Below are 112164 nucleotides of genomic sequence, written 5' to 3' on the forward strand. Positions count from 1 at the left end.
GCAGCACGCAGTCGCCGGGCATCGCCAGCGTCGCGGCCAGCGTCATCGCCTCGTCCAGGTTCGCCACCGAGTGAACCGGCAGCGCCCCCCGCAGGCTGCGTGCCATGCGCTCGCCGTCGATACCGAAGAGCACCGCAGCACGCGCGTGCTCGGCGAGAGGGGCGCGCAGGGGACTGAAATCGGCGCCCTTGCCGACGCCGCCGGCCAGTAGAATCAATTTACCGTCGAGGGTCGGCCCGAGCCCGGCGATCGCTGCCAGCGTGGCGCCCACATTGGTGCCCTTGGAGTCGTTGATCCAGGCGACTCCCTGCCACTCGGCGATCACCTCGCCGCGATGCGCCAGGCCGGTAAAGCGCATCAGCACATCGCACATGGCATCCAGCGGCAGATCGAGCCGCGCCCCCATCGCCAGCGCTGCCAGCGCATTGGCCTGGTGGTGGCGCCCGCGCAGGTGCACCTCACCCGCCGCCAACAGCGGGCGGTCGCCCTGCATCAGCCAGGCTTGTGCCCCGCGGCCGTCGTCGTGGCTGGCAATGCCCCACTCGTCCTCGGCCGGCGCCGCTACGGTGAAGCGCTCGAGCAGCGGCGGCGGCGCATCCAGCGGCCAGGTCATGGGATCATCGCCATTGACCACCGCGTGCCGGGCGCCACGAAAGATGCCCTGCTTGGCGCGGCGGTAGCCGTCGAGGTCGCCGTGGCGATCGAGATGATCCTCGCAGAGGTTAAGAAAAGCGCAGGTCTCGGCCCCCAAGCACGGCGTGGTCTCGAGCTGAAAGCTCGACAGCTCGAGCACGTAGAGGTCGGCATCCGGGGTGTCATGCAGCAGGTCCAGCGCCGGGGTGCCGAGATTGCCCCCCACCGCCACGCGACACCCCGCCTCGCGCGCCATCTCGCCCAGCAGGGTGGTCACGGTGGACTTGGCATTGGAGCCGGTGATGGCGGCGATCGGCGCCCGGGCAGCGCGCACGAACAGTGCGATCTCACCCACCACCAGCGGCTCGCCGGTGGCCGCCCGGGTGCGTCCGGCCAGCTCGGCGAGCCCCGGCGTGGCGGGGTCGACCCCGGGACTCAGCACCACCTCCTCGACCTGGCGTAGGTCGAGGCCGGTGAGCGGCCCGCAGTAGATCTCGACGCCCGGGTGGGCGGCGTGGAAATCGTCGAGCCCGGGCGGCGCCGAACGGGTATCGGCGACCATGTAGGCGACCCCCTGGCGGCTCAGATGCCGGCAGATCGCCCGCCCCGAGATGCCCAGCCCCACCACCAGGGTCATGCCCGGCGGCACTACGATCGGTTCAGCCATGTGAGCCACCTCAGCGCACCTTCAAGGTGGCCAGGCCGACCAGTACCAGCACCACGGTGATGATCCAGAAACGCACGATGACCCGCGGCTCCGGCCAGCCCTTGAGTTCGAAATGGTGATGCAGCGGCGCCATGCGGAAGATCCGCCGGCCGGTCAATTTGTAGGAGCCGACCTGCAGGATCACCGACACCGTCTCCATCACGAACACCCCACCCATGATGAACAGCACGATCTCCTGGCGCACGATCACCGCCACCACGCCCAGCGCCGCGCCCAGCGCCAGCGCGCCGACGTCGCCCATGAAGACCTGAGCGGGATAGGTGTTGAACCACAGGAAACCCAGCCCGGCACCGGCAATGGTGGCGCAGAACACCGCCAGCTCGCCGGCGCCGGGAATCATCGGAATCTGTAGGTAGTTGGCGAAGACCGCGTTGCCGCTGGCGTAGGCGAACACCGCCAGGCCCATGGCCACCAGCACGGTGGGCATGATCGCCAGGCCATCGAGGCCGTCGGTGAGGTTGACCGCATTGGAGCTGCCCACGATCACGAAGTAGGTCAGCACGATGAAGAACACGCCCATCGGCACCACCACGTCCTTGAACAGCGGCACGATCAGGCTGGTCTCCACCGGGCTGGCGGCGGTGGTATACAGCAGCACCGCCGCCGCCAGGCCGATCACCGACTGCCAGAAATACTTCCAGCGCGCCGGCAGGCCGCGTGGGTTCTTTTCCACGACCTTGCGGAAATCATCCACCCAGCCGATGGCCCCGAAGCCCAGGGTAACGCCGAGCACGATCCATACGTAGTGGTTGGCGAGGTCGCCCCACAGCAGGGTGCTGACGGCGATCGCCATCAGGATCATCGCCCCGCCCATGGTCGGAGTGCCGGCCTTGGACAGGTGCGACTGAGGGCCGTCGTCGCGCACCGCCTGGCCGATCTGTCGCTCGACCAGCCGGCGGATCATCACCGGCCCCAGCCACAGGCACAGCATCAGCGCCGTGATGGTCCCCAGGATCATGCGCAGGGTGAGGTAGTTGAAAACGTTGAAGGCGCTCTGGAATTGCGCCAGAAAATTGGCCAGATAAAGCAGCATGTGTCGCGTTCACCTTGATGCATCAGCGCGCAGGACGGCAATCACGCGTTCCATGCCGGCACTGCGCGAGCCCTTGACCAGCACGCTGGCCCCTGGCGGCAGATGGTTGTGGGCATGGCGCGCCAGCGCCTCCCAGTCGTCGAAATGGCAGCCGGCAGCGCCGCAGGCCGTCGCAGCCTCGCGCGCGGCGTCACCGGTGGTGCCAAGAAAATCGATCCCCTTCTCCTGCGCATGGCGCCCGACCTCGGCATGCAGCCGCGCGGACGCCTCTCCCAACTCTCCCATGGCACCCAGCAGGCACCAGCGGGGCCCCGGCATGTCGGCCAGCGCATCCAGCGCCGCCATGACCGCGCCGGGGTTGGCGTTATAGGTATCGTCGATCAGCCGTGTGCCGCGCAGCCCCTCGACCACGGCCATGCGACCCGGCATCGGCGCCACCGCCGCGAGTCCGGCGAGCACCGCCCCGTCATCGAGTCCCATGGCCAGGGCCGCTGCCGCCGCCAACAGCGCGTTGCCCACGCTATGGCGCCCCAGCAGCGCAAGCTGTACGCGACCCAGCTCACGGCCATCGAACGACAGCGTGAAAGCATAGCGCCCCAGCTCGTCACAGGCCAGCGCCCCGGCACACACCCGCGCCCGGCCGTGCTCGAGGCTTACGTCCATCACCTCTCGCTCGCCGGCCAGTTGCCGCCACACTGGATAGAAGCGGTCGTCGCGGTTGAGCACGGCCACGCCGTCAGGCCCCAGTCCGGCGAGAATCTCTGCCTTGGCCTGGGCGATCTGCCCCATGCCGCCGAACTCGCCGACATGGGCGCCGGTGACGTTGGTGATCACCGCCACATCAGGACACGCCAGCGAGGTAGTCCAGGCGATCTCGCCGAGATGGTTGGCGCCCAGCTCGACCACCGCCTGGCGATGCTCGCTGCGCAGCTCGAGCAGCGTCAGCGGCGCGCCGATGTCGTTGTTGAGGTTGCCGCGGGTGGCCAGGGTCGCCCCGCGCTGGGAGAGCAGCGTGGCCAGCATCTCCTTGACCGAGGTCTTGCCGCTGTTGCCGGTAATCGCCGCCAGTCGCCCGGCACTGGCCTGCCCCCAGGCGCGCCGCCGCGCCAGGCCGAGCAGCCCGAGCGCCAGGCGAGTATCGCTCACCACCAGCTGCGGCAGCGGATCGTCCACCGGGTGCTCGACCACCGCCGCTGCGGCACCCGCGGCGCGCGCCTGGGCCAGGAAGTCGTGGCCGTCGAAGCGTTCGCCGCGCAGCGCCACGAACAGCGCATCGGCGCCCAGCGCACGGGTGTCGGTGGTGATCGTGTCGAGCCTGCATGACGCCTCTGCCGGCGCCGCCACGCCCAGCGCTTGCGCCACCTCGCCGAGGCTATTCAAGCCCAGATGCTTCATGTCCCGACACTCCGTCTGGCCAGCCCGGCCTCGGCTTCGGCCAGGTCGCTGAAGGCGTGGCGCACGCCGGCCACCTCCTGGTAGGTCTCGTGACCCTTGCCGGCGATCAGCACGATGTCCTCGGGCTCGGCCGCGGCCAGCGTGCGAGCAATCGCCTCGCGGCGGCCGTCAATCTCCCATACCCCGTCGGCGTCGGGCGCAGCGAGCCCGGCACGGATCGCCGCGCGAATCGTCGCCGGCGCTTCGCCACGCGGATTGTCATCGGTGATGACGATACGGCCGGCGTGGACTTCGGCCACCTTGCCCATCAGCGGCCGCTTGCCGGGGTCGCGATCGCCGCCGCAGCCGAACAGGCACCACAGGGTCGCCGTCTCGCCGAGGTGGGCGCGCAGCGCGCGCAGGGCATTATCGAGGGCGTCCGGGGTGTGAGCGTAATCGATCACCACGCTCGGCCCGCCGGGAGCCGTTAGCCGCTGCATGCGACCCGGCACCGGCGCCAGCGACTCGGCGGCGGCGAGCAGCGCATCGAGGTCGTCACCCAAGCCGTAGAGCGTGGCAATGGCCAGCAGCACGTTGTCGAGATTGAAGCGCCCCATCAGGCCCAGCGCCAGCACCCGCTCCCCCAGCGGGGTAGCGATCAGCGCACGCTGACCGGTGGCATGCGGCAGCCACTCGACAACCCGCAGCGTGGTCGCCTCGTCCTCCCCGCAGGCCAGCACCCGCACGTGCTCCGAGATCCCGGCCAGCATCAGCCGCGCCAGCGGATCGTCGGCGTTGACCACCGCCAACTCGAGTTCGTCACGCTTGAACAGCTGGGCCTTGGCCGCGGCGTAGGCCGCCATGCTGGGGTGGTAGTCGAGGTGGTCACGACTCAGATTGGTGAACACCCCCGCCGCCACACGGCATCCGGCCAGGCGGCCCTGGTCGAGGGCGTGGGACGAAACCTCCATGGCCACTCGCGTCACATCCTGGCCGGCGATCTCGGCCAGCGACGCCTGCAGCGCCAGCGGCCCCGGGGTGGTCAAGCCGCCGTCGGCGAGACGGCCGACGCGCCCGTTGCCGAGGGTGCCAATCACGCCGCAGGTGCGCCCCAGCGCCTCGCTGAGCTCGGCGATGTAGTGCGTCACCGAACTCTTGCCATTGGTGCCGGTGACGCCGATCAGCTGCAGTTGATCCGGCACACCGAACAGTTCGCGCCCCAGCGCACCGAGCTGCGCCTTGAGCCCGGGCAGCCCCAGCACGCGCGGGTCCGGCGGCGGCGATTCGCCGTCGTCGAGGTGGTAGAGCACCGTGGCGACGCCTGCGGCGAGTGCGCTCTCGACGAAGTCGCGCCCGTCGGCGCTGACCCCGGGCAACGCCACGAAAATATCGCCCGCCATCAGGCGTCGGCTGTCGAGTTCCAGACGCAGCTCCCTGGCGGCGGGCAAGGGCGCCATGTCGGCATCCGGCCAGCGGCTGCTCAGCGCATGCGTCAAGCGTTGGCGATCGACCTGCATCTGCTGTCCTTGTCAGGGGGGAATGGGTTCGAGGCTTTGCTGATCGACCTCGGCCGGCTCGCGACGCTGGTCCGGCGGCACGTCGAGCAGCCGCAGTGCGCTGCCGACCACCCGCGAGAATACCGGGGCAGCCACCGCGCCACCGTAATACTCCCCGCCGCGGGGGTGATCGATCATCACCACCGTGACGATACGCGGTTCGGAGACCGGGGCGATCCCGGCAAATACGCTGCGATAGGCGTCTTCGGCATAGCCGCCGGCGGCGGTCTTGCGTACCGTGCCGGTCTTGCCGGCGACGCGATAGCCGGGCACGGCCGCGCGCCGCCCACCGGTGGTGGGCTGCACCGACTCCTCCATGATCCGCAGCAGGTCGTAAGCCACGGCCGGGTCGATGGCCGGGTTGCTGGTCGGCGGCTGCTCGAGCTTCAACAGCGATGGCGCAAGCCGCTCGCCCTGGTTGGCAATGGCGGTATAGGCGCTGGCCAGCTGCAGGGTCGACACCGACATGCCGTAGCCGTAGGAGAGCGCCGCACGCTGGCTACGCGACCAGCGCGTCGGCGCCGGCAAGGTGCCGGTGGATTCGCCGGGATAGCCGGTCTCGGGGCTCTGGCCGAAACCCAATTGGCGATACTTGTCGGGCACTGCCGTCTCGTTGAGTTCGAGCACGATGCGCGACATGCCGATATTCGATGACTTCTCGAGGATTTCGGCAAGATCCAGCTCGCCGTAGTTGCGGAAATCGCGAATCGTGAAGCGGTCGATGCGCATCCAGCCCGGCGAGGTGTCGATCACCGTATCACGCCGATACTCGCCGCTCTCCAGCGCCGCGGCCATGGCCAGCGGTTTCATCACCGAGCCCGGCTCGAAGACGTCGACGATGGCCTGGTTACGCAGCCCGCGCGGGTCGATGCCGGCGCGATTGTTGGGGTTGTAGGAGGGCTGGTTGGCCATCGCCAGCACCTCCCCGGTACGCGCATCCATCATCACCAGGCTACCGCCGTCGGCGCCGTGCTCGGTGACCGCTGCCTTGAGTTCGCGGTAGGCCATGTACTGCAGCCGCTGATCGATGGCCAGCGTCAGGTCGCCGCCGGGGCGCGCCTCGCGCAGCAGCTGCAGATCGCGCACCAGGCGACCGCGACGGTCCTTGAGCACACGCCGCTGGCCGGGCGTGCCGGCCAGGTAGGGCTGGTAGGCCAGCTCCAGCCCCTCCTGCCCCTGGTCGTCGACGTTGGTCACGCCGAGCAGCTGGGCGGCCACTTCGCCGGCCGGATAGTAGCGGCGGTACTCGTTCTGCCCATAGACCCCGGGCAGGCGCAGGTCGAGCACGCGCTGGGCGTCGTCGGGCGTCAGCATGCGCCGCAGATACATGAACTCGCGTTCACTGAAGCGCTCGAGACGCTGGTTGAGCTGTTCAAGGTCGGTCCCCAGCGCCTGGGAGAGCATCAGGCGCTGGATGGTGTCTTCCGGCAACTCCTGGGGATTGACCCACAGGCTCACCACCGGTGTGGAGATGGCCAGCGGCTCGCCGTTGCGGTCGACGATCATGCCGCGGTGAGCGGGGATGGTGTCAGTGCGCAGGGTACGGGCGTCCCCCTGCCCCTGCAGGAAGGGGCGATCGATGACATGCAGATTGACGATGCGCACCGCAAGCAGGCCCAGGCCGATCAGCACCAGCGCCACCATCAGGATGTAGCGGCCGCTACCCAGCGGATCGGTGGGCGGGGGCCGACGCCGCGTCACGGCATCTTGCGGATCGGCTCTCATGGGCGGATTACCTCGACCTCATTGACATCGGGCAGGCGCATGTCGAGTCGCTCGATGGCCAGGCGCTCGATGCGCGCCGGGGACGACCAGGCACTCTCCTCCAGCAGCAGCTGGCCCCACTCGGTCTGCAGCTGATTCTGCTCGCGCTCGAGCTGCTGCAAGCGAGCATATTGGGCACGGGTCAGATGGCTGGAGGCAATCACCGCCATGGCGCTGGCCAGCGTGGCCAGTACCAGTGTCGTCACAACCACCAGGTTCAGCCGTTGACGCCATCCCGACAGCCCGGCAAACCGCTTACGCCCCTGACTCATCGCCTGCCCCTAGCTCCGCTTGCGCGCGGCGCGCAGTACGGCACTGCGCGCCCGGGGATTGTCGTCGACCTCGTCGGCACTGGCGCGGCGTGCCTTGCCCAGCGCTTCGAGACGACGTTCCAACTGATCATCGCGGATCGGCATGCCGCGGGGCAAATGGGTGTCGCCGCGCACATGATCGCGAATGAAGCGCTTGACCCGCCGGTCCTCCAGCGAGTGAAAGCTGATGACCACCAGGTGCCCCCCTGGCGCCAGCGCCTCCAGCGCCGCCGCCAGGGCCGCATCGAGCTGCTCCAGCTCGCCGTTGACCTGGATACGCAGCGCCTGGAACACCCGCGTGGCAGGATGCTTGTGCTTCTCCCACGCCGGGTGCGCCGCCTTGACCACCTCGGCGAGATCCGCGGTGCGGGTGAAGGGCCGTTCGCCGCGGCGGGCGATGATCGCCCGCGCCAGCCGCTTGGCGTAGCGCTCTTCGCCATAGGCCTTGAATACGCCGGCCATCTCGGCCTCGCCGGCACGCGCCAGGAACTGTGCCGCACTCTCGCCCTGGTCGGGATCCATGCGCATGTCCAACGGCCCATCGCGCAGGAAGCTGAAGCCTCGCTCGGGGTCGTCGAGCTGCGGCGACGAGACGCCGATATCGAGCAGAATGCCGGCCAGCTCGCCGTGCACGCCGTGGGCCGCGGCGAGCTCGCCGAGACGCGCGAACTCGCCGCGCTCGATGCTGAAACGCGGGTCGTCGATGCTGGCGGCGGCGGCCAGCGCCTCGGGATCGCGATCGATGGCAATCAGCCGGCCGGCACTATCGAGCCGCTCGAGGATCGCCCGCGAGTGGCCGCCGCGTCCGAAGGTGCCATCCAGATAGACACCGTCGCGGGCATGTACCAGCGCCTCGACCGCGCCGTCGAGCAGCACGCTCGAGTGTCGATAGGAGGACGGGGCCGCGGCATTCTCGGGTGAGGACATGAATTTCTCGATGCGGGAACTGCGGGTGGCCGAAAAAATCGCGGTCAGCGATGGGAATGGGAGGGAGTCAGCCGATAAGCCGGGTTCTGTCGTGGACAGCCATTCCTCTAGGCGCTGCGTTGCCACAGCGCTCAAGCAACCTACCCGGACCCAGCGCGGGCCACGCCATTGGGTCCCTATTTGGTCTTGCTCCGAGTGGGGTTTACCGTGCCACGCACTGTTACCAGGCGCGCGGTGCGCTCTTACCGCACCCTTTCACCCTTACCGGCCTCCCGAAGGAGACGTAGGCGGTCTACTCTCTGCTGCACTAGCCGTCGGCTCGCGCCGCCCAGGCGTTACCTGGCACTCTGCCCTATGGAGCCCGGACTTTCCTCCCCCATCCGCACTGCAAGCAGTGCGGATGGCGGCGACTGTCTAGCCGACTCCCAAGCCGGGAAGAATAACAGCGCGCCAGCCCCCCCTCAAGCGGCCAGGAGAGAAACTCAGAGTGATCACAGCTGCTCATTGAGCGAGGCGCGCCGGGGGCAGGCCGAAGAGGAGGTTTGCGCCATGGGTGAGGAGGATTCCTCCGAACGGGCTGGCCAAGGATGGCCAGCACCGGTCCTGCAAGCGGAGCAGGATGCGAGAGCGCAGCAGGGCGCAAGGTAGCGCCCAGGGATGGGTTTACAGCGCCTCCTCGAAGGCCAGCTCCCGGATCAGCCCCGAGCGATGCCGATGCTCTGAAAAAAAACTCAGCCGGCATCCTTGAGCGCCTGGGCCCGTGCATACCAGGATTTCTTGGCGCCGCCCAGCACCCGCGTCGCCACCGAGGCGGCCTGCTTGACGCCGACCCCTTCGGCGAGCAGCGCAGCGAGCAGCTGATCGGCCTCGAGCAACGCCTGGTCGGCTTCCTCCCGCGGCGGCGCGCCGCCGATCATCACCACGAACTCGCCGCGGGCCTGGTCCGGGTCCTCCTGCATGCGCGCCAGCAACCTCTCGGCACTGCCGTCGAGAAAGGTCTCGAAGGTCTTGGTCAACTCACGCGCCAGCACCACGCGGCGCTCCCCCAGCACCGCTGCGAGGTCGGCGAGGGTGTCACGGATACGGTGCGGCGATTCATAGCAGACCAGCGTCTCGTCACGCCCAGCCAGCCCCTCGAGACGCGCCCGCCGGGCCGCCGATTTGGCCGGCAGAAAGCCGATGAAGGTAAAGCGATCGGTGGGCAGCCCCGCCGCGCTGAGCCCCGCCACCAGCGCACAAGGGCCCGGCACCGGCACGATGCGATGGCCGGCGTCGCGCAGTTCGCGCACCAGCACGAAGCCCGGATCACAGATCAGCGGCGTGCCGGCGTCGCTGATCAAGGCCACGTCGTCGCCGGCCATCAGGCGCTCGGCAAGCTGCGTCACCCGCGCCGCTTCATTGTGCTCATGCAGCGACAGCATCGGCCGCTCGAGGCCCAGGTGACGCAGCAGACGAGCACTGTGGCGGGTATCCTCTGCGGCGATCACTGCCACCTCGCCGAGCAGCCGTGCCGCCCGCGGGGAGAGGTCGTCGAGATTCCCAATCGGCGTGGCGACCACGTACAATGCACCGTAAGCTGAGTCAGACATACCGGTACCTCTCAACAGGACCCAGACAAGGGAATAGGATTTATGGACAAATCGCCTCGCAGCCTGCTGCTTGCCGCCCTGCTGGCGCTGGCGGTCGCAGGCTGTGCCGCGCCGACCGGCGTGGTCGACAGAATCACCGACCCCGAGCCGGAGACCCTGCTCGAGCGCGCCGCCGACCAGCCGCCTTCCGAGGCCGCCGCGACGCGCCTGGAAGCGGCCGACATCCTAGCACGGCGTGGTGACGAGGCGCAGGCCTTCGAGGTCGCAGAGCGCCTCGACGACAGCCTGCTCGAGGACGCCCAGCGGGTACGCTGGGCGGTCCTGCTGTCCGGCCTGGCCTACGACCTCGAGGAGGATTCCAGCGTCCTGCAGGCAGCCAGCATCCTCGACGAGGATATCGACATGGAGCGTGACGACCGCAACGCGCTGCGCTATCGCCAAGGCCTGTCGCTGGGGCGCATCGGCGAACCGCTGGCCTCGTCGCGAGTGCTCTTGAGGGTGCAAGCCGACACCGACAACCCAGTGCTCAACGATGATATCTGGCGCCAGTTGACGCGCCTCAACCGTCAGGAGCTGGCGGCCCTCGGCGAGGATCCCACCCCCCTCACCGCCGGCTGGCTCGAGGTCATCGACCTGCAGCAGCAGAGCGGCGGCGACATCACCCGCTTCCTCGACCGCTTCAATAACTGGCGTGAACGCAACGCCAATCATCCCGCGGCGCGACGCCCGCCCAGCGAGCTGACCGAGCTGCGCGAACTGCGCGACCAGGACGTGCGGCGCATCGCCGTGCTGCTGCCGGAGTCCGGCCCGCTGGCCGATGTCGCCGAACAGATCCGCCGCGGCATACAGGCCCGCCATCGGGACGCCGGGGACAACGGCGAAACGACACCGCAGATCACCTTCATCGACGCCAGCAGCGGCGACCTTCAGGCACTCTACGCCGAGGCCAACATGGCCGGTGCCCAGGTGGTGATCGGTCCCCTCGACAAGGATCAGGTCACCCAGCTCGAGAATCGCGACAGCGTGCCGCTGCCGACCCTGGCCCTGAACTACGGCTACGGCGAGCGCAACAACGCCGAGAACCTCTTCCAGTATGGGCTTTCCGCGGAAGACGAGGCGCGCCAGGCGGCACGCCGTGCTTACCTCGACGGCCACCGGCGCAGCGCCATACTGGTACCCGACAACGACTGGGGCGAGCGCGTCGGCAACGCCTTCCGCCATGAGTGGGAACGCCAGGGCGGCAGCGTCACCTCGGCGGTACGCTATGAGCCCGGCGGCTCGGTGGCCGGCGCCGTGCGCCCGCTGCTCAGCGTCAGCGGCGAACGCGCCCAGCTCGGCAACGTCGATATGATGTTCCTGCTGGCACTCCCCAGCTACGCCCGCCAGGTGCCGCCGATGCTGGACTTCTATTACGCCAGCAATCTGCCGATCTACGCCACCTCGCATCTCTACGAGGGTCGTCCCCAGCCGCGCATCGACCATGACCTGGATGACGTGCAGTTCCCCGATATTCCGTGGCTGATTCCCCAAGCCGCCGTCGGCGGCGACAACGCCGTGCCGTTCTTCGGCAGCTTCATGGCCCTGCGCGAGGACAACGATCCCGCCCTGTTCAAGCTCAATGCCATGGGTGTCGACGCCTACGAACTGGCGCGCCGCCTGCCGCAGCTCCAGGCGATTTCCGGGAGCGAGGTGCAGGGCGCCACCGGCATCCTGCGCGCCGAGAGCGATGGTCGCATCTACCGCGAGCTGCCCTGGGCAACCTTCGTCAACGGCGTGCCCCAGCTTCCGATGGGGCTGATCAATCGCGATGACCTGCTCGGCGACGGCATCCCGCGGCTGCGGGATCCTGATGCCGACAGCGACAACGGCAACGGCAACGTCTTCGACGATGGCCGGGCCCGCTGACGCCCGACAGCGCGGCGCGCAGATCGAGCGTGCCGTGGCCGACTGGCTGGTCCAGCGCGGCCTGCAGCTGGTGGCCAGCAACCAGCACGCCAAGGGCGGCGAGCTGGATCTGGTGATGCGCGACGGAGACATCCTGGTGTTCGTTGAGGTAAAGCACCGCGCCGACAGCCGCCACGGCCATCCGCTGGAGTTCGTCACCGCCACCAAGCAGCGCCGCCTGATTCGGGCGGCGCGTTTTTATCTGCTACGCAACGGGCTATCATGTGCCTGCCGCTTCGATGTAGTCGCCGTAACCGGCCATGCACCCGACCTCGACATCCAGTGGGTGCGGGGCGCCTTCGAAGCGTTCTGACCGACAAGGACCAGGAAGCCACCATGGATTTCCAGACGCGCATACTCGACCACTTCAACGCCAGCATCGATACCAAGACCTATGCCAGCGAGGTGCTGCCTCCGTTCATCGAGGTGGCCAGCCAGATGATGGTGCAGTGCCTGGTCAACGAGGGCAAGATTCTGGCCTGCGGCAACGGCGGCAGTGCCGGCGACAGCCAGCACTTCTCCTCCGAGCTGCTCAATCGCTTCGAGCGCGAGCGTCCCAGCCTGCCAGCACTGGCCTTGACCACCGATACGTCGACGCTGACCTCGATCGCCAACGACTACAGCTACAATGAGGTATTCTCCAAGCAGATTCGCGCCCTCGGCCAGCCCGGCGACATCCTGCTGGCCATCTCCACCAGCGGCAACTCCGCCAACGTCATCCAGGCCATTCAAGCGGCCCATGATCGCGACATGACGGTGGTCGCCCTGACCGGCCGCGACGGCGGCAACATGGCCTCGTTGCTCGGCCAGGACGACTGTGAAATCCGCGTACCCGCCACCTCCACCGCGCGCATCCAGGAGGTTCACCTGCTGGCGATCCATTGCCTGTGCGACCTGATCGACGAGCAGCTGTTTGGCGGCGGCGATTAACCCCGAGACCCGTAAAGCGAGTGATCTGCATGAAAAAAGGACTTGTGGTATCCACCCTCATGGCGCTGAGCCTGGCACTTGCCGGCTGCGCCCAGATGTCGGCCGGACCGGAGGATCACGGCTCCCGGACCTTCGGCAGCCAGGTCGAGGATCAGGGCATCGAGAGCCGTATCAAGGGCAACCTGTCACGCGAGGATGCACGCTTCAACGACGCCCGGGTCAACGTCGACAGCTACAACGGCATCGTGCTGCTGACCGGCCAGGTGCCCAGCGAAGAGCTCAAGGAGAAAGCCCAGGAGGTCGCCACCGGCACCCGCAACGTGCGTCGCGTTCACAATGAGCTGGCAGTGGCCGCCAACGTGCCGATCGCCCAGCGCACCACCGACACCTGGATCACCACCCGGGTGCGCTCGACGCTGATCGCCGATGAGCGCATCGACGCGCGGCGAGTGCGTGCCATCACCGAAAACTCGAGCGTCTACCTGATGGGCATTGCGACACGCGAGGAGGCCGACCGCATCGTCAATGCGGTATCCGGTATCAGCGGCGTGCAGCGCATCGTCAAGGCCTTCGAATACCTCGACTGACCTCGCCAACCTCACCACGCAAAACGGCAGCCCAGTGGGCTGCCGTTTTACGTCAAGCGCGCGATATCTACTTGATTACGCGTAGCGAGGGCCGCCGCTTGGGTGGCGTGCCGCCCTCCTCGTCTGTCGACTCGCCCTGCGGCGCCCCCTCGGGTGCCTCGGCATCGCTCTCGACGCTGGACAGCGACGGCGCATTCTCTGCCGGCGCTTCCTCGCCGGCGACCTCGGCCTCGAACCCGGGCATCACCGGCTCGTGGCCAAACACCATGCCTACGCCGTTTTCCCGCGCATACAGCGCGATCAGCGCCTGGCTGGGCACCACCACCTGCATCGGCTGGCCGCCGAAGCGGGCGCTGAAGGTGATGGCATCATTCTCCAGCATCAGGTCGCGTACCGCGGTGGGTGCCACGTTGAGCACGATCTGGCCGTTCTGCACGAACTGGCGCGGCACCGCCACGCCAGCGTGTTCGGCATCGACCACGATATAGGGCGTTTGATCGTTGTCCAGCAGCCACTGATAAAGGGCCCTGGCCAAGTAGGGTCGGCTCGACAGCATGTCTGCCTCCTGCAATGGGTACCGCCAGGCAGGCCTGGCGGCATGAGTATCAGGTGCGCATCTCGCGCTCGGTCTCGGAGAGTGCGGCCTTGAAGGCATCGCGCTCGAACAGCCGCTCCATGTAGCCAAGCAGCGGCTTGACCTGCTTCTCCGGCAGCTCGATGCCGAGTGCCGGAAGACGCCACAGCAGCGGCGCCAGGCAGCAGTCGACCAGCGAGAACTCTTCACTCATGAAGAACGGCATATCCTCGAAGATCGGGGAAATCCCCACCAGGCTCTCGCGAAGTTCCTTGCGTGCCTTGTCGGCGTCCTTCTTGCTGCCGTCGAGAATCTGTTCGACCAGCGGGCACCATTCGCGTTCGATGCGATGCATCCACAACCGGCTCTGCGCGCGAGCCACCGGGTACACCGGCAGCAGCGGAGGATGCGGGAAACGCTCGTCAAGGTATTCCATCATCACCTTGGACTCGTATAGCACCAGGTCGCGATCCACCAGCGTCGGCACGCTGTTGTAAGGATTGAGCTCGGCGAGTTCCTCGGGCTGACTGCCCTCGGCGACTTCCAGAATGTCCACGGCCACGCCCTTTTCGGCCAGCACGATACGCACCCGATGGCTGAGGTGGTCGTCACTACCGGAATAGAACGTCATCGACGAACGCTTGGCCACTACACCCATGTAACAATCCTCGCATCAATTCGAAATCGCATGATAACACGCCATGCAACCCCTCGGTGGCAGCGACGCATCAGCGCGATGACCCCCGCCGTCCTGGCGGCGGGGGCTGGATAAACAGGGGGCGCATGACCCACATGGCCATACGCCCCCACAGCTTGCACGACTGGCGATCAGTGAACGTCGCGCCAGTACTCGCGCTTGAGCAGGTAGGCGATGACACCGAAGATGAAGATGAAGATCAACACCTTGGGACCAAGCGCCTGGGCCTGAAGCCTGGACGGCTCACCCACGTAGACCAGGAAGTTGGTCAGGTCATAGACCGCTTCCTCGAACTCCTCGGGCTCCAGCTTGCCCGGCTGGGTGACCTGCAGCACTTCACAGGACTGGTACTTGCCGGACAGCGGGTCGAGCTCGGCACCCTCGATGGGCCGGTCGCTCTCGGCACAGACCATCTCCTGAACACCCTGCAGCGGCTCCAGCACATTGGGCATGGCCGAGGCCTCGAGCACAATGTTGTTGACGCCGAGCGGCTGGCTGGGATCGCGATAGAACCCGAGCAGATAGGAGTAGATGTAGTCCGGCCCGCGGATGCGGTTGAACAGCGTCAGGTCGGGCGGTGCCACACCGAACCAGTTGGCGCCATCATCGCCATCCATGGCGATATGCATCTGGTCGTTGAAGGCCAGCTCAGTCGAGAAGATCAAGTTCTCTTCCACCAGATCCTGGGGCATGCCCAGATCGGTTGCCGCCCGGGAAAAGCGCTGATGCTCAAGTGAGTGGCAGCCCATGCAGTAGTTGACGTAGAGCTGCATGCCACGCTGCAGGGAGGCCTCGTCGTTGATGTCCGGAGTCATCGAAAACGGCTGCTCGGGGAGCGGTGCCGCCATGGCCGTGAGCGGCACCAGCGCGAAGAGCAGTGCGAACAGTTGCTTTTTCATTAGCCAGTCACCCTCTCCGGAACGGGTTTAGTCTTCTCCAGCTTGGTGTAGAACGGCATCAGCAGGAAGAAGGCGAAATATAGAACAGTGCAGAGCTGCGCTACGGCAGTGCGAATCGGCGTAGCGGGAATCGCACCCAGAACACCCAGGATCACGAAGCTCAAGGCGAAAATGATCAGCATCGACCGGGACATCCATCCCTTGTAGCGCATCGAGCGCACCGGGCTGCGGTCGAGCCAGGGCAGCACGAACAGCACCGCGATGGCACCGCCCATGAACAGCACGCCGAGGAACTCGGCCTGAAGCGGACCGATATCGAAGGTGATCGCCCGCAGGATCGCGTAGAAGGGCGTGAAGTACCACACCGGCGCGATGTGATCCGGGGTCACCATGGGGTTGGCCGGTTCGAAGTTGGGGCGCTCCAGGAAGTAGCCGCCGCCCTCGGGGAAGTAGAAGACGACCAGCGCGAAGACGAACAGGAAGATCGCGATGCCGACCAGATCTTTCACGGTGTAGTACGGATGGAAGGGGATGCCATCCAGCGGCTTGCCGGACTCGTCCTTCTTTTCCTTGATATCGATGCCGTCGGGATTGTTCGAGCCGACCTCGTGCAGGGCGATGATGTGCAGCACCACCAGCGCCAGAATCACGATCGGCAGCGCCACCACGTGCAGGGCAAAGAAGCGGTTCAGGGTAATCCCGGAGATCAGGAAGTCACCGCGAATCCACTGCGCCAGATCGGGACCCACGAAGGGGATGGTGGCGAACAGCGAGATGATCACCTGAGCCCCCCAGTAGGACATCTGACCCCAGGGCAGCAGGTAGCCCATGAAGGCCTCAGCCATCAGCAGCAGGTAGATGGCCATGCCAAAGATCCAGACCAGCTCACGAGGCGCCTTGTAGGAGCCGTAGAGCAGAGCGCGGAACATATGCAGGTAGATCACCACGAAGAACGCCGACGCGCCAGTGGAGTGCAGATAGCGGATCAGCCAACCCCACTCCACGTCGCGCATGATGTACTCGACGGACGCGAAGGCCCCCTCGCCGGAGGGATTGTAGCTCATGGTCAGCCATACCCCGGTGAGGATCTGATTGACCAGCACCAGCAGGGCGAGCACACCGAAGATGTAAAAGAAGTTGAAGTTCTTAGGCGCGTAATACTTGGTCAGATGGTCCTGGATCATCTGGGTGGCGGGAAAACGGTCATCGACCCAGCGCATGAGGCCCTTTTCCGCCTTCGCCTTGTTCGGATTAGCCATTAGGCACTCTCCTCATCTTCACCGATGATGATGTCGTCGCCTTCAAAGCGATAGGGCGGCACCTCGAGGTTGGTCGGCGCCGGCACGTTGCGAAACACGCGCCCCGCCAGATCGAAGTAGGAGCCGTGGCAGGGGCAGAAGAACCCGCCCGGCCAGTCATCCATGTCAACGGCGTCGGGTTCCGGGCGATACAGCGGCGAGCAGCCGAGATGCGTACAGATACCGATCAGCACGCCGATCTCGGGCCGTGAGGAGCGTAGCGGGCCGGTGATGTAGGCAGGCTGCTGGGGCTGCTCGGAGTCAGGGTCCGAGAAACGCCCAGGATCGCTGTTTTCGGTGCGCTCGATCATTTCCTCGGTACGGCTGATGACCCACACCGGGCGCCCACGCCACTCGACGGTGATGCGCTGCCCCGGCTCGAGCTGGGATATGTCAGCTCGTACCGGCGCACCCGCCGCTCTTGCCCTGGCACTGGGCTGCCAGGAAGCCACAAAGGGGACCGCAACCCCGACAGCGCCCACCGCACCCACGACGGTGGTGGCACCCACGAGGAAACGGCGCCGCCCTCTGTTTACGCCGTTATCTGCCATTTTCTAGTTTCTCCCATCAACTTACCCGTTGCCGTATCACAGGAAGGTATCCCGCGACCCACGGATACAAATGAAAGCTATGGTAAAAAAACGCGCGCCCAAACACAAGGCAACAAAGCCCTTGACCTAAGTGGTAGACGAGCGACAAGTTTCTGAATTTCATAAAAAAAGCGTCCAGACTTCGAGAGCCTGGACGCCTTTTTCAATCGCCTTGCAGCGTTTAACGCTTGGAGAACTGCGGGCGACGACGCGCCTTGCGCAGGCCAACCTTCTTACGCTCGACTTCGCGGGCATCGCGAGTCACGTAACCGGCGGCGCGCAGCGGCTGGCGGAGTTCTTCGTTATACACCATCAGGGCACGGGTGATGCCGTGACGAATGGCGCCGGCCTGAGACGAACCGCCGCCGCCCTTGACGGTGACATAGGCGTCGAACTGGCCCAGGGTGTCGGTCAGCTCGAGGGGCTGGCGCACCACCATGCGACCGGTGACGCGACCGAAATAGAGGTCGAGTTCCTTGTCATTGACGGTGATCTTGCCGGTGCCCGGCTTGAGGAACACACGGGCGGTGGATGTCTTGCGGCGCCCGGTACCGTAATACTGCTGTGTCATGGCGAAGTATCCCTTAGAGGTTCAGTTCTTGCGGCTGCTGAGCAACGTGCGGATGCTCGGCACCGGCGTAGACCTTGAGCTTGGTGTACATGGCGCGGCCCAGCGGACCCTTCGGCAGCATGCCCTTGACGGCAGACTCGATGACGCGCTCGGGAGCGTAGCCGATCATCTTCTCGAAGTTCATGGAACGCAGGCCACCCGGGTAACCGGTGTGACGATAATAGGTCTTGGCCTGGGCCTTGTTGCCGGTCACCTTAACCTTCTCGGCGTTGATCACGACGATGTAGTCGCCGGTATCGACGTGCGGGGTATACTCCGCCTTATGCTTGCCGCGCAGGCGGCGTGCAATTTCGGTCGCCAGACGACCGAGCGTCTTGTCTGTCGCGTCGACGACAAACCAGTCGCGCTGGACGGACTGCGGCTTAGCACTGAACGTCTTCATGGATGAATCACCAAATCGATGTATTGGGTCTCGATACCGCGAACGGCACCTGACCATCCCTATTTTTCTTGGTTGCCACGCAAAAATGCGCGGCAACGGTCGAGCGAGGCGGCATTCTACACGAGCCTGACGCGCCTAGGCAATCGCCTTTACTCTCTACTCACGGCTTATGGGGCAGCGCCAGATACTCGTGGGACTGCATCTCCTGAAGCCGCGACAGGGTGCGCTGGAACTCGAACTCCAGTCGCCCGTCGGCGTAGAGCCGCTCGGCGTCGACCTCCGCCGACATCAGCAGCTTGACGCCGCGGTCGTAGAACTCATCGACCATGTTGATGAAACGCCGCGCCTGATCATCGGTGGCCGCACTCATCCGCGTGACATTGGAGACCAGCACGCTATGGAACTCGCGGGCCAGCTCGATATAGTCGTTCTGGCTGCGCGGGCCGTCGCACAGCTCGAGAAACTCGAACCACACCACGTCGTCGTGGAGACGCCGCGCCTTGAGAATGCGGTGGTTGATCTCGACCGGGGCATCGGCCTCACCTTCGGCGCCGGCGATCTCGCGAAAACTGCGCGCCAGCTCCGACTCGGCAGCGGCGTCTAGCGGCGAGTGGAATATTTCGGCGCGCTCCAGGGCGCGCAGCCGATAGTCGATGCCCGAGTCGACGTTGACCACGTCGCAGTGGCGCTTGACCAGCTCGATGGCGGGCAGGAAGCGCGCCCGCTGCAGGCCGTCCTTGTAGAGGTCATCGGGCACGATATTGGAGGTCGCCACCAGCACCACGCCGTGCTCGAACAGCGCCTCGAGGAGGTTGGCGAGGATCATCGCATCGGTGATGTCCTTGACGAAGAACTCGTCGAAGCAGATCACCCGCGCCTCGCCGGCAAACTTGGTGGCGATCAGCTTGAGCGGGTTCTTCTCGCCCTTGTAGTGGTCGAGCTCGTTGTGCACCCGCTGCATGAAGCGATGAAAGTGAGTGCGCATCTTGTCGGGGAACGGCAGCGACTCGAAGAAGGTGTCCACCAGGTAGGTCTTGCCGCGACCCACGCCACCCCAGAAGTACAACCCCATGATCGCCGGCGGCGCCTCGAACGGCGAGGCGGGCTTCTTGTTGCCGAACAGCCCCGCCATCTTCGACTTCAGCCCCCTGCCCGACGCCACCTGCTTGGGGGCGCTGCGCGGCGCGGCCACCAGCGCATCGTAGAGACGCTGCAGGTGTTCGACCGCCGCTTCCTGGGCCGGATCATACTGGAAATCGTCGCGCTCGAGATCGGCACGGTAGCGGGCCAGTGGCCCTTGGCCGGTGGACGCCGGCGCATTCGTCGCAGTGGTTGTCGCACTCATGGGGACCTTGCGTACCTCGCACTCAGCTCGTCGAGCCGTGCATTATACCCGCGGCAGCGCCATTTCGCATGTGCGAAACGGACCGGGCAGGGCCACTTTCCACGTCTGGCGCATTGACCTCGGTCTCGGCGTGCCCCCTATAATGGCGGCGTCGGCAGTGCTGCCCGTTGGGCGGCGCCGACCCGGCCAGCATCGAGCGGCGCTCGCATCCGCATCACTGGCGGCAAGAACTAAAGGGGAACGACGTGTACGACAGTAATATCGACTGGATACTGGCCATCGTCAGCGGCTTGGCCGGCATCGGCATCGGCGCACTGGGCTATCACCTGCTCAACGCCAATGTAGCGCGCAACCAGAAAGTGCGTCAGCGCCTGGCCGAGGCCGAGCTCGAACTCAGCCAGGTCAAGGATGCGCTCAACGACCACTTTGCGCGCGCCGCCGATCTGGTCACCAGCATTCAACGCCAGAGCCATGAGCTCGAGCAGCAGCTGTCGCTGGGGGCCGACCGGCTCTGCGACGACCTGCAGATCAAGCGCCGCCTGACGCCGGGCGATGAGCTGTCGAGCGACGATGACGCCTCACCGGCGGTTCCCCGGGACTACGCAGACGGCGATCACGGCACCCTGGCCGAAGACTTCGGCCTGCGCCGCGACGATGACGCCGCCGACGCCACCCAGCCGCAGCCACCGCGCTACTGAGGCCATGACGCCGCGCGCCTTGGCGCCGGCGTCCCCTCCCGCTCAGGCGGGGTTGTCGATGTCCACGAAACGGTGCTCGATACCCAGCTCTGCGGCCAGCCAGTCGCCCAGCGCCATGACACCATCGCGCTCGGTGGCGTGGTGCCCCGCCGCCAGGTAGCTGATCCCCATCTCACGGGCGATATGCGTGGTACGCTCGGAGATCTCCCCCGAGATGAACAGCTCCGCACCGGCCTCGGCGGCAGCCGCGATCATGTCCTGGGCACCGCCGGTACACCACGCCACTCGCCCGACCTCGCCGCGGTGGCCCTCGACCAGCAGCGGCTGGCGCCCCAAGCGCTCGCCGACGTGGGCCGCCAGGGCCCGACTGTCGAGCCCCGCCGGCGGCGCGCCCAGCCACAGCAGCCCCTCGCCCTGCTCGCCGTCTGCACAGCCGCTGGGGGTGAAGCCCAGGCGCTGGCCAAGCAGCGCATTGTTGCCCAGCGTCGCATGGGCATCCAGCGGCAGATGATAGGCGAGCAGGTTGATGTCGTGGCTGAGCAGCGTCTTGAGGCGGCGCTGCTTCATCCCGGTCACCGCCACCGGCTCGTTCTTCCAGAAATAGCCGTGGTGTACCAGCACCAGATCGGCGTCCCAGGCCAGCGCCTCGTCGAGCAGCGCCTGACAGGCCGTGACACCGCTCAGCACCCGCTTGATCTGTGGGCGTCCCGCCACCTGCAAGCCATTGACGGTATAGTCCTTGAAGCGCGCTGGCTGCAGCAGCGTGTCGCATGCAGCCACCAGCGTCTGACGATCGATCATGCTCTCCTCCCAGACAGGCCAAAAGCGGCAGTGTTACAATAGCTCGCCATTGTAGCGACTGTGGCTACCCCCAGCGACCGCCCCGTCGACAAGGAATCTTGCATGCGTCGTACCCTGCTGCCCTATGTGTGGCCCGTGCTCATCGGTGTACTGCTGGCTATCGTGTTGCTCAACGCCTTTCCCCAATTGATCGGCCGCGGCCAGCCCCAGGCGCCGGCGCCGACACCCGCCGAGCGGGTCGAGCCGCCCGCGCAGACGCTGACGGCCGCCCAGCCGGACGGCGAGCCGCGCCCTGCGCCAGAGCTGCAGACCGCAAGCCCACTGTCCCGCGAGCAGGGCCCCTTCAGCTACTCGGCCGCGGTCGATCGCGCCGCGCCGGCGGTGGTCAATATCTACTCGTCGCGCATGGTCGAGCGGGATGAGCATCCGCTGATGTCGGACCCCTTCTTCCGCCAGTTCTCCGGCGACGACGCCACCTCACGCCAGCGCATGCTCTCCAGCCTGGGCTCGGGGGTGATCGTCAGCGACGACGGCTATGTGCTCACCAATCACCACGTGATCAGCGGCGCCGACCAGATTCAGGTCGCCCTGCGCGACGGCCGCAACACCCTGGCCGAGGTCATCGGTACCGACCCCGAGAGTGACCTGGCCGTGCTGCGCATCGACCTCGACGACCTCCCAGTGATCGCCATCACCGACTCGACCCAGGCCGCGGTAGGCGACGTCGCCCTGGCCATCGGCAACCCCTTCGGCGTCGGCCAGACCGTGACCATGGGCATCATCAGCGCCACCGGCCGCAGCCACCTGGGCCTGAATGCCTACGAGGACTTCATCCAGACCGACGCGGCGATCAATCCCGGCAACTCCGGCGGCGCACTGATCAACCCTGAAGGCGCGCTGGTCGGCATCAATACCGCGATCTTCTCCCGCTCGGGGGGCTCCCAGGGCATCGGCTTCGCGATTCCCGCCAACCTGGCGCGCAATATCCTCGACGAGCTGGTCACCCAGGGCCGGGTCATTCGCGGCTGGCTGGGCATCGAGGCCCAGGAAATGACCCAGGAGCTGGCCGCCTCCTTCGGCCTGCAGACCCCGGGCGGCGTGGTGATCGCCGGCATCGTGCCCGACGGCCCGGCGGCACGGGCCGGCCTGCGTCCCGGTGACGTGCTGCTCGAGGTCGACGGTCGCCCGATCCTCGATGCACGGGTGGCGATGGCCGATATCGCCGCCATCGAACCCGGCGCCGAACTGCCCATCGCCGTCATCCGCGGCGGCGAGCGGATCGACCTGGTCCTCGACGTGGGCGAGCGCCCACCGCCGGAGGGGCGCCGTCCGGATCGCTAGGCGCGCTCCAGCACAGCGCAAAACGCCCCCGTCAGTGTGACTGACGGGGGCGTTTGCGTTCAGCGCTGCGTTAATCGGCCGCGTTCAGGGCTTGATGCGGTACTCCGCAGAGCGCGCGTGGGCGGTCAGCGACTCCCCGCGGGCCAGCACCGAGGCGGTGCGCCCCAGCGCAGACGCGCCGTCGGCGGAGCAGTGGATGATCGACGAGCGCTTCTGGAAGTCGTAGACCCCTAGCGGCGAGGAGAAACGGGCGGTGCCCGAGGTCGGCAGCACGTGGTTGGGACCCGCACAGTAGTCGCCCAACGCCTCGGCGGTATAGCGACCCATGAAGATCGCCCCGGCGTGGCGCACCTCACCGAGCCAGGCGTCGGGATCGGCCACCGAGAGCTCGAGGTGCTCGGGGGCGATGCGGTTGATCAGCGCCGCCGCCTCGCTGCGGTCGCGGCACACCACCAGCGCGCCCCGCGCCGCCAGCGACTCGGCGATGATCGTCTGACGCTCCATGGTCGGCAGCAGCGACTCGATCGACGCCGCCACGGCATCGGCATGGGCAGGCTCCCAGGTGATAAAGATCGCCTGGGCGTCCTCATCGTGCTCGGCCTGGGAGAACAGGTCCATGGCCAGCCAGTCGGGATCGGTGCCGCCGTCGGAGACCACCAGGATCTCCGAGGGGCCGGCGATCATGTCGATACCCACCTGGCCGAATACCGCGCGCTTGGCGGTGGCCACGTAGATATTGCCCGGCCCGACGATCTTGTCGACCCGCGGCACGCTCTCGGTACCGTAGGCCAGTGCCGCCACCGCCTGCGCGCCACCCAGGGTAAAGACATGGTCGACGCCGGCCAGATGCGCCGCCGCCAGCACCAGCTCGTTGAGCACCCCGTCCGGGGTCGGCACCACCATGACGATCTCGCGCACGCCGGCAACATGCGCCGGAATCGCGTTCATGAGTACCGAGGAGGGATAGGCGGCCTTGCCGCCGGGCACGTAGATCCCGGCGCGGTCCAGCGCCGTGACCTGCTGGCCCAGCACCGTGCCGTCGGCCTCGGTGTATTGCCAGGACCCCGGCTTCTGATGCTCGTGGTAGACGCGAATACGCTCGGCGGCGGCGGCCAGCGCCTCGCGCTGCTCGGCGGGCAGGCCATCATAGGCTTGGCGCAGGCGCGCCGGCCCCAGGGTCAGCTCGGCCATCGAACTCACCGCCAGGCGATCGAGGCGGTTGGAGAGCTCGACCAGGGCCGCATCGCCGCGGCTACGCACCGCGGCGATGATGTCATCGACACGCTGCTGAACCTCGGCACTGGAGACGCCCTCCCAGGCCAGGAGTGCGTCGAGGCGGGCATCGAAATCGGCGTCGGCGGTGGACAGCCGGGTGATCGCGGGAAGCTCACGGGCATTGTCGGTCATGGGGCTCTCTCCAGGTAACCTCGCTCATCCTTGAGCGGCGGGACAATAGGATGACTCGGGACTAACGGGCCGCCGGCGCGCGGTGATCGCGGCGCTCGGCCACGGCGCCTCGCAGGCGCTCGATCAGCGGCTTGAGACGCGCATGCTTCATGGTCATGGCGGCCTTGTTGACCACCAGCCGAGTGCTGATGCTGGCGATCAGCTCGCGCGGCTCCATGCCGTTGGCACGCAGCGTGTTGCCGGTATCGACGATATCGACGATCTCGTCGGCGAGGTTCATCAGCGGCGCCAGCTCCATGGCCCCGTAGAGCTTGATCACGTCGGCCTGGATACCCTGCTCGGCATAGTAGCGGCGCGCCACGTTGACGAACTTGGTCGCCACCCGGCGCCGCGCCAGGCCCGGCTCGGCGCCCTGCACCCCAGCGGTCATCAGCTTGCAGCCGGCGATCTCCAGGTCGAGCGGCTCGTAGAGCCCCTCGGCGCCGTGCTCGAGCAGCACGTCCTTGCCGGCCACCCCGAGGTCGGCGGCGCCGAGCTGCACGTAGGTCGGCACGTCGGTGGCACGGATCACCACCAGCTTGACGTCGGGCAGGTTGGTGTCGAACAGCAGCTTGCGGCTCTTGCCGAGATCCTCGGCAGGCTCGATCCCGGCGTCCGCCAGTAGCGGCAGGGTCTCATCGAGAATGCGGCCCTTGGACAGGGCCACGATCAGTTGCTTGGTCATCAGCTAGCTCACGTCGGTCATTTAGCCGGGCACTCGGCGAATCTTGGCGCCCAGCAGCTGCAGCTTCTCTTCGATGCACTCGTAGCCGCGATCGATGTGGTAGATGCGGTCCACACAGGTTTCGCCCTCGGCCATCATCGCCGCGATCACCAGCGAGGCCGAGGCGCGCAGGTCGGTAGCCATCACCGGCGCGCCGGACAGCCGCTCGACGCCGGTGATCATCGCGGTATTGCCCTCCAGGGCAATCTGCGCGCCCATGCGGTTGAGCTCCTGGACGTGCATGAAGCGATTCTCGAAGATCGTCTCCACCACCCTGGACGTGCCCTCGGCCACGGCATTGAGGGCCACGAACTGGGCCTGCATGTCGGTGGGGAACGCCGGATAGGGCGCGGTGCGGATATTCACCGCCCGCGGCCGCTTGCCGTGCATGTCGAGTTCGATCCAGTCAGCGCCGGTGGTGATGCTAGCGCCGGCCTCTTCGAGCTTGGCGAGCACCGCTTCGAGGATATCGGCGCGGGTACGCCGCACCCTCACCCGTCCACCGCTGAGCGCCGCGGCCACCAGAAAGGTACCGGTCTCGATGCGGTCGGGCATCACCTCGTGGTGGCAGCCGTGCAGCCGCTCGACGCCCTCGATGGTGATGGTATCGCTGCCGTGGCCACGAATATTGGCGCCCATGGCGATCAGGCACTCGGCAAGATCGACGATCTCTGGCTCGCGGGCGGCGTTCTCGAGAATGGTCGTGCCTTCGGCCAGGGTCGCCGCCATCAGCAGATTCTCGGTGCCGGTCACGGTTACGGTATCGAAGAAGATCGTCGCGCCCTTCAGGCGGCCGTCGCTGCGGGCGCGGATATAGCCGCCCTCGACGCGGATCTCGGCGCCCATGGCTTCGAGGCCGCGAATGTGCAGGTCGACAGGGCGCGAACCAATGGCGCAGCCGCCGGGCAGCGACACGTCGGCGTGCCCGAAGTGGGCCAGCAGCGGGCCCAGCACCAGGATCGAGGCGCGCATCTTCTTGACCAGCTCATAGGGCGCGTGGCAATCCTTGACCTGGGCGCCGTCGAGCTGGATGGTCATGCGCTCGCCCATCACCGGCTCGACGCCCATGCGCCCCAGCAGTTCCAGCGTGGTGGTGATGTCCTGCAGGTGCGGCAGGTTGCCGATGGTCACCGGCCCGTCGGAGAGCAGGGTGGCGCACAGGATCGGTAGCGCCGAGTTCTTGGCACCGCTGGCCCACACCTCGCCGTCGACGGGGCCGTTGCCGGTAATGATCAGTTTGTCCATGAAGGTCCGTTTCGTCAGGCGCCGCCAGCGGCGGCGTTGTCGGCGGCGTTCTGCCACTGGCTGGGGGTATAGGTCTTGATGCTCACGGCGTGCAGCGCACCGCTGGCGATCTCCTCGGACAGCGCCGAGTAGATCAGCTGCTGGCGCTTGACCGGCGACAGATCAGCGAACACCTCGCCCACCGCGGTAACCTGGAAATTGCAGCCCTCACCCTGGATATGGAAATCGCAGCCATCGATACGGGCCTCGAGTAGCGCCTTGACGTCACTGGGTTGCATGCGCGCAGCTCTCCTCTGAAATAAGCATGTCAGCGCTAGACCGGCGTACGCGGTACGCGGAGCGCAAATGGGTTCCAATGGTAATCAAAAGCGCCCCGCTTGGCGATGCCAAGGGGGCGATTCAGTAACGGGGGGGGGGGTGCCTCAGGCCGCAGAAGCCTCGGGGAGCAGGCTGTCGAGGCCCGCCATGCGCGTCAGCCGCGCCAGCGGCGCCGACAGCGTCACGCTGTCGATGACCAGCCCGGCGGCCTCGGCACGCCGGATCCATTCGAGCAGCACGCTGAGGGCCGCACTGCTGACCCGCTCGACGCCACTCAGGTCGAGGACCAGGCGGGTAGCCGCTGGCTGCTTGGACAGCCAGGCGCCGCCGCTGGCTGCCAAGGCCGCGGCGACCTCGAAGTCGACGTCGCCGCTGACCGCCAGGCGCGAGGCCTCGGCATCGAGACGCACGCCGCTCTCCTCCAGCAGGCAGCTCATGCCGAGCCGCCCTCCTCCAGCTCATCGACGCCCACTTCCGGCGACCAGCCGTCGATCACCGCATCATAGTCGCGGCCATGATCGCGCATCGCCTGATCGAACTGGTTGCGGAAGGTCAGTCCCAGGTTGATGCCGTTGACGATCACGTTGACCACCTTCCACTCGCCGTCGCTGAGGCGCAGCGAGTAGCTGACCGGATATACCTGACCGTTGGTGGCGACGACCTCCATGGCCACGCTGGCCTGGTCGTCGTGACGCGACTCGCGCTGGTTGTCGAGCACCCGCAGTTCGCGATAATCGAAGGTCACCAGCCCCTTGGTGTAGGTGTCGATCAGCGTCTGGCGAAACGTCCTGGCAAAGCGACTGCGCTGCTCCGGGGTGGCATTCTGGAAGTAGCGCCCCATGACGCTGGCCCCGATATAGCGGAAGTCGGCGATGTCGTCGAGGTTGCTATCCACCAGCGCCTCGAGCTCATCGAGGTTGTCGGCGAAGTAGTCGCGACGCCCCTCGATCTCGCCCATCAGTTCATCGATGCTATCCCGGATCAACTGCTCGGGGGTCTGGCTGGGCTGCTGGGCCTGCAGTGGCCCCGCCACGAGCAGCATCAGCGCTGCCACCAGGACGGCTGCACCAGACAGGTAACGCTCACATACTGCTCGCATAACGCCTCCATCGACAAATGTCATCAATCACTGACCATATTGGACACGAACTGCTGGATGAGTTCTTCCAGCACCAGTGCCGATTGCGTATCGCGTATGGTGTCGCCATCCGCCAGGGTGTCGGGGTCACCGCCCACCGACAGGCCCACATACTGCTCGCCGAGCAGCCCCGAGGTCAGAATCGCCGCCGTGGTATCCCGCGACAGGCGGTCCTCGAGCTTGCCGTCCAGCTCCATGACCACCCGCGCATCGTACCAGTCGGTATCCAGCTCGATGGACGAAACCCGCCCGACGGTGACCCCGGCCATGGTGACCTGGGCACGCGGCTTGAGACCGCCGATATTCGAGAAGTTGGCCTCCAGGGTGAAGGTGTTGCCTGGCGCGGTGAGGGTCAGTCCGCTGACCCGCAGGCCGAGGAACACCAGCCCCAGGATCCCTGCGAGCATGAATAGCCCGACACCGAGTTCCATTATCTTGCTGCGCTTCATGCCTTGTCTCCGCTGATCATGACATCCCGCCGAACATTACCGCGGTCAATACGAAATCCAGCCCCAGAACGGCCAGCGAGGAGTAGACCACGGTCCGCGTGGTGGCCCGTGAGATGCCCTCGGAGGTGGGGATCAGGTCATAGCCCTGGAACACCGCGATCCAGGTCACCACCAGGGCGAACACCAGACTCTTGACCATGCCGTTGCCGACGTCGCCGACGAAGTCGACACTCGACTGCATGTTGCCCCAGTACGAGCCGTCGAAGACGCCCAGCCACTCGACGCCGACCAGATAGCCGCCGTAGATACCCACCACGCTGAAGCCGATGGTCAGCAGCGGCAGCGCCACGAAGCCTGCCCAGAGCCGCGGCGCTACGATTCGCCGCAGCGGGTCGACGCCGATCATCTCCATGCTGGTGAGCTGCTCGGTGGCCTTCATCAGGCCGATCTCGGCGGTCAGCGCCGAGCCGGCACGGCCGGCGAACAGCAGCGCCGCCACCACCGGAGAGAGTTCACGCAGCAGCGACAGCGCCACCATTTGGCCCAGTGCCTGCTCGGCACCGAAATCGACCAGGATGGTATAGCCCTGCAGCGCCAGCACCATGCCGATGAACAGCCCCGAGACCAGCACGATGGCCAGCGACAGCACGCCGACGAAATGCATCTGACGCAGCCACAGGTAAAGCCCTTCGCGGGACGGCACGCCCACCGACGACTGCGCCAGGAACATCCCCGCTCGGCCCAGCGCCTCGAGGACCTCGCAGCCACGCCGGCCGAGGGCCGTGATATGGCGGATCATCCTACGCCTCCTGCACCCAGCATGTCGTGGCGGAAGTCCGCGGCCGGATAGTGGAACGGCACCGGCCCGTCGGCCTCGCCGTGCACGAACTGGCTGACGCGCGGATCCTGGTCGACGTCGAGGGTCGCCGGCGTGCCGTGGGCCATTACCTGGCCATCGGCGATCACGTACACATAGTCGGCGATCGACAGCGTCTCCTTGATATCGTGGGAGACCACTACCGCAGTAAGCCCCAGCGCTTCATTGATGCGCTTGATCAGCTGCACCAGCACGCCCATCGAGATCGGATCCTGACCGACGAACGGCTCGTCGTAGAGAATCAGCTCAGGGTCCAGGGCCAGGGCCCGCGCCAGTGCCACGCGGCGGGTCATGCCACCCGACAGCTCGGACGGCATCAGCGACCTGGCACCGCGTAGCCCCACCGCCTCGAGCTTCATCAACACCAGGTCGCGCACCATCGCCTCGGGCAGATCGGTGTGCACGCGCAGAGGGAAAGCGACGTTCTCGAACACGCTCAGATCAGAAAACAGGGCCCCGCTCTGGAACAGCATCCCCATGCGGCGGCGCAGCCGGAACAGCGCCTTGCGCGACAGCGCATGGACCTCCTGGCCATCGATCCAGATGCGCCCGGAGGCCGGGGTCAACTGGCCGCCCATCAGCTTTAGCAGGGTCGTCTTGCCGGTGCCGCTGGGCCCCATGATCGCGGTGATCTTGCCGCGTGGAATGGTCAGCGACACACCACGGAAGATATCCTTATCACCGCGAGAGAAATGCAGACCATCGATCACCACGAAGGGCGAATCACTCATCGCATATCATCTCGTCGAAAAATTATCGAACATCGTATCTTAACTGCGACAGCCCCCGCCAGCGAGAGTTGCGGCAACGCATCATTTAGCCTCGGCTCGGCGCCTTGCACCCCCGCCCCAAGCGGCGTTTAATTGGCGCCTTCTCATTGAACACCACCGGACCGCCTGCTGCATGCTGCTTCCTCTGATTGTCATTCTGATCGGCCTGGCCGGCCTGCTGTGGAGCGCTGACCGCTTCGTCGGCGCCGCCGCCGCCACCGCGCACCGTGCCGGCATGAGCACCCTGCTGATCGGCATGACCATCGTTGCGCTGGGCACCTCGGCACCCGAGATACTGGTCTCGATCATGGCGTCGCTGGACGGAATTCCCAACCTCGCCACCGGCAACGCGCTGGGCTCCAATATTGCCAATATCGGCCTGGTATTGGGCATCACCGCGCTGGTGGCACCAATCCCGGTACGCTTTTCCATCGTGCGTCGCGAGCTGCCATTACTGCTCGGCGCCACCGGCCTGGCCGGCTACGCGCTCGCCAACGGCATTCTGGGCCGCTTCGATGCCCTGTTCCTGCTTGCCCTGCTGGCCTTCAGCCTGTGGTGGCTGTTTCGCGCCGACACGCCCGACGAAGCGGTGCCGGGTCAGGTACCCGACATGCCCCTGCCCAAGGCGCTGGGCTGGTTGGCGCTGACCCTGCTGCTGCTGCTGGTCAGCTCGCGTCTGCTGGTATGGGGGGCCAGTGAAATCGCCCGCGGGTTCGGCATCAGCGAGCTGGTGATCGGGCTGACCATCGTCGCCATCGGCACCAGCCTGCCAGAGCTGGCCGCCTGCATCTCGAGCGCCCTCAAGCGCCACCACGACCTGGCCATCGGCAACGTCATCGGCTCCAACCTGTTCAACATGCTCGCGGTGCTACCGATTCCCGGGATGCTGGCCCCCGGCCCCATCGACCCCGCCGCCGCCAGCCGCGACTTCCCGACCATGCTGACCCTGACCCTGCTGCTGGGGGCGCTGCTGCTGTGGCAACGCCACGGCGCCATCGGCCGCCTGCCCGGCGGTGCCCTGGCACTGCTGTATGCTAGCTACCTGGCCTGGCTGGCGCTCTCTCTCTGAGCGCAGCTCTCGGACACTCGCTCGGCGTTCTACTTGAGCCCCGCGCCACAACCGGCAACAATCACCGCCATGACCGACACCTCTTCCTTTCGTACCAGCGCCTGTCGCACCCTCGACCTCGAGCAGCAGGCCATCGCCGCGCTCGGCGCCCAGCTCGACGTCGACTTCGACCGCGCCTGCCAGCTGATGCTCGACTGCCAGGGCCGCGTGATCGTGACCGGCATGGGCAAGTCGGGCCATATCGCCGGCAAGATCGCCGCCACCCTGGCAAGCACCGGCACGCCGGCCTTCTTCGTGCACCCCGGCGAAGCCAGCCACGGCGACCTGGGCATGATCACCCGTGGCGACGTGGTGCTGGCGCTGTCCAACTCCGGTGAAACCAGCGAGGTCACCGCGCTGCTGCCGCTGCTCAAGCGCATGGGCACGCCGCTGATCAGCATGACCGGACGCCCCGGCTCGACCCTGGCACGCCACGCCGAGGCGCACCTCAACGCCGCGGTGGCCCGCGAGGCCTGCCCCCTCGACCTGGCCCCCACTGCCTCGACTACCGCGGCCCTGGCGCTCGGCGACGCGCTGGCGGTGGCACTGCTCGAGGCGCGCGGCTTCACCGCCGAGGAGTTCGCCCTGTCACACCCCGGCGGCAGCCTCGGCCGCCGCCTGCTGCTCAAGGTCGGCGACCTGATGCATCAGGGCAGCCGCCTGCCCCAGGTGCCGCTCGGCAGCCCGCTGCGCGACGCCCTGCTGGAGATCACCCGCCAGGGCCTCGGTTTCACCTGCGTGGTCGATGAACAGGGCCTGCTGGCCGGGGTCTATACCGACGGCGATCTGCGGCGTACGCTCGATCAGTATGCCGACCTGCGAGCGCTCACGGTGGACGAGGTCATGACCCGCCCCGGCAAGCGCATCGGCGCCGAGGTACTGGCGGCCGAAGCCGTCAGGGTCATGGAGGACAACCGTATCACCGCCCTGGCGGTGGTCGACGACCAGGGCCGCCCGGTAGGCGCCCTGCACATGCACGACCTGCTCACCAGCGGCGTCATCTAGGAGGTTTAATGAGCCCCGACACCCCCGCCTTACCCCCGACCCTGATCGACCAGGCACGTCACGTCCGCCTGCTGGCGCTGGACGTCGACGGCGTGTTCACCGACGGCCGCCTCTACTTTCAGGCCGACGGCATCGAGATCAAGGCGTTTCATACCCAGGACGGGCACGGCATCAAGCTGCTGCGCCAAGCCGGCCTGGAGGTCGCCTTGATTACCGGGCGGGATTCACCGATGGTCAGCCAGCGCGCCGCGGCGCTGGGCATCCACCACGTGCTGCAGGGCCGCGAGGATAAACTCGAGGCTCTTCGCGAGCTCTGCCAGCGCCTCGACCTGGGGCTCGAGCGGGTCGCCTACGGCGGCGACGATCTACCCGACCTGGCCGCCATCAAGCGTGCCGGCCTGGGCATCAGCGTGCCCAATGCGCCCGACTACATCCGTGCCCACGCCGACTGGATCACCCAGCGCCCCGGCGGCCACGGCGCCGTGCGCGAGATCTGCGACGCACTGCTCCAGGCCCAGGGCCACTGGGGCGCCGTCGTCGACACCTACCTGCACGGCAAGCGCTGAGCCATGGCCATCCGCCTGCCGCGCCCCTCCTACAAGCTGTGGCTGCTGCTGATTTTGCTGCTGCTGGGCGGCGTGCTGGCACTGCTCGACCAGCGTGACAGCTTCGGTCCCGGCCCGGTGCCACGCGACGAGGCCGGTGAGCCCGACTACTACCTCGAAGACGCCACCATGACCCGCTTCGATGCCGAGGGCCGCCCTCATCAGCGCCTCGAGACGCCGCGCCTGGTGCACACCCCCCACGACGACGTGACGCGCGCCCAAACGCCGGTCAGTCGGCTACTCGACAACGAAGGGCGCACCTGGTTCGGGCATGGCGATGTCGGCACCCTGGGGCCCGGCAACGAGCGCTTGACGCTGGCCGGCAATGCGCGCCTGGAAGCCCCCGACGAGGGCTGGCGGCTGGAGACCGACGTGCTGCACGTCGACCTCGATATCGGTCACGCCTTCAGCGAGACCACCGCCACCCTGTTCCAGCCGCCGCAGTGGACCCGTGGCGAGCGTTTCGACGCCTGGTTTGACGAGGACCGCATGCGCCTGACCGACAACGTGCGCGGCCACCACCCCCCCGAAGTCTCCGAGGAACCCGCATCATGAGGCGATCACCCCTGACACTGGCACTGGCCGCCTGGCTGCTGCTGGGCAGTGTTCCCGCGCTGGCTCAGAGCCAGGACGCCAGCCAACCCATCGACGTCACCGCCGACCAGCTCGACCTCGACGACCGCGCCGGCACCGCCGTCTACACCGGCGATGTCGACATCCGCCAGGGCTCGCTGCAGGTCACCGGCGACCGCGTCGAGATCCGCCGCAACGACGCCGGCGACGTCTCGCGCATCACCGCCACCGGCGAGCGTGCCTACGTCGAGCAGCGCCCCAGCCCCGACGAGGAGCTGATGCGCGGCTGGGGCCGCACCATCATCTATCACGTCGCCGAGCGCCGCGTGGAGCTGATCGATCGTGCCGAGCTGCACCAGGCCCGCGACACCTTCGACGGCGGCTACGTCGAGTACTTTCTCGACCGCCGCGTGGTCCAGGCCCGCTCCGACGTCGAGGGCAGCGAGCGCCAGCGCGTGCGCATGACCCTCACCCCCGAGCAGAACTGACGTGACCCCATTCGTCCAAACACCTAAGGCAAGCGCATGACCACCCTCCGCGCCAAGCACCTGGCCAAGAGCTACAAGCGTCGCCGGGTAGTGCACGACATCAGCCTGACCATCGAGCAGGGCAGCATCGTCGGACTGCTCGGCCCCAACGGCGCAGGCAAGACCACGTCGTTCTACATGATCGTCGGGCTGGTCAAGGCCGATGCCGGCGAGGTGTCCATCGACGACCGCGACCTGTCGCGGGCCGCCATGCACGAGCGTGCCCAGGCCGGACTGGGCTATTTGCCCCAGGAAGCCTCGGTGTTTCGCAAGCTGTCGGTGGCCGACAACATCATGGCGATCCTCGAGACCCGCAAGGATCTCGACCGCGCCGGGCGCCAGGCACGCCTCGAGCAGCTGCTCGAGGAGTTCCACGTCACCCATATCCGCGACAACCTGGGCATGAGCCTGTCCGGCGGCGAGCGGCGGCGGGTCGAGATTGCCCGGGCACTGGCCACCGAGCCGACCTTCATTCTGCTCGACGAACCCTTCGCCGGGGTCGACCCGATCTCGGTGGGCGAGATCAAGGGCATCATTCGTCAGCTCAAGGCGCGCGATATCGGCGTGCTGATCACCGACCACAACGTCCGCGAAACGCTGGATATCTGCGACCGTGCCTATATCGTCGGCGACGGCCAGATCATCGCCGAAGGCAGTGCCAGTGAGGTGCTAGGCAACCAGCGAGTCCGCGACGTCTACCTCGGCGAGGACTTCCGGCTCTAAGAATACCCTGCTCCAAGCCCATGAAAACACGCCGTGCTATTGACAACTGGCACACGAATTGCGCATGGCATGTTTATTGCAAAGATTTCATACCAATCCGCTTGCATGGGGTCGCGACGCGGGCTAACGTGATCGCTCACTTGTCAGCGAAGCCGTCTCCCCCATGGCCATGAAACCCTCGTTGCAACTGCGCGTCGGTACCCACCTGACGATGACACCCCAGCTGCAGCAGGCGATCGCCCTGCTGCAGCTCTCGACCCTCGACCTGCGCCAGGAGATCCAGCAGGCCCTGGAGTCCAACCCCATGCTCGAGATCGATGATGCCTTCGGCGAGCAGGAGGTCGCGGAAGCCAAGGAGGACGACTGGTCGAGCGAGATCCCCGAGGAACTGGCCGTCGACAGCGACTGGTCGGACACCTACCAGGACATGGCGCCCAGCGGCAGCGGCGAAGGGCCGGACTTCGAGCGCAACGCCAGCGGCGAGAGCCTCCACGATCATCTCGCCTGGCAGCTGGCGATGACCGACCTGGTCGACCGCGAACGCACCATCGCCGAGAGCCTGATCGATGCCGTCGACGACAACGGCTACCTGGCGGCGAGCCTCGACGAACTCAGCGGCGGACTGCGCGACCAGGGCCTGTCAGGCCTCAAGGCCAACGAAGTCGAGCAGGTGCTGCTGCGTCTCCAGCAGTTCGAGCCTACCGGCGTGTGTGCCCGCGACCTGCGCGAATGCCTGATGCTGCAGCTCGGCGTACTCCCCGACGACACCCCGCTGCTACCCCAGGCCAAGCGCCTTGTCCGCCAGTTCCTCGAAGCCCTCGCCGCGGATGACCGCAAGCTGCTCAAGCGCCGCCTGCGCCTGGATGACGATCAGCTCGATCAGGTCATTGCCCTGGTCCGGACCCTCGATCCGCGTCCCGGCCAAGCCTTCAGCGACAGCAGCAACGACTACGTGATCCCCGACCTGATCGCCCGGCATACCCAGGCCGGCTGGCGCATCGAACTGAACCCCGAGGCGCTGCCGCGGATGCGCATCCAGCCCGACTACGCGGCGCTGATCAAGCGCGCCGACAAGAGCGATGACAACGCTTTCATGAAGCAGCACCTGCAGGAGGCCCGCTGGCTGATCAAGAGCCTGTCGAGCCGCAACGACACCCTGCTGCGGGTCGGCCGCGAGATCATGACGCGCCAGTTCGACTTCCTCGAGCAGGGCGAGGAGGCCATGAAACCGCTGATCCTGGCCGATATCGCCCAGGCGGTGGAGATGCACGAGTCGACCATCTCGCGCGTCACCACCCAGAAATTCATCCACACCCCGCGCGGCGTGTTCGAGCTCAAGTACTTCTTCTCCAGCCACGTGGGCGGCGCCGGCGACGGCGGCGATGCCCACTCCAGCACGGCGATTCGCGCGCGCTTGAAGAAGCTGATCGGCGAGGAGCCGCCGCGCAAACCGCTGTCCGACAGCAAGCTGGTCGACCTGCTCGCCGACAGCGGCATCAAGGTCGCCCGGCGTACCGTGGCGAAGTACCGCGAGGCCATGGGCATTCCCCCCTCCAGCGAGCGCAAGCGATTGTCCTGACAACAAAAATAACGGCTTCCCCGGGGTCCGGGAAATCTCCTCTGCCGGGGGGTATGCAGCGCCGGAAAAAGGGTTACAATCGAGACGACACCCGCAGGAAAGGAGCGTGCCATGCAAGTCAACATCACCGGACACCATGTTGAACTGACCGATTCGCTGCGCGACTATGTCGACGAGAAGCTTGCCCGCCTCGAACGACACTACGACAACATCACCACCGTGCAGGTCACGCTTTCCATCGAGAAGGAACGCCAGCTGGCCGCCTGTACGCTCCATGCGGCGGGGGCCGACATCCACGCCGATGCACAGGACGTGGACATGTACGCCGCCATCGATGCCCTGGCCGACAAGCTCGACCGCCAACTGGTCAAACACAAGGAAAAAGCTCAAGCCCGCGCCCAAGGCGCCGGTGTCCGCTGATTCTCCATGACTCTGCAAACCATCCTACCCCCCGAGCGCGCCCTGTTCGGCGTCCCCGGGGGGAGCAAGAAACGGGTGCTGGAATTCTTCAGCACCTTCATTGCCCAGAACACCCCGAGCCTCGACAGCCAGGAAGTCTTCAGTCGCCTGATCGGGCGTGAGCGACTGGGCAGCACCGGTATCGGCAACGGCGTGGCCATCCCGCATGCCCGCAGCCCCCACTGCAAGACCCCGCTGGCCGGCTTCCTCAAGCTCAGCGAGGCGGTGGACTTCGATGCCATCGACGGCGACCCGGTGGACCTGGTGTTCGTGCTGCTGGTGCCCGAGGAGGCCGACGACACGCACCTGGCACTGCTGGCCGAGGTGGCCGGGGTGATGAACGACGCCGATACCCGCAGCCAGTTACGCCGCTGCGAGAGTCAGCGCGAACTTCATGATACCCTGATGGCGGCTATCGACCGCCAGGCCCAGCAACCCGATCCCCCCGCTCCCTGAGCGCTCGGCTGGGGCTGACAGCTAGTCCCTGGCCAGCATGTCGGCGGCACGTTTTCGCGCAGGAGAGCAGCATGCAGCTCGTCATCATCAGCGGCCGTTCAGGCTCGGGCAAATCGATTGCCCTGCAGGCCCTCGAGGACCTGGGCTTCTATGCCATCGACAACCTCCCGGCGATACTGCTTGGCTCGCTGGTAGATGAACTGCATGCCGGCGAGCCGCGTCGCGCCTCGATCGCGGTCAGCATCGACGCGCGCAACCTGCCGGACGCCCTGGAGCGCTTCCCGAGCCTGCTCGATGAGGTGCGCCAGCGCGGCGTCGACTGCCAGGTCGTCTATCTCACCGCCGATGCCAAGATCCTCCTCGAGCGCTATTCGGCGACTCGCCGTCGCCACCCGCTGACCCGCGACAGCGACCGCACCCTGGCCGAGGCCATCGACTCCGAAGAGAGCGCGCTGGCCGATATTCGCGACCTCGCCGACCTGACCATCGACACCACCCGGCTATCGGTCCACGAGCTGCGTGGGCGGATCGCCGACCAGGTTGCCCAGCACGTCGGCAAGCAGCTGACCCTGACCTTCGAGTCGTTCGGTTTCAAGCGCGGCGTACCGCTGGACGCCGACACCGTGTTCGACGCCCGCTGCCTGCCCAATCCCTACTGGGATCCGCGGCTGCGACCGTTCAACGGCCGCGACGCCGAGATCGTCGCGTTTCTCGAGCGCTACCCCGACGTCGGCGCCATGGCGACCGATATCCGTGGCTGGCTGACCCGCTGGCTACCCGCCTATCAGGCCAGCCATCGCAGCTACGTCACCGTGGCGATCGGCTGCACCGGCGGCCAGCACCGCTCGGTGTATCTGGTCGAGCGCCTGGCCACCGAGTTTGCCGCCGACTATCCCGACGTGCGCCTGCGCCACCGCGAGCTCGGCATCCATACCGCCATCACCCATCCCGCCGCCAAGGACAGCGACAACGCCACGTCACCACAAGGATGTTGAGCCAATGCCGAGCCGTGAGCTGACCCTGACCAACAAGCGTGGCCTGCACGCCCGCGCGGCCACCAAGCTGGTGCAGTGCTGCCAGCCGTATCGTGCCAAGGTCAGGGTCCAACACGCCGGTCGCGACGCCGACGCGGCCAACATCATGTCGCTGCTGATGCTCGCCGCGCCCTGCGGCAGCGCCCTCACCGTCCACGCCGAGGGCCAGGACGCCGAGGCCGTGCTCGACGCCTTGAGCGCACTGTTCGAGTCACGCTTCGAGGAGGGCGAGTAGGCGCCCTGCCTTAGCTGCCGGCCACCGTCATCTCGTCGATCAACCAGCTGCCGCTGTGGATGCTGCCGCGGGTGTCGACATCATCGCCGACGGCCACCAGGCCGCGGAACATCTGCTCGAGATTGCCGGCGATGGTGAACTCTTCGACCGGATACTGGATCACCCCGTTCTCGATCCAGAACCCGGCCGCGCCGCGTGAGTAGTCACCGGTCACGCCGTTGACCCCCTGCCCCATCAGCTCGGTGACCAGCACCCCGGTGCCGAGCTGCTCGAGCAGCGCGGCGTGGGGCGTCAACGGCACCTGCAGGCGCAAGTTACGCGCGCCGCCGGCGTTACCCGTGGTCTGCATGCCGAGACGTCGCGCGCTGTACGCCGAGAGCATGTAGCTGGCCAGCCGTCCCTGGTCGACGAACACGTTGTCGCGGGTATAGACGCCGTCGTTGTCGAACGGCGCGCTGGCCGAGGCGCCCACCTCGAGCGGCTTCTCGCTCAGCGTGAACCAGCTCGGAAACAGCGTCTCGCCGAGCCGCCCGCACAGGAAGGAGGCGTCGCGGTACAGCGCGCCGCCGGCAATGGCACTCATCAGATGGCCGAGCAGCCCGGCTGACAGCTGGGGGTCGAACAGCACCGGAAAGCGCCCGGTGGCCGGACGCCTGGCGCCGAGGCGGCGCAGGGTCTTGTCGGCGGCCTGGCGGCCGATCACATCCGCCGCCTGCAACCTGGCCGGGTCACGCTCGCTGGTATACTCATAGTCGCGCTGCATGCCGCTGGCATCCTCGGCGATCAGCATGCACGACAGCGAGTGGCGGCTGCCGCACAGGCTACCCAGGAAACCGTGGCTGTTGCCGTAGACGCGCACCCCCTCGCCGCTCGACAGGCTGGCGCCGTCGGAGTTGGTGATGCCTGCTACGGCGCGTCCCGCAGACTCGCAGGCGAGCGCCAGCTCGATGGCTTCATCGGTGCTCAGCCGCCAGGGGTGGTGCACCTCGAGATCGGGCAGTTCGGTGGCCATCAGCTCGGCCGGCGCCAGCCCGGCATGCGGGTCCTCACCGGTATGGCGGGCGATGCCGATGGCCTTCTCCACCGCGGCCCTGATCGAGGCCTCGCCGGCATCCGACGAGGAGGCGCTGCCCTTGCGGTTGCCGACGAAGACGGTCACCGCGATACCCTGATCGCGGGACAGCTCGACGCTCTCCACCTCGCCCAGACGCACGCTGACGCCGATCCCCTGATCGACGCTGGCCCCCACCTCGCAGGCGTCGGCCCCCAGCTGGCGCGCCTGGTCCAGCGCCGCGGCCACCCGCGTCTCGAGTAGCGCCTGCTGTGCGGCGGCATCAAAAGCCTGTGTCATCTCGTGTCTCCTTGACTGGGGTGGGCTGGTATACTCGCCGCACACCCCGATGCTGATGGTAATGGCATGTCATTCGATTCCCCCGCCGACCACGACGGTTGGCAGAGCAAGACCCAGCGCAAGCAGGAGATGCAGGCCCTGCAGGCCCTGGGCGAGAAAATCATTGCGCTATCCGACGCCGAGCGCGCCCGGCTGCCGCTCTCCGACGAGATGCTTGCCGCAGTCGAAGAGACCGGGCGCATCCGCTCCCATGAAGGCCGGCGCCGCCACATGCAGTACGTCGGCAAGGTCATGCGCCGCGAGGATACTGCGGCGATCCAGGCCGCCTTCGACGAATTCGAGCAGGAAAAGCTGCAGCGCGACCACGCCTTCCACCGCCTGGAGAAGTGGCGCGAGCGGCTGATCGAGCAGGGCGACGAGGCCGTCGAGGCCTTTATCGCCGAATTCCCCGACGTCGACCGCCAGGCGCTGCGCCAGCTGATTCGCAATGCCCAGCGCGAACGCGCCCAGGACAAGCCGCCGACCAGTTCGCGCAAGCTGTTCAAGCTGATTCGCGATACGGCGAGCCTATAGCGTCCTACCCCTCATCGTGGCAGCGCTGCGCGCTGCATCGCGACTGAAGTCGCTCCCACACTGTGTGGTGGCACCAAGGCCAAAGTGGGAGCGGCTTTAGCCGCGATGGTCATGCCGGCTTCACCGCGGTCGTCGGTGCTCACGACGCCGTGCCGCCTACCGTGAGCTCGTCGAGTTTCAAGGTCGGCTGGCCGACGCCCACCGGCACGCCCTGCCCCTCCTTGCCGCACACCCCGACCCCGGTGTCGAGCTCCATGTCGTGGCCAATCATCGACACCTGGGCCATCGCCTCGGGGCCGTTGCCGATCAGCGTCGCGCCCTTGACCGGCGCGGTGATCTTGCCGTCCTCGATCAGGTACGCTTCGCTGGCCGAGAACACGAACTTGCCCGAGGTGATATCCACCTGGCCGCCGCCGAAGCTCACCGCGTAGAGGCCGCGCTTGACGCTCTTGATGATGTCGGCGGGATCGTCCTGGCCGGCCAGCATGTAGGTGTTGGTCATGCGCGGCATCGGCATGTGCGCATAGGACTCGCGGCGCGCATTACCGGTCGGGGCCATGCCCATCAGCCGCGCATTGAGCTTGTCCTGCATATAGCCGGTGAGGATGCCGTCCTCGATCAGCGGCGTATAGGCGCCTGGGGTGCCCTCGTCGTCGATCGACAGCGAGCCGCGGCGATCGGCGAGGGTCGCGTCGTCGACCACCGTCACCCCCTTGGCCGCCACCCGCTGGCCCATGCGGCCGGCGAACGCCGAGCTGCCCTTGCGATTGAAGTCGCCTTCCAGACCGTGCCCCACCGCCTCGTGCAGCAGGATGCCCGGCCAGCCGGCGCCCAGCACCACCGGCATCTGGCCCGCCGGCGCGTCCACCGCCTCGAGGTTGACCATCGCCTGGCGTACCGCTTCGCGGGCGAAGCGGCTCGGTGCCTGGTCGTCGCGCAGGCGCGCCATGGCATAGCGACCGCCACCGCCGGCGCTGCCGCGTTCGCGACGGCCGTTCTTGACCACGATCACGCTGACGTTGAAGCGCACCAGCGGGCGCACATCGGCGGCCAGGGTGCCGTCGCTGGCACGCACCAGCACGACTTCGTAGAGGCCGGTCAGCGAGGCGCTGACCTGGCTTACCGCGGGGTTCTCGGCGCGTGCCACGCGATCGGCCTCCTTGAGCATGGCGATCTTGTCGGCGGCAGAGAGGCCGGCCAGCGGATCGAGGCCGACATAGCGCTCGTCGGCCTGCCCCAGGCGGCCCGGGGACAGCGTCAAGCGCGCGCCACTGCGAGCGATCCCCGACGCGGTGCGCCCGGTATCGGCCAGCGCCTCGGCGGTGATCTGGTTGGAGTAGGCGAAGCCGGTCTTTTCGCCGGCCATGGCGCGCACGCCGACGCCACCGTCGATGTTGTAGCTGCCCTCCTTGACCTCGCCGTCCTCGAGCACCCAGCTCTCTTGCCAGCTGCGCTGAAAATAGAGGTCGGCATAGTCGATACCGGCGCCCAGCGCATGGCCGAGCCCGGCGTCCAGACCGGCGAGGTCCAGCCCGCCCGGGGCCAGCAGCGTCGCCACGGCGCCATCGAGCTTGTCTTGAGCCGTCAATTCACGGGAGTGTAGGTTCATTCGCCACCTTCCAGGGAAATCTGCGGCGAGGTCCAGGGGCCCCGCACGCGGTAATGAATCTGCGTCGCCCGATCGATGGCTCCACCGAACAGGCGATGCGCGATAAACAGTGCCCCGCCGACTATCGGGGCGCCGGCGGCGACCGCCGCCAGCGGCAGATTCTGGCTCACTGGTACCGTGACCCCGAGCCGCTGATCGAGTTCACGGCGCGCCAGGTCGACCTGGCCATCCAGGGTAAAACGGGTCGCCGGCGCCTCGACCACCACCGGGCCACGGGTTTCCAGAATGCCACCATACAAGGTCGCACTGCCGATGACACTGTCGAAGGCGGTGCCCTGGCCGGTGACATCGGTAAAGTCGAGTCGCAGCCGGCGCAGCAGGTTGTCGAAGTTGAGCAGCCCCACCAGCCGTGCCGAGGGGGATTCGAGATAGCGGAAGCGGCCGTCGCGCAGGTCGATATCCAGGCTGCCTCGCGAGCGGTCGAGACCGAACTGCCAGGGCGCCCCCGGCCAGGCCAACTGCGAGCGCACGCGTGTGCTGGCATTGCTGATCGCCATCGGCTGGTCGAGCCGCTCCAGGGCGGAGCCCAGGTCGCCGCCGTCCAGCGACAGTCGCGAGCGGGTCAGGCTCGCCCCACCGGAGGCTTCCCAGTCGATCTCACCGCGCGCCGAGACACGCCCCAGCGTCAAGCCCAGCGGCGCCACCTGCAGCGAGCCGGGGCTGGCCCGCCAGCGGGCGGTGAGCGGGCCAAACGACTTGCCCTCATGCAGCAGGCGGGCGACCCGCAACCGACCGTCGGGCAGTTCGCCGATCCAGTCGGGAAAGACGGCCGGGGTCGGCGCCACGGCGATCTCGTCGAGCAGCCCCTCGGCGTCGGCCTGCTCGGGCATCAGCGCATCCAGGTTGAGCCGCACCAGGGCGACATCCAGCTCGCCGCCGCCGGCCGGGCGGTAGTCGACACGCCCCTCGAGCAGACTGCCGTCGACATCGAGACGCCAGTCATCGCCACTCCATGGGTAGGCACTGACATACAGCGAACCCAGGCAGCGCTGCTGGACCTCCAGACACGGGGTCGCCAGGCGTAGCGCACGTAGCTGATCGGGTGTGCCGTCGCCCAGGGCCAGGCCATCGACCCCTAGCCCCCCCAGCGCCTCGGCCCAGGCCTGGGTGTCGATCCGCGAGGTGCGCCAGTCGACCTCCCAGCCGCTGCCGTCGGGCCAGGCGGGCGTCGTCGGCCACTGCTCAAGCCACGCTTGGCCCTGCGCCCCACGCCCCCACTCGCGCCAGCGCAGCCGCAGCCGTTCGGCCAGCTCGCCCTCGATCACGCCACTTTCCAGGTCGGCGTCGACGAACAGCGGCGCGCGACTGGCCGCCGGCTTGCCGAACGGCGCCGGCAGGCGAATCGCCAGGCCGCTCAAGTCACTGTCGAAGCGGAAGCGGGCCGCGCCTGGTGCCAGGTCGAGTCGCGCCGAATAGGGAAAGACGCCGTCGAGGATGGGCGCCGCGGCATCCAGCCCGGTCCAGTCCAGCAGACCGCTGGCCAGCGCCCTGCCGCTGAAATCGACGCCCTGCTCACGGGTATCGAAATCGGCGCGCAGCGGCCCGCCGAACACGCGGGCACCGAGCACGCCGTCGACCCCACCCTGGTCATCGCGGTGGCGATAGGCCAGCGACCCGTTGACGTTCTGCATGGTGATATCCAGGGGCACATAGACCAGCGTGGGCACGTCGACCTGCGCATCGATATCCAGGCTCAGCGCTTCAAGATCACCGAGCGGCAGCTCAAGCGCCAAGTCACCGGCCAGGGCGCCGCTGCCGCTGAAGTCGCTGCTGTCGAGGTCGAAGAACGGCAGGGCGGCGAGATAGGCGAGCACCGCCTCGCTGCTGCCGGCCAACTCGCCGAGCACGGTCAGGGTGCCGTCAGCGAGGCTGACCCGCCCATCATTGGCCACCACCCCCAGGCTCTCGGCATGGTCGACCCAGGCCTCCAGGCGCATATCGTCCATCGCCAGGCGGCCGCTGACATCTTCCAGCGCCGGCCAGCCCTCGGCAAAGGGGAGAAAGCCGTCGACCAGCTCGAGGGCCAGTTCGAGCTCGATATCGTCAGGCTCGATGCCCTCGCGCAGCGGCTGGCGCAGGCTAAGGGTGCCGGCGGTGACCCGCCCCGCGGCGCCCAGCTCGAGCCAGTCGTTGAGCGCCTCGCCGAACACGCCTACCGGCAACCAGTCACGCAACGGGGTCTCGACTGCGTCGATATCGCGAAACGTCAGATCGAGGCCCAGCTCGCCGGGGGCGTCGCCGCCCAGTGCCAGGTCGAAACCGCCCTGCACCTGCGCGCCGCGCCACAGCGCTTCGAGGTCCTGGCCATCGACATGCACCCGCTCGCCGCGATAGTCCCACTGCACGACACCGCGAGCGGCATCGAGCTGCATCGGCTCGCCGAAAAGACGCGAGAAATTAAGCGTCGTATTGAGGTCGCCGACGAAGGTGACCTTGCCGTGCAGGTCCTCGGCCTCGACCCAGGCATCGATGGGACCGCCGCCCGGGGCGTTCTGCCAGGGCGAGACCGCCACCTGGTGAAAGGCGCCCAGGGCCTGCCAGCTGCCGTTGCGACGGCCGACACCGAAGCCGCTGATGCGCCCCTGGGGGTCGAGGCTGTCGAGCACCCGCACCAATCCCTCGGGGAGCGGCACGCGATTGCGCCAGGCGGCCAGCGCATCGAGCTCGAAGCCGCTGGTGTTGAGCCACCAGTCGCGGCCCTCACCGACGAGGTGCCAGTGCTCGGGAATCGCCGGTCCGTGAGTGGCATCGTCGTCGGCCAGCGGCTCGCGGCTCAGCCACGCCTGCCAGCCGTCGGGGCCTTCACGCAGCCACTGGCCACGCGCGCGAATATCCGCCAGCGCCAGCGTCGAGGTGGCATTGCTGACCACGAGCTGCGGTACGTCCAGATCGAGCCGCGCATCCTGCAGTGCGCCCTGCTGCCAGCGCCCCCACAGCTCGGCCTGGCCATGGGCCTCGTCGAGCCGTACCGGGTCGTTGCGGCTCAGCACTTCCGCCAGCTCGACCAGACTGGCAATGTCCATGCGCGCCTGCAGCGCCGCGCTGAAGTCGGCCAGCCCGCGCGGACCCGGCTGCACCTCCAGCGCCGCCTCCAGGGCAGTCTCTGGCTGCCCCTCGACGTACAGCCAGCCCTCGACATGGGTGCGCCGCCGGTCGCCGGTCATCAGCAGGCTCGGCGCCTCGAGCACCACCTGGCGATCCAGGCCGTGCAGCACCAGCCGCACCTGCTCGGCCTCGACCCGCTGGCGCAGCAGCGCGCCGACCCAGAAATCGAGCCGTTCGAGATCGAAACGGGTGTCGGGCTGGAACTCCGGCGGCAGCTCGGCCGGCTCCGGCCAATGCCAGGTGCGCTCAGGCGTCTGATACAGGTGCACCGTGACCTGACGGATGCGCGCATCCTCGATCACCGGCACCCAGTCGCGCAGCGAAGCACCGCTGTCGAGCCGCAGCCGTGCGTGCTCGACTTCCAGCAGCGGCAGATCGCGTCCGTCACGCGAGGCGATGCGCAGGTGGCTAAGCTCGGCGCGGGGATCCAGACGATCGACCCCGGCGCTCAGCTCGGCCACGCTGACCTCGGCGTTGAAGCGTGCCGAGAGCAGCGTCTCGAGATTGTCGCGCAGCATATCGACCTGGCCCAGCGCCAGGCGCAACGCCACCACCAGTATCGCCAGCAGCGTCAGGCAGATCGCCGCCAGGGTCAGCGCCCAGCGCAGCGTCACGCGGAGTGGGCTCATCGTTTACATCAGCACGATATCGTACTGCTCCTGGGAATAGTGTGCCTCGACCTGGAAACGAATCGTCTTGTCGATGAAGGTTTCGAGGTCGGCTACCGCCGAGGACTCCTCGTCGAGCAGCCGATCCACTACCGCCTGGGAGGCCAGCACCATGTAGGTTTCCGGGCTGTAGGCGCGCTCTTCACGCAGGATCTCGCGAAAGATCTCATAGCACACCGTTTCCGGCGTCTTCAGCGTGCCGCGCCCACTGCAGGTTGGACAGGGTTCGCACAGCGTCTGTTCAAGACTTTCGCGGGTACGCTTGCGCGTCAGCTGCACCAACCCCAGCTCGGTGACCCCGGTGCACTTGGTCTTGGCGTGGTCGCGCTCCAGCGACTTCTCCAGTACCCGCAGCACCTGGCGCTGGTGTTCGGGATCTTCCATGTCGATGAAATCGATGATGATGATGCCACCCAGGTTGCGCAGCCTGAGCTGGCGGGCGATCGCCGTGGCCGCCTCGAGGTTGGTCTTGAAGATGGTCTCCTCGAGGTTGCGATGCCCCACGTAGCCGCCGGTGTTGACGTCGATGGTGGTCATCGCCTCGGTGGGATCGATGACCAGATAGCCGCCGGACTTGAGCTGCACCTTGCGCCCCAGCGCCTTCTGAATCTCGTCCTCGACGCTGTAGAGATCGAAGATCGGCCGCTCGCCGGGGTAGTACTCGATGCGCGTCTCGGTGCCGGGCATGAACTCGCTGGCGAACTCGACCAGCTTCAGGTAATTCTCCCGCGAATCGATGCGCACCTTCTCGATCTCGTCGCGCATCACGTCGCGCAGGGTGCGGATGAACAGCGGCAGGTCGTCGTAGATCACGCTGGGCGCCGACGCGGTAACCTTGCGCTCGCTGACCTTGCGCCATAGCCGCAGCAGAAAGTGCATGTCGGCGTAGAGCTCTTCATGGCCGACACCCTCGGCGGCGGTGCGGATGATGAAACCGCCGCTGATCTCGAGCTCCTGCTCGCTCTGGCACTGCTCGGTCAGCTGGCGCAGCCGCTCGCGCTCGGCCTCGTCCTCGATACGCTGGGAGACGCCGTTATGCGGCGAGTCGGGCATGTAGACCAGAAACCGCGACGGTACCGACAGGTGGGTGGTGAGCCGCGCGCCCTTGGAGCCGATCGGGTCCTTGGTGACCTGGACCACCAGCGCCTGACCCTCGTGCAGCAGATGGCCGATGGAGACCTGCTCGTCGCTAGGGGTATTGGCCGGCATCACCTCGTGGGCGTGGATGAACGCGGCCCGGTCGAGGCCGATATCGACGAAGGCGGCCTGCATGCCGGGCAGCACCCGCACCACCTTGCCCTTGTAGATATTGCCGACGATGCCGCGACGCCGGCTGCGCTCGATAAAGGCTTCCTGCAGGACGCCGTTCTCGACCACCGCCACGCGGGTTTCCATCGGCGTCAGGTTGATGAGTACTTCACCGCTCATGCAGGCTTCCTTATCCAGTGATCATCTCGGCATTATGGCACAGCCACCCCGCCCCCCGACCACAGCGGCACGCCTTGTCGGGCCAGCAGGGCGGCGGTCTCGTACAGCGGCAGCCCCACCACCGCCGAATGGCTGCCCTGCATCTCGGCCACGAACACCGCCGCCAGGCCCTGGATGGCATAGCCGCCGGCCTTGTCGGTGGGCTCGCCGGTGGCCCAGTAGGCGGCGATCTCGGCGCTGTCGATGTCGCGCAGGGTAACCTGGCTGGTCACGCACGCCTCGAGCAGGCCGGCCGGTCCGCTGACCGCCACCGCGGTCAGCACCTGGTGAGTGGTGCCGGCCAGCGCGCCGAGCATCTCGGCGGCATGGGCCTGGTCGCTGGGCTTGCCGAAGATCTGGCCGTTCAGCACCACCGCGGTGTCAGAGCCGAGGGTCGGCAGCTGGCTGCCCGCCGCCCCGGCCAGCGCCTTGTCCCGGGCCAGGCGCTGCACATAGGCCTGCGGTGCCTCATCCGGCCACGGCGTCTCGTCGATATCCACCGGGTGGATTTCCACCGCCACACCGATCGAGGCGAGCAGGTCGCGGCGGCGCGGTGAGGCAGAGGCCAGTCGCAGGATGGCGGTCATGCAGCCTCCATTCGATGCTCAGAAGATGCCCAGTCGACGGCGCAGCATCTGGAACATGGTAAACAGCCATGGCCAGAGCAGCGCGCCGATCAGCGAGGGCAGCAGGAATGCCAGGTGGATCGAGAACGGCCCGACGATGGTGCGCAGCCACTGCTCGATCAACTGCACGATGCCCAACAGCATGAAGATCAGCAGTGCCTGCTGGAGCAGCGAGTAGGCGCGCAGCCGCTGATAGAGCAGCGCACACAGGAAGGCCAGCAGCGACAGGGTGAGGGCATTCTGGCCCAGCGGCGAGCCCTCGATCAGGTCGAGCAAAATCCCCAGCACGAAGCCGTGCAGCACGCCGACCCGCTGTGGCATCACCACGCACCAGTAGATCAGCATCAGACCCAGCCAATCGGGCCGCCACATCAGCCATACATCAGCCAGCGGCATCACCTGCAGGCACAGCGCCAGCAGCAGGCTCAGCCAGATCAGCAGGGTTCCGCGCAGGCCTATGGCAACCATTACGGCATCAACTCCATGGGCGGCTCGATGATCGAGAAGGTTTCGTCCCACAGCCGGTCACCCGGCTCGGGCTCGATGGTCGGCGGTGGAAACAGCAGCAGGAAGTGCCGCGAGCGCTGCAGCTGCGCCACCGGTGCCGCGGTGACCCGGGCGAAGGGCTGACCGGGATCGTGAACCACTTCACTGACCCGCGCCACCGGATAGCCGGCGGGGAAGCGCCCGGCCAGCCCCGAGGTGATCAGCAGATCGCCCTCGCGGATATCGGCGGTATCGGGAACGTGCATCACATTGAGGGTATCGTAGCGCCCCGAGCCCTGCACGATGAAGCGCAGACCGTTGCGATTGACCTGCACCGGCATGGCGTGATTGGCGTCGGCGAGCATCAGCACGCGGCTCGAGTAGGCCGACACCGCGGTGATCTGCCCCACCAGCCCCGAGGCGTCCATCACCGGCTGGCCGACGTAGGCGCCGTCGCGACGACCGCGGTCGATGACCATCTGATGGGTGAAGGGATCGGAGTCCAGCGACAGCAGCTCGGCGGTGATGTAAGGCATCTCGGTCTGCCCCGCCGCGTTGAGCAGCTCACGCAGTCGCACGTTCTCTGCGGTCAGGCTGGCCATGCGCTGCACGCGGTGCGACAGGGTCAGCAGCTGCTCACGCAGGCGGCGATTCTCGTCGACCAGGGCGCGCTGATCGGAGAGCGCCAGCGAACCCCAGGTCAGCACATCGCTGGGCACGCTGACCGCCCACTGGATCGGCGCGACCACGGTGGTCATCTGAGCGCGTAGATCTTCCATGCGCGAGAATCGGTGTTCCGCGAACATCAGCGCGAACGCCAAGATCGCACACAGCAGCATGCGATAGCCCGGCACCGGCCCGTGCGAGAACAGCGGTTTGATAAGCAATCCCCCCGAAAGCAGCCCAGCCGAGACCGGGCGTTAGTCGCTCGAGAGCAGCTCGAAGGTATGCTGGTCGATCATCTCCAGGGCCTTGCCGCCGCCACGTGCCACGCAGGTCAACGGGTCCTCGGCGACGATCACCGGCAGGCCAGTCTCTTCGGCGATCAACTTGTCGAGATCGCGCAGCAGCGCGCCGCCGCCGGTCAGTACCAGGCCGCGCTCGGCGATATCCGAGGCCAGCTCGGGCGGCGACTGCTCGAGGGCACTCTTCACCGCGGTGACGATCGAGGCCAGGGTCTCCTGCAGCGCATCGAGAATCTCGTGGGAGTTGAGCGTGAAGCTGCGCGGAATGCCTTCGGCCAGGTTACGGCCGCGCACGTCGATCTCGCGCAGCTCGCCGCCCGGGTAGGCACAGCCGATCTCTTCCTTGATGCGCTCGGCGGTAGCCTCACCGATCAGGCTGCCGTAATGGCGGCGCACATAGGCGGTGATGGCTTCGTCGAAGCGGTCGCCGCCGACGCGGATCGACTCCGAGTAGACCACGCCGTTGAGCGAGATGATGGCGATTTCGGTGGTGCCGCCACCGATATCGACGACCATCGAGCCCTGCGCCTCTTCCACCGGCAGACCGGCGCCGATGGCAGCCGCCATGGGTTCCTCGATCAGGAACACCTCGCGGGCCCCGGCGCCTTCCGCCGACTCCTTGATGGCGCGGCGCTCGACCTGGGTCGACATGCATGGCACACACACCAGCACCCGCGGACTCGGGGTGAGGAAGGTGCTCTGATGCACCTTGCGGATGAAGTGCTGCAGCATCTGCTCGGTGACGGTGAAGTCGGCAATCACCCCGTCCTTCATCGGGCGGATGGCGGTGATATTGCCCGGCGTGCGGCCCAGCATGCGCTTGGCGTCGACGCCGACGGCAGCGACGCTGCGCATGTTGCCGGACTGGCGGATCGCCACGACGGATGGTTCGTCGAGCACGATGCCCCGACCGCGAACGTAGATCAGTGTGTTGGCGGTCCCCAGGTCGATCGATAGATCGCTCGAGAACAGCCCCCGTAAACGTTTAAACATGAAAGTCTTTCACCTAGTGCAGACCGGAACCCTGTGCGGATGCAAACGGTATCACCGCCGCCGGTGTCCAGCAAGCTGAAGTGCCTGCCAGACAGGCCAAGATGTGGTACCGTTTGCGGCTATTTCAGCGCGGATGTCGGCCGCCGACATCCGTCGCCCCATCGATATCATGCTCAGGGGACGTTTTCACCATGGCGCTTGAACCCTCCGACGTGCAGCGCGCAGCTCATCTGGCGCGACTGGCCATGAACGATGCCGACGCCGCCGGCTACGTAGACGACCTCGGCCGAATCCTGGCCATGGTCGACCAGTTGCAGGAAGTCGACACCGACGGCGTGGCCCCGCTCGCCCACCCCCTCGATACCACCCAGCGCCTGCGCGCCGACGAGGTCACCGAGCGCGACCAGCGCGACCATTTCCAGCGCGTCGCGCCGGCCGTCGAGAACGGCTTGTATCTGGTGCCCCGCGTCGTCGAATGAACCCGCTTCAGGATCCTGCCATGCACGACCAGACATTGACCCAGCTCGCCCGCGCCCTGGCCGCCGGCGAGGTTTCCAGCCGTGAGCTGACGCAAACGCTGCTGGGGCGCATCGACCGCCTCGACGGCCGTCTCAACAGCTTCATCAGCGTTACCCACGAACAGGCCCTGGCCGCCGCCGATGCCGCCGATGCACTGCGCGCCAAGGGCGAGGCCGGCCCGCTCACCGGCCTGCCGCTGGCGCTCAAGGACATCTTCTGTACCAACGGCGTCAAGACCAGCTGCGGCTCGAAGATGCTCGACAACTTCATCGCCCCCTACGATGCGACGGTGGTCGAGAAGCTCAAGGCTGCCGGCACGGTCAGCCTGGGCAAGACCAACATGGACGAGTTCGCCATGGGCTCGTCGAATGAGAACAGCCACTACGGCCCGGTGAAGAACCCCTGGGACCTAGACGCCGTGCCCGGCGGCTCCTCCGGCGGCAGCGCCGCGGCGGTGGCCGCGGGTCTGGTACCGGCAGCCATGGGCACCGACACCGGCGGCTCGATTCGCCAACCGGCGGCCTTCTGCGGCATCACCGGCCTCAAGCCCACCTACGGGCGTGTCTCGCGCTACGGCATCATCGCCTACGCTTCGAGCCTCGACCAGGCCGGGCCCATGGCGCGCACCGCCGAGGACTGCGCGCTGCTGCTCGGCGCCATCGCCGGCCACGACCTGCGCGACTCCACCAGCGTGGCGCGCGGCGTACCGGACTACCTCGCCGAGCTCGGCGAATCGCTGTCGGGTCTCAAGATCGGCCTGCCCAAGGAGTATTTCGGCGACGGCCTGGCGCCGGAGGTCGAGCAGGCGGTGCGCGAGGCGATCAAGGTCTACGAGTCGCTCGGCGCCAGCGTCCATGAGGTCAGCCTGCCGCACACCCACTTCGCGATCCCGGCCTACTACGTGATCGCCCCGGCCGAGGCCTCCTCGAACCTGTCGCGCTACGACGGCGTGCGCTTCGGCCACCGCTGCGACGCCCCCAGCGACCTGATCGACCTCTACAAGCGCTCGCGGGACGAAGGCTTCGGCAGCGAGGTCAAGCGGCGCATCCTGATCGGCACCCACACCCTCTCGGAAGGCTTCTTCGACGCCTACTACACCCAGGCGCAGAAAGTCCGCCGGCTGATTCGCCAGGACTTCCTCGACGCCTTCGAGGAGGTCGACGTGCTGATGGGTCCGGCCTCGCCGACCCCGGCCTTCGATCTCGGCGCCAACAAGGATCCGGTGTCGATGTACCTGCAGGACATCTACACCATCGCGGTCAACCTGGCGGGCATTCCCGGTATCAGCGTGCCGGCTGGCGTCGCCGGCCAGCGGCCGATCGGCCTGCAGATCCTCGGCCCGCACTTCGCCGAATCGCAGCTGCTCAATGTCGCCCACCAGTTCCAGCAGGCCACCGACTGGCACCAGCGCCGCCCCGCCCTTGCCGAGGAGAGTGCATGATGCAATGGGAAACCGTGATCGGGCTGGAAGTCCACGTCCAGCTCGCCACCAAGTCGAAGATCTTCTCCGGCGCCTCCACCGCCTTCGGCGCCGAGCCCAACAGCCAGGCCTGCGCCGTCGATCTCGGCCTGCCCGGGGTGCTGCCGGTGTTGAACGAGCAAGCCGTGGCCATGGCGGTCAGGTTCGGCCTCGGCATCAACGCCGAGATCCCCGAGGTCTCAGTGTTCGACCGTAAGAACTACTTCTACCCCGACCTGCCCAAGGGCTACCAGACCAGCCAGATGTACCACCCCATCGTCGGCGCCGGGGAGGTCGAGATCAGCCTCGAGGATGGCGCCACCAAGCGTATCCGCGTGCACCATGCCCACCTCGAGGAGGACGCCGGCAAGTCGCTCCACGAGGACTTCCACGGCATGACCGGCATCGATCTCAACCGTGCCGGCACGCCGCTGCTGGAGATCGTCTCCGAGCCCGACATGCGCTCGGCCAAGGAGGCTGCCGCCTACCTCAAGGCGATTCATGCCATCGTCACCTACCTGGGCATCTCCGACGGCAACATGGCCGAGGGCTCGATGCGCTGCGACGTCAACGTCTCGGTGCGTCCCAAGGGCCAGGAGGCCTTCGGTACCCGCGCCGAGGTCAAGAACGTCAACTCCTTTCGCTTCGTCGAACGCGCCATCGCCTACGAGGTGGAGCGCCAGATCGAGCTGATCGAGGACGGCGGCACGGTGGTACAGGAGACCCGCCTGTACGACCCCGAGGCCGACGAGACCCGCAGCATGCGCACCAAGGAGGAAGCCAACGACTACCGCTACTTCCCGTGCCCCGACCTGCTGCCGGTGGTGCTCGACCGCGCCTACGTCGACCATCTCAGAAGCACCCTGCCGGAGCTGCCCGCCGAGAAGCGCGCGCGTTTCGAGGGCGAGCTGGGCCTCTCCGCCTACGACGCCAGCGTGCTGGCCTCGAGCCGCGCCATGGCCGAGTATTTCGAGGCGGTCAAGGAGGTCTGCGGCGATGCCAAGCAGGCCGCCAACTGGGTGCAGGGCGAACTGTCCGGCGCGCTCAACCGTGAAAATCTCGGCATCGAGCAGAGCCCGGTGGCGGCCGAACAGCTCGGCGAGCTGATCGCGCGGGTGCTCGACGACACCATCAACGGCAAGGCCGCCAAGCAGGTCTTCCAGGCGCTGTGGAACGGCGAGGGCGACAGCGCCGACGCCATCATTGACGCCAAGGGCCTCAAACAGGTCACCGACAGCGGCGCCATCGAGGCGATGATCGACCAGGTCATCGCCGACAGCCCGGTGCAGGTCGCCCAGTACCGCGACGCCGAACCGGACAAGCGCGGCAAGATGATCGGCTACTTCGTTGGCCAGGTGATGAAGGCCTCGCGGGGCACCGCCAACCCCCAGCAGGTCAACGCCCTACTAAAAGAAAAACTGGATCAGGCGTGATCCATGCGCGGCCGGCGCCACGCCGGCCGCCTTATCAGGAGATTGTCATGTCAGACGATGTCGGAGGGCGCCTGCGCGCACTGCGTACCCTGCGTGGGATATCTCAGCGCGAGCTTGCCAAGCGCTGCGGCGTGACCCATTCGAGTCTGTCACTGATCGAGCAGGGCAAGGTCAGCCCTTCGGTGAGCTCGCTGAAGAAGGTCCTCGACGCCATTCCGATCAGCGTCGGCGACTTCTTCACCATGGACCTCGAGAGCCGCGACCAGGTGTTCTATTCGGCGGATGAACTCACCGACATGGGCAGCGGCGACGTGATCTTCAAGCTGGTCGGTGCCAACCGTGCCAGCCGCGCGCTGTCGTTCATGATCGAGACCTATCCCGCCGGCAGTGATACCGGCCGTGAAATGATCGCCCACCAGGGCGAAGAAGCGGGGGTGGTACTGGAGGGCGAAATCGAGATCACCGTGGGCGGCGAGAGCCGCGTGCTCGGCGCCGGCGAGGCCTACTACTTCGACACCAACGTCCCCCACCGCTTCCGCAATCCCGGCGACGTGGCCTGCAAGCTGGTCAGCTGCTGCACGCCTGCCAAGACGTTCTGATCCTGCGCCCAGCCTTGCCTATCAGGGAAGATCGGTAGTTTGCGGCTGCGAAATCAAGCCAAGCCTGATGGCTTCATGAACCAAGCCGGCCGTATGCCCGACCCCAAGGCGCCGCATGATATGGGCGCGGTGCGTCTCGATGGTCTTGACACTTACATTGAGCTGATCGGCAATCGCCTTGTTGCGAAAACCCGTTGCTACCAGCCTCAGCACCTCGCTTTGTCGTGGCGTCAAGGGGGTTTCCTGCCGGGAGCCTTCGCCGACCACCGAGGCAGCATTGATGAATTGCTCCGGCTCCATGGCCGTGAGCACGAAGCGCTCTCCCTGTACGGCTTTATGGATGGCCGTTTCCAGATCATGGACATCCGCATTTTTGTGCAGGAAACCACAGACACCCTCCCGAAAGAGGCGACGAATATAGGTATCACTGGAATAGGCGGAGAGCACCACCACCTGGAGTCCAGGGTGAACCTCCCTAAGTCGAGTCAGAGATTCGAGCTCCTTGCTCGAGGCAATCGCCGCATCCACCAGCGCCACATCGGCCTCCCGACATGCGAGGACGGCGAGGAGCTCATGCGCCGACCCTGCCTCGGCAACCACCGCCATGTTGTCGAAGGTCTCGATGAGGCAGCGGATCGCGGATCGCACCAGCCGGTGCTCATCGACGAGCAGAACCCGGATATTGTCGGTTGGATATTTCATCAATATATGCCATGTCCCTTGGCACGGAGAGACTCGAGAAGAGCAAGGAACCTCGCGATAGCGCGAGGTAAACCGTAATAGGAAAGTGCATCGGAAACGCTCACCACATCAACCCCGCACGGTAGCGCACAAGGTATAATATTAGTATACGCAAAAACCCTGATCATGCCTCCTCTCTCAATATGCCCTGCCGCAAAGCGGAATCGATGATGGCCTCGATCTGATCAAGACCTTGTGAAGGGCCGACATCCAGCTCCGTCCGCGTCGAGACATGCTCCGAGAAGAACCCCAAACCCAGCTGCTTGATAATCGTTGGACAAAGAAACGTCTTTCCCGTTGCAGCGGCACGCAGGGCTATCTCGAGCTCGGCAGCACCTGCGTCCTGCAGCAGAAAGCCACTGGCACCCGATGCCAGAGCTCGCCTGATATCGCTGACCCCATGACTAACTGACAGGATCACAACGCGTGTGGTTGCACCACCTTCCTGCAAACGCCGATGTACGTCGAAACATGCCTCTCCAGGCAAGAGCGCATCGATCAAGGCAACATCGACGCGCTCTTGCCGGGCAATCTCCCCCAAGCCGTGCAGATGCCCGATACTGGCGACCACCTCGACACCCGTGAAGCGCTCGAGCATCAGGCAGAGCCCCTCGCGGATGATGCCACTGCAATTGACAACCAAGACCCTGATCGATGTCTCGGAACGCTTGTATGGCGTCATTTCCCACGCTCCTACGCTGATACCTGTGTCGCGTCCTGCCGAATTCGAGCACCGCCGGTCAATGCCGGGCAGGCGGCTATCGCTACCAGCTTCACGATGACGCGCACCGAAGCTAACACCAGGCTATCCATGACCATCACGGCGGACCTGGATACATAAAAACACGTATGCCAAGTATAAATCATCAGCAATAATACGTAGAATTACTCTCATGCATAGCCTCGGACTCCATCAACGCTTTCTTAATCGATCACAACCCGTATACGCTGGCCTCCATTTCTCTAAAAAACCTTTAACATCAATATATTGCAATGTAACCACCTGCCAAATGGTTGAATGACAACCCAGTCACGCTCCATTGATTTTTACTGCAGGAGAATCCCATGGATGACATGCAGCCTCGCAGTACGCGCCACACCGACGAGCACGCACGGCTTACTGAACTCCGCGCCCTCGGCATCCTGGACACCCCGCCGGAAGAACGTTTTGACCGCTACACCCGCCTGGTTTCACAGATATTCAATGCTCCTATCACATTGATTTCCCTGGTCGATGAGAATCGGCAGTGGTTCAAGTCATCAGTGGGCGCGGATGCCTGTGAAACGTCACGCGAGCTCTCATTCTGCGTCCACGCCATTCAACAGGACTATCTGGAAATTCCTGACGCCTTGGATGACGACTTCTTCCGTACCCACCAGGCGGTGGTGTCACCCCCCTATATCCGCTTCTACGCTGGCGTCGTCCTGCACGGCCCGAACGGCCAGGCTGTTGGGACCCTGTGCATCAGCGACACTAAACCTCGAGAGATCACCCCTGTGGAGCGATCCTGGCTCAGGACCTTCGGCAAGGTCGTCGAGGAACAGATCCATCTCTATGCCGAATTGGTCAAGGCCCGCCGCCAGGTGAGCCGAGTGACGCAGCGCGACACTCGAACAGGACTCCCCGACGAGATCCTGTTCGGGGACACCCTGAATAACCTGATTCGCCTTGCCGACACGGAAACTTTCAATCTAGCGGTCCTACATCTGCGCGTGAACAATCTCGACGAGATTAGTCGCATTCACGGTCGAAGCAACCGGGATGCCGTGCTGAAATGCCTGGCGGATCGATTGACAGCACCCGACATCAATATACTGGCGGCGGGCCACTTGGACCGAGATCGCTTCGGTGCGGTGATCTCCCTTTTCTCCGTGCGCGATATGTTCGGCATGATAGTGCCCATCGTGAACAGGTTGACCATGGCCATCGAACTGGAGGGCCATACATTACTGCCGGACATCGATGTTGGCATCAGTGTCTCCCCCGCTGACGGCACCAGCCCCGATGAACTCCTGGAGCGCGCCCGAACTGCCCTCAAGGGCCCCAGAACTCCTGAAGGCATGCATGTCTTCACCCAGGAGACCGAGGCCAGTGCCGTACGTCGGCACTGGATAGAACAACGACTGGAACCGGCCCTGCGCAACGACATGCTGGTCCAACACTACCAGCCCATCGTCCTCGCTGACGGCAGTGGCGTGCTCGGTTTCGAAGCCCTGGCTCGCTGGCAGGACGAGAAGCTGGGCCACGTAAGCCCCGGTGAATTCGTGCCAATAGCTGAAAAGAATCCGCGGCTGTCACGGCTACTGACGGACTGGTCACTCAGGGTAGTCTGCGAAAAAGCGATGGAGTGGCCCCTCAAGGAAGGCGATCCTCCACTGCGAATGGCGATCAACATCCCCGCCAATCAGTTTTATCAGGCGAGTTTTGTCGACCATATTCTCCAGGTACTTAAGGAGTACAATATAGCGCCGGAACGGCTGGCACTAGAACTGACCGAGGAAAGCCTGCTCACCGATATAGACCAGGCGGTGCAAACCATGCGTAGGCTAAGAGATAAGAATATTGCCATCGCCCTGGATGATTTTGGCACCGGTTATTCCTCCTTGAATTATCTCAAACGCCTCCCCATTGACGCACTCAAGATCGACAAGAGCTTCATCGATGAACTCCCCAATGATCGCAGGGCCGTCGATTTGGTCAAGGGCATCATCGGTATTGCCCGCGGCCTTGGCATGAGAGTCATCGGCGAAGGCGTGGAATCCCAGGCACAGCACAGCCTGCTTCAAGAACTGGGCTGTGATGCCCTGCAGGGCTACCTGTTCAGCCGTCCCGTCGTTGCTGACAAGGCGCTGGCTTTCGTAGAGTCCTGGCCTGGACGCGAAAGAGCTTGGTAATAGCATGCCTTACACGCCATCTAACTCAATGCCCCGAAACGATAGCGCCATGGTTAGCGAGATCTCTAACGCACCATCCACCCTAGAAGAGTGGCAGGCTCTTGCATGTACCCTGCAGAGAGTACAAAGGGTCGGTAGGCTCGGGTATTGGAAACTGACCATGTCAACAGGCGCCGTCTACTGGTCCGATATGGTGTATGACATCTTTGGTGTCGATAGCGCTGCCTTTACTCCTGACTGTCCGGCCTTCCTTAGGATGGTTTATCCGCAGGATCGGGCCAAGGTAGAGAAAAAGCTCGCGCAACTGCGAGGTCGCGGGCACTACGAGATCACCTATCGAATCACCCTCCCAAGCGGCGAGATTCGCTGGCTACATGAAATCGCCGACAATACCGCTCCCGACGCCCCAGACACTTTGATGGGCACGGTTAGAGACATCACTGTTTTCAAAGAACTTGAGCTAAAACTGCGAAAGCAGACCATCACAGACCATCTGACGGGGCTATTCAACCGGCGTTATTTCATGAAGCGCCTCACACAAGCCTTCGCCCTTTATCAGCGAAATGGCCAACGGGCTGCTGTCATGCTGCTGGACATTGACCACTTCAAAGCGGTCAATGATACCTATGGCCATGCCATGGGTGATCAGGTGTTGGTTCGTGTCGCGGATCTGTTCAAGGAAAGGTTCAGGAAATCCGATGTGGTTGGACGCTTGGGAGGCGAAGAGTTCGCAGTATTGTTGCTCGACAGCTGCCTTGAGCATGCCGCCGGAGTGGCGGAAGAGATCAGAGGGGCACTGGCAGGAATGGAATTCCACGCGAATGTCGACGCAACGTTCCGAATATCCGTCACCTGTGGCCTTGCCGGATTCGCCGAGGATGATGCATCAGAGGACAGTATCCTCAAGCGCGCCGATGATTCCCTGTATCTTGGCAAGCAGTCTGGACGCAACCAGGTCGTAGTGGAACGCTACTACTAAGCCAGTATTGCTCGCAGGAAGGTACTGAGTGATTTCCACCCGGTCGGTGGCATCGGCGAAAGGCCACCATGAGCTCAACGATCCGTCCCTAGGCATCGCGAACCGTCCGCAGTTGGTTGTCCAGCCACTGCCAGCAGCCTTCCGGTTGCGTTGACGATAGTGGAGCCGGGCATACCCGAGCACCGCACCTGAGGGGGATATCGAGACGGCACTCGTCCTGGGTGCCACCAGTGATGTCGGCCAGACACGCCGTAAACTCAACGCCGTAGGGTTCCACAATCAGGACCTACAGACTGCCAACTTGCAAATGCTCTACCCGCCAACCTAGCAGGCGCGCAAAACAGGCGTAAGCGTCCTGTGAACACAACTTCCCCGGAAGGCCCTGGCCCGCCACATTAGGTGCCCATCTATTAATAAGTGGGCACCTATTCATGACTCCCCCAAGCACCGAAAGAGAGATTCGCCGCCGTCGTCGCTATGCCCCTTCCTTCATACTGCGGTGGAGCCCGCAACGGCCGTGGCACAGCGAGCGATGCACCAATTGTTATCATATCGGAGCCACCGCTTAATAAGGTGACCATACCAGTGTCGGAGTTGGTACCTTGTCAAAATCGCGGCGGCGCACCATATTAAACTCTTCCAAACGTTACTCAGCGCTGCCTGAGCGCTTCGATCTCCGCACGCAGCGCTTCGGCCTCCTCGGTGAGGCTGGCGTTGGCACGCATGTCACCATTGCGCGCCGCCAGCATCGCCTGCTCCAGCTTTCGCTCATACTCTTTCTGCAGCTTCTTGCTCGGATCGCGGCTGAACAAGCCCATGGCATCTCTCCAGTGCTGGGTGAACGATCAGCCTACGCCAATAGCTATACAAAAGCGATACCAACACTGTACACAACTACTCTGAACTGATCTGGCGGCAGGCCTACTCAAGCGCTGCCTGTATCGTCGCGCCGCGGCCCTGGCTCGAGCTCGAGCCGCGCCCGCTCCACCAGCGCCTCGGGCAGCTCGCGCTTCACCGCCACGCCCAGCTCGCGAAACTCGTCGGCCTGCTTGATCAAGTTGCCACGACCGTTGACCAGCTGGCCGATGGCGTTGTCGTAGCTCTCCCGGGCGCCGTCGAGCTTGCCGCCCACCTCCTCCATGCTGGTGAGGAAGGTGCGCAGCTTGGCGTGGAATTTCTCGGCGCGGCTGGCCAGTTCGGCGCTGTGCCGGCTCTGGTCCTCGAAGCGCCACAGCTGGCGCACGATATTGAGACTGGTCAGCAGCGTGGTCGGCGTGGCCACCAGCACGTTGCGCTCCAGGGCGCGCTGGAACAGCGACTCGTCGTGCCGGAGCGCCTCGACGTAGGCCGACTCCACGGGAATGAACATCACCACCACGTCCGGCGAGTTGAGCCCCGGCAGGTCGTAGTAGTGCTTGTCGGCAAGCTCGTTGATGCGCTCGCCCACCGCCCGGGCGTGGGCCGCCAGCGCCTCAGCGCGGGTCGCCTCGTCGTCGGCGTTGACGTAGCGCACATAGGCCGCAAGCGAGGTCTTGGCGTCGATCACCAGATGCTTGCCCTGGGGCAGGTAGACCAGCGCGTCCGGCCGCCGCCGTCCCGCCTCGGTGGTGAAGCTGACCTCGCGCTGATAGTCCTTGCCGGCGCGCAGGCCGGCGCCCTCGAGCACGTTCTCGAGCATCAGCTCGCCCCAGTTGCCCTGCAGCTTCTTCTGGCCCTGCAGCGCCTCGGTGAGGCGGCTGGCCTGGTCGGTGATCTCGCGGTTGAGGGCCTGCAGGTGCTGCAGCTCGGTGCGCAGGCTGGCGCGCTGCTCGGTGTCGAAGCGATGGATCGCCTCGACCTTGTCGCGAAAGCCCTTCATCTCCGCCTGCAGCGGCTGCAGCAGGCCGTGGATATTGCGCTGGGAGAGCTCCGAGAAGCTGCGCCCCTTGCGCTCGAGAATCTCGTTGGCGAGGTTCTCGAACTCCTGCTTGAGCTGCTCGCGGCTGTCCCGCAACAGCGCCAGCTGCTGCTCGAAGTGGCTGCGCTGCTGGTCGAGGGTGGTGGCCAGGCGGGTGCGCTCCAGCTCGACGGCCTTGAGCGCCGCCTCGCGCTCGGCAAGCGTTGCGCTCAGCGCCTCGCGCGCTGCCTCGGCGGCGCGGCGCTCGCGAGCCTGGCGCCGCGCGGCGAGCGCGCTGGCCAGTAGGTAGGCGAGGATAAATGCCACGCCGGCGGCCAGCGCCGCCATCTGTTCGGGGGTAAGGGTCACGACACCACTCCGCCAGCGGGTGAACAATACGCACTCGGCCCCGCCGGCACATTCGCCTACGGGGCCGAGCTCATGGTAGCACGCCGCGGCGCCAAAACACTGGTCAAATCATCAGCTATCCAGCGAGATCCATACGCTCTTCAGCGAGGAGTATTCGGCCAGCGAGTGATGCGACTTGTCGCGCCCGTTGCCGGACTGCTTGACTCCGCCGAAGGGCATGCTCTGGTCGCCTCCGGCCCAGTTGTTGACGAACACCTGGCCGGACTGCAGGCGCCGGGTGACGCGCATGATGCGGTCGATGTCCTGGCTCCACAGCCCCGCGGCCAGGCCGTAGTCACTGTCATTGGCCATGGCCACGGCCTGCTCCTCGGTGTCGAAGCCGAACACCGCCAGCACCGGCCCGAAGATCTCCTCGCGGCCGATGGCCATCTCAGGCGTCACCCCGTCGAATACCGTCGGCGCGATAAAGTAGCCGGGGCGCTCCAGGGCCGCACCGCCGCCGCGCAGCTGGGCGCCCTCCTCGACGCCCTGACGGATGTAGTCGAGAATGCGCCGATGCTGGGTCTCGTCGACGATGGCGCCCATGAAGCTGTCGGGGTCCAGCGGGTCGCCAGGCTGCATGCGCTCGGCGGCGGCCAGCACCTTGTCGACGAACGCCTCGCGTATCGAGTTCTCCACCAGCAGCCGCGAACCGGCGATGCACACCTCGCCCTGGTTGTGGAAGATCGCCGCCGCCGCGTGCTCGGCCACCGCCTCGAGGTGCTTGCAGTCGGCGAACACCAGGTTGGGGCTCTTGCCGCCGCACTCCAGGTAGACGCGCTTGAGGTTCGACTCGCCGGCATACTGCATCAGCTGCTTGCCGACCTGGGTCGAGCCGGTGAAGGCCAGGCAGTCGACGCCCATTGACAGCGCCAGCGCGCGGCCCACGGTGTGGCCGAAGCCCGGCAGCACCTGGAACACGCCGCGCGGCAGCCCCGCCTCCCGGGCCAGCTGGGCAAGGCGCAGCGCCGACAGCGGCGACTTCTCGGAGGGCTTGAGGATCACGCTGTTGCCGGCGGCCAGCGCCGGGGCGATCTTCCAGGCGGTCATCATCAGCGGGAAGTTCCATGGCACGATCGACGCCACCACCCCGAGCGGCTCGCGCAGCACCAGGCCCAGGCTCTCCTCGCCGGTGGGCGCCACCTCGCCATAGAGCTTGTCGATGGACTCGGCCTGGTGGCGCAGGCAGCCGATGGCGCCGGCCATATCGCCCAGCGCACTCGATACCGGCTTGCCCATGTCGAGGGTATCCAGCAGCGCCAGCTCGTGCTTGTGGGCCGCCATCAGGTCCGCCAGGCGCAGCAGCACCGCCTTGCGCTTGCCCGGCGCCAGCCGCGACCACTCGCCGCGTTCGAAGGCGGCGCGGGCGTGCTCGACCGCCAGCTCGGCGTCGGCGGCATCGCAGCTGGCCACCTCGGCCAGGGTCTCGCCGGTGGCCGGGTTGACGCTGGCAAAGGTCTCGCCGCTGACGGCATCGACGAACTGGTCGTCGACGAAGGCGCGGGTCTCGAAGGTCAGCGAGGCGGCCAGCGCCTGCCACTCGGCCAGGGTAGTGGGACGGGTGCTCATGCCAGGGTCTCCTGCAATGGGGGTGTCGGGGTGTTGGCCAGGCGCCGCGCGGTCTCGTCCAGCGCCGCGCGGGCCTTGTCCACCAGTTCGTCGATCTCGTGGTGAGCGATCACCAGCGGCGGCGAAATGATCATGGTATCGCCTACCGAGCGCATCACCAGCCCGCTGGCGAAGCAGATGTCGCGGCACAGGTTGCCCGCGCCCAGCGACTTGTCGAAGCGCTCGCCGGTGGCCGGATCGATCAGCTCCAGGGCGCCGATCAGGCCCAGCGAACGCGCCTCGCCCACCAGCGGGTGCGCGGCGAGCTCGGTCCAGCGCCGGGACAGATAGGGGCCGAGATCATTGCGCACCCGCTCGATGATACCCTCGCTCTCCATCAGTTCGAGGTTCTTGAGCGCCACGGCGGCGCAGGCCGGATGCCCCGAGTAGGTGAAGCCGTGGAAGAACTCGCCGCCCTCCTCGATCAGCGTCTCGGCGACCCGGTCGCCGACCAGCACTCCGCCAATCGGCAGGTAGCCCGACGACAACCCCTTGGCGATCGGCATCAGGTCCGGCTCGAGGCCGTAGTGGACGCTGCCGAACCACTCGCCGAGGCGCCCGAAGCCGCAGATCACCTCATCGACCACCAGCAGGATATCGTACTTGTCGAGCACCGCCTTGACCGCCGGCCAGTAGCTCTCGGGGGGAATGATCGCGCCCCCGGCGCCCTGCACCGGCTCGGCAATAAAGGCTGCTACCCGCTCTTCACCGAGGGCCAGGATTTTCTCTTCCAGGGCCGCGGCGCACTCGCGGCCGAAGGCCTCGGGGTCCTGACCGTCCGCCTCGCCGAACCAGTAGGGCTGGCGAATATGGCAGATGCCCGGCACCAGCGGCCCGCCCTGGGCATGCATCGGTGCCATGCCGCCGAGACTCATGCCGGCCACGGTGGAGCCGTGATAGGCGTTGTCGCGGGCAATCACCAGCTGCTTGTCAGGCCGCCCCTTGAGCGCCCAGTAGCGGCGCACCATGCGCAGCACGGTGTCGTTGGCCTCGGAGCCAGAGCCGGTGAAGAAGACCCGGTTGATATGCGCCGGCGCCAGCCGGCACAGCGTCTCGGCCAGCTTCACCGCCGGCGGGTGGGTGGTCTTGAAGAAGCTGTTGTAGTAGGGCAGCTCGCGCAGCTGCCGGGTGGCGGCGTCGACCAGCTCCTCGCGACCGTAGCCGAGGTTGACGCACCACAGCCCGGCCATGCCGTCGAGGATACGGTTACCCTGATCGTCGACGATATACACGCCCTGGGCGCTGACGATGACGCGGCTGCCCTCTTCACCGAGCGCCTTGAAATCGCTGAAGGGGTGCAGGTAGTGGGCGCGGTCGAGCGCCTGGATATCATGGGTCATGGTACTCTTTCCTCAGCGTATCAGGCGTCGATCAGCATGGCGGCGCCACGACGCTCCGCGGCCCGCTCGCGGCAGGCCGCGGCGAAGCCGTGAAACAGGGCGTCGTAGAGAGGATGCTGTGCGGGCTGCCATTCGGGGTGCCACTGCACCGCCAGGGCGAAGCGCCGCGCGCCCTCCACCGACAGCGCCTCGATCACCCCATCCGGCGCCACTGCCTCGGCGCGCAGCCCCAGCCCCAGCTCGGCCACGCCCTGCTGATGCAGCGAGTTGACGCGACTCTCCGGCGAGGCATGCAGCGCCGCCAGCGTGCCACCGGGCAGGATCGTCAGATCGTGGCTCAGCGCATACTGGCTCGCCTTGTCGCCCTCTGGTTCGCGGTGATCGAGCAGCCCCGGCACCGTCTGAAGCGCCTGATACAGGGTGCCGCCGAAGGCCACGTTGATCTCCTGGAAACCGCGACAGATGCCGAACAGCGGCATCCCCAGGTCCAGCGCAGCAGGAATCCAGGCCAGCGCCGCGGCATCACGATGCAGGTCGCCGCGGGTATTCTGCGGGGCCGGCTCGGCACCATAGCGGGCCGGCGCCACATTGGTGTAACTGCCGGTCAGCAGCAGGCCGTCGAGCTCAGCGAGCAGGCTCGCCTCCAGGCCGCTGCCATCCTCCCATACCGGCAGCACCAGTGGGGCAAGCCCATAGTCGCGCAGCGCCTGGAGATACTTATCGGTGACCATGTGCGCGGGGTGGCCTTCCACCTCGCGACGACAGGCAATGCCCCCCACCAGCGGTCGACTGGACATACATGACTCCTTGCCTGTAACGGCTCGACAGAGGGTAAAAATGTTATGCTTTGCTCAACATTACATGCCAGCAAGCTCGCTGCCAACCCTGAAAAAGATGGCAGCGCAAGCTTATAAAAGCCAAAAAAAGTCGGAAAGATGGGATGTGTAGGGATATTGTCAGCGCTCGGCATGCCGAGCCAGGCCGTAAATAATTTGACAACACCCATCCCAGTCGGAAAAGATGACCCCATGCTTCCAATGATAAGGTACATCCCATGTCGGTGACTGCGTCTGCTGAGGCCGAGGCCTTTCTCGAGCGCCATCCCGATATCGACAGCGTCGACCTGTTGATCAGCGACCTCAACGGCGTGATGCGCGGCAAGCGCATTCCCCGCGACAATCTGATCAAGGCCTTCAGTGCCGGCATCAACCTCCCTGCATCGCTGTTTGCCCTCGATATCAATGGCAATACCATCGAGGAGACCGGCCTGGGGCTCTCCAGCGGCGACGGCGATCGCATCTGCCGCCCGGTGGCCGGCACCCTGATGCCGTGTCCCTGGCTGCGCAAGGGGCGCCAGGGTCAGCTGCTGATGACCATGTTCGAAGCCGACGGCAGCGGCTTCTTCGCCGATCCCCGCCAGGTCCTGCAGCGCGTCTTGCGACGCTTTGCCGATGCCGGCCTGACCCCGGTGGTGGCCGTGGAGCTGGAGTTCTACCTGGTCGATCGCAGCCGCGATGCCCAGGGCTACGCCCAGCCGCCCTGCTCGCCGGCCACCGGGGAGCGCGCCTCCCAGAGCCAGCTCTACTCGATCAACGAGCTCGACGAGTACGCCGACTTCCTGGAGGACATCCAGGCCGCCGCCGTCGCCCAGCAGCTGCCGCTGGACACCGCCTTGAAGGAGTGCGCCCCCGGGCAGTTCGAGATCAACCTGACCCACTGCGACGACGTGCTCAAGGCCTGCGACAGCTCGGTGCTGCTCAAGCGCTTGATCAAGGGCGTGGCCATCCAGCACGGCTTCGAGGCCACCTTCATGGCCAAGCCCTACGGCGACGAGGCGGGTAACGGCACCCATGTGCATATCAGCCTGGTCGATGCCCACGGCCGCAACGTGTTCGCCGCCGAGGACGATAATCCGCTGGGCACCCCGGCGCTACGCCATGCCGTGGCGGGCCTGCTGGCCCTGATGCCGGCGTCGATGGCGATCTTCGCCCCCAACATCAACTCCTTCCGGCGCTTCCAGCCCGGGCTCTACGTGCCCATGGCGCCGACCTGGGGCTACGACAATCGCTCGGTGGCGGTACGCATCCCCTCCGGCCCCAAGGCCGCCAAGCGCATCGAGCACCGCGTGGCCGGCGCCGACGTCAATCCCTACCTGCTGCTGGCCACCCTGCTGGCCTCCATCGACCACGGCCTGCGCCAGCAGCTGACGCCGCCGCCGGCGATCGAGGGCAACGCCTATGACCAGTGCGAGCCGAGCCTGACCAATAGCTGGCAGCAGGCGCTGACGCTGCTCGGCGAGGACGAGGTGCTAGCCGAGGCGCTCGGCGAGCCGTTCCTGCACGTCTACCTGGCCAACCGCCAGGCCGAGCGCGACCAGGCGATGCAGGCGGTTAGCCAGCTCGAATACGACTGGTACCTGCGCCAGGTCTAGGTTCGTCCGAGCAGTGGCCAACCCAAACGACACCGCCCGCGCCGATTGGCGCGGGCGGTATTGCGTAGCAGGGTTTCCTCTTAGCCTTCGCGGACTTTCCACTGCGGCACCCCATCCTGCATCAGCACCTGATTGCCTTGGGGCGCCTCCTCGAGGCGAACGCTGTAGACGCGATCCTCGAAACGATACTCGACGTCGTAACCCTCATGCTCATCGCGGGTATCGACCACGGTATTGCACTGCCGCTGGGTAGTGGTCCGGCCCTGGTTGGCCTCGACTCGGCCCTGGACTTCGCGGCCGGCCAGACCGCCGCCGACGGCGCCGGCCACGGTAGCCAGTTTCTTGCCGCTGCCGCCGCCGACCTGATTACCCAGCACGCCGCCGACCACCGCGCCGGCAGCGGTGCCGAGCAGACGGTTGGGGTCGCGGCTCGGCGCCTGCTGATGCACCACCACGTCTTCGCAGACCTCACGGGGGATCTCGACGCTGCGGGTCACCGCGTCGACGTTCAAGATGTCGGCGTAGGTCGGTTCACGGTCGAAGGTCTGCACCTGATAGGCGCCTACCGCCAGGCCGCCCAGGCCCAGCACCGCCAAGGTCGACCCGATCACGATTGACTTGTTCATCTCTGCCTCCTGATGTCTCTCGACTTGGCGTTGGCCGGACCGCCATGGCGGCCCGGAAAAAGTTCCAGGTCGTCGACTCCGGGCAATGTGCCGCCGGCTGGCTCGCTTCCTGCAAGCGCTGGCCGGCGCGATGCGATAGTCAGAGTATAGTTCGTGAACGCTGTTCGACAGCCGTTCTGGCGGGGTTCAACAATGCTTTCATAATCCCCATGGGGCGTCGCTCGATGGCGACAAGACTAGACACCGAAACGATCGCGCAGCGAGTAATACCACGCCCCCAGCGCCGACAGCGGCACCCGCAGCAGGCGCCCGCCGGGGAACGGCAGATGCGGCAGGCCGGCGAAGGCGTCGAAGCGCTCGCTCTCGCCTTCGATGACCTCGGCGATCAAGCGCCCGGCCAGGTGGCTGCAGGTCACACCGTGACCGGAGTAGCCCTGGGCGTAGTAGACATTGGCGTTGAGCCGGCCGAACTGCGGCAGGCGATTGAGCGTCATCAGGAAATTGCCGCTCCAGGCGTAGTCGATCTTGACGTCGCCGAGCTCGGGAAAGGTCTTGAGCAACTTGGGGCGGATCACCGCCTCGATGCTGGCGGGGTCCTGGCCGCCGTAGCTGACGCCGCCGCCATACAGCAGCCGGCCGTCGCCGGTCAGGCGATAGTAGTCGAGCAGGTAGTTGCAGTCCTCCACCGCCATGTCGTTGGGCAGCAGCGCCCGGCCACGCTCGCCGAGGGGCTCGGTGGTGACGATCTGGGTGCCGCAGGGCATCGACTTGCCTTCCAGCTCGGGTACCACGCCCTGCAGGTAGGCGTTGCCGGCCAGCACCACGCGCTCGGCTACCACCGAGCCTTCGGGAGTACGCAGCCGCACCGGCTCGCCGTGGGTGAGCTCGAGCAGCGGCGACTGTTCGAAGATCCTGCCGCCCAGCGCCTCCAAGGCCGCCGCCTGGCCGAGCACCAGATTGAGCGGATGCAGATGGCCGCCGGAGTGGTCGACCAGCGCCCCGACGTAGCGCTCGCTGCTCACCTCGCGCTTGAGCGCCTCGCCCTCGAGCAGCTCCAGCTCGCGGTTGCCGTAGCGCTGCCACAGCGCCTGGTGCTCGCGCAGCCCCTCCATCTGGCGGGCGTTACAGGCGGCGAACAGGTTACCGTTCTTGAGATCGCAGTCGATGGCGTACTGCTCGATGCGCGAGCGGATGATGCGGTTGCCCTCGAAGGCCATGTCGCCCAGGGCGCGGGCGGTGTCGAGGCCGTACTTGGCCTCGATGACGTCCATGTCACGGCTGTAGCTGTTGACGATCTGTCCGCCGTTGCGACCCGAGGCGCCAAACCCCACCCGCGCCGCCTCCAGCACCACCACCTTGTAGCCGCGCTCGGCGAGATGCAGCGCCGACGAGATGCCGGTGAAGCCGGCACCGACCACGCACACGTCGCAGCTCATCTCACCGCTGAGGCTGGGCCGCTCGGGGCCGGCATTGGCCGTGGCAGCATAGTAGGACGCCACGTGCGGAGTGGCAGGCGTCTGGGTCATGAGTCATCTCCAAATCGTGTATTGTCGCATGGCATCAGCCGGCGTCCTGCTGCGCCATGGCCATGCGCCGCTTGTTCTCACTGCGGCGCATGAAGTACCAGGCCAGGAAGGTCGCCAGCGACACCGTGAGGATGATCAGGGTGGCCAGGGCGTTGATCTTCGGCGAGACGCCCATGCGCACCGAGGAGAACACCACCATCGGCAGGGTACTGGCGCCGGGGCCGGAGACGAAGCTGGCGATCACCAGGTCGTCCAGCGACAGGGTGAACGCCAGCAGCCAGCCGGCGGCCAGCGCCGGGGCGATCATCGGCAGGGTGATCTGGAAGAACGTCTTGAGCGGCGGTGAGCCCAGATCCAGCGCCGCCTCCTCGATCGATAGGTCGACCTCGCGCAGCCGCGAGGCCACTACCACCGCCACATAGGCGCTGCAGAAGGTGGTATGGGCGATCCAGATGGTGACCATGCCGCGGTCCGCCGGCCAGCCGATCATCTGCGCCATATGCACGAACAGCAGCAGCAGCGACAGGCCGGTGATCACCTCGGGCATTACCAGCGGCGCGGTGACCATGCTCGACAGCGCGGTCTTGCCGCGAAAGCGCGTGAAGCGGGTCATGACGAAGGCCGCCATGGTCCCCAGGCACACCGCCATGGTCGCCGAGAAGAAGGCGATGCGCAGGCTGGTCCACACCGCCGCCAGGATCTGGCGATCGCGGAACAGCTCGATGTACCAGCGCCCCGAGAACCCGGCCCACACCGTCACCAGCCGCGACGAGTTGAACGAGTAGAACACCAGGATCGCCATCGGCAGGTACAGGAACAGCAGTCCCGCGATCAGCATCAGCGTGGTAAAGGATGGCTTCTTCATGGTCACTCCTTCAGCTCACGGCTCTGGTAACGGTGGAACAGCGCAATCGGGATGATCAGGATCGCCAGCATCACCATCGCCAGCGCCGAGGCCACCGGCCAGTCGCGGTTGTGGAAGAACTCCTCCCACAGCACCTTGCCGATCATCACCGTGTTGGGGCCGCCCAGCAGTTCGGGTATCACGTACTCACCCACCGCGGGGATGAACACCAGCATCGAGCCGGCGATGATGCCGCCCTTGGAGAGCGGCAGGGTCACCTTGAGGAAGGTATTGATCTTGCGCGAACCGAGGTCAGAGGCCGCCTCCAGCAGCGAGCCGTCGAGCCGCGACAGGTTGGCGTAGAGCGGCAGGATCATGAACGGCAGGTAGGCGTAGACGATGCCCAGGATCACCGCGAAGTTGGTGTTCATCATGCGGATCGGCGAGTCGATCAGCCCCAGCCACAGTAGGCCGTTGTTGATCAGACCGTTGTTGCTGAGAATGCCCATCCAGGCGTAGACGCGGATCAGGAACGAGGTCCACGACGGCAGCATCACCAGCAGCAGCAGCACCAGCTGCCAGCGCGCCGGCGCCCGCGCCATGGCATAGGCCATCGGGTAGCCGATCAGCAGGCACAGCAGCGTCGAGAAGAAGGCGATCTTCACCGAGCCCCAGTAGGCGGCGATATACAGGGTATCGGTGGTCAGGAACAGATAGTTGCCGAAGTTCAAGGCGATATTCAGCGTCTCGGCGCTGTAGTCGAGTATCGCCCCGTAGGGCGGCACCGAGATCGCCGCCTCGGAGAGGCTGATCTTGAGCACGATGCCGAACGGCAGCAGGAAGAATAGCGTCAGCCACAGCAGTGGCGCTGCGATCACCCAGCCGCGGCCGGGGCGCAGCGCGCGCGGCAGGCGCGCCAGCGGGGAAAGCTTCATGGCTCGCTCCTCACTCAGTCGCGCAGCACCACGGCGCTGCGGTCGTCCCAGTGGATGTAGACGGTATCGTCCCAGGTGGGGCGCTCGCCGCGGCGTTCGGTATTGGCCAGGCTGACCTTGACCAGATGCCCCTGCTCGGTACGCACGAAGTACACCGAAAAACCGCCCAGGTAGGCGATATCCTCGACCTTGCCCGCCGCCCAGTTGTAGTCGCCGCTGGGCCGCTCACGGCTGAGTCCGGTCTTTTCCGGGCGGATCGCCGCCCACACCCGGCGGTTGTCGGCCTCGGTGCTGACGCCGTGGCTGATGTAGATCTGGCGCCCCAGCTGAGGGCTGTCGATCACGCAGTGGTCCGCCTCATCGGCGACGATGTCGCCCTCGAACAGGTTCACGGTGCCGACGAACTCGGCCACCATGCGGCTGGCCGGGCTCTCGTAGACGTCCATCGGCGAGCCGACCTGGGCGATCCAGCCGTCGGCCATGATCGCCACCCGGTCGGCCATGGTCATGGCCTCCTCCTGGTCGTGGGTGACCATGATGCAGGTCACCCCGACCCGCTCGAGGATCTCCACCACCTCGAGCTGCATCTCGGTGCGCAGCTTCTTGTCCAGCGCGCCCATGGGTTCGTCGAGCAGCAGCAGCTTGGGCCGCTTGGCCAGCGAGCGCGCCAGCGCCACGCGCTGGCGCTGGCCGCCGGACAGCTGATGCGGCTTGCGCTTGGCGAAGCGCTCCATGTGCACCATCTTGAGCATTTCGGCCACGCGCGCGTCGATCTCCTGGCGCGGCAGCTTGTCCTGCTTTAGGCCGAAAGCGATGTTCTGCGCCACCGTCATGTGCGGAAACAGCGCATAGGACTGGAACATCATGTTGATCGGGCGCTCATAGGGCGCCATCTTGGTGATGTCCTCACCGTCGAGCAGGATCTGGCCTTCGCTGGGCTTTTCGAACCCTGCCAGCATGCGCAGCAGCGTCGACTTACCCGACCCCGAGCCGCCGAGCAGCGCGAAAATCTCGCCGCGGTGGATGCTCAGGTTGACGTCGTCCACCGCCAGCGCGCCGTCGAAGCGCTTGCTGATGCGGCGTATCTCGACCAGGGCGTCCTTGCCGAGACGCCGTTGATGGGCCTGCTCCAGGCTCCGGGATTGCGGCATCGTTGAGCCCCCGAATAAGATCACGAAAGAAATGCGGCCGGCCCGGAGGCCGACCGCAGGCCGGGCTTATTGGCCGGACTTGACGCGGTTCCAGATCCGCGTGCGCATGCGCTGGACGGCGAGCGGCTTCTCTTCCGCCACGTAGAGGTTGTCCATCACATCCTGGTCGGGGTAGACCGCTGGATCGTTGAGGATCTCGGGGTCGAGGTACTCGTTGGCGGCCAGGTTGGGGTTGGCGTAGACCACGTACTCGGTGATCGCGGCGGCGATCTCCGGCTCGAGGATGAAGTTGATGAAGGCGTGGGCGTTCTCAGGATTCGGTGCGTCGGCGGGAATCGCCATCATGTCGAACCACAGCGCCGCGCCCTCCTTGGGAATGCTGTACTCGATGGTGAAGTCGCGACCCGCCTCGGCGGCACGGTCGGCGGCCTGGAAGATATCGCCGGAGTAGCCGGCGGCCACGCAGATATCGCCGTTGGCCAGGTCCGAGATATACCGCGAGGAGTGGAAGTAGGTGATGTTGTCGCGCACCGCGGCGATCAGTTCACCGGCAGCCTCGAGGTCCTCGCTCTCTTCGGAGAGCGGCGACAGGCCCAGGTAGGCCATGGCCGGTGATAGCATCTCGTCGCCGGAGTCGAGCATCGAGATGCCGCAGCCGCCCTGGTTGAGGGCGGTGGTGATCTCGGGGTCGAAGATCAGCGCCCAGGAATCCAGCGGCGCATCGTCGCCGAGGATCTCGGTCACCCGCTCGAGGTTGTAGCCGATGCCGTTGGTGCCCCACATGTAGGGAATCGAGTACTGGCTGCCCGGATCGACATACTCCAGGTCATCCATCAGGTCGGGGTTGAGGTTGGCCATGTTGGGGATCTGGTCGTGGTCCAGCTCCATGTACACGCCGGCACTGATCTGACGCGTCAGATAGTGGTTGGAGGGCACCACCACGTCGTAGCCGGAGCGCCCCGAGAGCAGCGCGGCTTCCAGCACCTCGTTGCTGTCGTAGACGTCGTAGACGACCTCGATCCCGGTCTCCTCGGTAAAGCGCTCGAGGGTGTCCTCGGCGATATAGTCCGACCAGTTGTAGACCCGCACTTCATTGGCCTGGGCCGCCACGGCCGTAAGCCCCAGGGTGGCAGCGGCAACCGCTACCGACAGCGTGTGATATCGAAACATCGTGGCACCTCGTTCTTCGGATTGTTGTCGTCAGCCTCAGCGGCTGGCACCTGGCTAGCGTATCCGGAGCCCCCGGGAGGGTCGTCAACGCTGGGTTTCACTTACTGCTCGATGATCGGCATGCTCATACGCTCAACAGCAGGAACTCGCGCTCCCAGGAGCTGATGACGCGCTTGAAATTCTCGTTCTCGACCCGCTTCACCGCCACGTAGCCCTGCACGAACTTGCGGCCCATGTACTCCTCCAGCTCCTGGCAGTGCTCCATGCGCTCCAGCGCCTGCTCGAGAGTGAACGGCAGGCGCAGGTTGCGCCGCTCGAAGGCACGCCCCTTGACCGGTGCGCTGGGAGCGATCTGCTTGATCATGCCCATGTAGCCACACAGCAGGCTGGCGGCGATCGCCAGATAGACGTTGGCGTCGGCGCCGGGCAGGCGGTTCTCGACCCGCCGATTGTGCGGCGAACTATCCGGCACGCGCAGCCCGCAGGTGCGGTTCTCCTCGCCCCACTCGACGTTGACCGGCGCCGAGGTGTCGGGCAGGAAGCGGCGGAACGAGTTGACGTTGGGCGCCATCAGCGGCAGCGCCTCGGGGATGTACTTCTGCAGGCCCCCGACATGCCACAGGAACAGGTCGCTGTGGGTGCCGTCGGCGTTGGCGAACACGCTCTCGCCGCTGGCGATGTCGAGTACGCTCTGGTGCAGGTGCATGGCACTGCCCGGCTCGTTGGTCACCGGCTTGGCCATGAAAGTCGCCGCCACGTCGTGCTTGAGCGCCGCCTCGCGCAGGGTGCGCTTGAACAGGAACACCTGGTCGGCCAGCACCAGCGGGTCGCCGTGACGGAAGTTGATCTCCATCTGCGCGGTGCCCTCTTCGTGGATCAGGGTATCGATATCCAGCCCCTGCTCCTCGCACCAGTCGTACATGTCCTCGAACAGCGGATCGAACTCGTTGGCGGCGTCGATGGAGAACGACTGGCGGCCGGTTTCCTGGCGCCCGCTGCGACCGATCGGCGGCTGCAGCGGCAGGTCCGGGTCCTCGCAGCGCTTGGTCAGGTAGAACTCCATCTCCGGCGCCACCACCGGCTGCCAACCCTGGTCGGCGTAGAGCCTGAGGATCTTCTTGAGCTGGTTGCGCGGCGACAGCTCGATGGGGTTGCCCTGCTTGTCGAAGCAGTCGTGGATCACCTGGGCGGTGGGCTCCAGCGCCCAGGGCACCGGATAGGCGGCGCTGATGTCGGGCTTGCAGATCATGTCGATGTCGGCGGGGTCGAGCAGCGAATAGTAGATGTCGTCCTCGACGTAGTCGCCGGTCACGGTCTGCAGCAGCACGCTCTCGGGTAGACGCATGCCCTTCTCGCCGACGAACTTGGAGACCGGCGCGATCTTGCCGCGGGCGATACCGGTGATGTCACTGACCAGGCACTCGACCTCGGTGATGCGTCGCTCTTTCAGCCAGCTTTCCAGATCTTTCATGGGAACCTCTTGGTGGCTACCGCCCGACGGGCCGGTAGACGAAGCGTAGTGCTTTCATAGCCTGTCGCGCAGCTTGTAGTACTGGGTGGCCAGCACCAGCAATGGCGTGCGCAGACGCCGTCCGCCGGGGAAGCGACGGTGCGGCATGGCGGCGAAAATATCGAAGCGCTCATGCTGGCCGGCGATGGTGTCGGCCAGCAGCTGGCCGGCCAGGCCGGCCAGGGCCATGCCGTGACCGGAATAGCCCTGGGCGTAATAGAGATTGGTGTCGAGGCGCCCGAAATCCGGCGCGCGATTGAGGGTAATCGCCACGTCGCCGCCCCAGCGGTACTCGATGGGCACCCCGGCCAGCACCGGGAACAGCCGCGCGATCTTGGCATCGATACGCGCCTCGAGCCCGGGTGGCTCGCGGCCGTTGTAGCTCACCTCGCCGCCGTAGATCAGCCGCCGGTCGCCGGACAGCCGGTAGTAGTCGAGCACGAAGTTGGCGTCGGACAGGGCGTCGTTGTGGGGCAGCACCTGGGCGACCTGGGCCTCGCTGAGCGGTGCGGTGGCGATCATGTAGTTGGCGGCCGGCATGATGCGGCCGTCGAGCTCGGCGACCAGGCCGCGCAGATAGGCGTTGGTGGCCACCACCAGGCTCTCGGCGATCACCACGCCCTGGGGGGTGGCGACGCGCACCGGTGCGCCGCGCTGGATCTCCAGCGCCGGGGTGTGTGGATAGAATTCCGCCCCGGCCTGCTCTGCGGCACGCGCCAGGCCCAGGGTATAGTTGAGCGGGTGTAGATGACCGGCCTCGCTCTCGAACAGCGCCCCGGGGTAGGCGTCGCTGACCACGCGCTCACGCAGGGCATCGCCCTCCAGCCAGCTCAGCGCCTGGTAGTCGTAGTCGCGGGCCAGGCGGTCGCGGAAGTCCTGGAGTTCGCGCACGTGGCGCGGCTTGACCGCGGCGTGGAGATAGCCCCAGGCCAGATCGCAGGGGATCGCATGGCGCTCGACCAGCGCCGCGGTCAGGCGGACCGCCTCGCGGCTCATTTCCCAGATCTCGCGGGCCCGCGGCCGCCCCAGCGCCTTCTCCACGGTGGCGATGTCGGTGCCCAGGCCGGGCAGGATCTGCCCGCCGCTGCGCCCCGAGGCGCCAAAGCCTATCTCACCGGCTTCCAGCACCGCTACCGAATAGCCGCGCTCGGCCAGGTGCAGCGCCGTGGAGCAGCCGGTCACCCCGGCGCCGATCACGCACACGTCGACGCGGCGCTCGCCGGTAAGCGGCAAGCTCGCGTCGGGACGCACGTTGACGCTGTCACGGTAGTAGGATGCGGGGGCCTCGAAGGTCGGCTCGGCCATGCGAAATTCCTTGTCGTGCGAATCGTGTCGCCGGTTATTGTTGTTGAATTCTTTCACCACCCGAAGGCAAAACCTTGCCTCCTGATGCTAAGCATGGCCTACAGTCTGCCATCACACCACCAAGGCATGTCAAGTATTCAATAACGACAGACGTGGAATGGTCGATCACATGCAGTGTCATACCGCACGGGAACGGGCGGGGTCCGGCTCAGCGCACCGCACAGGCCGCACAGCCGGGATCGCGGGGCACCTTGAAGTGGCGCCACTCGCCGCGCAGACCGTCGAAGGTGGAGAGTCCCCGATGCACGTCGCCGGCGCCGCTCAGCAGCTTGACCGCCTCGAGGGCCTGGAAGGTGCCGATCACGCCGACCAGCGGTGCCACGACGCCGTTTTCGGCACAGCGCAGCGCGTCATCGGCCTCGCCTGCGTCTCCGGGCGGGTACAGGCAGGCGTAGCAGGGGCTCATGGGATCGCGCGGGTCGAACACCGCCAACTGACCGGAGAAGCGGATCGCCGCCCCGGAAATCAGCGGCCTACCCGCCGCCAGCGAGGCGCGGTTGATGGCGTAGCGGCTGGAGAAGCGGTCGGTACAGTCGATCACCAGATCACACTCGGCCACCGCCCGCGCCAGCGCCTCGCCGTCGAGATGCTCGGTGAGCACCTCGATACGGCAGCCGGGGTTCAGCGCCTGGGCAGACTCAGCGGCGGACTGGGCCTTGTTGCGGCCCAGGTCATGCATGCCGTGAGCGATCTGGCGCTGCAGGTTGGAGAGTTCCACCACATCCGCGTCGGCCAGGGTCAAGCGGCCAACGCCGGCGGCAGCCAGGTAGAGCGCCACCGGCGACCCCAGGCCACCGGCGCCGATCACCAGGGCGTGACTGGCCAGCAGTCGCTCCTGGCCGGCGATCTCGATCGGCTCGAGCATGATCTGGCGGCTATAGCGCAGCAGCGCCTCGTCGTTCATGGTGGCATCACTTATCACTGAGTTCCTCGATATCCGGCACGTGCAGGGAGAACTCCTCCTTGACCTCCTCCATCACCACGTAGCTCTTCGACTCCTTGACCCCGGGCAGGGTCAACACCACGTCGCCGAGCAGCTGGCGGTAGGCGGACATTTCAGGAATCCGGCACTTGAGGATATAGTCGAACTGCCCCGACACCAGGTGACACTCCTGGATCTGCGGCAGTTTGCTCACCGCGCGACGGAACTCGTCGAATACCGCCGGCGACTGGGTCTCGAGACTGATCTCGACGAACACCAGCAGGTTGGCCTTGAGCGCCTTGGGGTCGAGCACCGCCTTGTAGCCGCGGATGATGCCCGAGCGCTCGAGGCGCTTGACCCGCTCCAGGCAGGGCGTAGTGGAGAGCCCCACCTGAGCGGCCAGGTCGACGTAGGAGATACGTGCATTGTCCTGCAGGCAGCGCAGGATCTTGAGGTCGATACGGTCCAGCGAACGTGTCTTGGCTTTCATTATCGTATGCTATCCGGCCAATGGCAGTTGAGTTGGCACTTGCCAGCAATATCCACTGTTAAAATTAGAATAACAAGAAATAAACAGCAGCATATGGTGCTTTTGCCAGCGATCGAGAGCATGCAGCGGCATACCCACCCATTACTATTACCACAGTCGCCGATCGGCGCTCCAGCCAACCCTCGACTCAGCCGTCAACGCAGCCCAGGCTGACCCGCTCGCGCCCGCCGAGATCGTCGAGGGTCTCGACCTGCCGGTAGCCCGCGCCGTTGAGCGCCGACCGCACCGCCTCGCCCTGGGCCATGCCGTGCTCCAGCAGCAGCCAGCCGCCGGGAAGCAGGTGCTCGCGGGCCGTGTCGATCAGCCACGTCAGGTCGGCCATGCCGGCCGCCGCCGCCACCAGCGCCGAGTGCGGCTCGAAGCGCACGTCACCCTGAGACAGATGCGGATCGTCGGCAGCGAGATAGGGCGGATTGGCGACGATCAAGGCGAAACGCTGGCCGGCCAGCGCCGCGAACCAGTCGCTCTGGCAAAAGCGTGCATTGGCGATCGCCAGGCGCTCGGCGTTGGCGCGGGCCAGCGCCACGGCGCCGGGCTCGCGATCCACGCCCACCGCTTGCCAGCCGGGGCGTTCGCTGGCAAAGGCCAGGGCGATGGCGCCCGACCCGGTGCCCAGGTCGAGCAGCGACCCGCTGTCTGCCGTGGCCCTGTCCAGCGCCGCCTCTACCAGGCGCTCTGTATCCGGTCGCGGGATCAGGGTAGCCGGTGAGGTGGCCAGGGGCAGCCCCCAGAACTCGCGCTCGCCGGTCAGGTAGGCCACCGGCCAGCCACCGGCACGCAGCGCCAGCAGCGCCTCGAAGCGCGCCCGCGACCAGGCATCGATATCGCGATCACCCCAGGTGTAGAGCCAGGTACGGTCTCGCTCGAGCACGTGGCACAGCAGCACCTCGGCGTCGAGCCGCGGGCTCGGCGAGCCGCTATCCGCCAGCCGCTGGGCGGCGCGCGCCGCCAGTGCGTCGATGCGCATCACGCCTCCTGCAGGGCGGCCAGCTGCTCAGCCTGGTACTCGTGAATCAGCGGCTCGATCACCTCGTCGAGCTGCTCGCCGCTGACCACCTCGCCCAGCTTGTAGAGGGTCAGGTTGATGCGATGGTCGGTGATCCGCCCCTGGGGGAAGTTATAGGTGCGGATACGCTCGCTGCGATCGCCGGAACCGACCAGCGAGCGCCGCGCGTCGGCCTGCTGCTGGCGCTGGCTGTCCACCGCGCTCTGCTTGAGCCGTGCGGCCAGCAGCGACATCGCCTTGGCGCGGTTCTTGTGCTGGCTGCGCTCCTCCTGACACTCCACCACCACGCCGCTGGGCAGGTGGGTGATACGGATCGCCGAGTCGGTGGTGTTGACGTGCTGACCGCCGGCGCCGCTGGAGCGGAAGGTGTCGACGCGCAGGTCGCTGGGGTTGATGTCGATATCGCCCACCGCATCGGCCTCGGGCATCACCGCCACGGTGCAGGCCGAGGTGTGGATGCGCCCCTGGGACTCGGTGGCCGGCACCCGCTGCACGCGGTGCGCGCCGGACTCGAACTTGAGCCGCGCATAGACGCCGTCGCCCTTGACCCGCGAGATGATCTCCTTGTAGCCGCCCTGCTCGCCGTGGCTGGCGCTGACCACCTCGACGCGCCAGCCGCGCTTTTCGGCGTAGCGCGAATACATGCGAAACAGGTCACCGGCGAACAGCGCCGCCTCATCGCCGCCGGTGCCGGCGCGCACTTCGAGGAATACGCTGCGCCCGTCGTCGGGATCCTTGGGCACCAGCAGCCGCTTGAGCTCCTCCTCCAGCGCGGCGAGCCGCTCGCGGCCCTCGGCCAACTCCAGCTCGGCCAGCTCGCGCATCTCGGGGTCGCTATCGCCGGTCAGCTGCTCGGCGCCCTCGACGTCGGCCTCCACGCTACGGTATTGGCGCCAGGTCGTGACCAGGTCATCGAGCTCGGCATACTCCATCGAGTAGTCGCGAAAGCGCTTCTGGTCACCGATCACCTCGGGTTCGGCCAACAGGGCGGAGAGCTCCTCGAACCGTTCATGGAAGGATTCCAGACGCTGGCGCAGTGTGGCTTTCATTGACGATCCTGTAGTGGTGAAACGAAGCGCCCGGCGCTGCCGGGTCGGGCTTGGGCCGGCTAGGCGTCCTGGGACGGCGCCGAGGGGTCGATCAGCAGCGCCTCGGCGGCGGCGACGACGTCATGCCGCTCGGCACCGGAGGCCTCGCGCAGGCGCAGGGTGGGGCCGTGCATCAGACGGTTGGCGAGCTGACTGGCCAAGCGCGACACCACCCGCTGCGGGTCCTCACCCTTGGCCAGCTGGGCCAGTGCCTGGGCCTCGGCCTCGGCGCGGATGCCCTCACCCTGCTCGCGGTAGCGGCGAATCAGCTGGCCGGCACCGCGCACCCGCCGCTCGTGCTGCCAACTGCCTACGCCATGTTCGATCAGCGACTCGGCCTGATCGGCGGCCACCTGGCGGTGACGGCGATTCTCCTCGATGACCTCGTGGAGATCGTCGACGGTGTACAGGAAGATGTCCGACAGCTCGCCGACCTGTGGCTCGATATCCCGGGGCACGGCGATATCGACCATGAAGATCGGTCGATGACGGCGCTTTTTCAGCGCCCGCTCGACCATGCCCTTGCCGAGAATCGGCAGCGGCGCGGCGGTCGAGGAGATCACGATATCGGCGCGCTCCAGGGCGTGGGGGATCTCGTTGAGGGTGATCGCGGTGCCACCGAACTCACTGGCCAAGCGCTCGGCGCGCTCGCGGGTGCGATTGGCCACCACCAGCTCGCGCACGCCGGCCTCGTGCAGGTGGCGGGCCACCAGTTCGATGGTCTCCCCGGCGCCGATCAGCAGCGCGCGGGAGTGGGAGAAGTCATCGAAGATATGGCTGGCCATGCTCACCGCGGCGTAGGCCACCGACACCGGATTCTCGCCGATACCGGTCTCGGTGCGCACCTGCTTGGCCACCGCGAAGGTGTGCTGGAACAGCCGCTCCAGCTCGCCCCCCAGCCCGCGATGCTGGCGCGCTGCCTGGTAGGCGTCCTTGAGCTGGCCAAGAATCTGCGGCTCGCCGAGCACCATCGAGTCGAGCCCGACGGCCACCCGCATCAGGTGGCGCGCGGCGTCGTGGTCGAGATAGTGATAGGCGCAGCGCGACAGATCCTCGACACCCAGGCCGTGGAAACGGCCCAACCAGTCGAGAATCCGGCCTTCGCCTTCACTGTCGGTGACGCAGTAGAGCTCGGTGCGGTTACAGGTGGATAGCACCGCCGCCTCCGCAATCCCCGGCAAGGCGCGCAGCTCAGCGAGCGCCGCCTCCAGCTGCGCGGGCGTGAATGCCACCTGCTCGCGGACCTCCACGGCAGCGGTCTTATGATTGATTCCAAGGGCCAGAAGCGTCATGCAGTCAGCGTCTTCGCTAGGGGGAACGGCGAACTCGTCACGGTCAAACCTGTCCATTAAGACAGCGCATTCTACCACAGCCCGAGACGCGGGCACTCCCCGAGATGGCTTTGCTGCCGACTCGCAAGGCGTTTATGCTGAGCCCTCGGCTCTGGAAGCGAGATCATCATGCCAGCACGATTACCCCTCACCGCTGTGACGGCCGCTGCAACGCTGCTGTTGGCCGCCTGCCAGAGTACTGCGGTGACGCCTTTCGCCGAGCAGGATGATCCCATGGCCTCGGCGCCACCCATCGAGCGCGGGCTGGATGGCGAAGGCCTGGCCGCGCTGTTGACCGCGGAATTCGCCGGCCAGCGCGGCGACTACCGCACCGCCAGCCAAGGCTTCCTGGCCATGGCCGAGCGCTATCAGTCGGTTGCGCTGATCGAGCGCGCCGCCCTCGCCGCGCGCTTCAGCGACGATCCCGCGCTGTTCGAGACCACGGCACGGCGCTGGCGCGAGCTGGCGCCGGAGGCCGAAGCCCCGGCACGACTGCTCTCAGGGCTCGCCATGCAGCGCGGCGACTGGCAGGACGGCCTCGAGCAACGCCTGTCACTGGCCAGACGCGGCGGCCACGCCGAGCTGACCAACTTCGTCGAGCAGGCCATCGACGCCGGCGCCAACCTGCCGCCGCTGCTCGACCTGATGCTCGAGCATCTCGAGGTCGTCGACACCTCGCGCACCCAGCATCACGATGCGGTGCTGGCCACGGCCCTGCTCGAGGCGGCAAGCGGCCAGCCCAACCGCGCCCAGCGGCGCCTCGACAGCCTCGACGACAGCCACGCCGAGCTCCCGGAGCTGTGGCTGACCCGTGCCCGCCTGGCCCTCGACCGCGGCGATGCCGCTGCCGCCCGCGACGCCTCGCAGCGCGGCCTGGAGATCTCGCCGGACGATGGCCGTTTCATCCTGATGCTGGCGCAGAGCGAACTGATGCTGGGCAACGTCGAAGCCGCCGAAGCCCAGACCGACGCCCTGCTCGAGCGCCACGGTGCCAGTGACGACCTGCGCCTGGCGCTGGCCCAGCTGTATCTCGACGAGGACTACCCTGAGCCGGCGCGGCGGCTGCTGCTGCCGCTGGTCAGCGGCGACGACACCCCGTCGCTGGCCTTCACCCTGCTCGGCGCCATCGCCGAAGAGGAGGGCGAGGTCGACAACGCCCTGCTCTACTACCGTCAAGTTCCCCCCGGCGAGCACTTCCTCCAGGCGCGACTGTTCGCCGCCCGCATGCTGATGGATGACGAGCGCCTGCCCGATGCTCGCGCCTTCCTGCGCATCGAGCGCCTGCGCCACGACGACGAGGCCGCCAGCCTCGCCGCCCTGGAGGTCGAACTGCTCGACCAGCGCGGTCTCGACGCCGACGCCGACGAGCTGCTCGAACAGCAGCTCGAGGCGACTCCCGACAGCGACGAGCTGCTCTATCTGCGTGCCATGCGCGCCTTCAACGACGGCGACCTGGAGGCCATGGAGCGCGATCTGCGGCGCATCATCGACAACGACCCCAACCATGCCATGGCCCTCAACGCGCTGGGCTACACCCTGGTGGATCTCACCGAGCGCACCGCAGAGGGCATGGCACTGGTCGAGCGGGCCTATCAGCTGGCACCGGACAACCCGGCGATCCTCGACAGCATGGGCTGGGGCTATCATCGCCTCGGCGACGACGAGCGCGCCCTACCCTATCTGGAGCGCGCCTATGCCCGCATGCCCGACCAGGAGATCGCCGCCCACCTTGCCGAGGTGCTGTGGGAACTGGGTCGTGAAGAAGAGGCCCGCGACGTGATCCGCGAAGCCTATGCCCGTTTTGACGATCGCCCGGTGGTCGACGAGCTCCTCGAGCGTCGCCCCGAGCTGTCCCCCGAGCCCTAACCCGGCATCTCAGCCTGCATCGTCAGTGATCCGTGTCAGTCAATCGACCAAAGGAAGCCCCCCGATAATGAAGCCCAACCAGACAGTGACGTCGCTGGCACTGATACTCACCCTGTTGATCCTGGCTGGCTGCGCCACGCGCGCCCCGGATCCCGACGCCCTCGCCGAACGCGGCGAGTGGGGCGAGCAGCGCAGCGCCGTGGAAGCGCTGGAGCGCTGGCGACTGGCCGGCCGGGTCGGCATCCGCGCGCCCGGCGATTCGACCACCGCCAACCTCGACTGGCTGCAGCGCCCTCACTATTACCGCCTGCTGCTGAGCGGGCCGTTCGGCGCCGGCACCAGCATTCTCGAAGGCCGCGACGGCCAGGTCAGCCTGACCACCAACCAGGGCCGTTTCGAGGCCGAGAGCCCCGAGGCGCTGATGGAAGAGCAGCTCGGCTGGGCGCTGCCGGTATCGGCCCTCGACCACTGGGTGCGTGGCCTGCCCGACCCCGACAGCCGCCACGACCTGGACCACGACGACCAGGGCTTTCCAGAGCTGCTGCGCCAGGACGGCTGGGAGATCGAGTACCGCGACTGGATCGACACCGAGACGCTGTGGCTGCCGCGCCGGCTGATCATGACCTTCGACGAGATTCGCGTGACCCTGGTGGTCAACGAGTGGCGGCTGGAGGAGAGCGGTGAGTGAGGCCAGCGAGCTGGTACTACCGGCACCGGCCAAGCTCAACCGCATGCTGCACATCACCGGACGGCGCGCCGACGGCTATCATGAGCTGCAGACGCTGTTCCAGTTCCTCGACCACGGCGACGAGCTGCGCTTTCGCTGCCGCGAGGACGGCGCGATCCACCTGAGCCCTGCACTAGCCGGGGTGGCCGATCGCGACAACCTGATCGTGCGCGCCGCCCGGCTATTGCAGCGCGACAGCGGCTGCGCGCTGGGCGCCGATATCCACCTCGACAAGCGCCTGCCGCTGGGCGGCGGCCTGGGCGGCGGCAGCTCGGACGCCGCGACCACCCTGCTGGCACTCGACCGCCTGTGGGGGCTGGATCTCGGTGAGCAGCGCCTGGCCGCTCTTGGCCTGACACTGGGAGCCGACGTGCCGGTGTTCGTGCGCGGCCGCGCCGCCTGGGCCGAGGGCATCGGCGAACGGCTCACCCCGGTCGAGCTGGACACGCCCTGGTTCGTGGTGATTCATCCCGGCGTAGCGGTCTCGACCCCGGCGGTGTTCCAGGCCCCGCAATTGACACGCAACACCCCCCCCATTAGTATGGCGCGCGCACTGCAGGGGGCGGCAACGTGGCGCAATGACTGCGAAACCACGGTGCGCACGCTGTATCCCGAGGTTGCCCGCGCCATCGACTGGCTCGCGGGCCAGGCACCGACCATGCTGACCGGTACCGGCGCCTGCCTCTTCGCCCGATTGACGAGCGAAACGCAAGCCGATAGCATTTTGCGGCGAATACGCCATGACTGGCAGGCCTTCAAGGCTCGTGGTCATAACGTTTCTCCCCTTCATGCGGCACTGGGATATTATACAGGCAGCGCGACTGCCTCCTGATGGCCCGACGCGTCGTGCTGACGCGGGGAGCAAGCGGAAAGGTTGCTGGGGTATAGCCAAGTGGTAAGGCACCGGTTTTTGGTATCGGCATTCCCAGGTTCGAATCCTGGTACCCCAGCCATTCCCTCCTATCTCCCAGGCCAGATGCATCCCTGAACGAGACCCAAGACTCCCCAAAAGGTGGCTGCGCGTGTCAAAACTGATGGTTTTCGCCGGGAATGCCAATCCCGAACTCGCCCGCAAGATTGCCGAAGGACTCGATAACCGCCTCGGCCATGCGACGGTCGGCCAGTTCAGCGATGGTGAAATCGCGGTCGAAATCAATGAGAACGTGCGCGGCAAGGATGTCTTCATCCTGCAGTCCACCTGCGCGCCGACCAACGACAACCTGATGGAACTGATCCTGATGGTGGATGCCCTGCGGCGCGCCTCGGCGGCACGCATCACCGCGGTGGTGCCCTATTTCGGCTACGCTCGCCAGGATCGCCGGGTACGCTCCGCCCGCGTGCCGATCTCGGCCAAGGTGGTCGCCGACATGATGGTCAAGGCCGGCGTCGACCGGGTCATGACCATGGACCTGCACGCCGACCAGATCCAGGGCTTCTTCGACGTGCCGGTGGACAACGTCTACGGCTCGCCGATCCTGCTCGACGACATCGAGCGCCAGAATTACGACGACCTGGTGGTGGTCTCGCCGGACGTGGGCGGCGTGGTCCGCGCCCGGGCCATCGCCAAGCAGCTCAATGCCGATCTCGCCATCATCGACAAGCGTCGCCCCCAGGCCAACCAGGCCCAGGTGATGCACATCATCGGCGAGATCCAGGACCGCACCTGCGTGGTGGTGGACGACATGATCGATACCGCCGGCACCCTGTGCAAGGCCGGCGAAGCGCTCAAGCAGCACGGCGCTCGCCGCGTGGTGGCCTACGCCACTCACCCGATCCTATCGGGCCCGGCGGTGGACAACATCATGGGCTCGGTGCTCGACGAAGTCGTGGTCGCCGATACCATCCCGCTGTCCGAAACCGCCCGCCGCAGCGGCAAGATCCGCCAGCTGTCGGTGGCCGGCCTGATCGCCGAAGCGATCCGCCGGGTCAGCAACGAAGAATCCGTCAGCGCGATGTTCCACTGACAGCCGTCACGGCACAGCGCGCGGATACGTGCCCGGCACCGCCGGGCTCCGAGGGCGCCACTCGTCTGGTCGCGGGCAGTGGCGTTCTCTTGATTAACCATGAGGTTATACCCAATGTCAGATTTCACTCTTACTGCCAGCGTTCGTAACGACCTGGGGAAAGGTGCGAGCCGCCGCCTGCGTCGTGCGAACCAGCAGGTGCCGGCCATCATCTACGGTGGTGAAGCGGCGCCTGAGTCCATCGCGGTGGACAAGACCGCCTTCTACAAGGCGATCGAAGACGAGTCGTTCTTCTCCTCGCTGATCAATCTCGAGGTGGAAGGCAAGTCGCAGCAGGTCGTGGTGCGTGACCTTCAGCGTCACCCCTACAAGCCGCTGGTCACCCACGCCGACTTCATGCGTGTCGATGCCACCCACGAGATCACCCTCAACGTGCCGTTGCACGTGGTCGGTGAAGACCAGTGCGCGGCGATCAAGGACCAGGACGGCGAGCTCCACGTGCTCAACAACGAAGTGGAAATCAGCTGCCTGCCCAAGGACCTGCCGGAGTACCTGGAGATCGACATCACCGACGTCGAGCTGGGCACTACCCTGCACCTGTCCGACCTCAAGGTACCGGCCGGCGTGACCGTCGTCGCCCTGACCCACGGCGAGGATCACGACAACGCCATCGTCAGCATCACCAAGGCCAAGGTGCGCGTCGAGGAAGACGACGAAGCACCGGAAGCCCCGGAAGCGCCTGAAACCAAAGGTGACAGCGCTGAAGACGAGGACAAGTCCGAGTAATCGGATCGCGTCCGGGACACCCTCCCTCGAGGGTGTCCCCGTGAGGTACGATCAAGCGCTTCGGCGCTTGATTTTTTTTGCCTGCACTGTTCAAGGAGGACCCGCGACATGCCTCAGGTCAAGGCGCTCATCGGACTCGGCAATCCCGGTGACAAGTACACGGAGACGCGCCATAACGCCGGCGCCTGGCTGGTCGAGGCGCTCGCCAAGGACCACCACACGCCGCTGCGTGCCGAACGCAAGTTCCTCGGCTACTACGCCAAGGTCGTGCTCGCCGGCCACGAACTGCACCTGCTCAACCCGCAAACCTACATGAACCGCAGCGGGGGCGCCGTCGCGGCGCTGTGCCAGTTCTTCAAGATCGCCCCGGACGAGCTACTGGTAGCCCATGACGAGCTCGACATCGCCCCCGGCACCGCGCGCTACAAGAGCGGCGGCGGCCACGGGGGACATAACGGCCTGCGCGATATCATCAGCGCACTGGGCAACGACAAATCGTTCCACCGCCTGCGCATCGGCATCGGCCACCCCGGCGAAGCCGGCCAGGTGGTCAACTACGTGCTGGGGCGTCCCGGCAAGGCCGAGCGCAGCGCCATCGACGCCGCCCTCGGCGAAATCGAAGCCACCCTGCCCGACGCCATCAGCGGCGACTGGGCCCGGGCCATGAATCGGCTGCACAGCTTCAAGGGCTGAATGCTGGGCGCTCCTGCCAGCTTGCCGTAGAATACCGGCCAATCGTCACTTTCGAACACTTTTCAGGATGCTCCAATGGGTTTCAACTGCGGTATCGTCGGCCTGCCCAACGTCGGCAAGTCCACCCTCTTCAACGCACTGACCAAGTCCGGTATCGACGCCGAGAACTTCCCATTCTGCACCATCGAGCCCAACGTCGGTATCGTGCCGATGCCCGATCCGCGCCTCGACAAGCTGGCGGCGATCGTCAAACCGCAGAAGGTGCTGCCCACCACCATGGAGTTCGTCGATATCGCCGGCCTGGTGGCCGGTGCCTCCAAGGGCGAGGGCCTCGGCAACAAGTTCCTGGCCAATATCCGCGAGACCCAGGCCATTGCCCACGTGGTGCGCTGCTTCGACAACGACAACGTCATCCACGTCGCCAATCAGATCGACCCGCGCAACGACATCGAGACCATCAACCTCGAGCTGGCGCTGGCCGACCTGGATACCGTCGAGCGCGCCATTCAGCGCCTGACCAAAATCGCCAAGGGCGGCGACAAGGACGCCATCGCCACCAAGGCAATTCTCGACCGCATCCAGCCGCACCTTGCCGAAGGCCTGCCGCTGAGAAGCGTCGGCCTCGATAGCGACGAGAAGAGACAGCTCAAGAGTTTCGGCTTCTTGACCCTCAAGCCGACCATGTACATCGCCAACGTCAACGAAGATGGCTTCGAGGCCAACCCCTACCTCGACGTGGTGCGCGAGATCGCCGCCGAGGAAAACGCCGTGGTGGTGCCGGTATGCAACCAGATCGAGGCCGAGATCGCCGAGCTGGATGACGAGGAGCGCGCCATGTTCCTCGACGAGATGGGCATGGACGAGCCCGGCCTCGACCGCGTGATCCGTGCCGGCTATGCGCTGCTCGACCTGCAGACCTACTTCACCGCCGGGGTCAAGGAAGTCCGCGCCTGGACGGTGAAGGTCGGCGCCACCGCCCCGGAGGCGGCCGGCGTGATCCATACCGACTTCCAGAAGGGCTTCATTCGCGCCGAGGTGATCGGCTACGACGACTACGTCGAACTGGGCGGCGAGCAGGGCGCCAAGGACGCCGGCAAGTGGCGCCTGGAGGGCAAGGAGTACGTGGTCAAGGACGGCGACGTGATCCACTTCCGCTTCAATGTCTAAGCAGAAAATGATTGACGGATCATGCCCTTACCCGTATGATTCGCCCCCGTTGGCTACGTAGCTCAGCTGGTTAGAGCACATCACTCATAATGATGGGGTCCCCTGTTCGAATCAGGGCGTAGCCACCACGAATCGATTACCCCGCTGCTCCGGCAGCGGGGTTTTTCGTATGCGTCGGACTCAGGCGACACAGTGCGATCACCACCCCCAGCAGGGCGACCAGCATGCCCAGCAGGCCGTGGCGCCCCGGCAGCTCGCCGAACATCAGCGCTGCCCATACCAGGGTGACCGGCGGCGTCAGGTAGACCAGCGTCGAGGTCTGGGTCACCCCCAGTCGCCGCAGGCAGGCCACGAAAAAGCCATAGCCGCCGAGGCTCGAGAGCACGATCAGCCAGGCGATGGCACTCAGGGTAATGCCGTCCAGCACCGGCAGCGCCAGCCGCCCCTGGCCGGCGATCAGCGCCGCCAGGGTGAAGATCAGGGTGGCTGCCCACAGCTGCACCGTCAGCGTCGCCGCCATCGGCAGCGGCGTGGCGCGGCGCACGCTGAGAAAACTGCCCAGGGTCACCGAGACCACCGAGAGTAGCGGCAGCGTATAGGCCCAGAGCGGCGCCGCCTGGGCGCCGTTGATATCGTCGACGACGCACACCGCCACCCCGAGGGTCGCCAGCAGCATGCCCAGCCAACCCTGGACGCCGAGGCGCTCCCCCAGCCAGCGTCCGGCCAGCGCCGCGGCCAGCAGCGGCTGCAGCGCCGCCACCAGTGCCGTCAGCCCGGTGCTGACGCCGAACTGCAGGGCCAGGATCACCCCCAGCAGGTAGCCGCCCATGGTCAGCGCACCGATACCGGCCTCGGCCAGTAGCGCCGCGGTCGGCAGCCGCTGGCGCCGGGTACAGCACCACAAGAGCCCGGTGATCAGGCTGGCGAACAGGAAGCGCCAGGCGAACAGCGCCAGAATCGGCATCGATGCGCCCATCGCCAGTCGGCCGCCGACGAAGCCGGAACTCCAGCACACCACGAAGCCGATGGCGCAGACCAAGGAAATCAGCGCGGGGGGCATATGCAGGGCCTCTCTCGGTGAATGGGCCTTGATCCTGCGCCCCGCCAGGGCTTTAATAAATCGAAATCACCTTGATGGAGCCTTCAACATGCCTGAAGTCTTGGCAGCCACGCTGGACCTCGAACTGCTGCGCAGCTTCCACGCCGCGGCCAGGCTCGGTTCGCTGGCGGCGGCCGCCGAGGAGCGACACCGCACCCTGGGTGCCATCAGCATGCAGATCAAGCGCCTGGAGCAGGCATTGGGGGCACGGCTTCTGGAGCGCGGCCCCAGAGGCGTAACGCCCACCGCCACCGGCGAGGCGCTGCTCCAGGAGTCACGCGAGCTGCTGCGCCTGCACGATGCGATGCTGTCCCGTTTCACCGGACGCAGGCTGGCGGGCAAGATCAAGCTCGGCCTCCCCGAGGACTACGCCAGGGAGCTGCTCACCGGTGTCCTACCAGAATTCATGGCCCACCACCCCGATGTGCTGCTGGAGGCGGTGACCGCCACCAGCGGTGAGCTGGCGCGCCAGCTCACTCGCTCCCAGCTATCGTTGGCGGTGGTACTAGACCGCCCTCACCGTCTGCCCGACGGCGAGCCGCTGTGGCAAACCTCACCGGTGTGGGCCGGCCCGCGCAGCGGGGATCTCACCCAGCGCCCCAGCGTGCCGCTGGCACTGCATGAGGTGGACTGCCCCTACCGCGAGCTCGCTACCCAGTCGCTGGAGGCGGCCGGCACCGCCTGGCATGCGGTGTTCACCAGCACCAGCATTCATGCGGTGGAAACGGCCGTCGAGGCGGGGCTGGCGATCAGCGTCATCGACCGCGAGCGGCTGACACCGGCGATGCGCGAGCTGGGCGCCGACGAGGGGTTACCGCCGCTGCGCCCCTGCGAAGCGAGCCTGCACATGGCACAGCATATCGAGGCGGCCTCGCGCCCGGCCGTGGAGGCGCTCGCGGCGCTACTGCGCGAGCGCCTGAAGGCGCGCGGCCCATGGCGGGCCCTGCCGCTGACGTGAGGGGATCAGTACAGCGTAGGGCGATTGACGAACGCCTTGAGGGCGCGGATCAGATGCGCCACATCGCGGCTGCCGGCGGTCTCACGAATCGAGTGCATGCCCCACTGGGCGACGCCCACGTCCAGCGTCGGCACGCCGAGCTCGGTGGCGGTAAGCGGACCGATGGTACTGCCGCAGCCCATGTCGGCGCGGGTCACGAAGGTCTGTACCGGCACCCCGACCTCGCGGCACAGCTCGCGGAACATCGCCGCGGTGGCGCTGTTGGTGGCATAGCGCTGGTTGGCATTGACCTTGATCACCGGCCCGCCGTTGATCGCCGGGCCGTGGGCGGCATCGTGCTTGTCGGCGAAATTGGGATGCAGCGCATGGGCGTTGTCGCAGGAGATCATCCGCGATGCCTGTATCAGCCGGACGAACGACTCTTCACCCGGCGTGCCGAGCTGCTCGCAGACCCGGCGCAGCACGTCGGCCAGGAACGGCCCCTGCGCGCCGCAGGCACTGGCACTGCCGACTTCTTCATGGTCGTTGGCCACCAGCACGGCGCCCTGGCGACCGTCAGAGTCGAGCAGCGCCTCTAGCCCGATGAAACACGACAGCAGGTTGTCGAGGCGGGCACTGGCGATCAGCTCGCCGTTGACACCGACCCGCGCCGGCGGCTGGGTATCATAGAGCGCCAGTTCGAAATCCAGCACCTCGGCCTTCTCCAGGCCATGCTGCTCGTAGAGCCAGCGACCCAGCAGCGGCGCCAGCCCAGGTTCTTCGGCGCCCTGCATCACTACCGGCGCCATCTGGGTCTGCGGGTTGATGGCGCGGCCGTTATTGGCCTCGCGGTCGAGATGGATCGCCAGACTCGGCACGATCGCCACCGGCCGCTCGACGTTGAGCAACACCCCCTGCAGGCGCCCATCTTCACGGCGAAGGTGGACGCGGCCAGCGAGCCCCAGGTCGCGATCGAACCACGGCGCCAGCAGCGCCCCGCCGTATACTTCCACCCCAAGTTGCAGCCAGCCCTGCTGTTGCAGCGCCGCATGGGGCTTTAGACGCAGCCCCGGGCTGTCGGTGTGCGCACCGATCATGCGCAGCGCGCTGAGCGGCTCGCTGGGGAGCTGCAGGGCGATGATCGAGGAGTCGTTGCGGGTCACATAGACCCGCTCTCCGGGGCTGAGCTGCCAGGCCTGTGTCTCTTCAAGGCGACGGTAGCCGGCACGCTCAAGACGCCGCGCCATATTGGTCGTGGCGTGCCATGGCGTCGGAGATGCTTGCAGAAAGGACAACAATCGTTCCAATGTAGGGTCGTGGGGCATGATCATCCTCATCCAAGAGTCTGTGTCTGGAGACGCAGGCTGCTACAATGCCGGCTCGGCCATGGCAACTCAGGTGCCGGACGCTGGTCTAGGGAAGAAGTGTACATGAAACCGGGAGTGCTTCATTGATGAGCCTGATTGCAGCCATTCGGCAATTGAGTGCCCTTGTGCTGGTGCTGACGATAAGCACCGCCATACATGCCCAACCCGAGCCCTCCGACGCACAACGTCAGGCTGCCACCGAGGTTGCCGAATCGCTACGCTATGGCCACTATGCCGATGTCAGCCTCGGCAAGGCCTGGTCGCGAGAGGCCTTCCAGCGTTACCTGGACGTCCTCGACGGACAGCGCGCCTATCTGACCCAGGCCGATGTGGATGAATTTCGCGACCTCGAGGGCCAGCTCGACAACGTGCTCTACGACGGTGAGCTGGAACCGGTCTTCGCCCTCCACCAGCGCTACCAGCAGCGCCTGGAGTCGCGTCTCAACTGGATTCTCGACCGCCTCGACGAGGGCCTGAACTACACCTACGACGACGAAGACCGCCTCGAGCTCGACCGTGAGGAAGCGCCCTGGGCCGACAGCCAGGACGAGCTCGACGAGCTATGGCACAAGCGGCTCAAGAATGCCGCCCTCAGCCAGCACCTCAATGACCTCGACGACGAACAGGTCATCGACAACCTGCGCCAGCGCTACGAAGGCCAGCTGTCGCGGGTGCGCCAGACCAACAGCGAAGACGTCTTCGGTCTGTTCATGGCCGCCATGACCAGCACCATCGACCCGCATACCGAATACATGTCGCCGCGCCAGGGCGAATCCTTCGATATCCAGATGCGGCTGTCGCTGGAAGGCATCGGCGCGCTGCTGCAGAGCGAAGGCGAGTACGTCAAGGTATCGAGCCTGGTGCCCGGCGGCCCCGCCGAGCGCGCCGGCGTGCTCGAGCCCGCCGACCGCATCATCGCCGTCGGCCAGGAGGACGAAGAGGAGATGGTCAACGTCATCGGCATGCGCCTCGATGAAGTGGTCGACCTGATCCGCGGGCCCAAGGGCTCGGTGGTGCGTCTCGACGTGGTGCCCGCCCAGGCCGTCGACATGACCCGCTCGCGGGTGGTGGAGATCACCCGCGACACCGTCAACCTGGAGGACCAGGCGGCCAGCAGCGAAGTGGTCGACATCCGCCGTGACGGCCGCGACCATCGGATCGGGGTGATCAAGATCCCGACCTTCTACGTCGATTTCGACGCCTGGCAGGCCGGCGAGGACGAGTATCGCAGCACCACCCGCGACGTGGCCCGCGAGGTCGAGTCGCTCAAGGAGCAGGGCGTCGATGGCATCGTCCTCGACCTGCGCAACAACGGCGGTGGCGCCCTGCAGGAAGCCAACTCGCTGATCGGCCTGTTCATCGACCGCGGTCCCACCGTTCAGGTACGCGACGCTCGCGGCCGCATCAGCCTCTACGGCGACACCGAGAGCGGCAGTCTCTACGAGGGCCCCCTGGGCGTGCTGGTGAATCGCCTGTCGGCCTCGGCATCGGAGATCTTCGCCGGCGCCATCCAGGACTACGGCCGCGGCGTGGTGCTCGGCAACCGCACCTTCGGCAAGGGCACGGTACAGACCATCAACGACCTCAGCCACGGCCAGGTCAAGCTGACCCGCGCCAAGTTCTACCGCATCTCCGGCGAGAGCACCCAGCACCGCGGCGTGGAACCGGACATCGTCTTCCCCAGCCTGCTCGATCCCGAGATCATCGGCGAGAGCGCCCTCGACAACGCGCTGGAGTGGGACACCGTGCGCGCCGTGCAGTACCGCAACTACGGCGAGCCATGGCGCTACCTCGAAGAGCTGAGTGCGCGCCATCGCGAGCGGGTCGAGACTCACCCCAACTTCATCTACCTCGAGTCCCAGGCCGAGCTGGCCCGCGAGCTGCGCGAAGAGCAGACCAGCGTCAGCCTCAACCGCGAGCAGCGCCAGCGCGAGATGGAAGAACTGGAGGGGCGCCAGCTCGGCCTCGAGAATGATCGCCGCCGCGCCCTCGGCCTCGAGCTGCTCGACGACTGGGTCGACGCCCGCGGCGAGGCCGAAGAGGAGAGCGAGCCCGCCGAGCGCGCCAAGCTGCTCGAGAGCGCCGAGGTACTGCTCGATTACGCCTTGCTGCTCGAACGCCGCTAGCCTTTCCCGGCTCCGCCTACCCCACTGCCCCGCCACCCTGGCGGGGCAGTGGTTTGTGTATTCGACTACGCTGATATCAACGCCGCGCCACGCGCGGCAGCGACAGGGATGTCAGCATGTACACCGACTCGACCCTTGGTAGAGGGCGACCGCGGCGCCGCCTGCAGCTACTTATCTTCGCTCTCCTGAGCAGCCTCGCCTGGCCACTGCTGGCCGACCAGTGCCGTCCCATCGACGAGGCTAGCCGCGCCCAACTGGAGGCACGGCTGGCCGAGTGGGACGCGGCCTATTATCAGCGCGGCGAGCGGCTGGTCGACGATAGCCTCTACGACCAGACCCGCCAGCGGCTGGCACAGTGGAAGGCCTGCAGCGGAGAGTCATCCGCCGTCACGGCACATGAACCCGACGGGCCGCTCGACCACCCGGTGGTGCAGACCGGCCTGGCCAAGCTCGACGACCGCGACGCCGTGGCGCGCTGGATGCAGCGCCGCCGGGAACATTCACTGTGGGTGCAGCCAAAGGTCGACGGCGTCGCCGTGACGCTGGTCTATGACGATGGCCAGCTGGCCCAGGCGATCAGCCGCGGCGACGGCGAGCGCGGCAGCGACTGGCTGGCGCATCTGCGCCGGGCGCCCCACGTCACCCAGCGGCTGACTGCGCCTTACCCGCCCCGCGTGGTGCTGCAGGGCGAGCTCTATCTGCGCCTCGAGCAGCACATCCAGGCCGAGCACGGCAGCGCCGGGGCACGCAGCGCCATCATCGGCCTGATGGCGCGCCACGCCTGGCAAACAGAGGATGCCGAGCGGGTTGGCCTGTTCGTCTGGGACTGGCCGGACGGCCCAGCCGACATGCAACAGCGCCTCGACCGGCTCGCCGCCTGGGGCTTTGGCGATAGCGTGGCGATGACCCAGGCCGTGACGCAGGCCGATGAGGTGGCCGCCTGGCGCCAGCGCTGGTATCGCGGCGCCCTGCCCTTCGCCACCGACGGCGTGGTGGTGAGGCAGAGCCAGCGGCCCGCCCCGCACACCTGGCAGCCGGCACCGCCGGCCTGGGCGGCGGCCTGGAAACATCCCGCCCAGCAGGCGCTGGCCGAGGTCCGCGGCGTCGAGTTCCGGGTCGGCCGCACCGGGCAGATCACCCCGGTGCTGCAGCTCTACCCCACCGCCCTCGACGACCGCACGATACGCCGCGTCAGCCTTGGCTCGCTGAACCAGTGGCAGCAGCACGACATCCGACCCGGCGACCACGTCACGATTCGGCTCGCCGGACTGACCATTCCTCAATTCGAGGCCGTGCTGACCCACCGCCAGCCGCGCCCGCCCCTGGAGATCCCCGACCCCGAGGCATTTCACCCCCTCAGCTGCCTGCGTCTGACGCCCGGCTGCGAGAGCCAGTTTCTGGCCCGGCTGACGTGGCTCTCCGGGCCGGACGGGCTGGACATGGCCGGCCTCGGCGAAGGCAGCTGGCAGCGCCTGATCAACGCAGGGCTACTCGAGGATCTGCTCGACTGGCGCGACCTCAGCCCGACTCAGCTGCAGCAGGCCCACGGCGTCGGCGAGGTGCGCGCCGCGCAGTGGCACGCCCTGTTTGCCGAGAGCGCCGAGCAGACGCTGCCTCGCTGGCTGGCGGCACTGGGGATGCCCAGGGTCGCGCCAACGGCATTACAAGACGCCCATGGCGAGGTCACACTGGCCGAACTGCGTCAGCGCTCCGCGGCCGACTGGCGCGCCCGGGCAGGCATCGGCGAGATCAACGCCGAGCGGCTGGTGGCGTTCTTCAGCGATCCACGCATCACCGCCTGGCTCGACTCCCTGGTCGACTCAGCCGAGGGCTGACTGCACCTCGGCCAGGCGGCGTTCGAGAAAGCGCCGCTCGGCGGCCTGGGGCGATAGCGCCAGCGCCTGGCGATAGGCCTGGGCGGCCTCATCGAAGCGCCCCAAGCGCCGCAGCAGGTCGGCGCGTACCGCCGGCAGCAGGTGGTAGTCCGGCAGGTGAATCTCATCGAGCAGCGCCAGGCCGGTTTCCAACCCGTCGGCCATGGCGATCGCCACGGCACGGTTCAGCGCCACCACCGGAGTCGGCTGCATGGCGTAGAGCAGGCTGTAGAGCGCCGCGATGCGTCGCCAGTCGGTGTCGGCGGCGCTTGGCGCCTCGACGTGCAGTCCGGCAATCGCGGCCTGCACGCAATAAGGCCCGAGCGGTCCTTGCCGCAACGCCGGGGCGAGCTGGGCGCGGCCCTCCTCGATCATTTCGCGATCCCAGCGCGAGCGTGCCTGATTCTCCAGCAGCACGATATCGCCGTGCTCATCGAGACGCGTCTCACGCCGCGCATCGTGAAACAGCATCAAGGCCAGCAAGCTCCGCGCCTCGGGCTCGGCGGGCAGCAGGCCGACCAGCAGGCGGCCCAGGCGGATGGCTTCGTGGCATAGCTCCTCGCGTACCAGGCGCTCGCCGCCGCTGGCAGCATACCCTTCGTTGAAGATCAGGTAGATCACCGCCAGCACCGCGTCGAGGCGCTCGTCGAGGGCATCGTCGTCCGGCACCTCGAAGGGGATGCCGGCATCGCGAATCTTGGCCTGGGCGCGCACCAGCCGCTGGGCCAGGGTCGGCACCGGCAGCATGAACGCCCGGGCGATCTCCTCGGTGGTCAGGCCGCCCAGGGTGCGCAGGGTCAAGGCAACCTGGGCGGGACGCCCCAGCGCCGGGTGGCAGCAGGTAAACATCAGCCGCAGGCTATCCAGCGGCACATCGTCATCATCCGGCGCCGGCGGCTCCCCCAGGGTCTGCTCGAGATGCACGACCAGCTCGCCCTGCTTGCGCTCGAGCATCTGGCGATGGCGCAGTTGGTCGAGCGCCTTGTGTCGGGCGGTGGCGGCCAGCCACGCTAGCGGACTGGGCGGTGTACCCTGCTCCGGCCACTGGCGCATGGCGGCCTCGAAGGCCGCCTGCAGGGCATCCTCGGCCAGGGCGAAGTCGTTGAATCGGCGAATCAGGCCGGCCAGCAGGCGGCCATGAGCCTCGCGATAGAGTGCGTCGAGGTTCATCGCCTACAGGCGGTAGGCGGGGTCCACCGGCCGCACCTCGACCGAGCCCCCGACGCGCAGTGGTGGAATGCGCCGCGCCAGCGCCAGTGCCTCGTCGAGGTCGCGACACTCCACCACATGGAAACCGCCCAAATGCTCGCGCGCCTCGGCAAAGGGCCCATCATGCGTCACCACCTGGCCATTCTGCTCGCGCAGCGTAGTGGCGCTCTCTACCGACTGCAGCCGCGCCCCGCCGCGGTAGGCGCCGCTGGTGACCATCTCCTGGATCAGCGCATGGTAGTCGTGCATCACCGCATCGCGGGATGCTTCCGGCAGCCCTTCCCATAGCGCCTCATCGATACAGCACATCAGCATATATTGCATGACGGTTCTCCCGGTTGCCTGGCAGGGCGACGTGCCCTGGTCACCCCTCTATCGTCACAGGCCGGCACCTTTCGACATCGCCAGCTGGCGTCAGCGCTGCTTCATGGCCGCCACCGACAGCCCCGTGACCACGAAGGTCAGGCCGGCACCCACGTTGAGGCCGGCGACCACCCGCGGTCGCGCCTGCAGCCAGGCGGACAGTCGCGCCGCAAACACCCCCATCAGCGAGAAGCCCACCGCGGTCAGGGCGGCGAACCAGACACCGTAGACCAGCATCTGCGCCGTGACGGAACCCGCCGCCGGATCGACGAACTGCGGTATGAAGGCCAGCACGAAGAGCCCCGGCTTGGGGTTGAGGGCCGCAGAGAGAAAACCGATGGCGAAGATACGCGACAGCGGCTGACGCCGGGCGGGAGCGAAGTGGATCAGGTTACGCGCCCTCAGTACCCGAATGCCGAGCCAGATCAGGTAGCCGGCACCGAGCGCCTTGACCACCCAGAAGGCCAGCTCCGAGGTCTGCAGCAGCAGGGTCAGGCCGAAGGTCGCGGCCAGGACATGCAAGAGGATCCCGGTGCCGGAAGCCAGCCCCGAGGTCCACGCCGCGCGCCACCCCTGGCTCAGGCCGCGTCCCACCGCCAGCAGGTTATCCGGCCCCGGAGCGAGCACCAGCAGAATGCAGGCTGCGGTATAGGCGACCCAAATCTCGAACGTAAACATTGGCCTCTCCTTGGTGCACACCTCGTCCCGGTCACCGAAAAGGATAGAACGCCCTGCCAAGGGCGCCACTGCTTGGCTTATCTCAAGGCTGCGGCGTGATCGCCTGGAACGCCGCCGCTGCCCTGCTCGGCTTCGGCGACAAGGAGCCCGGCGAGCGCAACATGATGCGCCTGCTGTTCGCCGACCCCCCACTACGCAGAAGGCTGCCCGACTGGCATCAGGATGCCGCCCGTCTGCTGGCCCAGTTCCGCTGCGACCTGGCGTCCGCCCCCGAGGACCCGGCCATGCAGGAGCTGATCGACGCCCTCACCAAGCTCTCGCCGGATTTTCGCCGCTGGTGGGAACAACCCAACCTGGAGGCCTACCGCTACGGCATCGGCACGCTTCTCGATGCCGACTCCAATCCGAGGGAGTACCAGCACGCCACGCTGCTGGTCGACGAGCATCGGCATCTCAGGATGGTGGTTTATTTCTCTTCTTCATCCGGATAAACGACAAAGGCCAATTTATTGCCGTCGCCATCACGCACATAGGCCGCGTAGAACCCTTCAGCGTACTGCGGCCGATAGCCTGGCGCGCCTTCGTCACTGCCGCCATTGCTGATGGCTATCTCATACAGCTTGTCGACCCGTTCCGGTGTAGTGAACTGGAAAGCCGTCATGGCGCCGTTTCCCACACTGGCTGCCTGGCCATCGAAGGGATAGCCGACAAAGAACCTGGGGAAGTCGAGATCGCTTTCTTTTCCATAGGAAACGCAGGAATCATCTTTCCAGCAGACATCCCAGCCCATTTCAGCAAAAAGCGGGTCATAGAGCTGCAGTGCTTTAGCAAGATTCTGCGTACCCACCATCGTGTAGGCAATCATGCTGTTACACCTCCTCTCCAACGTCATCATGTCTCCGAATGGCAGCGTAGCGCAGCCTGTTTCCTGCGCCACTGCCCCAGCGCCTAGCCCAGGGCCGGCAGTACGAGCATCGCCGACGCCCAGGCGCAGGCGGCAAAGCCGAAGTGGGTGAAGATCGGCCGGTAGAGCAGCGCGCCAGCAAACACGCACAGGTAGGTAATGGCACTGTATAGCCCCATGATGGCCCCGCGCTGCGTCGGGTCTAGCTCGGCAAGCTGTCGCATGAGCAGGTTCAGGCCCAGGTGATTGCCCACGCCCCAGGCAGGCATTGGCGAAACGATCCTGGAACTCCTGCAATAGCTGATCCGGGTCGCTGCCGAAGGAAATGGCGCAAATCCCTTTTTCGCTGGTCGCGACTAGAATGCTGCCCAGCGAGCATTCTCCCAGGGCGAAGCGAATCTCCATGTCCTTTCCTCCCGAGCGGTAACGTTTCGGCGTCATGCTGAGCATGCGATTGGAACCGGCATAGAAGCGCCCGCTGGAATTGAAGCCTGCCTCATAGATCGCCTCGGTACGGTTGCTCGGTGTGCCAGCGCCTGGCGAGCACGTTCCGCCCGGCAGGCGACCGCATACGCCTTGGGCGTCAACCCCGTGGCCGACTTGAAGACGCGATGGAAGTGAAAGCGGCTCAGCCCGGCGGCTTGCGCCAATTCGTCGAGCGAGGGGAGTTCGTCGGATGTCTCGATCAGACGGCAGGCCCTGGACCCGCCTGGCACAATCCGTCCCTTGCTTTCAAAGTGAACCCGCCTCGTCGCGGCATTTCGTAACATTCGCAGCATAGCATCGCACGCAAGCCTGAATGACCACTCTGGGAGGCTGCTACTCTGTTCCAAATGACTATCCCACAAGCATTTACTTACCTGGAAGGGCCTACATATCGACTCTTGGCCGGAATTGTCTTGGCGCATCTGCAGGAGGCGGCATGGAGTTTCTCGTCAACCTGGACGTGGACGACGTAGGCTTTCGGCCCCGAGGTCGGGCTACGACGAGATCGCGACCGCTTGATCATTCTCTGGCGAACCGATCACGACCCCTAACTCGCGTGCCAGTGCCTGATGCCCCAACTCGCTGATACTCACCACCCGCGAGTGCTTCTGCCGGCCGATCCAGCCCAGTTTCAGCATACGCTCGGCCATGGCTGCCCCCAGCGCCCCGCCGAGATGATCGCGCCGTTCGCTCCAGTCGAGGCAAGGATAGGCGAAACGCCGGCGACGCTTGCGCAGGGAAGCGATATCGATGCCGAAGTTCGAGAACCAGGCCTCGCCCCGCTCCGTTACGTCCAAGGCCTCGCCATCCGTCACCAAGTACTCCCTTTCGAGCAGTACCGCCGTCATCCTCGTACCCAGTTCACCCGCCAGGTGGTCGTAGCAGAATCGCGCAGCCCCCATGGCACCGGCTGGCCGCCTGCACGGCGACACCGCCTTCATCGGTTTGGCCACCACCATCAGCGCCTCGACGGCATGCGCCACCTTGGCTGTCGCCAGCCGGTAGTACTTGTGCCGCCCTTGTGCCGCCGAGGCAATCAGCCCATCGCGCTGGAGCCGCTTGAGATGCTCCGTCGCCGTACCCGGCTGTACCCCGCAGCCGTAGGCAAGCTCCTTGGCAGTCAATGCTCGCCCCTCCATCAGCAGCGCCAACATGCCCATCCGGGTAGGCTCGCCAATGGTACGGGCGAGGCGCGACAGGTCTGGCTCATCCATAGTTCGCTCATCACCTAACGGTTTATGTCTGACAAGCATAGGCCAAGGAGACACAATGAAGCGACATTGAACAAGACGAAGCGGGATCATCGCTTCAATACCGATAAGTCAAAATGGAGTGCCCTATGATCGCCATTATTTTCGAAGCCACACCAAAGCCCGACCGCCGCGACCAATACTTCGACATCGCTGCCAGCCTGCGCCCGCTGCTCGATGAGATCGATGGTTTCATCTCCATCGAACGCTTCGAGAGCCTCACCCAACCGGGCAAGGTTCTGTCGCTCTCCTTCTGGCGCGACGAGGAGGCCGTCGCCGAGTGGCGCCGGCTCGAGCGCCACCGCAGCGCCCAGGCCATGGGCCGAGAGGTGGTGTTCGACGACTATCGCCTGCGCGTGGCCGGGGTAATCCGCGATTACGGCATGCATGAACGCGAACAGGCGCCGGCCGACAGCCGCGAGCGCCACGAGCGCCTTTGAGCACCGACTCACTAGCGCCCAGTCGCTGGTACCTTGCGGGTCGCTTCAATCACCCGATTGAGATAGCCTCATTGTCGCTTCCAACCCGCTTGGTACCTCCCCATGCTCAGCCTGCGCCATCTCACTTTCGCCTTTCTCCTCAGTGTGTTGGGCGCTATACCTGCCAGCACCCAGGCTAACGAGGCAACCTGGCAGGCGCTGCAGGAGGGCGGCCTGGTGATTCTGATGCGCCATTCGCTGGCGCCGGGTGTCGGTGATCCGACTGGGTTCGAGCGTGGCCGCTGTGACACGCAGCGCAACCTTTCCGCCGACGGGCGTGCCCAGGCCGAGGCGGCCGGCCGGGCGTTACGCCAGCGAGACGTCCCGATTGCGGCGGTGTTCTCGTCTCAGTGGTGTCGGGCCTTGGATACCGCCGAGCTAATGGATGTCGGTGAGGTAGCAGCGTCGCAGTGGCTTGACTCCTTCTTCCGTGAACGTAGCGAACAAGCTGAGCGCACCAGGAGCGCCCGCGAGCGCATTCTGGGCTGGCAAGGCCCGGGTAACCTGCTACTGATAACGCATCAGGTGAACATCTCGGCGCTGGTTGGCGGCGGCGTGGGGTCTGGCGAAATGATCGTGGTGCGCCCAGATGGCGACGATATGCAGCGGGTGGGACGGCTAAGCATTCGCGCTGATTAAGCAGCTGCCAATGTTTGCCTGCCACCAGGTAGGTGTCGAAAGCGACTATGTTGAATCGATGTAGGGAGGTAGCACCAACAACACCCCTGGAGACCCACCATGCAGCTTTCCACCTACCTGCTCTTCGACGGCAACTGCCGCGAAGCCTTCGAGTTCTACCAGCGTTGCTTCGACGCCAAGCTCGAGGCCGTATCCACCTACGCGGAGATGCCCGCCAGCGAGGGCATGGACGTTCCCGCGGAAGCCAGCAACCTGGTCATGCATGCCCGGCTGCGCATCGCTGACCAGCTGTTGATGGCCTCGGATAATGCCCCCTTCTGCCCGGCGCCCTATGAAGGTATCAAGGGCGTGAGCATTGCGGTCGGTGTCGATTCGGTAGAGGAGGCCGAACGCCTCTTCAATGTCCTGGCCGACAGCGGCACCGTGCAGATGCCGCTCGAGGAAACCTTCTGGGCACACCGCTTCGGCATGCTAACGGACCGATTCGGTGTCGCCTGGATGATCAACTACGACAAGGAGGAGCAGGCCGCCGCCTAGCGCACTGCCGCCTTGTCCGTCACCGGATCGGCCTTGGCGCCGGCCGCTTCGCGGCGCTCCGAGTAACGGTCGACCAGAGGCTCGGCGTGAGGTCGCAGCAGCAGGGTAAAACGCACCAGCTCCTCCATCACATCGACGATACGGTCGTAGAGCGGCGAGGGCCGCATGCGCCCCGCCTCGTCGAATTCCTGGTAGGCCTTGGGCACGCTGGACTGGTTGGGGATGGTGAACATGCGCATCCAGCGCCCCAGCAGGCGCAGGGTATTCACCGCGTTGAACGACTGCGAGCCGCCGCTGACCTGCATGACCGCCAGGGTACGCCCCTGGGTGGGGCGTACCGCCCCCATGCTCAGCGGCAGGTGGTCGATCTGGGTTTTCATTACGCCGGTGATCTGGCCGTGGCGCTCGGGGCTGCACCACACCTGCCCCTCCGACCAGATGGCCAGCTCGCGAAGTTCGCGCACAGAAGGGTGATCGTCGCCAGCCACCTGGTCCGGCAGCGGCAGGTCGGAAGGGTCGAAGATACGCGTCTCGGCGCCGAAGTGGCGCAGCAGCCGTGCGGCCTCCTCCACTGCCAGGCGCGAGAAGGAGCGCTCGCGCAGCGAACCGTAGAGCAGCAGGATGCGCGGCGGATGCCCCAGCGGATCGGGCAGGCCCTGGCCAGGGGGCTGGCGAGCGAAACGCTCATCAAGCGCGGGCAGGTAATCGGGGTCAGACAGCGTGCGAAGCCTCATGTCGCCTCCTTCATGGCGTGGGTTTGCAGAACGAGCAGCGCCACCAGGGCGGCGAGCCCCAGGGCGGAGGAGAACAGTAGCGCCTGGGTGCCAAAGCGCTCGATCAGCAGGGCGAAGGTGAGCGGCGCCAGCGCCTGGCCGAAGCGTGCCGGCACCATCAGCACGCCCTGGCGCAGGCCATAGCCGTGCGGGCCAAAGATGGCCAGCGGCAGCGTGCCCTTGGCGATGGTGAGAATGCCGTTACCGGCGCCGTGCAGCAGCACGAACAGCGTGGCCAAGGGCGCCCCCAGCGTCATCACGCCGAGCGCTCCTATGGGGTGGGCGATCACCGCCAGCTTGGCCGAGAGCAGCGGATGGAAACGCTGCAGTAGCGAGAACTCGAGCAGACGCGCCGCCACCTGCGCCGGCCCCACCAGCGCCGCGGCGGCAATGGCACCAGCAGGCGACAGGCCTGCGATCTGCAGCAACCATGGCAGGTGCGCCGCCATGCCGGTACTGACGAACCAGGTCACTGCGAAGACGAAGGCCAGCAGCGCCATGGGCAGCCAGGTCGTCTCCCCTTCGGCCGCGGACGCCTCGGTTCGGGGAGCGGGCGGTTGGATGCCGAAGGGAATCAACAGGCGGTTGAGCGGCAGGCCCAGCAGCAGGTGCACCGCCGCCCAGGTGAAGCAGGCGTTCTGCCAGCCGAATTCGGCGTTGAGCCAGCCGGTGATCGGCCAGCATACCGTGCTGGCAAAGCCCGCCAGCAGTGAAATACCGGTGATGGGGCCGCGCGCCTCGCGGCCGTAGAGCCCGGCCAGGGTCGAGAAGGCCGACTCATAAAGCCCCATGCCCATGCCGACGCCGATCACCAGCCACCCCACCCACAGCATCATGGGCCCGCTAGCCAGCCCCAGCAGCACCAGGCCCAGGGCGAACACCAGGCTCGACACCGTCAGTACGTCGCGTCCGCCGAAGCGGTCGATGCGCCGCCCCACCGCGGGCCCCAGAATCGCCGAGACCACCAGCGCCGAGGAGAACGCCGCGAATACCGTGCCGGTGGAAAGGCCGAGATCCTGCGCCATGGGCACGGCGAGAATCGCAGGCAGGTAATATGTCGAGCCCCAGGCCAGGGTCTGGGAGACACCCAGGGCAATGACCACACGGGTGCGGCTGTTCACCTTATACCTCGATCAACGAGGTATCGAGGCCTGAAAAAACGCCTTGGGCTCATTCTTCATGCTCCTCCTGGTTCACCCGATTAGCCGTCGCCACGCCCGCCATGCGGCGACTCTCGACGATGCAATCGGTGGCTTCCAGCCAGGCATCTACCGCTACCTGGAAGGCCTCCCGCCCCTTTTCCGTCAGCGCGTAGACCTTACGCGAGCGCCCCTGCACCACCTCCGCAGTGGAGCTCAGGTAGCCGCCCGCCTCGAACTCGTTGAGCATCGGGTAGACCGTGCCCTCCGAGGGGCTGCAGCAGCCCTTGGTGCTCTTCTCCACCGCCTGCACCACCTCGTAGCCGTGCATCGGCTTGCGATGCAGCACGCTGAGCACGAAGAACTTCGACAGCGACATCTTGATCGTGCCGTGCCAGTACGAAGGCTCGCTGTAGTCGGGAATCTTGCGGCCGGTGGCCGCATAAGGCGTTGTCTTGGTCATGACGGAAATCTATACCTCGATGATCGAGGCGTCAATATTCTCGCATGTCGCCAAACGCCCTCCTGTCGAATCCGCCCCCATCAGGACGACTACCTCGTGCCAAGACAGCAACAGGAGAACTTCTCATGTCAGCGCACGATGCTATATCCCGTCCCGTCGTCTCTCGTGAAGAATGGATCGCCGCCCGCAAGGAGCTTCTGGCAAGGGAAAAGGAGCCCACCCGCCTCCGCGACGACCTGAACGCCAAGCGCCGCGCCTTGCCATGGGTAAAGGTCGATAAGGAGTATGCCTTCGATACGAACGAAGGCCGCAAGACGCTCGCCGAGTTGTTCGATGGACGCAGCCAGTTGATCGTCCACCATTTCATGTTCGGCCCCGGCTGGGGAGAAGGCTGCATCGGCTGTTCCTTCACGGCCGACCACATCGAAGGCACGCGGGTGCACCTCGAACACCACGACGTGAGCCTGGTTCGGGTCTCCCGCGCCCCGCTCGACGAAATCGAGGCTTACCGGCGGCGCATGGGCTGGCTGGTGACGTGGGTCTCCTCGCACGGCAGCGACTTCAACTACGACTACCAAGTCTCGTTCACTCCCGAAGCGATCGCCCAGGGAACGGTCACCTACAACTACGCCACGGCCAAGGTCTCGATCGAGGACCTGTCCGGCCTCAGCGTGTTCTATCGAAACGCCGATGGGGAAATCTTCCACACCTACTCGACTTACGGGCGCGGCGACGAACTCGTCGACAGCACCTACATGCTGCTCGACATGACGCCCCACGGCCGCAACGAGACGGGGCCTCACCGCAACCTGATGGACTGGGTGAAGCGCCACGACGAGTACGAATCACCGGGATAAGCTGCCCCACCGCCCATCTTACTGCTGAGGTTCGCGACCATACCGCCGCCGCACATGGTCAAGATAGCCGCCCGGGGTGACGCCGGTCACGGACTTGAAGTCGTGGATGAAGTGCGACTGGTCGAAATAGCCGGCGGTGAAGGCAGTATCGGTCAAGGAAGTGGCACTCCCGCCCAGCTTGATCAGCTCGCGGCTATGGGCGACACGCAGCAGCCGGGCGTAGCGCTTGGGCGAAAGCCCCACGTGGCGCTGAAACAGCCGCTCCAGACGGCGCTGGCCAAACGGCAATTCCTCCACCAGCGCTGCGATGCTGACCTGGCCTTGGTGTTGCTGCAACCAGCCAAGCGAGAACACCAGCCCCGGCGGCACCGGCGCCGCGTTAAGCAGCCTGCCCAGCAGATATCCCTCCAGCAGTGCCAGGCGCCCGGCCAGGTCAGAGACCTGCCACAGCCGCTCATGTAGCGTTTCGAGCTCGAGCCGGCGCAAGGCATCTCCCTGCGTCAGTCCCCCACCGGCCAGAGCCGACAACGCCTCACTAACGAAGGGAAACGCCATGCCCGGCAGGAAGCGTACACCGAGCAGGTCCAGCGTTTCCCCCACCGCCAGCCGCGCCGTGCGCCGCTTGGGGCCATCGACCCAACAAGCGCCACCCACTCGCTCACCGTCGCGCTCGAGCATGCCACCGAAATTGAACAGCAGGCCGGCGGCACCATCCGGATGTAGCAGCTCCACCCCCGCCGCTTCGCTACTCGCTTGCCCCCTGGCCTGCCAGAAACACTGCAAGTAGGGACGCAGTGCCGCGCAAGGCTGGAACCGACGAAGCATCAGGCCTGCAGCAGAGCGACCAGCAGGTCGAAAACCTACAATGCCACCGCTGTCTGTCTGGCTAGAGTGGGACCCTACTTTCACTCAGGAGACCTCCCAATGCGCATGAACTACTTCTCGGCCAGCCCCGAAGGCCTCAAGGCGATGCTCGGCCTACAGCAGCATGTCGCCAGCTCGGCAAAACAGGAAGCGCTGGGTGACGGCCTGATGGAGCTGGTCTATACCCGCGTTTCACAGCTCAACGGCTGCGCCTACTGCATCGACATGCACACCAAGGACGCGCGCAAGGCCGGTGAAACCGAGCAGCGGCTCTACGCCCTCAGCGCCTGGCGCGAAACGCCCTTTTACACCGAGCGCGAGCGCGCCGCTCTCGCCTGGGCCGAGGCCAATACCCTGATTGCCGGCAACGGCATCGACGAGGCCTTGTACGAAGCCACCCGCGAGCACTTCTCCGCGAAGAGCCTGACCGATCTAACCCTGGCGGTCTGCACCATCAATGCCTGGAACCGCCTGGCAATCAGCTTTGCCGCCGAGGCCGGCAGCTACCAGCCCACGTGACTATTGCGTCGCGCCTTACCCTGCGGCACCGGCTCAATGCTCCAGGCTCACCGCCTGGCCGGTGACGACGATGCCGCCAGTAAGCGGGACATCCACCTGCAGGCGGCTGGGCCGGCCCATGGCCTCGCCCTGCCGGATCGTCAGCTGGGCAGGCGCCTGTAGCAGGCCGGCATCGCGCAGGTAACCACCCAGCGCCGCGGCGGCCGCACCGGTGGCAGGGTCTTCCACCACACCGCCCACCGGGAACGGATCACGGGCGTGGAAGTGCCCTTCGCTCTCGCGCCATACCAGCTGCAGCGTGGTCAGCCCTTCACGCAGCATCAGCGCCTTGAGACGCTCGAAATCGTACTCGAGCCGTTCGAGGCGCTGCTGTGTCTTGCATGCCAGCACCAGGTGCCAGACTCCGGCATAGGCTCGCGCCGGCGGAACATCGAGATCGAGTTCATCCATCTGCCAACCGAGCAGTTCGCACACCGACTCGACCAATTCATACTCGGCGGGGCGAAACTCCGGCGTCACCGACACCAGCGACGCCCGCCACTCCCCTTTCACCTGATTGACCGTGACGCTCACCTCGCCCACTGCCGTATCGAGCAGGTAGCTGCCCGCCCCGCTCAGCTGACCCATCAGCACACCGCTGGCCACCGTGGCATGGCCGCAGAAGCTCACCTCCGCCTCGGGGCTGTAGTAGCGCACCGTGCGACGCTCACCCTTGGACGGGGCGATAAAGGCGGTTTCGGAATAACCCACCTCTGCAGCGATACGCTGCATCTCGGCCGGCTCGGGCAGCGCCTCGCCCAACCACACCCCCGCAGGGTTGCCACCGCTCGGGGTATCGGTAAAGGCTGCAAGCCGATGGAGGGTACCGCTCATGGGAGTCTCCTCGGTGATAAAGGGTGCCCAATCATAGTAGGCGGAAGGGAAATGATAGAGCAGGCAGGACGATAGCGAAGCGACTATGTTTAAGCATTTCGTAGCCCTGCACCGGCCACGCACAACAACACACCCCCGAGGCGCCAGATGAAAGTCAAACGCATCATGTCCAACTCGGCCACATCGGATCTCGACAAGGCTGCTACCTTCTATGGTGACATTCTGGGTCTCGATCTGCTCATGGATCACGGCTGGTTTCGAACCTACGGCTCGGACGAGAAAATGATGGTTCAGGTGAGCTTCGGCACCGAGGGTGGCTCCGGTACACCGGTGCCCGATCTCTCCATCGAAGTCGACGATATCGAAACGGCACAGGCACGCTTCGAGAAGGCCAGCATACCCATCGAATACGGACCGGTAAGCGAGCCCTGGGGCGTGCGAAGGTTCTACGTTCGAGACCCGTTCGGCAAGCTCATCAATATCCTGCAGCATGAGTGAGCCATTTGCTCAGAACATTCTCCGTGCAGATTGGGAGGGAGCCATGGACGAAGACCTGGACAAGATGACCCGCGAACAATTGATCGCAGAAGCCAAGCGGCTACGCCAAGGCATTCGTGAGCACCGCGACTGTAGCGGGCACGATCTGTGCTGGCACCACCCAGCCCTCTGGGCATTGCTGCCCGACAAGAGCGACCCGGTTCCCGTGGTACCTGAATGGCCGGAATTCATCCGTGGCTGCATCAAGTACCGGCAGTCACTCGATGAACAGATGCCAAACGCCCCGCGTACCGATGAGCCGTATGGTGAATAGCCCTACTGCCCAACTGGACCGTCAACTAGGCCGACGCCTCGACTAGCGACTCAGCCCGCCTCAGCAGCGCCGCTTCCTGGTGCGGCGCAAGCACAAGGCCGAAGCGCTTGCGCAGTATCTGCGGCAGCGCCTCGGCATCGAGTCGCTGCAGTTCAGGCGCCTCGCCGGGACGGAAGATCTTCAGCTCCAGATCGGTCAACGCCAGGCGCTCCTCAGCGCCGTTGTGCTGGGCGACGATGCGGCGCACGAAGGGCGAGTCCGGATGATGGGAGACGAGATAGTTCTGCTCTTCAAAGTCGGCACGGTAGTAAGGCTCGTCGCTGAACTGGTAGAGACTGAACCAGCCGCCGTGGCGGTGATGGCGCAGCAGCCAGTACCCCAGCGATGAGCGCTCCAGCCGATACTCCCAGCGGCCGTGGCGCGCCTCGACGCCCTCGTCGAGACGGATCGGCTCGCGCGGCCCAACGTTGCCGACCCCCACATCGACCAGCCACTGATGCCCCGCCACGGTGACGTTAAGGATGGTGTGCCCGAGTGGCGTCACCTTGTCCGCATCGTCGCCCATCAGTATCCGCGCACTGCGCCCTTCGACGACGAAGCCGAGCCGATCAAGCACCGTGGCAAACAGGATATTCTGCTCGTGGCAGTAGCCACCCCACCGCCGCCTCACCAGCTTGTCCTGCAGGCTCTCCAGGTCGAGGCGGATCTTGCCGCCGGTGACGATCTCGAGATTTTCGAAGGGCACCGCCGCGAGATGCGCACGCTGCAGCTCGTGCAGCGTACTCAACGTCGGGGTTAGTGGTCCGCGATAATCGATGCGCGCCAGGTAGGCGTCGAGGTCAAGCGGCGATGTTTCCCACCGAGCCGAATCGTGAAGAGCGGATCGAGGCAGCGTAGCGGTCATATGTGAAGACTCCCTATCCCAGCGGCACACCGCCGCTGATGGCCTTGCCATGCCGACACATAAGGGCCGGCCCACTCTTCGGAGCCTAATACCTAAAGTTCAGTTGAGATCAATGAAACCGCAGGCTATCGCCGTCATAGCGACCGCCAATGCTGACTTTCATCCCGTATCGCGGACTATCACACCGTCGAGGAGGCAGCAATTGCTTACCTGCCTCCTCAACGAATGAACGTCACTCAGCCAACGCGACCAGGTGCGTCGCCTACGACTCATTCAGCGGCTCGAGTGGCTGCCAATCGGAGCGTTCGGCCAAAAACTCAGGTCTTGGCCGGTTGCCGCAGTACGGTTCGTGGAGCGTGTTCTCGACACTGTTATAGACGAAGAACAGATTGCTCCTTGGCCAACATGACATATTGATATTCGAGCCGTGCAGGGTATTGCACTCGAAAATGATCAGCGACCCGGCAGGCCCTTTGGGCGCTTCGATGTCGTTCTCCAGCATCAGCTCACGCAGGCTGCTGGCGGGCGGCACCCCGACCTCCTGGCTCTTGAGCGACTCCTTGTAGTTGTTCTCCGGCGTGCGCCCTACACAGGGCACGAAGTAGCGGTGCGAACCGGGAATCAGCATCAGCGGCCCGTTGAACTCACCGTTATCGGTCAACACGATGGAGCAGCTCAGCGCACGCATGCGGGGCATGCCGTCCTCGCTGTGCCAGGTCTCGAAATCGGAGTGCCAGTCGAAGCCCTTGCCCTTGAAGCCGGGCTTGTAGTTGATCCGTGACTGGTGGATGTAGACATCGCTGCCCAGCAGCTGCTTGACGATTGCCAGCAGGCGAGGGTCACGCGTCAGACGGTTGAAACGCTCGGAAACCTGATGGATGCCGAATACGGTGCGAATTTCCTCACGACCGGGTTCGAGAATCGTGCCCTCGGACAGCTTCAGATCGGCATCGTCTTCGTAGCCCCGCAGCTCGTCGATAAAGGCCTGCATATCGTCCGCATCGAAGAAGCCGTCGAACGACAGAAACCCGTCGCGCTCATACGCTTCGATCTGCGACTTGTCCAACGGGCCGTTGGCGAGCTGTGTTTCATCGCCGTATACCACCGGATCGATGCGCTCGAACATGCCCAGCTTGCGTTCCAGGCGGGTGGGAAAGAGATCTTGCGAGTCTCTCATAGCAAACTCCTCCATTAGTCTGCATTTAGCCGGTGCGTCACTGCACCCATTCCTAACGTAGCCGCCATCCCGCTTCCCAGCAATGCCCGACAGCCCGCGCCGCGCGCACCTTCCCCAAATACTCGTTCGCTCGCTGTGCCATGGACAATGCGTGCCGCCCACGTTGGCCAAGGCAATGTGGAAGGCTGCTCAGCGGTGGGTATCGCCAAAGGCACCCACCACATGCCCTGCCAAGGCGTCGCCGGCTTCGCTGAGGTCACTACGCTTGACCAGCGCGATCTGGTAATCGCCCAGCGGCGGCAGCTGATCCTGCTCGATACGCCGCAGCGGTGCACGAATCAGGCTGCGTGGAAAGGGCGCCACGGCAAGGTCGGCGAGCATCGCCGCCTCCTGACCCGCGGAGTGCTCACAGGTATAGGCGACGCGGTGGCCGATGCCGGCACCGTCGAGAGCATCCAGCGCCATTTTTCGCCAGGCACAGCCCTGGTGGGCCAGCGCCACCGGCAATGGTGAACGCTGCACGGCCACGCCCCCCTCGCGGCCCACCCATACCAGCGGCTCGCTATGCACGATCTCGCCGCGCGGCTCTTGGCCGGGGTTGCCCGCGGTGATGAGTATCAAGTCCAGCTCGCCGGCATCCAGGCGCTGCAGCATGCTGGCGCTACTGCCCACCACCACATCGACATGCACCGCCGGATGCGAGCGTGCGAACTGGGCCAATACGCCGGGCAGGATGCGCGTGCCGACATCGTCGGTGGTACCGAACCCCACCCGCCCCTCGAGCGCGGGCGCCAGAAACTGCGTCACCGCCTCCTCGTTGAGCTTGAGCAGCCGCCGGCCGTAACCCAGCAGCATCTCGCCTTCGGGTGTGAGCCTTACCTGGCGGGCTTCGCGCACGAACAGCGGCTGGCCCAGGGTCTCCTCGAGGCGCTTGATCTGCATGCTGAGCGCCGACGGCGTACGGAAGACCTGCTGAGCGGCGCGCGTGAAGCTGCCGCTCTCGGCAATCGTCACGAAGGTCCGCAGCACATCGCTATCCAGCAGAGGCAAGGCACGATGGCCGGAGAGTGAGGGCATCTGTGTCATGGTCACACCTTTCAATTTTTCTTAACTGAAACTGTAGACCTTTTCGTTTGTTTGATCAAAGAGCCCAAGCCATGCTGTTACCCAGAGGTCGCGACCCTCCATTCACAACCAGAGAGACATCGCAGCCGCCGCTAACGGCTACCTGTATGGAGGTGCGAGATGACCCAGTATCAGCCCATTCATCGTTCAACGCCGACTGACGACAAAGCACCCACACCGCCGCCCCGACTGGCGCTATATATGCCGGCCACGCCACCGCTCGGACTCATCTATGCACTTGAGCTCTGGTGGTGGCGATACCGCCGGCGCCGCCAGTTCCGGCAGCGCTTCCTGCCACTGCTGGCGCATGACGACCATATCCTCGAGGACATGGGGCATCAGCGTGACGACATCCAGTGGGCGTCGCGCCTGCCGCTGAAAGAGGATGCGCACAAGGCCCTCACGGAGCGCCGAGCGCGGCACAAGCGCTAGCGGTTTGATCAGCAGCGTGTTCGAGGATCCCTATCATGCCAGCGCCGAGCAACGCACAAAGGGGGGACCGCCCCCCCCTTTGTGCCTTCTGACACCGTATCCCGGCAGATCTCATGTCACTCAGGGACTCTCTTCACGTGACAGTTGCTGCAACGGTAACGGGCCTGCCTGCTTAACGGTCTGGATGGCAAAGTTGCTGCGGATATCACTCACCCAGGGCAGTCTTAGCAATGTCTCGGTCAGGAATGACTCATAGGCAGCCAGGTCAGGCACCACGACCTGGAGCAGGAAGTCGGCCTCCCCTGATACCAGGTGGGCGGAGATCACTTCTGGCAGCGCCTGAACCGCTTTCCGAAAAGCACTCGCCTGCTCCTCATGATGCCTCTCCACCTTGATACCAACGAAAACGGTGAGACCAAATCCTGTCTCGCTGCGCCCCAACTCTGCATGGTAACCACGAATGACACCTGCGGCCTCCAACCTGCGCACTCGACGCAGACAGGGCGAAGGCGACAACCCAACCTCTTCGGCAAGCTGAACATTGGTCAGGCGGGCGTCGCGCTGCAGCGCGGCAAGAATCCGCCGATCCAAGTTGTCTAGCGCACGTTTTAGCATGATTCACACATTCCGGGAGATATAGGGGCACAGTATGCCAATATTTATCTTTATAACGGCAAACTACGCAAGGACATGCCTGGAGGACGCCCCATAAACTGACGCAGGTATCAGCCAACCTTGGAGACTGCGTCGTGGAACTCTGGGTATTTACTAGCACACTGGTCATAGTCTATCTGTTGCCGGGACCGGACATGATCCTGGTACTACAAACTGGCGTCGCCAACGGGCGCCTCCCTGCATTGGCCACTGCGGCGGGACTCGCCGTGGCACGAGGCGCCCACGTCTTGCTCGCGGCCACCGGGCTTGCCGCCCTCTTCGCTGCAAGCCCCTGGACCCTGGAT

The 112164-nt window shown here is 66.0% G+C and carries 115 protein-coding genes, 2 tRNA genes, 1 other RNA gene and 1 pseudogene (2 of these 119 running past the window's edge); 47 read left to right on the forward strand and 72 right to left on the reverse strand.

Going from position 1 to position 112164, the window contains the following annotated elements:
• From BWR19_12160 to BWR19_12200, 9 genes are all read right to left on the reverse strand, one after another.
• A protein-coding gene (locus BWR19_12160) for a UDP-N-acetylmuramoyl-L-alanine--D-glutamate ligase (protein APX93626.1) crosses the window boundary here: on the reverse strand, positions 1-1300 show its 5' portion. The gene continues 104 nt to the left of window position 1, outside the view; 1300 of the gene's 1404 nt are visible here — the first part of the coding sequence; its start codon is at positions 1298-1300; its stop codon lies beyond the left edge, outside the window.
• A gap of 10 nt (positions 1301-1310) precedes the next feature.
• Positions 1311-2393: a phospho-N-acetylmuramoyl-pentapeptide-transferase gene (locus BWR19_12165; protein ID APX93627.1), complete on the reverse strand. Its 1083-nt coding sequence runs from the start codon at positions 2391-2393 to the stop codon at positions 1311-1313.
• 9 nt (positions 2394-2402) lie between these two features.
• Positions 2403-3788 carry a UDP-N-acetylmuramoyl-tripeptide--D-alanyl-D-alanine ligase gene (locus BWR19_12170; GenBank protein ID APX93628.1) on the reverse strand — a complete coding sequence of 462 codons (1386 nt, stop codon included), beginning with the start codon at positions 3786-3788 and terminating at the stop codon, positions 2403-2405.
• Positions 3785-5284 (reverse strand): UDP-N-acetylmuramoyl-L-alanyl-D-glutamate--2,6-diaminopimelate ligase, encoded by a 1500-nt coding sequence (locus BWR19_12175; GenBank protein APX93629.1) that lies wholly within the window; start codon positions 5282-5284, stop codon positions 3785-3787. Before BWR19_12175 ends, BWR19_12170 begins: the two co-directional genes overlap by 4 nt.
• A 12-nt stretch (positions 5285-5296) precedes the next feature.
• On the reverse strand, positions 5297-7048 hold the full coding sequence (locus BWR19_12180) for a cell division protein (GenBank protein APX93630.1): 1752 nt from the start codon (positions 7046-7048) through the stop codon (positions 5297-5299).
• Entirely contained in the window at positions 7045-7359 is a 315-nt protein-coding gene (locus BWR19_12185; protein ID APX93631.1) for a cell division protein FtsL, read from the reverse strand. Before BWR19_12185 ends, BWR19_12180 begins: the two co-directional genes overlap by 4 nt.
• Positions 7360-7368: 9 nt before the next feature.
• Positions 7369-8325 carry a 16S rRNA (cytosine(1402)-N(4))-methyltransferase gene (locus tag BWR19_12190; protein APX93632.1) on the reverse strand — a complete coding sequence of 319 codons (957 nt, stop codon included), beginning with the start codon at positions 8323-8325 and terminating at the stop codon, positions 7369-7371.
• A 59-nt stretch (positions 8326-8384) separates the two neighbouring features.
• An RNA gene (rnpB, locus tag BWR19_12195) (RNase P RNA component class A) lies at positions 8385-8751 on the reverse strand.
• A 305-nt stretch (positions 8752-9056) separates the two neighbouring features.
• Positions 9057-9914: a 16S rRNA (cytidine(1402)-2'-O)-methyltransferase gene (locus BWR19_12200; protein APX93633.1), complete on the reverse strand. Its 858-nt coding sequence runs from the start codon at positions 9912-9914 to the stop codon at positions 9057-9059.
• A 42-nt stretch (positions 9915-9956) separates the two neighbouring features.
• Here BWR19_12200 and BWR19_12205 point away from each other — a divergent pair, with 42 nt between their 5' ends.
• Genes BWR19_12205 through BWR19_12220 form a run of 4 tightly spaced genes read left to right on the forward strand, consistent with a single transcriptional unit; the run spans position 9957 to position 13375 of the window.
• Entirely contained in the window at positions 9957-11819 is a 1863-nt protein-coding gene (locus BWR19_12205) for an LppC family lipoprotein (GenBank protein ID APX93634.1), read from the forward strand.
• A complete protein-coding gene (locus tag BWR19_12210) occupies positions 11803-12171 on the forward strand; it encodes a YraN family protein (protein APX93635.1) in 369 nt (122 codons plus the stop codon). Before BWR19_12205 ends, BWR19_12210 begins: the two co-directional genes overlap by 17 nt.
• Before the next feature lie 23 nt (positions 12172-12194).
• Positions 12195-12788, forward strand: a complete 594-nt coding sequence (locus BWR19_12215) for a phosphoheptose isomerase (GenBank protein ID APX93636.1) — start codon at positions 12195-12197, stop codon at positions 12786-12788.
• Between the two features lie 29 nt (positions 12789-12817).
• Complete coding sequence (locus BWR19_12220; protein APX93637.1) at positions 12818-13375, forward strand: transporter; 558 nt, start codon at positions 12818-12820, stop codon at positions 13373-13375.
• Between the two features lie 67 nt (positions 13376-13442).
• Here BWR19_12220 and BWR19_12225 read toward each other — a convergent pair whose 3' ends face one another.
• From BWR19_12225 to BWR19_12260, 8 genes are all read right to left on the reverse strand, one after another.
• The gene (locus BWR19_12225; GenBank protein ID APX93638.1) at positions 13443-13931 is read right to left on the reverse strand and encodes a ClpXP protease specificity-enhancing factor; all 489 of its coding nucleotides are present in this window, start codon (positions 13929-13931) and stop codon (positions 13443-13445) included.
• Between the two features lie 49 nt (positions 13932-13980).
• Positions 13981-14607, reverse strand: a complete 627-nt coding sequence (locus BWR19_12230) for a stringent starvation protein A (GenBank protein ID APX93639.1) — start codon at positions 14605-14607, stop codon at positions 13981-13983.
• A gap of 170 nt (positions 14608-14777) precedes the next feature.
• On the reverse strand, positions 14778-15545 hold the full coding sequence (locus tag BWR19_12235) for a cytochrome c1 (GenBank protein ID APX93640.1): 768 nt from the start codon (positions 15543-15545) through the stop codon (positions 14778-14780).
• The gene (locus BWR19_12240; protein APX93641.1) at positions 15545-16804 is read right to left on the reverse strand and encodes a cytochrome b; all 1260 of its coding nucleotides are present in this window, start codon (positions 16802-16804) and stop codon (positions 15545-15547) included. The genes BWR19_12235 and BWR19_12240 overlap by 1 nt, the downstream gene beginning before the upstream one ends.
• On the reverse strand, positions 16804-17394 hold the full coding sequence (locus BWR19_12245) for a ubiquinol-cytochrome c reductase iron-sulfur subunit (protein ID APX93642.1): 591 nt from the start codon (positions 17392-17394) through the stop codon (positions 16804-16806). The genes BWR19_12240 and BWR19_12245 overlap by 1 nt, the downstream gene beginning before the upstream one ends.
• 220 nt (positions 17395-17614) lie before the next feature.
• Complete coding sequence (locus BWR19_12250; protein APX93643.1) at positions 17615-18004, reverse strand: 30S ribosomal protein S9; 390 nt, start codon at positions 18002-18004, stop codon at positions 17615-17617.
• Positions 18005-18017: 13 nt separating this feature from the next.
• Positions 18018-18446 carry a 50S ribosomal protein L13 gene (locus BWR19_12255; GenBank protein APX93644.1) on the reverse strand — a complete coding sequence of 143 codons (429 nt, stop codon included), beginning with the start codon at positions 18444-18446 and terminating at the stop codon, positions 18018-18020.
• 160 nt (positions 18447-18606) lie between these two features.
• The gene (locus tag BWR19_12260) at positions 18607-19791 is read right to left on the reverse strand and encodes a cell division protein ZapE (GenBank protein ID APX93645.1); all 1185 of its coding nucleotides are present in this window, start codon (positions 19789-19791) and stop codon (positions 18607-18609) included.
• Between the two features lie 245 nt (positions 19792-20036).
• On the opposite strand from BWR19_12260, the gene BWR19_12265 reads away from it, so the two are divergent.
• On the forward strand, positions 20037-20489 hold the full coding sequence (locus BWR19_12265) for a hypothetical protein (GenBank protein ID APX95012.1): 453 nt from the start codon (positions 20037-20039) through the stop codon (positions 20487-20489).
• Between the two features lie 42 nt (positions 20490-20531).
• Here BWR19_12265 and BWR19_12270 read toward each other — a convergent pair whose 3' ends face one another.
• On the reverse strand, positions 20532-21290 hold the full coding sequence (locus tag BWR19_12270) for a Nif3-like dinuclear metal center hexameric protein (GenBank protein ID APX93646.1): 759 nt from the start codon (positions 21288-21290) through the stop codon (positions 20532-20534).
• Positions 21291-21392: 102 nt separating this feature from the next.
• Here BWR19_12270 and BWR19_12275 point away from each other — a divergent pair, with 102 nt between their 5' ends.
• Positions 21393-22631: a transcriptional regulator gene (locus tag BWR19_12275; protein APX93647.1), complete on the forward strand. Its 1239-nt coding sequence runs from the start codon at positions 21393-21395 to the stop codon at positions 22629-22631.
• A gap of 84 nt (positions 22632-22715) precedes the next feature.
• On the opposite strand, the gene BWR19_12280 is transcribed toward BWR19_12275, so the two are convergent.
• The 9 genes from BWR19_12280 to BWR19_12320 form a co-directional block, all read right to left on the reverse strand.
• On the reverse strand, positions 22716-24038 hold the full coding sequence (locus tag BWR19_12280; protein APX93648.1) for a histidinol dehydrogenase: 1323 nt from the start codon (positions 24036-24038) through the stop codon (positions 22716-22718).
• A gap of 61 nt (positions 24039-24099) precedes the next feature.
• Positions 24100-24762 carry an ATP phosphoribosyltransferase gene (locus BWR19_12285; GenBank protein ID APX93649.1) on the reverse strand — a complete coding sequence of 221 codons (663 nt, stop codon included), beginning with the start codon at positions 24760-24762 and terminating at the stop codon, positions 24100-24102.
• A 21-nt stretch (positions 24763-24783) separates the two neighbouring features.
• On the reverse strand, positions 24784-26046 hold the full coding sequence (locus tag BWR19_12290; GenBank protein APX93650.1) for a UDP-N-acetylglucosamine 1-carboxyvinyltransferase: 1263 nt from the start codon (positions 26044-26046) through the stop codon (positions 24784-24786).
• A gap of 14 nt (positions 26047-26060) precedes the next feature.
• Complete coding sequence (locus BWR19_12295) at positions 26061-26324, reverse strand: cell division protein BolA (GenBank protein ID APX93651.1); 264 nt, start codon at positions 26322-26324, stop codon at positions 26061-26063.
• A gap of 144 nt (positions 26325-26468) precedes the next feature.
• Entirely contained in the window at positions 26469-26801 is a 333-nt protein-coding gene (locus BWR19_12300; GenBank protein APX93652.1) for an anti-anti-sigma factor, read from the reverse strand.
• Positions 26798-27463 (reverse strand): toluene tolerance protein, encoded by a 666-nt coding sequence (locus tag BWR19_12305; GenBank protein APX93653.1) that lies wholly within the window; start codon positions 27461-27463, stop codon positions 26798-26800. Before BWR19_12305 ends, BWR19_12300 begins: the two co-directional genes overlap by 4 nt.
• Positions 27464-27486: 23 nt before the next feature.
• The gene (locus tag BWR19_12310) at positions 27487-27951 is read right to left on the reverse strand and encodes an outer membrane lipid asymmetry maintenance protein MlaD (protein ID APX93654.1); all 465 of its coding nucleotides are present in this window, start codon (positions 27949-27951) and stop codon (positions 27487-27489) included.
• A gap of 16 nt (positions 27952-27967) precedes the next feature.
• Positions 27968-28750: an ABC transporter permease gene (locus tag BWR19_12315; protein ID APX93655.1), complete on the reverse strand. Its 783-nt coding sequence runs from the start codon at positions 28748-28750 to the stop codon at positions 27968-27970.
• Positions 28747-29559 (reverse strand): phospholipid ABC transporter ATP-binding protein MlaF, encoded by an 813-nt coding sequence (locus tag BWR19_12320; GenBank protein APX93656.1) that lies wholly within the window; start codon positions 29557-29559, stop codon positions 28747-28749. The genes BWR19_12315 and BWR19_12320 overlap by 4 nt, the downstream gene beginning before the upstream one ends.
• Positions 29560-29731: 172 nt before the next feature.
• Here BWR19_12320 and BWR19_12325 point away from each other — a divergent pair, with 172 nt between their 5' ends.
• The 11 genes from BWR19_12325 (at position 29732) to BWR19_12375 (ending at position 37902) form a co-directional block, all read left to right on the forward strand.
• Positions 29732-30667 (forward strand): calcium/sodium antiporter, encoded by a 936-nt coding sequence (locus BWR19_12325; GenBank protein ID APX93657.1) that lies wholly within the window; start codon positions 29732-29734, stop codon positions 30665-30667.
• 69 nt (positions 30668-30736) lie between these two features.
• On the forward strand, positions 30737-31711 hold the full coding sequence (locus tag BWR19_12330; GenBank protein ID APX93658.1) for a D-arabinose 5-phosphate isomerase: 975 nt from the start codon (positions 30737-30739) through the stop codon (positions 31709-31711).
• An 8-nt stretch (positions 31712-31719) separates the two neighbouring features.
• Positions 31720-32277 carry an HAD family hydrolase gene (locus BWR19_12335; protein ID APX93659.1) on the forward strand — a complete coding sequence of 186 codons (558 nt, stop codon included), beginning with the start codon at positions 31720-31722 and terminating at the stop codon, positions 32275-32277.
• 3 nt (positions 32278-32280) lie between these two features.
• Positions 32281-32871 carry an LPS export ABC transporter periplasmic protein LptC gene (locus BWR19_12340; protein ID APX93660.1) on the forward strand — a complete coding sequence of 197 codons (591 nt, stop codon included), beginning with the start codon at positions 32281-32283 and terminating at the stop codon, positions 32869-32871.
• Positions 32868-33377: a lipopolysaccharide transport periplasmic protein LptA gene (locus BWR19_12345; protein ID APX93661.1), complete on the forward strand. Its 510-nt coding sequence runs from the start codon at positions 32868-32870 to the stop codon at positions 33375-33377. Before BWR19_12340 ends, BWR19_12345 begins: the two co-directional genes overlap by 4 nt.
• Before the next feature lie 36 nt (positions 33378-33413).
• Positions 33414-34139, forward strand: a complete 726-nt coding sequence (locus tag BWR19_12350; protein ID APX93662.1) for an LPS export ABC transporter ATP-binding protein — start codon at positions 33414-33416, stop codon at positions 34137-34139.
• Between the two features lie 163 nt (positions 34140-34302).
• Positions 34303-35718 carry an RNA polymerase factor sigma-54 gene (locus BWR19_12355; GenBank protein ID APX93663.1) on the forward strand — a complete coding sequence of 472 codons (1416 nt, stop codon included), beginning with the start codon at positions 34303-34305 and terminating at the stop codon, positions 35716-35718.
• Between the two features lie 111 nt (positions 35719-35829).
• Positions 35830-36138 (forward strand): ribosomal subunit interface protein, encoded by a 309-nt coding sequence (locus BWR19_12360; GenBank protein ID APX93664.1) that lies wholly within the window; start codon positions 35830-35832, stop codon positions 36136-36138.
• 6 nt (positions 36139-36144) lie between these two features.
• Positions 36145-36633, forward strand: a complete 489-nt coding sequence (locus BWR19_12365) for a PTS fructose transporter subunit IIA (GenBank protein ID APX93665.1) — start codon at positions 36145-36147, stop codon at positions 36631-36633.
• 71 nt (positions 36634-36704) lie between these two features.
• On the forward strand, positions 36705-37628 hold the full coding sequence (locus BWR19_12370) for an RNase adaptor protein RapZ (GenBank protein ID APX93666.1): 924 nt from the start codon (positions 36705-36707) through the stop codon (positions 37626-37628).
• Between the two features lie 4 nt (positions 37629-37632).
• Complete coding sequence (locus BWR19_12375; GenBank protein APX93667.1) at positions 37633-37902, forward strand: HPr family phosphocarrier protein; 270 nt, start codon at positions 37633-37635, stop codon at positions 37900-37902.
• Positions 37903-37912: 10 nt separating this feature from the next.
• Here BWR19_12375 and BWR19_12380 read toward each other — a convergent pair whose 3' ends face one another.
• Positions 37913-39253, reverse strand: coding sequence for a metalloprotease PmbA (locus BWR19_12380; GenBank protein APX93668.1), 1341 nt, complete (start codon positions 39251-39253; stop codon positions 37913-37915).
• A gap of 66 nt (positions 39254-39319) precedes the next feature.
• Here BWR19_12380 and BWR19_12385 point away from each other — a divergent pair, with 66 nt between their 5' ends.
• Complete coding sequence (locus BWR19_12385) at positions 39320-39826, forward strand: hypothetical protein (GenBank protein APX93669.1); 507 nt, start codon at positions 39320-39322, stop codon at positions 39824-39826.
• Between the two features lie 139 nt (positions 39827-39965).
• On the opposite strand, the gene BWR19_12390 is transcribed toward BWR19_12385, so the two are convergent.
• The 7 genes from BWR19_12390 to BWR19_12420 are packed head-to-tail and all read right to left on the reverse strand — an operon-like array spanning position 39966 to position 49805.
• Positions 39966-41414 (reverse strand): metalloprotease TldD, encoded by a 1449-nt coding sequence (locus tag BWR19_12390; GenBank protein APX95013.1) that lies wholly within the window; start codon positions 41412-41414, stop codon positions 39966-39968.
• Between the two features lie 17 nt (positions 41415-41431).
• On the reverse strand, positions 41432-45229 hold the full coding sequence (locus tag BWR19_12395) for a DUF3971 domain-containing protein (GenBank protein ID APX93670.1): 3798 nt from the start codon (positions 45227-45229) through the stop codon (positions 41432-41434).
• A 3-nt stretch (positions 45230-45232) separates the two neighbouring features.
• The gene (locus BWR19_12400; protein ID APX93671.1) at positions 45233-46696 is read right to left on the reverse strand and encodes a ribonuclease E/G; all 1464 of its coding nucleotides are present in this window, start codon (positions 46694-46696) and stop codon (positions 45233-45235) included.
• A 32-nt stretch (positions 46697-46728) separates the two neighbouring features.
• Positions 46729-47322, reverse strand: coding sequence for a septum formation protein Maf (locus tag BWR19_12405; GenBank protein APX93672.1), 594 nt, complete (start codon positions 47320-47322; stop codon positions 46729-46731).
• Positions 47323-47340: 18 nt separating this feature from the next.
• The gene (locus BWR19_12410; protein APX93673.1) at positions 47341-47829 is read right to left on the reverse strand and encodes a rod shape-determining protein MreD; all 489 of its coding nucleotides are present in this window, start codon (positions 47827-47829) and stop codon (positions 47341-47343) included.
• Complete coding sequence (locus BWR19_12415) at positions 47829-48734, reverse strand: rod shape-determining protein MreC (protein APX93674.1); 906 nt, start codon at positions 48732-48734, stop codon at positions 47829-47831. Before BWR19_12415 ends, BWR19_12410 begins: the two co-directional genes overlap by 1 nt.
• 33 nt (positions 48735-48767) lie before the next feature.
• Positions 48768-49805 (reverse strand): rod shape-determining protein, encoded by a 1038-nt coding sequence (locus tag BWR19_12420; protein ID APX93675.1) that lies wholly within the window; start codon positions 49803-49805, stop codon positions 48768-48770.
• Between the two features lie 191 nt (positions 49806-49996).
• Here BWR19_12420 and BWR19_12425 point away from each other — a divergent pair, with 191 nt between their 5' ends.
• The 4 genes from BWR19_12425 to BWR19_12440 are packed head-to-tail and all read left to right on the forward strand — an operon-like array spanning position 49997 to position 53815.
• A complete protein-coding gene (locus BWR19_12425; protein ID APX93676.1) occupies positions 49997-50284 on the forward strand; it encodes an asparaginyl/glutamyl-tRNA amidotransferase subunit C in 288 nt (95 codons plus the stop codon).
• A gap of 20 nt (positions 50285-50304) precedes the next feature.
• Complete coding sequence (locus BWR19_12430) at positions 50305-51765, forward strand: aspartyl/glutamyl-tRNA amidotransferase subunit A (GenBank protein APX93677.1); 1461 nt, start codon at positions 50305-50307, stop codon at positions 51763-51765.
• Positions 51765-53216: an aspartyl/glutamyl-tRNA amidotransferase subunit B gene (gatB, locus tag BWR19_12435; protein ID APX95014.1), complete on the forward strand. Its 1452-nt coding sequence runs from the start codon at positions 51765-51767 to the stop codon at positions 53214-53216. The genes BWR19_12430 and gatB overlap by 1 nt, the downstream gene beginning before the upstream one ends.
• Positions 53217-53263: 47 nt before the next feature.
• Positions 53264-53815, forward strand: a complete 552-nt coding sequence (locus BWR19_12440) for an XRE family transcriptional regulator (GenBank protein APX93678.1) — start codon at positions 53264-53266, stop codon at positions 53813-53815.
• Positions 53816-53836: 21 nt separating this feature from the next.
• Here the strand turns inward: BWR19_12440 and BWR19_12445 are convergent, their stop codons facing one another.
• A complete protein-coding gene (locus BWR19_12445; GenBank protein ID APX93679.1) occupies positions 53837-54517 on the reverse strand; it encodes a hypothetical protein in 681 nt (226 codons plus the stop codon).
• A gap of 163 nt (positions 54518-54680) precedes the next feature.
• Complete coding sequence (locus BWR19_12450) at positions 54681-55238, reverse strand: hypothetical protein (protein ID APX93680.1); 558 nt, start codon at positions 55236-55238, stop codon at positions 54681-54683.
• Between the two features lie 383 nt (positions 55239-55621).
• On the opposite strand from BWR19_12450, the gene BWR19_12455 reads away from it, so the two are divergent.
• Together BWR19_12455 and BWR19_12460 are read left to right on the forward strand one after the other, a co-directional pair.
• Positions 55622-57451: a sensor domain-containing phosphodiesterase gene (locus BWR19_12455; protein ID APX93681.1), complete on the forward strand. Its 1830-nt coding sequence runs from the start codon at positions 55622-55624 to the stop codon at positions 57449-57451.
• A 49-nt stretch (positions 57452-57500) separates the two neighbouring features.
• Complete coding sequence (locus tag BWR19_12460; protein APX93682.1) at positions 57501-58430, forward strand: hypothetical protein; 930 nt, start codon at positions 57501-57503, stop codon at positions 58428-58430.
• A gap of 925 nt (positions 58431-59355) precedes the next feature.
• Here the strand turns inward: BWR19_12460 and BWR19_12465 are convergent.
• From BWR19_12465 to BWR19_12480, 4 genes are all read right to left on the reverse strand, one after another.
• Positions 59356-60654, reverse strand: coding sequence for a DNA polymerase V (locus tag BWR19_12465; GenBank protein ID APX93683.1), 1299 nt, complete (start codon positions 60652-60654; stop codon positions 59356-59358).
• Between the two features lie 132 nt (positions 60655-60786).
• Entirely contained in the window at positions 60787-62283 is a 1497-nt protein-coding gene (locus tag BWR19_12470) for an aldehyde dehydrogenase PuuC (protein ID APX93684.1), read from the reverse strand.
• Positions 62280-63662, reverse strand: coding sequence for an aspartate aminotransferase family protein (locus tag BWR19_12475; protein ID APX93685.1), 1383 nt, complete (start codon positions 63660-63662; stop codon positions 62280-62282). Before BWR19_12475 ends, BWR19_12470 begins: the two co-directional genes overlap by 4 nt.
• Before the next feature lie 20 nt (positions 63663-63682).
• Positions 63683-64459 carry a gamma-glutamyl-gamma-aminobutyrate hydrolase gene (locus tag BWR19_12480; protein ID APX93686.1) on the reverse strand — a complete coding sequence of 259 codons (777 nt, stop codon included), beginning with the start codon at positions 64457-64459 and terminating at the stop codon, positions 63683-63685.
• A 257-nt stretch (positions 64460-64716) separates the two neighbouring features.
• Here BWR19_12480 and BWR19_12485 point away from each other — a divergent pair, with 257 nt between their 5' ends.
• Positions 64717-66093: a glutamine synthetase gene (locus tag BWR19_12485; protein ID APX93687.1), complete on the forward strand. Its 1377-nt coding sequence runs from the start codon at positions 64717-64719 to the stop codon at positions 66091-66093.
• Between the two features lie 80 nt (positions 66094-66173).
• On the opposite strand, the gene BWR19_12490 is transcribed toward BWR19_12485, so the two are convergent.
• The 13 genes from BWR19_12490 to BWR19_12550 form a co-directional block, all read right to left on the reverse strand.
• Entirely contained in the window at positions 66174-66719 is a 546-nt protein-coding gene (locus BWR19_12490) for a hypothetical protein (protein APX93688.1), read from the reverse strand.
• Between the two features lie 236 nt (positions 66720-66955).
• Positions 66956-68245 carry a gamma-glutamylputrescine oxidoreductase gene (locus BWR19_12495; protein ID APX93689.1) on the reverse strand — a complete coding sequence of 430 codons (1290 nt, stop codon included), beginning with the start codon at positions 68243-68245 and terminating at the stop codon, positions 66956-66958.
• A 34-nt stretch (positions 68246-68279) separates the two neighbouring features.
• Positions 68280-69110 carry a putrescine ABC transporter permease PotI gene (locus tag BWR19_12500; GenBank protein APX93690.1) on the reverse strand — a complete coding sequence of 277 codons (831 nt, stop codon included), beginning with the start codon at positions 69108-69110 and terminating at the stop codon, positions 68280-68282.
• A 2-nt stretch (positions 69111-69112) separates the two neighbouring features.
• A complete protein-coding gene (locus tag BWR19_12505) occupies positions 69113-70024 on the reverse strand; it encodes a putrescine ABC transporter permease PotH (protein ID APX93691.1) in 912 nt (303 codons plus the stop codon).
• A gap of 14 nt (positions 70025-70038) precedes the next feature.
• Entirely contained in the window at positions 70039-71175 is a 1137-nt protein-coding gene (locus BWR19_12510; GenBank protein ID APX93692.1) for a polyamine ABC transporter ATP-binding protein, read from the reverse strand.
• Between the two features lie 66 nt (positions 71176-71241).
• Entirely contained in the window at positions 71242-72345 is a 1104-nt protein-coding gene (locus tag BWR19_12515; GenBank protein APX93693.1) for a spermidine/putrescine ABC transporter substrate-binding protein PotF, read from the reverse strand.
• 124 nt (positions 72346-72469) lie between these two features.
• Complete coding sequence (locus tag BWR19_12520; protein ID APX93694.1) at positions 72470-73816, reverse strand: glutamine synthetase; 1347 nt, start codon at positions 73814-73816, stop codon at positions 72470-72472.
• A gap of 54 nt (positions 73817-73870) precedes the next feature.
• Positions 73871-75160: an FAD-dependent oxidoreductase gene (locus tag BWR19_12525; GenBank protein ID APX93695.1), complete on the reverse strand. Its 1290-nt coding sequence runs from the start codon at positions 75158-75160 to the stop codon at positions 73871-73873.
• 208 nt (positions 75161-75368) lie between these two features.
• Positions 75369-76124 (reverse strand): molybdopterin-synthase adenylyltransferase MoeB, encoded by a 756-nt coding sequence (locus tag BWR19_12530; protein APX93696.1) that lies wholly within the window; start codon positions 76122-76124, stop codon positions 75369-75371.
• 7 nt (positions 76125-76131) lie between these two features.
• Entirely contained in the window at positions 76132-76632 is a 501-nt protein-coding gene (locus tag BWR19_12535) for an AsnC family transcriptional regulator (GenBank protein ID APX93697.1), read from the reverse strand.
• Between the two features lie 187 nt (positions 76633-76819).
• Complete coding sequence (locus tag BWR19_12540; protein ID APX93698.1) at positions 76820-77659, reverse strand: protein-(glutamine-N5) methyltransferase, release factor-specific; 840 nt, start codon at positions 77657-77659, stop codon at positions 76820-76822.
• A complete protein-coding gene (locus BWR19_12545; GenBank protein ID APX93699.1) occupies positions 77659-78747 on the reverse strand; it encodes a peptide chain release factor 1 in 1089 nt (362 codons plus the stop codon). The genes BWR19_12540 and BWR19_12545 overlap by 1 nt, the downstream gene beginning before the upstream one ends.
• Before the next feature lie 59 nt (positions 78748-78806).
• Entirely contained in the window at positions 78807-80078 is a 1272-nt protein-coding gene (locus BWR19_12550; GenBank protein ID APX93700.1) for a glutamyl-tRNA reductase, read from the reverse strand.
• 168 nt (positions 80079-80246) lie between these two features.
• On the opposite strand from BWR19_12550, the gene BWR19_12555 reads away from it, so the two are divergent.
• From BWR19_12555 to BWR19_12595, 9 genes are all read left to right on the forward strand, one after another.
• Positions 80247-81983, forward strand: a complete 1737-nt coding sequence (locus BWR19_12555) for a hypothetical protein (GenBank protein APX93701.1) — start codon at positions 80247-80249, stop codon at positions 81981-81983.
• 67 nt (positions 81984-82050) lie between these two features.
• Positions 82051-82671, forward strand: a complete 621-nt coding sequence (locus tag BWR19_12560) for a lipoprotein localization factor LolB (GenBank protein ID APX93702.1) — start codon at positions 82051-82053, stop codon at positions 82669-82671.
• Positions 82664-83542, forward strand: coding sequence for a 4-(cytidine 5'-diphospho)-2-C-methyl-D-erythritol kinase (locus BWR19_12565; protein ID APX93703.1), 879 nt, complete (start codon positions 82664-82666; stop codon positions 83540-83542). Before BWR19_12560 ends, BWR19_12565 begins: the two co-directional genes overlap by 8 nt.
• A gap of 46 nt (positions 83543-83588) precedes the next feature.
• Positions 83589-83663 (forward strand) — tRNA-Gln (locus tag BWR19_12570).
• Positions 83664-83744: 81 nt separating this feature from the next.
• The gene (locus BWR19_12575; GenBank protein APX93704.1) at positions 83745-84674 is read left to right on the forward strand and encodes a ribose-phosphate pyrophosphokinase; all 930 of its coding nucleotides are present in this window, start codon (positions 83745-83747) and stop codon (positions 84672-84674) included.
• A 114-nt stretch (positions 84675-84788) separates the two neighbouring features.
• On the forward strand, positions 84789-85460 hold the full coding sequence (locus BWR19_12580; protein ID APX93705.1) for a 50S ribosomal protein L25/general stress protein Ctc: 672 nt from the start codon (positions 84789-84791) through the stop codon (positions 85458-85460).
• A 108-nt stretch (positions 85461-85568) separates the two neighbouring features.
• Positions 85569-86153, forward strand: a complete 585-nt coding sequence (locus BWR19_12585) for an aminoacyl-tRNA hydrolase (GenBank protein APX93706.1) — start codon at positions 85569-85571, stop codon at positions 86151-86153.
• Positions 86154-86228: 75 nt separating this feature from the next.
• The gene (locus BWR19_12590; protein ID APX93707.1) at positions 86229-87320 is read left to right on the forward strand and encodes a redox-regulated ATPase YchF; all 1092 of its coding nucleotides are present in this window, start codon (positions 86229-86231) and stop codon (positions 87318-87320) included.
• 51 nt (positions 87321-87371) lie between these two features.
• Positions 87372-87448 (forward strand) — tRNA-Met (locus tag BWR19_12595).
• Between the two features lie 8 nt (positions 87449-87456).
• Here the strand turns inward: BWR19_12595 and BWR19_12600 are convergent.
• Positions 87457-88380 (reverse strand): hypothetical protein, encoded by a 924-nt coding sequence (locus tag BWR19_12600; GenBank protein APX93708.1) that lies wholly within the window; start codon positions 88378-88380, stop codon positions 87457-87459.
• Between the two features lie 88 nt (positions 88381-88468).
• On the opposite strand from BWR19_12600, the gene BWR19_12605 reads away from it, so the two are divergent.
• A complete protein-coding gene (locus tag BWR19_12605; GenBank protein APX93709.1) occupies positions 88469-89377 on the forward strand; it encodes a LysR family transcriptional regulator in 909 nt (302 codons plus the stop codon).
• Positions 89378-89382: 5 nt separating this feature from the next.
• Here BWR19_12605 and BWR19_12610 read toward each other — a convergent pair whose 3' ends face one another.
• Complete coding sequence (locus BWR19_12610; GenBank protein APX95015.1) at positions 89383-90681, reverse strand: M18 family aminopeptidase; 1299 nt, start codon at positions 90679-90681, stop codon at positions 89383-89385.
• A gap of 128 nt (positions 90682-90809) precedes the next feature.
• On the opposite strand from BWR19_12610, the gene BWR19_12615 reads away from it, so the two are divergent.
• Entirely contained in the window at positions 90810-92849 is a 2040-nt protein-coding gene (locus BWR19_12615; protein ID APX93710.1) for a tail-specific protease, read from the forward strand.
• Between the two features lie 116 nt (positions 92850-92965).
• On the forward strand, positions 92966-94684 hold the full coding sequence (locus BWR19_12620; GenBank protein ID APX93711.1) for a DNA ligase B: 1719 nt from the start codon (positions 92966-92968) through the stop codon (positions 94682-94684).
• Here the strand turns inward: BWR19_12620 and BWR19_12625 are convergent.
• The 3 genes from BWR19_12625 to BWR19_12635 all read right to left on the reverse strand — a co-directional run bounded on the left by BWR19_12625 (position 94670) and on the right by BWR19_12635 (position 96973).
• On the reverse strand, positions 94670-95893 hold the full coding sequence (locus BWR19_12625) for an RNA polymerase subunit sigma-24 (GenBank protein APX93712.1): 1224 nt from the start codon (positions 95891-95893) through the stop codon (positions 94670-94672). The two genes, BWR19_12620 and BWR19_12625, sit on opposite strands and share 15 nt — an antisense overlap.
• Before the next feature lie 3 nt (positions 95894-95896).
• Positions 95897-96256: a hypothetical protein gene (locus tag BWR19_12630; GenBank protein APX93713.1), complete on the reverse strand. Its 360-nt coding sequence runs from the start codon at positions 96254-96256 to the stop codon at positions 95897-95899.
• Positions 96257-96346: 90 nt separating this feature from the next.
• Entirely contained in the window at positions 96347-96973 is a 627-nt protein-coding gene (locus BWR19_12635) for a lysine transporter LysE (GenBank protein ID APX93714.1), read from the reverse strand.
• A gap of 95 nt (positions 96974-97068) precedes the next feature.
• Here BWR19_12635 and BWR19_12640 point away from each other — a divergent pair, with 95 nt between their 5' ends.
• Positions 97069-97464 carry a hypothetical protein gene (locus BWR19_12640; protein ID APX93715.1) on the forward strand — a complete coding sequence of 132 codons (396 nt, stop codon included), beginning with the start codon at positions 97069-97071 and terminating at the stop codon, positions 97462-97464.
• Here the strand turns inward: BWR19_12640 and BWR19_12645 are convergent.
• The 4 genes and pseudogenes from BWR19_12645 to BWR19_12660 form a co-directional block, all read right to left on the reverse strand.
• A complete protein-coding gene (locus BWR19_12645; protein APX95016.1) occupies positions 97440-97838 on the reverse strand; it encodes a glyoxalase in 399 nt (132 codons plus the stop codon). The genes BWR19_12640 and BWR19_12645 overlap by 25 nt on opposite strands.
• An 83-nt stretch (positions 97839-97921) precedes the next feature.
• Positions 97922-98140, reverse strand: a pseudogene (locus BWR19_12650) (MFS transporter).
• Between the two features lie 174 nt (positions 98141-98314).
• Entirely contained in the window at positions 98315-98593 is a 279-nt protein-coding gene (locus BWR19_12655; GenBank protein APX93716.1) for a hypothetical protein, read from the reverse strand.
• A gap of 264 nt (positions 98594-98857) precedes the next feature.
• Positions 98858-99577, reverse strand: a complete 720-nt coding sequence (locus BWR19_12660; GenBank protein APX93717.1) for a transcriptional regulator — start codon at positions 99575-99577, stop codon at positions 98858-98860.
• Positions 99578-99702: 125 nt separating this feature from the next.
• On the opposite strand from BWR19_12660, the gene BWR19_12665 reads away from it, so the two are divergent.
• From BWR19_12665 to BWR19_12675, 3 genes are all read left to right on the forward strand, one after another.
• Positions 99703-100053, forward strand: a complete 351-nt coding sequence (locus tag BWR19_12665; GenBank protein APX93718.1) for an antibiotic biosynthesis monooxygenase — start codon at positions 99703-99705, stop codon at positions 100051-100053.
• Between the two features lie 102 nt (positions 100054-100155).
• Complete coding sequence (locus BWR19_12670) at positions 100156-100731, forward strand: histidine phosphatase family protein (GenBank protein ID APX93719.1); 576 nt, start codon at positions 100156-100158, stop codon at positions 100729-100731.
• A 99-nt stretch (positions 100732-100830) separates the two neighbouring features.
• Positions 100831-101268 (forward strand): hypothetical protein, encoded by a 438-nt coding sequence (locus tag BWR19_12675; protein APX93720.1) that lies wholly within the window; start codon positions 100831-100833, stop codon positions 101266-101268.
• Here the strand turns inward: BWR19_12675 and BWR19_12680 are convergent.
• From BWR19_12680 to BWR19_12690, 3 genes are read right to left on the reverse strand one after another with little or no spacing between them, the layout of a single operon-like run.
• On the reverse strand, positions 101265-102002 hold the full coding sequence (locus BWR19_12680) for an arsenical resistance protein ArsH (GenBank protein APX93721.1): 738 nt from the start codon (positions 102000-102002) through the stop codon (positions 101265-101267). The genes BWR19_12675 and BWR19_12680 overlap by 4 nt on opposite strands.
• Entirely contained in the window at positions 101999-103162 is a 1164-nt protein-coding gene (locus BWR19_12685) for a hypothetical protein (GenBank protein ID APX93722.1), read from the reverse strand. The genes BWR19_12680 and BWR19_12685 overlap by 4 nt, the downstream gene beginning before the upstream one ends.
• 49 nt (positions 103163-103211) lie before the next feature.
• Positions 103212-103643, reverse strand: a complete 432-nt coding sequence (locus tag BWR19_12690; GenBank protein ID APX93723.1) for a PadR family transcriptional regulator — start codon at positions 103641-103643, stop codon at positions 103212-103214.
• A 125-nt stretch (positions 103644-103768) separates the two neighbouring features.
• Between BWR19_12690 and BWR19_12695 the strand changes: the two genes are divergently transcribed.
• Positions 103769-104500, forward strand: coding sequence for a thioredoxin (locus BWR19_12695; GenBank protein ID APX93724.1), 732 nt, complete (start codon positions 103769-103771; stop codon positions 104498-104500).
• 18 nt (positions 104501-104518) lie between these two features.
• Here the strand turns inward: BWR19_12695 and BWR19_12700 are convergent, their stop codons facing one another.
• Entirely contained in the window at positions 104519-105325 is an 807-nt protein-coding gene (locus BWR19_12700) for a hypothetical protein (protein ID APX93725.1), read from the reverse strand.
• 99 nt (positions 105326-105424) lie between these two features.
• On the opposite strand from BWR19_12700, the gene BWR19_12705 reads away from it, so the two are divergent.
• Positions 105425-105883 (forward strand): carboxymuconolactone decarboxylase, encoded by a 459-nt coding sequence (locus BWR19_12705; GenBank protein APX93726.1) that lies wholly within the window; start codon positions 105425-105427, stop codon positions 105881-105883.
• A 33-nt stretch (positions 105884-105916) separates the two neighbouring features.
• Here the strand turns inward: BWR19_12705 and BWR19_12710 are convergent, their stop codons facing one another.
• Positions 105917-106756, reverse strand: a complete 840-nt coding sequence (locus tag BWR19_12710) for a phenazine biosynthesis protein PhzF (protein APX93727.1) — start codon at positions 106754-106756, stop codon at positions 105917-105919.
• A 147-nt stretch (positions 106757-106903) separates the two neighbouring features.
• On the opposite strand from BWR19_12710, the gene BWR19_12715 reads away from it, so the two are divergent.
• Positions 106904-107254 (forward strand): glyoxalase, encoded by a 351-nt coding sequence (locus BWR19_12715; GenBank protein ID APX93728.1) that lies wholly within the window; start codon positions 106904-106906, stop codon positions 107252-107254.
• 43 nt (positions 107255-107297) lie between these two features.
• A complete protein-coding gene (locus tag BWR19_12720) occupies positions 107298-107567 on the forward strand; it encodes a hypothetical protein (GenBank protein APX93729.1) in 270 nt (89 codons plus the stop codon).
• A gap of 25 nt (positions 107568-107592) precedes the next feature.
• On the opposite strand, the gene BWR19_12725 is transcribed toward BWR19_12720, so the two are convergent.
• The 3 genes from BWR19_12725 to BWR19_12735 form a co-directional block, all read right to left on the reverse strand.
• Positions 107593-108471: an acetyltransferase gene (locus BWR19_12725; GenBank protein ID APX93730.1), complete on the reverse strand. Its 879-nt coding sequence runs from the start codon at positions 108469-108471 to the stop codon at positions 107593-107595.
• Between the two features lie 262 nt (positions 108472-108733).
• Positions 108734-109648 carry an ectoine hydroxylase gene (locus BWR19_12730; protein APX93731.1) on the reverse strand — a complete coding sequence of 305 codons (915 nt, stop codon included), beginning with the start codon at positions 109646-109648 and terminating at the stop codon, positions 108734-108736.
• 189 nt (positions 109649-109837) lie between these two features.
• A complete protein-coding gene (locus BWR19_12735; protein ID APX93732.1) occupies positions 109838-110734 on the reverse strand; it encodes a LysR family transcriptional regulator in 897 nt (298 codons plus the stop codon).
• A gap of 159 nt (positions 110735-110893) precedes the next feature.
• Between BWR19_12735 and BWR19_12740 the strand changes: the two genes are divergently transcribed.
• Positions 110894-111205, forward strand: coding sequence for a hypothetical protein (locus tag BWR19_12740; GenBank protein ID APX93733.1), 312 nt, complete (start codon positions 110894-110896; stop codon positions 111203-111205).
• 120 nt (positions 111206-111325) lie between these two features.
• Here the strand turns inward: BWR19_12740 and BWR19_12745 are convergent, their stop codons facing one another.
• The gene (locus BWR19_12745) at positions 111326-111820 is read right to left on the reverse strand and encodes an AsnC family transcriptional regulator (GenBank protein APX93734.1); all 495 of its coding nucleotides are present in this window, start codon (positions 111818-111820) and stop codon (positions 111326-111328) included.
• Positions 111821-111954: 134 nt separating this feature from the next.
• On the opposite strand from BWR19_12745, the gene BWR19_12750 reads away from it, so the two are divergent.
• On the forward strand, positions 111955-112164 hold the 5' end (the start) of the coding sequence (locus tag BWR19_12750; protein ID APX93735.1) for a lysine transporter LysE. It continues 411 nt past the right edge of the window; 210 of the gene's 621 nt are visible here — the first part of the coding sequence; its start codon is at positions 111955-111957; its stop codon lies off the right edge, out of view.

This window comes from Halomonas sp. 1513 (genome assembly GCA_001971685.1).
GTDB lineage: Bacteria > Pseudomonadota > Gammaproteobacteria > Pseudomonadales > Halomonadaceae > Franzmannia.

Coding starts and splice junctions, on each gene's coding strand:
- BWR19_12510 (APX93692.1), bottom strand. CDS start 71,175: ATGCCGCAATCCCGGAGCCTGGAGCAGGCCCATCAACGGCGTCTCGGC.
- BWR19_12695 (APX93724.1), top strand. CDS start 103,769: ATGTCAGCGCACGATGCTATATCCCGTCCCGTCGTCTCTCGTGAAGAA.
- BWR19_12460 (APX93682.1), top strand. CDS start 57,501: ATGGTTAGCGAGATCTCTAACGCACCATCCACCCTAGAAGAGTGGCAG.
- BWR19_12715 (APX93728.1), top strand. CDS start 106,904: ATGAAAGTCAAACGCATCATGTCCAACTCGGCCACATCGGATCTCGAC.
- BWR19_12310 (APX93654.1), bottom strand. CDS start 27,951: ATGAAGCGCAGCAAGATAATGGAACTCGGTGTCGGGCTATTCATGCTC.
- BWR19_12185 (APX93631.1), bottom strand. CDS start 7,359: ATGAGTCAGGGGCGTAAGCGGTTTGCCGGGCTGTCGGGATGGCGTCAA.
- BWR19_12720 (APX93729.1), top strand. CDS start 107,298: ATGGACGAAGACCTGGACAAGATGACCCGCGAACAATTGATCGCAGAA.
- BWR19_12165 (APX93627.1), bottom strand. CDS start 2,393: ATGCTGCTTTATCTGGCCAATTTTCTGGCGCAATTCCAGAGCGCCTTC.
- BWR19_12405 (APX93672.1), bottom strand. CDS start 47,322: ATGACCGCCATCCTGCGACTGGCCTCTGCCTCACCGCGCCGCCGCGAC.
- BWR19_12380 (APX93668.1), bottom strand. CDS start 39,253: ATGACACAGGCTTTTGATGCCGCCGCACAGCAGGCGCTACTCGAGACG.
- BWR19_12285 (APX93649.1), bottom strand. CDS start 24,762: ATGACCAAGCAACTGATCGTGGCCCTGTCCAAGGGCCGCATTCTCGAT.
- BWR19_12665 (APX93718.1), top strand. CDS start 99,703: ATGATCGCCATTATTTTCGAAGCCACACCAAAGCCCGACCGCCGCGAC.
- BWR19_12725 (APX93730.1), bottom strand. CDS start 108,471: ATGACCGCTACGCTGCCTCGATCCGCTCTTCACGATTCGGCTCGGTGG.
- BWR19_12525 (APX93695.1), bottom strand. CDS start 75,160: ATGGCCGAGCCGACCTTCGAGGCCCCCGCATCCTACTACCGTGACAGC.
- BWR19_12215 (APX93636.1), top strand. CDS start 12,195: ATGGATTTCCAGACGCGCATACTCGACCACTTCAACGCCAGCATCGAT.
- BWR19_12200 (APX93633.1), bottom strand. CDS start 9,914: ATGTCTGACTCAGCTTACGGTGCATTGTACGTGGTCGCCACGCCGATT.
- BWR19_12330 (APX93658.1), top strand. CDS start 30,737: ATGACCGACACCTCTTCCTTTCGTACCAGCGCCTGTCGCACCCTCGAC.
- BWR19_12260 (APX93645.1), bottom strand. CDS start 19,791: ATGAGTGCGACAACCACTGCGACGAATGCGCCGGCGTCCACCGGCCAA.
- BWR19_12305 (APX93653.1), bottom strand. CDS start 27,463: ATGCGAGCAGTATGTGAGCGTTACCTGTCTGGTGCAGCCGTCCTGGTG.
- gatB (APX95014.1), top strand. CDS start 51,765: ATGCAATGGGAAACCGTGATCGGGCTGGAAGTCCACGTCCAGCTCGCC.
- BWR19_12585 (APX93706.1), top strand. CDS start 85,569: ATGCCTCAGGTCAAGGCGCTCATCGGACTCGGCAATCCCGGTGACAAG.
- BWR19_12320 (APX93656.1), bottom strand. CDS start 29,559: ATGAGTGATTCGCCCTTCGTGGTGATCGATGGTCTGCATTTCTCTCGC.
- BWR19_12490 (APX93688.1), bottom strand. CDS start 66,719: ATGAACAAGTCAATCGTGATCGGGTCGACCTTGGCGGTGCTGGGCCTG.
- BWR19_12420 (APX93675.1), bottom strand. CDS start 49,805: ATGTTTAAACGTTTACGGGGGCTGTTCTCGAGCGATCTATCGATCGAC.
- BWR19_12480 (APX93686.1), bottom strand. CDS start 64,459: ATGTCCAGTCGACCGCTGGTGGGGGGCATTGCCTGTCGTCGCGAGGTG.
- BWR19_12255 (APX93644.1), bottom strand. CDS start 18,446: ATGAAGACGTTCAGTGCTAAGCCGCAGTCCGTCCAGCGCGACTGGTTT.
- BWR19_12500 (APX93690.1), bottom strand. CDS start 69,110: ATGAAGAAGCCATCCTTTACCACGCTGATGCTGATCGCGGGACTGCTG.
- BWR19_12545 (APX93699.1), bottom strand. CDS start 78,747: ATGAAAGCCACACTGCGCCAGCGTCTGGAATCCTTCCATGAACGGTTC.
- BWR19_12675 (APX93720.1), top strand. CDS start 100,831: ATGCAGCTTTCCACCTACCTGCTCTTCGACGGCAACTGCCGCGAAGCC.
- BWR19_12345 (APX93661.1), top strand. CDS start 32,868: ATGAGGCGATCACCCCTGACACTGGCACTGGCCGCCTGGCTGCTGCTG.
- BWR19_12230 (APX93639.1), bottom strand. CDS start 14,607: ATGGGTGTAGTGGCCAAGCGTTCGTCGATGACGTTCTATTCCGGTAGT.
- BWR19_12495 (APX93689.1), bottom strand. CDS start 68,245: ATGACCCAGACGCCTGCCACTCCGCACGTGGCGTCCTACTATGCTGCC.
- BWR19_12245 (APX93642.1), bottom strand. CDS start 17,394: ATGGCAGATAACGGCGTAAACAGAGGGCGGCGCCGTTTCCTCGTGGGT.
- BWR19_12520 (APX93694.1), bottom strand. CDS start 73,816: ATGAAAGATCTGGAAAGCTGGCTGAAAGAGCGACGCATCACCGAGGTC.
- BWR19_12740 (APX93733.1), top strand. CDS start 110,894: ATGACCCAGTATCAGCCCATTCATCGTTCAACGCCGACTGACGACAAA.
- BWR19_12450 (APX93680.1), bottom strand. CDS start 55,238: ATGACGCCATACAAGCGTTCCGAGACATCGATCAGGGTCTTGGTTGTC.
- BWR19_12205 (APX93634.1), top strand. CDS start 9,957: ATGGACAAATCGCCTCGCAGCCTGCTGCTTGCCGCCCTGCTGGCGCTG.
- BWR19_12550 (APX93700.1), bottom strand. CDS start 80,078: ATGACGCTTCTGGCCCTTGGAATCAATCATAAGACCGCTGCCGTGGAG.
- BWR19_12325 (APX93657.1), top strand. CDS start 29,732: ATGCTGCTTCCTCTGATTGTCATTCTGATCGGCCTGGCCGGCCTGCTG.
- BWR19_12350 (APX93662.1), top strand. CDS start 33,414: ATGACCACCCTCCGCGCCAAGCACCTGGCCAAGAGCTACAAGCGTCGC.
- BWR19_12410 (APX93673.1), bottom strand. CDS start 47,829: ATGGTTGCCATAGGCCTGCGCGGAACCCTGCTGATCTGGCTGAGCCTG.
- BWR19_12210 (APX93635.1), top strand. CDS start 11,803: ATGGCCGGGCCCGCTGACGCCCGACAGCGCGGCGCGCAGATCGAGCGT.
- BWR19_12700 (APX93725.1), bottom strand. CDS start 105,325: ATGCTTCGTCGGTTCCAGCCTTGCGCGGCACTGCGTCCCTACTTGCAG.
- BWR19_12385 (APX93669.1), top strand. CDS start 39,320: ATGTCATTCGATTCCCCCGCCGACCACGACGGTTGGCAGAGCAAGACC.
- BWR19_12225 (APX93638.1), bottom strand. CDS start 13,931: ATGCTGTCGAGCCGACCCTACTTGGCCAGGGCCCTTTATCAGTGGCTG.
- BWR19_12680 (APX93721.1), bottom strand. CDS start 102,002: ATGAGGCTTCGCACGCTGTCTGACCCCGATTACCTGCCCGCGCTTGAT.
- BWR19_12180 (APX93630.1), bottom strand. CDS start 7,048: ATGAGAGCCGATCCGCAAGATGCCGTGACGCGGCGTCGGCCCCCGCCC.
- BWR19_12335 (APX93659.1), top strand. CDS start 31,720: ATGAGCCCCGACACCCCCGCCTTACCCCCGACCCTGATCGACCAGGCA.
- BWR19_12395 (APX93670.1), bottom strand. CDS start 45,229: ATGAGCCCACTCCGCGTGACGCTGCGCTGGGCGCTGACCCTGGCGGCG.
- BWR19_12440 (APX93678.1), top strand. CDS start 53,264: ATGTCAGACGATGTCGGAGGGCGCCTGCGCGCACTGCGTACCCTGCGT.
- BWR19_12295 (APX93651.1), bottom strand. CDS start 26,324: ATGCAACCCAGTGACGTCAAGGCGCTACTCGAGGCCCGTATCGATGGC.
- BWR19_12175 (APX93629.1), bottom strand. CDS start 5,284: ATGCAGGTCGATCGCCAACGCTTGACGCATGCGCTGAGCAGCCGCTGG.
- BWR19_12375 (APX93667.1), top strand. CDS start 37,633: ATGCCGAGCCGTGAGCTGACCCTGACCAACAAGCGTGGCCTGCACGCC.
- BWR19_12705 (APX93726.1), top strand. CDS start 105,425: ATGCGCATGAACTACTTCTCGGCCAGCCCCGAAGGCCTCAAGGCGATG.
- BWR19_12660 (APX93717.1), bottom strand. CDS start 99,577: ATGGATGAGCCAGACCTGTCGCGCCTCGCCCGTACCATTGGCGAGCCT.
- BWR19_12475 (APX93685.1), bottom strand. CDS start 63,662: ATGACCCATGATATCCAGGCGCTCGACCGCGCCCACTACCTGCACCCC.
- BWR19_12220 (APX93637.1), top strand. CDS start 12,818: ATGAAAAAAGGACTTGTGGTATCCACCCTCATGGCGCTGAGCCTGGCA.
- BWR19_12365 (APX93665.1), top strand. CDS start 36,145: ATGACTCTGCAAACCATCCTACCCCCCGAGCGCGCCCTGTTCGGCGTC.
- BWR19_12470 (APX93684.1), bottom strand. CDS start 62,283: ATGAGCACCCGTCCCACTACCCTGGCCGAGTGGCAGGCGCTGGCCGCC.
- BWR19_12445 (APX93679.1), bottom strand. CDS start 54,517: ATGAAATATCCAACCGACAATATCCGGGTTCTGCTCGTCGATGAGCAC.
- BWR19_12430 (APX93677.1), top strand. CDS start 50,305: ATGCACGACCAGACATTGACCCAGCTCGCCCGCGCCCTGGCCGCCGGC.
- BWR19_12515 (APX93693.1), bottom strand. CDS start 72,345: ATGTTTCGATATCACACGCTGTCGGTAGCGGTTGCCGCTGCCACCCTG.
- BWR19_12710 (APX93727.1), bottom strand. CDS start 106,756: ATGAGCGGTACCCTCCATCGGCTTGCAGCCTTTACCGATACCCCGAGC.
- BWR19_12690 (APX93723.1), bottom strand. CDS start 103,643: ATGACCAAGACAACGCCTTATGCGGCCACCGGCCGCAAGATTCCCGAC.
- BWR19_12370 (APX93666.1), top strand. CDS start 36,705: ATGCAGCTCGTCATCATCAGCGGCCGTTCAGGCTCGGGCAAATCGATT.
- BWR19_12400 (APX93671.1), bottom strand. CDS start 46,696: ATGAGCGGTGAAGTACTCATCAACCTGACGCCGATGGAAACCCGCGTG.
- BWR19_12250 (APX93643.1), bottom strand. CDS start 18,004: ATGACACAGCAGTATTACGGTACCGGGCGCCGCAAGACATCCACCGCC.
- BWR19_12530 (APX93696.1), bottom strand. CDS start 76,124: ATGAACGACGAGGCGCTGCTGCGCTATAGCCGCCAGATCATGCTCGAG.
- BWR19_12300 (APX93652.1), bottom strand. CDS start 26,801: ATGAGCTGCCTGCTGGAGGAGAGCGGCGTGCGTCTCGATGCCGAGGCC.
- BWR19_12315 (APX93655.1), bottom strand. CDS start 28,750: ATGATCCGCCATATCACGGCCCTCGGCCGGCGTGGCTGCGAGGTCCTC.
- BWR19_12580 (APX93705.1), top strand. CDS start 84,789: ATGTCAGATTTCACTCTTACTGCCAGCGTTCGTAACGACCTGGGGAAA.
- BWR19_12620 (APX93711.1), top strand. CDS start 92,966: ATGTACACCGACTCGACCCTTGGTAGAGGGCGACCGCGGCGCCGCCTG.
- BWR19_12535 (APX93697.1), bottom strand. CDS start 76,632: ATGAAAGCCAAGACACGTTCGCTGGACCGTATCGACCTCAAGATCCTG.
- BWR19_12290 (APX93650.1), bottom strand. CDS start 26,046: ATGGACAAACTGATCATTACCGGCAACGGCCCCGTCGACGGCGAGGTG.
- BWR19_12635 (APX93714.1), bottom strand. CDS start 96,973: ATGTTTACGTTCGAGATTTGGGTCGCCTATACCGCAGCCTGCATTCTG.
- BWR19_12275 (APX93647.1), top strand. CDS start 21,393: ATGCGTCGTACCCTGCTGCCCTATGTGTGGCCCGTGCTCATCGGTGTA.
- BWR19_12745 (APX93734.1), bottom strand. CDS start 111,820: ATGCTAAAACGTGCGCTAGACAACTTGGATCGGCGGATTCTTGCCGCG.
- BWR19_12235 (APX93640.1), bottom strand. CDS start 15,545: ATGAAAAAGCAACTGTTCGCACTGCTCTTCGCGCTGGTGCCGCTCACG.
- BWR19_12555 (APX93701.1), top strand. CDS start 80,247: ATGCCAGCACGATTACCCCTCACCGCTGTGACGGCCGCTGCAACGCTG.
- BWR19_12645 (APX95016.1), bottom strand. CDS start 97,838: ATGATTGCCTACACGATGGTGGGTACGCAGAATCTTGCTAAAGCACTG.
- BWR19_12630 (APX93713.1), bottom strand. CDS start 96,256: ATGCAATATATGCTGATGTGCTGTATCGATGAGGCGCTATGGGAAGGG.
- BWR19_12605 (APX93709.1), top strand. CDS start 88,469: ATGCCTGAAGTCTTGGCAGCCACGCTGGACCTCGAACTGCTGCGCAGC.
- BWR19_12730 (APX93731.1), bottom strand. CDS start 109,648: ATGAGAGACTCGCAAGATCTCTTTCCCACCCGCCTGGAACGCAAGCTG.
- BWR19_12600 (APX93708.1), bottom strand. CDS start 88,380: ATGCCCCCCGCGCTGATTTCCTTGGTCTGCGCCATCGGCTTCGTGGTG.
- BWR19_12560 (APX93702.1), top strand. CDS start 82,051: ATGAAGCCCAACCAGACAGTGACGTCGCTGGCACTGATACTCACCCTG.
- BWR19_12540 (APX93698.1), bottom strand. CDS start 77,659: ATGCGCATCGACGCACTGGCGGCGCGCGCCGCCCAGCGGCTGGCGGAT.
- BWR19_12190 (APX93632.1), bottom strand. CDS start 8,325: ATGTCCTCACCCGAGAATGCCGCGGCCCCGTCCTCCTATCGACACTCG.
- BWR19_12355 (APX93663.1), top strand. CDS start 34,303: ATGGCCATGAAACCCTCGTTGCAACTGCGCGTCGGTACCCACCTGACG.
- BWR19_12610 (APX95015.1), bottom strand. CDS start 90,681: ATGCCCCACGACCCTACATTGGAACGATTGTTGTCCTTTCTGCAAGCA.
- BWR19_12590 (APX93707.1), top strand. CDS start 86,229: ATGGGTTTCAACTGCGGTATCGTCGGCCTGCCCAACGTCGGCAAGTCC.
- BWR19_12575 (APX93704.1), top strand. CDS start 83,745: ATGGTTTTCGCCGGGAATGCCAATCCCGAACTCGCCCGCAAGATTGCC.
- BWR19_12360 (APX93664.1), top strand. CDS start 35,830: ATGCAAGTCAACATCACCGGACACCATGTTGAACTGACCGATTCGCTG.
- BWR19_12170 (APX93628.1), bottom strand. CDS start 3,788: ATGAAGCATCTGGGCTTGAATAGCCTCGGCGAGGTGGCGCAAGCGCTG.
- BWR19_12615 (APX93710.1), top strand. CDS start 90,810: ATGAGCCTGATTGCAGCCATTCGGCAATTGAGTGCCCTTGTGCTGGTG.
- BWR19_12465 (APX93683.1), bottom strand. CDS start 60,654: ATGGCGGCGCTGGCCGCCGGCGTGGCATTTATCCTCGCCTACCTACTG.
- BWR19_12485 (APX93687.1), top strand. CDS start 64,717: ATGTCGGTGACTGCGTCTGCTGAGGCCGAGGCCTTTCTCGAGCGCCAT.
- BWR19_12340 (APX93660.1), top strand. CDS start 32,281: ATGGCCATCCGCCTGCCGCGCCCCTCCTACAAGCTGTGGCTGCTGCTG.
- BWR19_12505 (APX93691.1), bottom strand. CDS start 70,024: ATGAAGCTTTCCCCGCTGGCGCGCCTGCCGCGCGCGCTGCGCCCCGGC.
- BWR19_12670 (APX93719.1), top strand. CDS start 100,156: ATGCTCAGCCTGCGCCATCTCACTTTCGCCTTTCTCCTCAGTGTGTTG.
- BWR19_12735 (APX93732.1), bottom strand. CDS start 110,734: ATGACACAGATGCCCTCACTCTCCGGCCATCGTGCCTTGCCTCTGCTG.
- BWR19_12280 (APX93648.1), bottom strand. CDS start 24,038: ATGACCGACAATGCCCGTGAGCTTCCCGCGATCACCCGGCTGTCCACC.
- BWR19_12455 (APX93681.1), top strand. CDS start 55,622: ATGGATGACATGCAGCCTCGCAGTACGCGCCACACCGACGAGCACGCA.
- BWR19_12425 (APX93676.1), top strand. CDS start 49,997: ATGGCGCTTGAACCCTCCGACGTGCAGCGCGCAGCTCATCTGGCGCGA.
- BWR19_12270 (APX93646.1), bottom strand. CDS start 21,290: ATGATCGATCGTCAGACGCTGGTGGCTGCATGCGACACGCTGCTGCAG.
- BWR19_12625 (APX93712.1), bottom strand. CDS start 95,893: ATGAACCTCGACGCACTCTATCGCGAGGCTCATGGCCGCCTGCTGGCC.
- BWR19_12240 (APX93641.1), bottom strand. CDS start 16,804: ATGGCTAATCCGAACAAGGCGAAGGCGGAAAAGGGCCTCATGCGCTGG.